Source organism: Chryseobacterium sp. Leaf405 (genome assembly GCF_001425355.1).
Taxonomy (GTDB): Bacteria; Bacteroidota; Bacteroidia; order Flavobacteriales; family Weeksellaceae; genus Chryseobacterium.
Genome location: NZ_LMQN01000012.1, coordinates 692,055 through 791,253 on the forward strand (window position 1 = coordinate 692,055; position 99,199 = coordinate 791,253).

The 99,199-nt window shown below is 35.0% G+C and carries 70 protein-coding genes (1 of these 70 running past the window's edge); 41 read left to right on the forward strand and 29 right to left on the reverse strand.

The window, feature by feature from the left end; all coding sequences use genetic code 11:
• A protein-coding gene (alaS, locus tag ASG22_RS09380; RefSeq protein WP_055983308.1) for an alanine--tRNA ligase crosses the window boundary here: on the reverse strand, positions 1-541 show its 5' end (the start). The gene continues 2,063 nt to the left of window position 1, outside the view; the window shows 541 of its 2,604 coding nt (coding positions 1-541); it begins with the start codon at positions 539-541; its stop codon lies beyond the left edge, outside the window.
• 335 nt (positions 542-876) lie between these two features.
• Between alaS and msrB the strand changes: the two genes are divergently transcribed.
• Positions 877-1,977 carry a peptide-methionine (R)-S-oxide reductase MsrB gene (msrB, locus tag ASG22_RS09385; protein ID WP_055983533.1) on the forward strand — a complete coding sequence of 367 codons (1,101 nt, stop codon included), beginning with the start codon at positions 877-879 and terminating at the stop codon, positions 1,975-1,977.
• 204 nt (positions 1,978-2,181) lie between these two features.
• Here msrB and ASG22_RS09390 read toward each other — a convergent pair whose 3' ends face one another.
• The gene (locus ASG22_RS09390; protein ID WP_055983309.1) at positions 2,182-3,027 is read right to left on the reverse strand and encodes an ABC transporter permease; all 846 of its coding nucleotides are present in this window, start codon (positions 3,025-3,027) and stop codon (positions 2,182-2,184) included.
• 2 nt (positions 3,028-3,029) lie between these two features.
• Positions 3,030-3,932 carry an ABC transporter ATP-binding protein gene (locus ASG22_RS09395; protein WP_055983311.1) on the reverse strand — a complete coding sequence of 301 codons (903 nt, stop codon included), beginning with the start codon at positions 3,930-3,932 and terminating at the stop codon, positions 3,030-3,032.
• 117 nt (positions 3,933-4,049) lie between these two features.
• Between ASG22_RS09395 and ASG22_RS09400 the strand changes: the two genes are divergently transcribed.
• The 3 genes from ASG22_RS09400 to ASG22_RS09410 all read left to right on the forward strand — a co-directional run bounded on the left by ASG22_RS09400 (position 4,050) and on the right by ASG22_RS09410 (position 7,382).
• On the forward strand, positions 4,050-5,399 hold the full coding sequence (locus ASG22_RS09400; protein ID WP_055983313.1) for an AAA family ATPase: 1,350 nt from the start codon (positions 4,050-4,052) through the stop codon (positions 5,397-5,399).
• A 77-nt stretch (positions 5,400-5,476) separates the two neighbouring features.
• The gene (gene prfB / locus ASG22_RS09405) at positions 5,477-6,589 is read left to right on the forward strand and encodes a peptide chain release factor 2 (protein ID WP_055983315.1); all 1,113 of its coding nucleotides are present in this window, start codon (positions 5,477-5,479) and stop codon (positions 6,587-6,589) included.
• 85 nt (positions 6,590-6,674) lie between these two features.
• Positions 6,675-7,382, forward strand: a complete 708-nt coding sequence (locus ASG22_RS09410; RefSeq protein WP_055983316.1) for a DedA family protein — start codon at positions 6,675-6,677, stop codon at positions 7,380-7,382.
• Positions 7,383-7,534: 152 nt separating this feature from the next.
• On the opposite strand, the gene ASG22_RS09415 is transcribed toward ASG22_RS09410, so the two are convergent.
• Positions 7,535-8,407 carry an alpha/beta hydrolase gene (locus tag ASG22_RS09415; protein ID WP_055983318.1) on the reverse strand — a complete coding sequence of 291 codons (873 nt, stop codon included), beginning with the start codon at positions 8,405-8,407 and terminating at the stop codon, positions 7,535-7,537.
• A gap of 277 nt (positions 8,408-8,684) precedes the next feature.
• Between ASG22_RS09415 and ASG22_RS09420 the strand changes: the two genes are divergently transcribed.
• On the forward strand, positions 8,685-9,584 hold the full coding sequence (locus tag ASG22_RS09420) for a DUF808 family protein (protein WP_055983321.1): 900 nt from the start codon (positions 8,685-8,687) through the stop codon (positions 9,582-9,584).
• Between the two features lie 63 nt (positions 9,585-9,647).
• Positions 9,648-10,571 (forward strand): acyltransferase family protein, encoded by a 924-nt coding sequence (locus ASG22_RS09425; protein WP_055983323.1) that lies wholly within the window; start codon positions 9,648-9,650, stop codon positions 10,569-10,571.
• Here ASG22_RS09425 and ASG22_RS09430 read toward each other — a convergent pair.
• The 6 genes from ASG22_RS09430 to proS form a co-directional block, all read right to left on the reverse strand.
• On the reverse strand, positions 10,563-11,264 hold the full coding sequence (locus ASG22_RS09430; protein ID WP_055983325.1) for a hypothetical protein: 702 nt from the start codon (positions 11,262-11,264) through the stop codon (positions 10,563-10,565). The genes ASG22_RS09425 and ASG22_RS09430 overlap by 9 nt on opposite strands.
• Positions 11,265-11,345: 81 nt before the next feature.
• Positions 11,346-12,464, reverse strand: coding sequence for a molecular chaperone DnaJ (gene dnaJ, locus ASG22_RS09435; protein ID WP_055983327.1), 1,119 nt, complete (start codon positions 12,462-12,464; stop codon positions 11,346-11,348).
• Positions 12,465-12,557: 93 nt separating this feature from the next.
• Positions 12,558-13,094: a nucleotide exchange factor GrpE gene (locus ASG22_RS09440; protein ID WP_055983329.1), complete on the reverse strand. Its 537-nt coding sequence runs from the start codon at positions 13,092-13,094 to the stop codon at positions 12,558-12,560.
• A gap of 312 nt (positions 13,095-13,406) precedes the next feature.
• Positions 13,407-14,747, reverse strand: a complete 1,341-nt coding sequence (locus tag ASG22_RS09445; RefSeq protein ID WP_055983331.1) for an Nramp family divalent metal transporter — start codon at positions 14,745-14,747, stop codon at positions 13,407-13,409.
• A gap of 114 nt (positions 14,748-14,861) precedes the next feature.
• On the reverse strand, positions 14,862-16,160 hold the full coding sequence (locus ASG22_RS09450; RefSeq protein WP_055983333.1) for an OmpA family protein: 1,299 nt from the start codon (positions 16,158-16,160) through the stop codon (positions 14,862-14,864).
• A gap of 130 nt (positions 16,161-16,290) precedes the next feature.
• Complete coding sequence (gene proS / locus ASG22_RS09455; protein WP_055983335.1) at positions 16,291-17,766, reverse strand: proline--tRNA ligase; 1,476 nt, start codon at positions 17,764-17,766, stop codon at positions 16,291-16,293.
• A 179-nt stretch (positions 17,767-17,945) separates the two neighbouring features.
• Here proS and ASG22_RS20980 point away from each other — a divergent pair, with 179 nt between their 5' ends.
• Both ASG22_RS20980 and ASG22_RS09465 read left to right on the forward strand, forming a co-directional pair.
• Positions 17,946-19,022, forward strand: a complete 1,077-nt coding sequence (locus ASG22_RS20980; protein ID WP_082504980.1) for a prolyl-tRNA synthetase — start codon at positions 17,946-17,948, stop codon at positions 19,020-19,022.
• 54 nt (positions 19,023-19,076) lie between these two features.
• Entirely contained in the window at positions 19,077-20,453 is a 1,377-nt protein-coding gene (locus ASG22_RS09465) for an OmpP1/FadL family transporter (RefSeq protein ID WP_082504990.1), read from the forward strand.
• Between the two features lie 97 nt (positions 20,454-20,550).
• Here ASG22_RS09465 and ASG22_RS09470 read toward each other — a convergent pair whose 3' ends face one another.
• Together ASG22_RS09470 and ASG22_RS09475 are read right to left on the reverse strand one after the other, a co-directional pair.
• The gene (locus ASG22_RS09470; protein ID WP_055983341.1) at positions 20,551-21,276 is read right to left on the reverse strand and encodes a ZIP family metal transporter; all 726 of its coding nucleotides are present in this window, start codon (positions 21,274-21,276) and stop codon (positions 20,551-20,553) included.
• Between the two features lie 276 nt (positions 21,277-21,552).
• A complete protein-coding gene (locus ASG22_RS09475; RefSeq protein WP_055983344.1) occupies positions 21,553-22,278 on the reverse strand; it encodes a class I SAM-dependent DNA methyltransferase in 726 nt (241 codons plus the stop codon).
• 135 nt (positions 22,279-22,413) lie between these two features.
• On the opposite strand from ASG22_RS09475, the gene ASG22_RS09480 reads away from it, so the two are divergent.
• Entirely contained in the window at positions 22,414-23,583 is a 1,170-nt protein-coding gene (locus tag ASG22_RS09480; protein ID WP_055983346.1) for a class I SAM-dependent RNA methyltransferase, read from the forward strand.
• 433 nt (positions 23,584-24,016) lie between these two features.
• Here the strand turns inward: ASG22_RS09480 and ASG22_RS09490 are convergent, their stop codons facing one another.
• Both ASG22_RS09490 and ASG22_RS09495 read right to left on the reverse strand, forming a co-directional pair.
• Positions 24,017-24,823 (reverse strand): helix-turn-helix domain-containing protein, encoded by an 807-nt coding sequence (locus ASG22_RS09490; protein WP_055983350.1) that lies wholly within the window; start codon positions 24,821-24,823, stop codon positions 24,017-24,019.
• Between the two features lie 38 nt (positions 24,824-24,861).
• Positions 24,862-25,869, reverse strand: coding sequence for an SDR family NAD(P)-dependent oxidoreductase (locus ASG22_RS09495; protein WP_055983352.1), 1,008 nt, complete (start codon positions 25,867-25,869; stop codon positions 24,862-24,864).
• Between the two features lie 194 nt (positions 25,870-26,063).
• Between ASG22_RS09495 and ASG22_RS09500 the strand changes: the two genes are divergently transcribed.
• On the forward strand, positions 26,064-27,068 hold the full coding sequence (locus ASG22_RS09500) for a glycosyltransferase (RefSeq protein ID WP_055983354.1): 1,005 nt from the start codon (positions 26,064-26,066) through the stop codon (positions 27,066-27,068).
• A gap of 59 nt (positions 27,069-27,127) precedes the next feature.
• Here ASG22_RS09500 and ASG22_RS09505 read toward each other — a convergent pair whose 3' ends face one another.
• Positions 27,128-28,354 (reverse strand): aminotransferase class I/II-fold pyridoxal phosphate-dependent enzyme, encoded by a 1,227-nt coding sequence (locus tag ASG22_RS09505; RefSeq protein ID WP_055983356.1) that lies wholly within the window; start codon positions 28,352-28,354, stop codon positions 27,128-27,130.
• 155 nt (positions 28,355-28,509) lie between these two features.
• Between ASG22_RS09505 and ASG22_RS09510 the strand changes: the two genes are divergently transcribed.
• A complete protein-coding gene (locus ASG22_RS09510; protein WP_055983358.1) occupies positions 28,510-28,968 on the forward strand; it encodes an Lrp/AsnC family transcriptional regulator in 459 nt (152 codons plus the stop codon).
• 3 nt (positions 28,969-28,971) lie between these two features.
• On the opposite strand, the gene ASG22_RS09515 is transcribed toward ASG22_RS09510, so the two are convergent.
• Entirely contained in the window at positions 28,972-30,003 is a 1,032-nt protein-coding gene (locus tag ASG22_RS09515; protein ID WP_055983360.1) for a bestrophin family protein, read from the reverse strand.
• 98 nt (positions 30,004-30,101) lie between these two features.
• On the reverse strand, positions 30,102-32,174 hold the full coding sequence (locus ASG22_RS09520; RefSeq protein WP_055983362.1) for a thiamine pyrophosphate-dependent enzyme: 2,073 nt from the start codon (positions 32,172-32,174) through the stop codon (positions 30,102-30,104).
• Between the two features lie 227 nt (positions 32,175-32,401).
• Between ASG22_RS09520 and dnaE the strand changes: the two genes are divergently transcribed.
• From dnaE to ASG22_RS09550, 6 genes are all read left to right on the forward strand, one after another.
• Positions 32,402-37,069 carry a DNA polymerase III subunit alpha gene (gene dnaE / locus ASG22_RS09525; protein WP_055983364.1) on the forward strand — a complete coding sequence of 1,556 codons (4,668 nt, stop codon included), beginning with the start codon at positions 32,402-32,404 and terminating at the stop codon, positions 37,067-37,069.
• A gap of 249 nt (positions 37,070-37,318) precedes the next feature.
• Positions 37,319-42,493, forward strand: a complete 5,175-nt coding sequence (locus ASG22_RS09530) for a T9SS type A sorting domain-containing protein (protein ID WP_082504981.1) — start codon at positions 37,319-37,321, stop codon at positions 42,491-42,493.
• 453 nt (positions 42,494-42,946) lie between these two features.
• The gene (locus ASG22_RS09535; protein WP_082504982.1) at positions 42,947-45,664 is read left to right on the forward strand and encodes a T9SS type A sorting domain-containing protein; all 2,718 of its coding nucleotides are present in this window, start codon (positions 42,947-42,949) and stop codon (positions 45,662-45,664) included.
• Positions 45,665-46,207: 543 nt separating this feature from the next.
• Positions 46,208-48,058 carry a T9SS type A sorting domain-containing protein gene (locus tag ASG22_RS09540; RefSeq protein WP_157844712.1) on the forward strand — a complete coding sequence of 617 codons (1,851 nt, stop codon included), beginning with the start codon at positions 46,208-46,210 and terminating at the stop codon, positions 48,056-48,058.
• A 115-nt stretch (positions 48,059-48,173) separates the two neighbouring features.
• Positions 48,174-50,507 carry a GEVED domain-containing protein gene (locus ASG22_RS09545; protein WP_055983371.1) on the forward strand — a complete coding sequence of 778 codons (2,334 nt, stop codon included), beginning with the start codon at positions 48,174-48,176 and terminating at the stop codon, positions 50,505-50,507.
• 134 nt (positions 50,508-50,641) lie between these two features.
• Entirely contained in the window at positions 50,642-52,609 is a 1,968-nt protein-coding gene (locus tag ASG22_RS09550; protein ID WP_082504984.1) for a T9SS type A sorting domain-containing protein, read from the forward strand.
• 91 nt (positions 52,610-52,700) lie between these two features.
• On the opposite strand, the gene ASG22_RS20985 is transcribed toward ASG22_RS09550, so the two are convergent.
• Positions 52,701-52,859, reverse strand: coding sequence for a hypothetical protein (locus ASG22_RS20985; protein WP_157844713.1), 159 nt, complete (start codon positions 52,857-52,859; stop codon positions 52,701-52,703).
• Between the two features lie 43 nt (positions 52,860-52,902).
• Positions 52,903-53,730 (reverse strand): ion transporter, encoded by an 828-nt coding sequence (locus ASG22_RS09555; protein ID WP_055983375.1) that lies wholly within the window; start codon positions 53,728-53,730, stop codon positions 52,903-52,905.
• 62 nt (positions 53,731-53,792) lie between these two features.
• Here ASG22_RS09555 and ASG22_RS09560 point away from each other — a divergent pair, with 62 nt between their 5' ends.
• The gene (locus ASG22_RS09560; RefSeq protein ID WP_055983376.1) at positions 53,793-54,890 is read left to right on the forward strand and encodes a Nif3-like dinuclear metal center hexameric protein; all 1,098 of its coding nucleotides are present in this window, start codon (positions 53,793-53,795) and stop codon (positions 54,888-54,890) included.
• Positions 54,891-54,893: 3 nt separating this feature from the next.
• Positions 54,894-55,670, forward strand: a complete 777-nt coding sequence (locus tag ASG22_RS09565; RefSeq protein WP_055983378.1) for a zinc ribbon domain-containing protein — start codon at positions 54,894-54,896, stop codon at positions 55,668-55,670.
• A 216-nt stretch (positions 55,671-55,886) separates the two neighbouring features.
• Here ASG22_RS09565 and ASG22_RS09570 read toward each other — a convergent pair whose 3' ends face one another.
• Positions 55,887-57,665, reverse strand: coding sequence for an AMP-dependent synthetase/ligase (locus tag ASG22_RS09570; protein WP_055983380.1), 1,779 nt, complete (start codon positions 57,663-57,665; stop codon positions 55,887-55,889).
• A gap of 242 nt (positions 57,666-57,907) precedes the next feature.
• On the opposite strand from ASG22_RS09570, the gene ASG22_RS09575 reads away from it, so the two are divergent.
• Entirely contained in the window at positions 57,908-59,047 is a 1,140-nt protein-coding gene (locus tag ASG22_RS09575; protein ID WP_055983382.1) for an acyl-CoA dehydrogenase, read from the forward strand.
• Positions 59,048-59,073: 26 nt separating this feature from the next.
• A complete protein-coding gene (locus tag ASG22_RS09580; protein WP_055983383.1) occupies positions 59,074-59,439 on the forward strand; it encodes a hypothetical protein in 366 nt (121 codons plus the stop codon).
• Positions 59,440-59,692: 253 nt separating this feature from the next.
• Here the strand turns inward: ASG22_RS09580 and ASG22_RS09585 are convergent, their stop codons facing one another.
• The 3 genes from ASG22_RS09585 to ASG22_RS09595 all read right to left on the reverse strand — a co-directional run bounded on the left by ASG22_RS09585 (position 59,693) and on the right by ASG22_RS09595 (position 63,718).
• Positions 59,693-60,649 carry a DUF4349 domain-containing protein gene (locus tag ASG22_RS09585; protein WP_055983386.1) on the reverse strand — a complete coding sequence of 319 codons (957 nt, stop codon included), beginning with the start codon at positions 60,647-60,649 and terminating at the stop codon, positions 59,693-59,695.
• Positions 60,650-60,875: 226 nt separating this feature from the next.
• Complete coding sequence (locus ASG22_RS09590) at positions 60,876-62,471, reverse strand: peptide chain release factor 3 (protein ID WP_055983387.1); 1,596 nt, start codon at positions 62,469-62,471, stop codon at positions 60,876-60,878.
• A gap of 62 nt (positions 62,472-62,533) precedes the next feature.
• Positions 62,534-63,718: an MFS transporter gene (locus tag ASG22_RS09595; protein WP_055983389.1), complete on the reverse strand. Its 1,185-nt coding sequence runs from the start codon at positions 63,716-63,718 to the stop codon at positions 62,534-62,536.
• A 155-nt stretch (positions 63,719-63,873) separates the two neighbouring features.
• Here ASG22_RS09595 and ASG22_RS09600 point away from each other — a divergent pair, with 155 nt between their 5' ends.
• The 8 genes from ASG22_RS09600 (at position 63,874) to ASG22_RS09635 (ending at position 76,579) form a co-directional block, all read left to right on the forward strand.
• Positions 63,874-64,707 (forward strand): CPBP family intramembrane glutamic endopeptidase, encoded by an 834-nt coding sequence (locus tag ASG22_RS09600; RefSeq protein ID WP_238586888.1) that lies wholly within the window; start codon positions 63,874-63,876, stop codon positions 64,705-64,707.
• Between the two features lie 19 nt (positions 64,708-64,726).
• The gene (gene rdgB / locus ASG22_RS09605; protein ID WP_185113798.1) at positions 64,727-65,314 is read left to right on the forward strand and encodes an RdgB/HAM1 family non-canonical purine NTP pyrophosphatase; all 588 of its coding nucleotides are present in this window, start codon (positions 64,727-64,729) and stop codon (positions 65,312-65,314) included.
• Positions 65,315-65,461: 147 nt separating this feature from the next.
• Positions 65,462-66,376: a ribonuclease Z gene (locus tag ASG22_RS09610; RefSeq protein ID WP_055983393.1), complete on the forward strand. Its 915-nt coding sequence runs from the start codon at positions 65,462-65,464 to the stop codon at positions 66,374-66,376.
• 8 nt (positions 66,377-66,384) lie between these two features.
• On the forward strand, positions 66,385-67,152 hold the full coding sequence (locus tag ASG22_RS09615) for a TIGR02757 family protein (RefSeq protein ID WP_055983537.1): 768 nt from the start codon (positions 66,385-66,387) through the stop codon (positions 67,150-67,152).
• A 10-nt stretch (positions 67,153-67,162) separates the two neighbouring features.
• A complete protein-coding gene (locus ASG22_RS09620; RefSeq protein ID WP_055983395.1) occupies positions 67,163-67,693 on the forward strand; it encodes a DUF1003 domain-containing protein in 531 nt (176 codons plus the stop codon).
• 238 nt (positions 67,694-67,931) lie between these two features.
• Positions 67,932-70,295: a choice-of-anchor L domain-containing protein gene (locus ASG22_RS09625; RefSeq protein ID WP_238586889.1), complete on the forward strand. Its 2,364-nt coding sequence runs from the start codon at positions 67,932-67,934 to the stop codon at positions 70,293-70,295.
• A 163-nt stretch (positions 70,296-70,458) separates the two neighbouring features.
• Positions 70,459-74,070: a choice-of-anchor L domain-containing protein gene (locus tag ASG22_RS09630; protein WP_055983399.1), complete on the forward strand. Its 3,612-nt coding sequence runs from the start codon at positions 70,459-70,461 to the stop codon at positions 74,068-74,070.
• Between the two features lie 130 nt (positions 74,071-74,200).
• Entirely contained in the window at positions 74,201-76,579 is a 2,379-nt protein-coding gene (locus ASG22_RS09635; RefSeq protein ID WP_055983401.1) for a choice-of-anchor L domain-containing protein, read from the forward strand.
• Between the two features lie 86 nt (positions 76,580-76,665).
• On the opposite strand, the gene rsmA is transcribed toward ASG22_RS09635, so the two are convergent.
• Positions 76,666-77,436, reverse strand: coding sequence for a 16S rRNA (adenine(1518)-N(6)/adenine(1519)-N(6))-dimethyltransferase RsmA (gene rsmA, locus ASG22_RS09640; RefSeq protein ID WP_055983403.1), 771 nt, complete (start codon positions 77,434-77,436; stop codon positions 76,666-76,668).
• A gap of 91 nt (positions 77,437-77,527) precedes the next feature.
• Between rsmA and ASG22_RS09645 the strand changes: the two genes are divergently transcribed.
• The 5 genes from ASG22_RS09645 to rluF all read left to right on the forward strand — a co-directional run bounded on the left by ASG22_RS09645 (position 77,528) and on the right by rluF (position 81,394).
• Positions 77,528-78,427 carry a cell division protein FtsX gene (locus ASG22_RS09645; protein WP_055983404.1) on the forward strand — a complete coding sequence of 300 codons (900 nt, stop codon included), beginning with the start codon at positions 77,528-77,530 and terminating at the stop codon, positions 78,425-78,427.
• A gap of 2 nt (positions 78,428-78,429) precedes the next feature.
• Positions 78,430-78,732, forward strand: coding sequence for a DUF3098 domain-containing protein (locus tag ASG22_RS09650; RefSeq protein WP_055983406.1), 303 nt, complete (start codon positions 78,430-78,432; stop codon positions 78,730-78,732).
• Positions 78,733-78,824: 92 nt separating this feature from the next.
• Positions 78,825-79,643 carry an undecaprenyl-diphosphate phosphatase gene (locus ASG22_RS09655; RefSeq protein ID WP_055983408.1) on the forward strand — a complete coding sequence of 273 codons (819 nt, stop codon included), beginning with the start codon at positions 78,825-78,827 and terminating at the stop codon, positions 79,641-79,643.
• Positions 79,644-79,816: 173 nt separating this feature from the next.
• Positions 79,817-80,515 carry a tRNA pseudouridine(55) synthase TruB gene (gene truB, locus ASG22_RS09660; RefSeq protein ID WP_055983410.1) on the forward strand — a complete coding sequence of 233 codons (699 nt, stop codon included), beginning with the start codon at positions 79,817-79,819 and terminating at the stop codon, positions 80,513-80,515.
• Between the two features lie 156 nt (positions 80,516-80,671).
• A complete protein-coding gene (rluF, locus tag ASG22_RS09665; protein WP_055983412.1) occupies positions 80,672-81,394 on the forward strand; it encodes a 23S rRNA pseudouridine(2604) synthase RluF in 723 nt (240 codons plus the stop codon).
• A gap of 124 nt (positions 81,395-81,518) precedes the next feature.
• On the opposite strand, the gene ASG22_RS09670 is transcribed toward rluF, so the two are convergent.
• A complete protein-coding gene (locus ASG22_RS09670) occupies positions 81,519-82,823 on the reverse strand; it encodes a helix-hairpin-helix domain-containing protein (RefSeq protein ID WP_055983413.1) in 1,305 nt (434 codons plus the stop codon).
• Between the two features lie 129 nt (positions 82,824-82,952).
• The gene (locus ASG22_RS09675; RefSeq protein ID WP_055983415.1) at positions 82,953-83,297 is read right to left on the reverse strand and encodes a MerR family transcriptional regulator; all 345 of its coding nucleotides are present in this window, start codon (positions 83,295-83,297) and stop codon (positions 82,953-82,955) included.
• A 163-nt stretch (positions 83,298-83,460) separates the two neighbouring features.
• Here ASG22_RS09675 and ASG22_RS09680 point away from each other — a divergent pair, with 163 nt between their 5' ends.
• Positions 83,461-84,342, forward strand: coding sequence for an AraC family transcriptional regulator (locus tag ASG22_RS09680; RefSeq protein ID WP_055983418.1), 882 nt, complete (start codon positions 83,461-83,463; stop codon positions 84,340-84,342).
• Between the two features lie 6 nt (positions 84,343-84,348).
• On the opposite strand, the gene ccoG is transcribed toward ASG22_RS09680, so the two are convergent.
• Positions 84,349-85,791, reverse strand: a complete 1,443-nt coding sequence (gene ccoG, locus ASG22_RS09685; RefSeq protein WP_055983420.1) for a cytochrome c oxidase accessory protein CcoG — start codon at positions 85,789-85,791, stop codon at positions 84,349-84,351.
• Positions 85,792-86,052: 261 nt separating this feature from the next.
• Between ccoG and ASG22_RS09690 the strand changes: the two genes are divergently transcribed.
• Entirely contained in the window at positions 86,053-86,946 is an 894-nt protein-coding gene (locus tag ASG22_RS09690) for an SMP-30/gluconolactonase/LRE family protein (RefSeq protein ID WP_055983421.1), read from the forward strand.
• Positions 86,947-87,004: 58 nt separating this feature from the next.
• Here ASG22_RS09690 and ASG22_RS09695 read toward each other — a convergent pair whose 3' ends face one another.
• Positions 87,005-88,312, reverse strand: a complete 1,308-nt coding sequence (locus ASG22_RS09695; protein WP_055983424.1) for a DEAD/DEAH box helicase — start codon at positions 88,310-88,312, stop codon at positions 87,005-87,007.
• Between the two features lie 323 nt (positions 88,313-88,635).
• On the opposite strand from ASG22_RS09695, the gene rpsA reads away from it, so the two are divergent.
• From rpsA to ASG22_RS09715, 4 genes are all read left to right on the forward strand, one after another.
• On the forward strand, positions 88,636-90,438 hold the full coding sequence (rpsA, locus tag ASG22_RS09700; RefSeq protein WP_055983426.1) for a 30S ribosomal protein S1: 1,803 nt from the start codon (positions 88,636-88,638) through the stop codon (positions 90,436-90,438).
• A 258-nt stretch (positions 90,439-90,696) separates the two neighbouring features.
• Positions 90,697-93,321, forward strand: a complete 2,625-nt coding sequence (locus tag ASG22_RS09705; protein WP_055983428.1) for a T9SS-dependent M36 family metallopeptidase — start codon at positions 90,697-90,699, stop codon at positions 93,319-93,321.
• A 126-nt stretch (positions 93,322-93,447) separates the two neighbouring features.
• Complete coding sequence (locus tag ASG22_RS09710; protein ID WP_055983430.1) at positions 93,448-94,425, forward strand: EamA family transporter; 978 nt, start codon at positions 93,448-93,450, stop codon at positions 94,423-94,425.
• Positions 94,426-94,500: 75 nt separating this feature from the next.
• The gene (locus ASG22_RS09715; RefSeq protein WP_055983431.1) at positions 94,501-95,496 is read left to right on the forward strand and encodes an alpha/beta fold hydrolase; all 996 of its coding nucleotides are present in this window, start codon (positions 94,501-94,503) and stop codon (positions 95,494-95,496) included.
• Positions 95,497-95,659: 163 nt separating this feature from the next.
• Here ASG22_RS09715 and rplS read toward each other — a convergent pair whose 3' ends face one another.
• Positions 95,660-96,016, reverse strand: a complete 357-nt coding sequence (gene rplS / locus ASG22_RS09720; protein WP_034709455.1) for a 50S ribosomal protein L19 — start codon at positions 96,014-96,016, stop codon at positions 95,660-95,662.
• A gap of 291 nt (positions 96,017-96,307) precedes the next feature.
• On the opposite strand from rplS, the gene ASG22_RS09725 reads away from it, so the two are divergent.
• Positions 96,308-99,052, forward strand: coding sequence for a fibronectin type III domain-containing protein (locus ASG22_RS09725; RefSeq protein ID WP_055983433.1), 2,745 nt, complete (start codon positions 96,308-96,310; stop codon positions 99,050-99,052).
• Positions 99,053-99,199: the final 147 nt, after the last annotated feature.

A 99,199-nucleotide genomic window follows, 5' to 3' on the forward strand; every position in this document is an offset into this window, starting at 1 on the left:
GGATTTCTGAGCAAGGTCCGCACGGTCCGCTTTCACCCATTTCCCAGAAATTATCTTTCTTATTTCCGTTGATAATTCTGTCTTCAGAAATGTGAGATTTCCAGAAGTTATAAGCATCCTGATCTCTATCAAGGTTTTCTGAAGCATCACCTTCAAAAATGGTCACATAAAGATTTTCTTTTGGAATTCCGAAAACTTCCGTTAATAATTCCCAGGCAAAAGCAATAGCATCTTTTTTGAAATAATCACCAAAAGACCAGTTTCCCAACATTTCAAACATGGTGTGGTGATAAGTATCTCTACCTACATCATCCAAATCATTATGCTTTCCTGAAACTCTCAAACATTTCTGTGTGTCGGCAATTCTTGGGGCAGTAGGTGTTTTGTAACCTAAGAAAAAATCCTTGAACTGCGTCATTCCTGAGTTGGAGAACATGAGCGTAGGGTCGTCTTTCAACACAATAGGTGCCGAAGGAACGATAAGGTGGTCTTTACTTTTAAAATAATCTAAAAATTTTTGACGAATCTCTTGTGATGTCATAATTATATATTGCTTTGCTTTTTACAATTTGATAAGATGCAAATTTAAGATTTTTAAAGTAATATAAAACATATAGTTTTGTTTTAAACCATGGCTTTACATTCCGATAAATAAGACATATATTATTATCAATTTTAAAAGTATTTTTAAAACCATTTTCTACTATTTTTCGTATATAATTATGTAGGAAATCTTGAGAAAATATGCTATCAGTTCGATAGATAGTATCACTGATTTAATACGGTATTTAGTCCGAAATTTGCAACTAAGAACTTGCAGATTTTAACCGGGAAAAAGTTAACGAACAATAAAATAAAATGAATAAAAAGATAAAAATGAAAAACATATTAATATTACTCGGAATGATTCTGGGGATAGGAGTATTTGCGACAAGCTGTGGAGATTCAAAAAAAATGAAATCTACTGAAACTAAAAAAGAAAATGAGACCGTTATGGATAGTAAAAATGTAAGAGAAGTTTATTTTGCAGGTGGATGTTTTTGGGGAACAGAACACTTTTTTCAACAAATTCGTGGTGTTGTGGGAACTGAAGTTGGGTATGCCAACGGAAATAAAACGAATCCAACTTATGAAGAGGTTGTAAGTCATACAACAGGTTTCGCGGAAACCGTAAAAGTGAAATATGATCCTGAGCAAGTAGATTTAAAACTCTTAATTGATTTATATTTTAAAACGATTGATCCTACAAGTTTAAACAAACAAGGGAATGACAGAGGAGACCAATACAGAACAGGAATTTATTCTACCGATAAGTCTACGGAAGCGATTATTAAAGAAGAAGTTCAGAAGTTGGCTAAAAATTACAGTAAACCATTAGTTGTAGAAACGATTCCATTGAAAAATTTCTATAAAGCGGAAGATTATCATCAGGATTATTTAGATAAAAATCCGGGAGGATATTGTCACATCGAGCCGGGACTTTTTGAAATGGCAAAAAATGCGAATCCGCTTCCAAAGAAAAGCGAAATGAAATATCAAAAACAGGATAAAAACGTTTTAAAAGAAAAACTGACTGCCGAACAATACAAAGTAACGCAGGAAAATGCAACAGAAATGCCTTACTCTAATAAATATGACAAAGAATTTCGTGAAGGAATTTATGTGGATATTACAACAGGTGAGCCGTTATTTATTTCAACCGATAAATTTGAATCGGGTTGTGGATGGCCAAGTTTTTCGAAACCGATTTCTAAAAAATTAGTTGACGAAAAATTAGATAAATCAGCCGGAATGACTAGAGTAGAAGTAAGAAGTAAAACCGGAGATGCACATTTGGGACACGTTTTCAATGACGGACCTGCAGATAAAGGTGGACTTCGTTACTGTATCAACAGTGCTTCATTAAAGTTTGTTCCAAAGGCTGAAATGCAAAAAGAAGGTTACGGAGAATATATTTCTCTACTGGATAAAAAATAATAAGTGTATTATTAAGTGAGGTGATTGAAAGGACTGTCGAAAGGCAGTCTTTTTTGTTTTCTAATATTTTACTGTCATTCAGAATGCAACAAAGTGAAATGAAGAATCTATTTTATTAGTTGAAAGTTTAAGCCAAAAATAAAAAAAGTGATCCTAAAACGAATCACTTACTATCTAAATTTTTTAATCTTTTAGTTTAACGGCTTACCAATCTCTTTTTCTTAAAATCCAATAAGATCCGAAAATAAAAATAGCACACCATACCAAACATGCAATCATGCTTTCTGTAGGATAATGAAATTCATATTTTAAGCCCATCATTTTTGCCATTTTAAGTCTCATTATTGGATTAGGAATAAGGCTCGACATACTTTCCAAGGGTAAAAGATGCGTGATGAAAAAATCGTTCTGAAGAATTTGATTTCTTTGTTCGCCCTGCATTCCACTTACTTTGGTGAAAACTTCCACGGCTGATAGAATACCTTCAACAACCCAAAATATAAAAAGTGCAAGAAAAACAAAAACTGATTTTCTTAATAAAATAGATAAAAACATCAGAAAACAGAAGAAGGTAAACAGTTTTACAAAATAATTTCCGATAAAGAAAATCTCTTCAAAAACTTTTGCAGATTCTGTGGTGACAGAATATTTGTATCCCAAAAACATCGTGATCACAAATACAACTAATGTGGAAACAATAGTAAAAATACCTATCGTCAATAGTTTTGAGGTGATGAATTCTTTTCTGCTCAGCCCGTCGATTGTATTCTGCTTAAACATTCTGTTGCTGAATTCCTGCGAAATCGAGAAAACAATAATTAATCCTAAGAAAATTTTCAGGATCGCTACAATCCATGTTGTAAAATTCCAGATTTCCGGAAAATTATAAATTCCCTGCTCTTTGAAATTAATCTTACCTCCAAAAAGATCAAAATCAATTAATCCTATGAAAAGTAAAGCAATCAGAATCGCAAAATAAATGATGCTGAAAATCTTGAAAGGCTTATAATTCAGATTTTTGTAATATTCGAGTTTTAATAATTTTATCATGATTAATGCGTGTTTTTTACAAGTTCAAGGAATTGAGATTCGAGAGACAGTTTTTTCTTATTTAAATGAGATAAGAAAATACCTTTTTCAGCCAGTTTTTGGTTTAAAGCTGAAGCAGAAATCGACGCATCATCACGAATCTGCGCTTTGATGATTTCTCCATCCTGATTGATTGCTGTAAACCATTGCAGTTCATTCAATGCATTCAAAAGTAAAGTGTTGTTATCTGCTTTTAATTCAAAATAACCATTGTTGGCAGTTATTTCATCCACTCGTCCGGAATAGATAGAGTTTCCTTCTTTCAAGACAATTACGTGGCTGCAGATTTTTTCAATTTCATCCAAAAGGTGACTTGCAATAATGATTGTAATGCCTTGTTTTGCGATGTTGGTGATGATTTCTCTAATCTGTATAATTCCTTCAGGATCAAGACCGTTGGTCGGTTCATCAAGAATTAAAACTTCAGGATTATTCAACATTGCTGATGCGATGGCAAGACGCTGTTTCATCCCCAGAGAAAAAGTTTTGAAAGTATCTTTTCGTCTTTCGTATAAACCGACGGTTTTTAATACTTCTTCAATTCTTTGGTATGGCGTACTCTTAATTTCCGCAACAATTTTAAGATTCGTTTCTGCACTTAGATAAGGATAAAAATTGGGTTGTTCGATGATCGCTCCAATTCTCTTTAAGGTTTCCGGATCGGTTCCTTTTTTGCCAAACCAAAACCAGTCGCCGCTTGTGGGGTTGATGGTTGAAAGCAGCATTCCAAAAGTGGTGGATTTTCCGCTTCCGTTAGGCCCAAGAAGTCCGTAGACATTTCCTTTTTCGACGTCAAAAGAAATATTGTTGACAACAGTTCTTTTGAATTTCTTCGTCAGATTCTTTACTGATAAAATCTTTTCCATGTAATTTGTTTTACATAGTAGTAGTCTTTTTAATTGAAGAAATGTTACAAATTATATTATATATCAATAAATTTTAATAATTTAAACTATTAAATTTGGTAGTATTAATCGATAGTTATGAAGTTAATTGAATTGGCAAAGGAACTGAATGTTTCTGCAGAAGCGATAAAACAATTTATACAGGATTTTGATCTTGAACTTGGAGTTTGCATCAGTACAAACTTTGAAGTAAAGGAGTATTTTGAAAAATTTGCCCGTGAAAATTTAGATTTTTTAAGGCTTTATGAAAAAGATTTAGATAAAACGAAAACAGTAGAGCAGATTGCAGAAACAATCAATCAGCCGAAAGAAAAAGTTGAAAAAGCGATTAAAGAAAACAATCCCAATATTTTTGATAACGGTTTTTTCAAATCTTCCATTTCGAGTTATGGAATCGATAATAAGTTAGGCGGAAATTACAAGTTTGTCTACAATTATTTTGGACATAAAACAAGTCTCCAGCAACAGGATTTTATTGGATACAGAGATTTGTTTTTCTACATTTCAAGCGTATTGGAACCGTTTCTGAATCCTCAGCAGATTAAAGATTGGGGAATCAATAAACCGGCAGGAATTATTCTGTACGGTCCGCCTGGGAGCGGAAAAATTTTCTGGGCAAATAAAATTGCTGAAATTATCGGATACAAATTCAAAGAAGTTAAGAAACACTATCTCGGAACTTCTTTTGTGGATGGAAATCAGACCAATTTTAATGACTTTTTGGTGGCGATGATGAAAGAAAATAAAGTATTACTATTTTTAGAAAATTTCGACGAAATTATGATGGCAAGAAGTGCAGAAAATAATATCGCTTCGTGCAATCTTGAGACGCAGGAAATCATTCTTCACTATATTTCAAAATTTGAACAGGAAGACCTATTGATGATTGGCTCAGCGAATTCTGTTGCAGAAATTGACGAAGAAATTCTGGCCACAGGAAGATTCGATGTGATGGTTCCTGTTTTTCCGCCCAACCATGCAGAGAGGTCAGAGATTATTCTGTATGCAATGACCAAAAATCTTGAAAAAGATTCACTTTTATTTAAAATTTTGAAGAATAATAAAGCCGATAAAATTCCTTTCTGGCACGAAGTTTCTTCACAAATGAAAGTGTTCAGTAATACCATGCTGATTGATTTTACTCAGAGTTTAAAAAAGAGAATTAAAAATCTTTACCAAAGAACAAAAAATGAAAATCTTATCATCGATCAGACTCTCTTGAATGGTGCGTTGAGAGATGCTAAAGGGAAACTGACGGAAGAATATCTGAACCAAATTGCCAGATTTTTAAGCGATGTGATGATTAATAATCTGGATCAGTTTCAATACAGAGTTCAAAGTTTAAAAACTGAACTGGAATCTTACAGAGTTGTTGAAGAACCAAGAAGGGAAATTGGTTTTCATCATAACGGGGAAGAGCAGGTTTAGCTTTTTCAATCGCAAATGTAAGCCCTCATGAAAAGTACCCAAATTATCCGTAAATTTGCCTTTCAAATTTTTTAGTTTTGATTAACAACGACCATATAAAAGATACTCAATCGAGAATTGATGACCTTCATAAATATCTTCAGATTGATAAAAAGAAGATAGAAATTGCCAATGATGATGAAAAAACAGCTGCACCTGAATTTTGGGACAATCCAAAGACAGCAGAAGCGTTTTTAAAGCAGCTTCGTTCCAAGAAAAAGTGGGTTGAGGCCTATGATGAAATTAATACGCAGTTTGAAGATCTTCAGGTTTTAATGGAATTTGCCAAAGAAGATCCAGATTCTGAAAAAGAACTGGATGAAGCTTTTCCTCAACTGGTAGAGAAAATTGAAGATCTTGAGTTTAAAAATATGCTTTCCAATGAAGGTGACGAACTTTCTGCTGTGTTGCAAATCACAGCAGGAGCCGGAGGAACAGAAAGTTGCGACTGGGCAGCAATGTTGATGAGAATGTACACGATGTGGTCTGAAAAACAAGGCTATAAAATCCGTGAGCTGAATTTTCAGGAAGGTGAAGTTGCCGGAGTAAAAACCGTGACATTGGAAATTGAAGGGGAATTTGCTTTCGGTTACCTGAGAGGGGAAAACGGTGTTCACAGATTGGTAAGAATTTCGCCTTTTGATTCTAACGCAAAACGCCATACAAGTTTTGTCTCGGTATATGTTTATCCTTTGGTAGACGATACAATTGAGATTAATATTAATCCGGCTGATATTTCATTTGAAACGATGAGGTCTTCAGGAGCGGGTGGGCAAAACGTAAACAAAGTTGAAACAGCGGTTCGTCTTCGCCACGCACCAACAGGAATTATTATTGAAAACTCAGAATCTCGTTCGCAGCTTCAGAATAAAGAAAAAGCAATGCAGTTGCTTCGTTCAAGATTATATGAGATGGAATTGGAAGAACGTTTGAAAGCCCGTACCGAGATTGAAGCTAACAAAATGAAAATCGAGTGGGGAAGCCAGATCAGAAATTATGTAATGCATCCATATAAATTGGTGAAAGATGTACGTTCCGGACATGAGACTTCAGACGTAGATTCTGTGATGAACGGGAATCTTACACCATTCCTCAAAGCTTTTCTAATGGCAGACGGGACGGCGGTTTCCGACGATGACATGGACTTATAAACGGGATGTTTAAATTTCGTTAAAATCGTGAAATAAATTTCTTTTTGAAGTTTATTAAGCTTATTTTTGTTACTTATCAAAACGTATGGAAGATTACAATAGTTGGAAAGATTTATTAAACCCGGAATTTTATATTGATAACGGAGGATTTTGGTTAATTTTATTCATTATTTTTGCCGAAACGGGGTTGTTTATAGGGTTTTTCTTACCCGGCGATTCACTTCTTTTTGTATCTGGAATCTATGCGGTAAAAATTATTGAAGAGACTTTTGGATCTACGGGAAGCGATTTTCTCGATACCACTATTCTGGCTTCTTGTGTGGCAATTGCGGCAATTATCGGTAATGAAGTTGGATATTATTTCGGTCGCAAAACGGGTCCTGCTTTATATAAAAAGCAAGATACTATGCTGTTTAAGAAAAAGTATCTGTATCAGGCTCATGATTTCTTTGAAAAAAACGGTGCTTTGGCAATTATTATGGCAAGATTTTTACCGGTTGTGAGAACTTTTACCCCTATCGTTGCAGGAATTGTGAGAATGGATAAAAAAGAATTCTTGAGAGATAATGTTATCGGAGCTGTTTTATGGTCATTTATATTAATTTTTGCGGGGCATTATCTTGATAAATTATTCATGGATCAGTTCGGTATTGATCTTAAAAAGAAATTAGAGCTAATTATTATTGTAATTATTTTAATAACAACAGTTCCTGTGATCATTAAATTTCTATTCGGAAAAAAAGAAGACTTTTCGAAATATGAGAATCATGATTTCGATGAAGAAAGTAAATAAAATTTAATTTTAAAATATATTAAGAAACCTTCGATTACTTGGAGGTTTTTTTTATTCAGAATAAGTATTAGAATTTCATGCTGAGCGAAGTTGAGGTATTGAAATTTAATTGTATAAAGATTCTTCTATGCCGGTTAAGAGAAGAGTAAAAACTAATTTTTAATCCATTCCAGAATATTAGGATAAATAATACTGTCTCTTTTCTTTTTACTGAAAAATCTGGGCGCATGGCCTGTTTTCTTCATAAAAACTAATTTATGTGGAATATTTTGCGCCGTCAGAGCAGAATCCAGAACTAATCCTTGTTTTTGATTAACCAAAAAATCAGTGTTTCCCTGAAATAATAAAGTCGGAACATTAGAAATATTATAAACAGGACTGGCTTTTTTAAATTCTTCAGATAAATTTTGACGGTCAAATTTCTCACCCACCACTTTTTGAAAAGTAGGAGAGGTATATTTTGAATAGAATGAATTCAGATATTCCGGAGAATAAAAATCTGTCGGACCACTCAAAGAAATAATTTTTTTAATAATCTCAGGATGTTGATAACCATACAGTAAAGAAAGATGTCCGCCGGCACTTTCACCCAAAAGGATATAATTATCAGGCTGAAGTTCCGCTTTCTGTGCTAATGAATTAAATTTTGTAATAGCAGAATTAATGTCATCCAATTGTTCCCGGTATGTGATTTTCTTTGATTTTGAAACCAATCTGTAATTCATACTAATGCTCGGAATATTATTTTTGAAAAGCATTTTCTGAATTTGGATCATGTGTTCTTTCTTACCTAACGTCCAGGCACCGCCATGAACGATTAAAACGACCGGAGAATTTTCAGGATAATCGGATGGCAAAAAAATATCTATTTTCTGTCTTTTATGTTCGCCGTATTTTAAATTGTAGATTTTCTGATCATTATTCGTTCCCACCCAAACTTTGAATTTCCTTGTATTACACGAACCCAACATAAAGCCAATTAATCCTAAAACAAAAAAATGGTATTGAAGAATCAGCTTTTTCATAGCATAAATGTACTGAAAATTAGGATTAAAATTAAATTTTAGAATAGGATTTTAAGTATTACAACTACAATTTCGGTTCTATACAGTAAGTTGGTCCGATTTTTATTATTTATTGCAGTTCTATATTCGCATTGATGTTTTGATCACTTTTTAATGGAAATTTTTAATTCCGGCTTAATTAATTTTAAAATTTAAACCTTGCGAAATCATAGAGCAAATAGATTTAAAATATCTATTTTTGCTGAACTTAACGAAGATTAAAAAAATATTAAAATTTATGGCATCTGGTTTTTTTGCAATTTTGGATGATATCGCAGCTTTGATGGATGATGTAGCGGTTACGAGTAAGATCGCAACTCAGAAAACAGCGGGAATTTTGGGTGATGATTTGGCGGTAAATGCTGAAAAAGCAACAGGTTTCGTTTCTTCAAGAGAAATACCGGTGCTTTGGGCAATTACAAAAGGTTCTTTTATCAACAAATTAATCATTCTGCCTATTGTATTTTTGCTCAACTGGCTGTATGCTCCGGCAATTAATTACGTATTGATTCTGGGAGGATTGTATCTGTCTTTTGAAGGCGTGGAAAAAATCATCGAATTTCTTTTTCATCGTGATAAAAAAGGTCATGAAGTAATAGAAGAGGCTGCAGAAGAAGAAAAAAGTCCTGAAGAGATGGAAAAAGCAAAAGTGAAATCTGCCATTACCACAGATTTCATTTTATCAATCGAGATTGTAATTATTGCTTTGGGAACGGTTTTAGAAGAAAGTCACCCCTTTATTACACAGATTTTAGTTACGAGTTTGGTGGCATTTATTGCAACTGTAGGGGTTTACGGAATTGTTGCTTTAATTGTAAGAATGGATGACGCAGGATTTAAGCTAATTAAAAAAAGCAAGGATAAAGGTTTCTTCGGAAAATTGGGACATTTGTTGGTGAAAGCTTTACCGATTGTTATTAAAGCATTGGGAGTAATTGGTACGATTGCTTTGATTATGGTTGCCGGTGGAATTTTTTCTCATAGAATAGAATTTTTTCACCATTTTCTGGAATCTTGGTCTTCCAATGAAGTGCTGAAGATTTTAAAAGAAGTTATTCTTGGATTGGCTGGTGGATTAATCGCTGTCGCACTTTTCACGATGGGAAAAGGAGTTGTTTCTTTGGTTAAGAAAAAATAACTGAGTTTAAATTCAAAATATATAAAGCTTATGAACCGCAATCATAAGCTTTTTTGATGATTTATGAGAAGTTTATCAATTGACTTATTAAAAATTGTGCTGGCGATTTTTGTTGTTTGCCTTCACATGCACGTTCTGCGGGATTCTTATCCGTCATTGAGCTATGTTTTGGTAAACGGACTTTTCCGGATTGGTGTTCCTGTTTTTTTAATTATTTCAGGATACTTTTTTTTCTTTGTTGATGATTTTTCAAGGCTAAAGAAATGGTCAATTAGGATTCTTTTGCTGTATGTTATTTGGTCGGTTATTTATTTTCCGCTTTGGAAAGAAGATGATAATTTTCTGTTGAATATTCTCTTTGGTTACCATCACCTATGGTATCTGATTGGGACTTTTTTTTCCGGATTATTGTTATTTGCGTTAAGAAATCTTTCACCTAAAATATTAGTCTCACTTATTGTATTCTTTTTCTGTTGCGGTTATACCCTTCAGTTTTTAGGAAATTCACATTTTTTTAATGGAGAAATTGATGCTACATTAAATTTATTCCCAACGTACAGAAACTTTTTATTTGTATGTTTTCCCTTTTTAGGAATGGGATTTTTAATTAAGAAACTGGAAATTGATGTAAAACGTAAACCATCACTTTTGGTTGTTCTGATTTCTATCTTTCTTGTCATTTTTGAAGCTTTTCTGAATTACACAGTTTTTAATTTAAGCCAAAAAGAAAGTATCGATTTATTATTTTCATTACTAATTGCCTGTCCGTTATTATTTCTCTATTGTAAAAATATCATGATAAAAACAGACTCTAAAATTCTGGCAAGTATCTCAACAGCCATCTATCTGATTCACCCTTTAATCATGGAATTCGTTTACAAATCAACTTATTTTCCATCATATAAGAATGTAATTTTTACCGTAATTTTGTTGCTAGTAAGTTTAATTTTGGTTTTTTTGAATAGAAAAGTTAAATATTTACTTTAAGAATTCTTGAGTATGATCTATTGAAATTATATTAACAAATGCCAACTTTATATGTCCGGCATCCAAAAATTCTGAATGATTGAGATCAATTTCTTTTTCTGTTTTCAGCTTTTCATAAAAACTAATGATTTTTCCTTTATGTCCTGAATTCTTAATGAAATTATTAAAGAATATTTCAGCAGTCTCTTTGTTAGAATGACACAATAAAAAACTGATCGGACTTAAAGAATCTTCACAATACGGATTAAATTTTGTTCCTTTATTTTTAAGAAATTCAATCGCATTTTCTTTAGAATTAAATATTTCAAAAATCGGAAGCACATATTTTTCAATATTATTGACAATTGCTTTTACTGATTTTTCAAATGACAATCCAGCCAGGTTCCATTTTTTCCAGGTATTAAGAGGGGTAATGTAACCGATGTGATTTCCATAAATTAATCCGCTGCAAAACTCATTTTTGATATGTTCGATTTGCCATTTCTTTAAACTTTTAGAATAAATAGCAATACTGGGATTAATCATGGTGTGAGACGAATGATTCATAAAGCTGTTTTCAAAAGTGATCTCGAAGAAAATATCTTTATCAGATGATACTTTTTTTAATCGTTTACCTTTTTGATATATCGTAAAATCCGGAAATTGACTGGCTATTGCATTGCAGCCGTTTAGGAATACTGTTTTTGAATCCATTAATTTTTGTAAATGTTTCGGTGTTTAAACAAATTTATGGATAAAAAAAGAGACTTAAAAAATAAGCCTCTTAAAATATTTTTAGTTGAATAAATCTTTCACTTTATCAAAGAAAGTTTTTTCCTTTCCCGATGGTTCTGCAACCATTTCTCCGCTGCTCATTTGCTTTTCGAAGAAGTCTTTTTGCTCTTTCGTAAGCTTTTGAGGTGTCCATACATTGATGTGGATAAACATATCACCTTTTCCGTAGCTGTCGATACTTGGAAGACCTTTTCCTGCTAATCTTAAGATTTTTCCGGATTGAGTTCCTTGATCAACTGTGATTTTCACTTTTCCGCCAACGGTAGGGACTTCTTTTTTTGTTCCCAAAGCCGCTTCTGCGTAAGAAATATATAATTCCTGGTGAAGATTATCACCTTCTCTCTTAATTACCTGATCTACTTCTTCCTCTACAATTACCAAAAGATCCCCTGGAATACCGCCAAAAGGAGCATCATTACCTTTTCCTCTTACATTTAATTGTATTCCGTCTCTTGCACCTGCAGGAATGTTGATCGTGATTTCCTCTTCATCTTTTACCAGACCTTGAGCATTGGCTCCAGCCGGAATTTTATCCGCCACTTTCCCGATTCCCTGACAAGTACCACAAGTTGTCTGCGTCTGCATCTGACCAAACATCGTATTCATAACTTTCATCTGAACACCCGAACCGCCACAGGTAGGACACGTTTTTGAAGTAGCACCTTCAGCCATCTTCATTTTCTTAACTTTGATGGTTTTTTGCGTTCCGTTAACCATTTCTTCAAGATTTAGCTTGATTCTGATTCTTAAATTAGAACCTTTCACCTGCTGACGACCTCCGCCGCCGCCAAATCCTCCGAAACCGCCGCCACCGAAAATATCTCCGAACTGACTGAAAATATCTTCCATGTTCATTCCACCGCCGAAACCGCCACCGCCGTAGCCACCGTTTCCGCCCATACCTGCATGACCGAATTGGTCGTATCTTGCACGTTTCTGTTCGTCACTTAATACTTCGTAAGCTTCTGCAGCTTCTTTGAAATTTTCTTCAGCTTCTTTATCGCCCGGATTTTTATCTGGGTGAAATTTAATAGCCATTTTACGGTATGCTTTCTTTATTTCGTCGGCTGAGGCAGATTTGCTGATCTCAAGAACCTCGTAATAATCTCTTTTTGACATGATATATTATAATTGATTATCGATAAATGATAAAAGATATGTAAGAATGATGTTGAAACTATCAATTACCACTCATCATTTATCAGTTATTATTTAGTTACCCGTAACTACTTTTGCAAAACGAATTACTTTATCGCCTAAAGTATATCCTGTTTCAATTACGTCTACGATTTTTCCTTTCAAATCTTCTGATGGAGCAGGAATTTGAGTAATTGCCTCGTGGAAATCTACATTAAATGTATCTCCTGCATTTACTTCCATTGGTTTTAAACCTTTTTCAGTTAGTTTGCTTTTGAATTTGTTGTAAATTAATTCAACACCTTGTAGATCAGAAGCATTTCCGTTTTTAGCAATTTCTTTAATCGCTCTTTCGAAGTCATCCAAAACACCCAACATAGAAACCATCATATCCTGATTGGCATATTGGAAGAATTCCATTTTCTCTTTTGAAGTTCTTTTTTTATAGTTTTCGAACTCAGCATATAATCTGATGTAACGGTCTTTTTCTTCTGCCAAAAGTTCTTCGGCAGTTGGTTTTGCTGTCACATTTTCTTCAGTTGCTGTTTCGTTCGGAATATTCGTATCTTGTTGATTATTGATGCTTTCTTCGTTAATATCCTGATTTTCCATAATTCAATCTTTAATTTCCTTTTTATTGACAAACATTTTGCCAAAGAAAAAATCTGGACATTTCGGCAGATTTTGTTATGAGTTATAGTCGATAATTGCGTGCTGAATATTTCTTGTTCTTATTTTGTTTAAACTACCCGTCTTTTTACTTTCGCAAAAATCCACCCCTTCATTCAAGGGGAATTTTCGCTGTGTTGATATGTCGTTGAAAGTAAAACTGCAGCCTAGCCCCGATTGCAGTGAAAATCCTTTTTTGAAAAAAAAGATTGCAACGGAAAGCGGGAAATAGCTCCTAAAAGATAAAAGTAACTTTTACATTCCTTCTCCAAAAAACGTCTGATACAAAAGATAAAGATTTAAAATAATAATGATAAACGAGATCATCCAGACACAGATTTTCATGAAAGGTTTATTGACGAATTCTCCCATTTTCGCCTTGTCACTTGTAAACATCACCAACGGAACCACCGCAAAACTCAACTGCATCGATAGAATTACCTGGCTCAAAACCAATAATTCCGTTGTACCTTCTTCTCCGTAAAGAATCGCAACAATTAAAGCCGGAATTACGGCAATTAATCTTGTTATTAAACGTCTTAGCCAAGGTTTTAATCTGATGTTTAAGAAGCCTTCCATTATGATTTGCCCGGCGAGAGTTCCTGTTAAAGTTGAGTTTTGCCCTGAAGCTAATAAAGCAATTGCAAAAGCAATACTTGCCATCGAAGCCCCTAAAATCGGGGTTAACATTTTATATGCATCATGAATATCTGCAACGTGTTTATTTCCTGTTACATGGAAAGTAGCAGCGGCTAAGATCAAAATGGCAGCATTAATGAAAAATGCCAGCATCAAAGAAACCGTACTGTCTAAAGTCGCAAATTTTATCGCTTCCTTTTTACCTTCTCTATTGCGTTCGTAATCTCTGGTCTGCACAATGCTGCTGTGCAAGTAAAGGTTGTGAGGCATTACTGTTGCTCCCAAAATTCCAATCGCAATGTAGAGCATTGCAGGATTCTGAATAATTTCCTTTTGTGGAACCAATCCGCCCAATAATTCATTAATAGCCGGTTTAGAAATAACCAATTCATAGGCAAAACAAGCAAGAATAATGAAAATTAATCCGCCAACAATACTTTCAATCCATCGGAATCCTTTTGCTTGTAAAAGAAGTATAAATAGAACATCTACCGTGGTTATAACAATTCCCCAAGTCAGAGGAATATGAAAAAGTAAATTTAATGCAATCGCGGAGCCGATAACTTCTGCGAGATCACAGGCGGCAATGGCAATTTCACAGAAAACCCAAAGCATAAAATTGGTTTTCGGACCAAAATGATCTCTACAGGCCTGAGCCAAATCTCTTTCTGCAACAACACCTAATTTCACAGACAAATGCTGCAAAACCATTGCGAAGATATTGGAAATTAAAATTACAGAAAGCAGCGTATATCCGAATTGTGCACCTCCGGCAATATCGGTCGCCCAGTTTCCAGGATCCATATATCCTACGGCAACCATCAGTCCCGGGCCGGCAAACGCAAGATATTTTCTCCAAAAGCTTCCGTTTTTAGGAACTTTTACTGAAGAATATACTTCGGATAACGAGTGAGAGGTTTTATCTTTACGCCAGGCGTCTTTTAAATTGAGATTCATAATTGTTAGAAATGACTAACAAATTTAATTAAATAAATGGAATAGTAAACTATTAGTCACAAAAAAATCCCGAAAACGAATTTCCGGAATTTTATTTTTTATCAATTTTGAAGATTATTTTGCAAATCTCACAGACATTTTTCTATCAGTTTTTCTTTCTTCATCAGAAGCTTTTGCATCAACTTTAGCAAACTGGCTTCCGTATCCTTCTGCTTCTAAAACCTGGGCTCCTACGCCTTGTTTTCCAAGCCAGTCTTTAATATAATTTGCTCTTTCTTTAGAAATTTTTAAATTAAGAGATTCATTTCCTGTTTTATCTGTATATCCGCCAATTTTGATCTTAGCCTCAGGATAAGCTTTTAAAATTGCTACTAAATTTTGAAGTTGTCCTTCAGAACCTGCTTCTAATTCATTTCCTTTTCCGGATTTAAAATTTACATGGTCAAAATCATACCAGGTATCTTTCAGAGCGGCATCGTTGGCTGCATTTTTATAACTTCCGGATTTTAGAAAAGTAATCATCATATCTTCCATTCCTCCTTTGTATCCTTTCAGTGTAGTTCCATTCAGGTCTATGTTTTCATCCACTTTTGCAACTGCCGGGGCAGCTGTTGTATCTGCGGACGAAACTGAATTCACCGTATCTGTTACAACCGTACCGGAATCTGTTACTGTTGTAGTGATTGTCGTCTCTTTTTTCTCACATTGTTTCCAGATAAAATATCCTGCGGCAATTAATAATAGAAGAGGAAGAAGCCACTTCCAGATAGACCCGCCGCTATCATTATTTCTTTCAGGGAATGTCCCGTTTGGTGCTGTACTTCTAGTGACCTGTACTTTAGGTTCTTCTTCAGACGGCATTTGGATAGCATCTCCGTCATTATCAAACTTATACCTTGCATCCCAATCGCCCATGTTCAGGGAAGCTAAACTAAGCCCTGCAGGTAGTAAACCTGACACAACACTTTTTTGGTCATTCAGCAAATTTGAAATTCCTGATTTATCCAAATTATTATCGGCAGCATATTTTCCAACTGAACCTAAAGTAGCTGCTGTAACTAAATTTAATAAAGAGCTTGAGGAATTGTTGCTTATTCCTGCATACGTCGCAATAGAACTAATCAATCCGTTTAATTTATCACCAAAAATTGTTGACAATAAATTAGAGATAAAGGAATTATTAGAAGAACTTCCTAATAAATTACCCAAAACTCCACTTGAAGATGCATCGGAAACAGCATCTAAAACAGCCGGATTGTTATGATTGTTGGCTAATCCTCCCACAACTACAGGCAATAATCCTCCAATTGCTTTTGAAATACCAGACTCACTTTCTCCAAGCTGAGAAGCAGCCTGAGATACTAAATTGGGACCTAACTGCCCTTTAATTAAATCAATAACGTTTAAAGACATAATAAATTGTTTTTTAAGATTAATGTTGAAGTAAATTTAAACAAAAAACAGTCCAAATGTTATTTTCAAAAAAAAATCTGCAAAAATTTCAAGAATTTTTACAGATTTAATAATTATTTTATTTTAACTTTTAATAAGCTTTTGCGAATAAAACTCGTCTCGCAGATGGTTTCCCGGAAATTAAAGAAACGCCTTCTTCAATATCATCATCCAAAGGAATACATCTGATAGTTGCTTTTGTTTCGTCCTTAATTTGCTCTTCTTCTTCAGCAGTTCCGTCCCAATGTGCATAGATGAACCCGCCTTTTTCTTCTAACACTTTTTTAAACTCTTCATAAGTGTCAACTTTCGTAATGTTGTCTTTTCTGTAGTTTGCAGCTTTATTATATAAATCTGTCTGAATAGTTTTCAATAATTCTTCAATATAAGAATCCAACCCTTCAATAGAACGAACTTCTTTTGTTAAATTATCTCTTCTGGCAATTTCTACCGATTTGTTTTCTAAATCTCTTGGTCCCATTGCAATTCTTACAGGAACACCTTTCAATTCGTATTCAGCGAATTTCCATCCCGGTTTGTTTTGAGTATCATTATCGAATTTCACAGAAATTCCTTTTGCTCTCAATTTTGCCTGAATATCCAAAGCTACTTCACTGATTTCTGCCAATTGCTCTTCTCCTTTAAAAATAGGAACAATCACCACCTGAATCGGTGCTAAAGTCGGAGGTAATACTAATCCTAAATCGTCTGAATGGGTCATAATTAAAGCTCCCATCAAACGGGTAGAAGTTCCCCAAGATGTTGCCCATGCGTGTTCGATTTTTCCTTCTTTATTGGTGAATTTTACATCAAAAGCTTTTGCAAAATTCTGTCCTAAAAAGTGAGAAGTACCTGCTTGTAAAGCTTTTCCGTCCTGCATTAATGCTTCGATACAGTACGTTTCATCAGCTCCTGCAAATCTTTCAGATGGCGTTTTTACCCCCTGAACGACTGGCATTGCCATAAAGTTTTCTGCAAAATCTGCATAGACTTTGTTCATTTTTTCAGCTTCTTCTACTGCTTCATCTTTTGTAGCGTGAGCCGTGTGACCCTCCTGCCATAAAAATTCTGCTGTTCTTAAAAATAAACGCGTTCTCATTTCCCAACGAACAACGTTTGCCCACTGGTTAATTAATATAGGTAAATCTCTGTAAGACTGAATCCAGTTTTTATAGGTGCTCCAGATAATTGCTTCTGAAGTGGGACGAACGATTAATTCTTCTTCCAGTTTAGCATCTGGATCTACAATAAGTTTTGCCGGATTATTTGGATCGGTTTTTAACCTGTAATGGGTAACAACCGCACATTCTTTAGCAAAACCGGCAGCATTTTTTTCCTCAGCCTCAAATAAGCTTTTGGGTACAAAAAGCGGGAAATAAGCATTAACGTGACCTGTCTCTTTGAATTTTTTATCCATTTCATCACGCATTTTCTCCCAGATTGCATAACCATAAGGTTTAATCACCATGCATCCTCTTACTCCTGAGTTTTCAGCTAAGTCGGCTTTTACCACCAACTCATTATACCATTTGCTGTAATCTTCGCTTCTTGAGGTTAATTTTGCCATTAATTTTTTTTTAATATTTTTAACTTATTCCAATTATTGTTATCTAAAAATAAAAATCTATTTTTGATAGATTTTTGTACCCTCTAATTGGTACATTTTTGGTACAGATTGCAAATATAATTTAAATTAAAAATCTTTACGTTATCATGAAAAGAAATATACATAAAAATTTGCTTAGTATGTTAAAATCCAAAGGGATTTTAGCCATATCAGGCGGATTGCTGCTTGTGTCTTGCGGCGCTCAAATGGGTGGTTACAGCGAGACTGATGGGGTATACTATGATCCTAATAAAGATACACTACCGGAAGGTGTAATTATCAATGATCGTGGAAACAGAGTAGGAGAAGACTACAACTATTATCAGGACGATTATTCTAGCGTTGTTCAAAATGCTGAAGCTAATTCCAGAGAGGGAAGATATGATGACTGGAATAACTATTCTTGGAACACAAACTCTACAGCAACCGATTCTGATTGGGGAAATTACGCAGGAAACCAAACCAATTACTACGATAACTCATGGGGATGGGGATCTCCTTGGGGTTGGGGCGGTATGTATGGTGGCTACAGCCCGTATTGGGGCTGGGGTGGTTATGGCGGTTACGGCTGGGGTCTTGGATTTTCATGGGGAGGCTCATGGGGTTGGGGCGGCGGCTGGAATATGGGCTGGGGCTACTCTCCTTGGGGCTGGGGTGGATACAATCCATACTGGGGCTACGGTTATCCATATGGAGGATATTATGGCGGCGGATACTGGGGTGGTAATTATTACGGACCAATCAATAGAAGAAGCAATGCCAACGGAAGAGGAATTAATTCTTACAATGGTGGATTTGCCAACAGATACGGTATAACAAGTTCTAATGGATTCAGAAGAAACAACACCAATTCAGGTGGTTTCAGAAATGGAAGCAATAATGGTGGGTTCAGAAATAATGGAACTAATGGAGGATTTAGAGGAAATCCAAACGGTGGTTTCAGAGATCAGAACGGAATAAGACCTCAAGGCGGGTTCCGTAATCCAAGATCTCAGGGAAGCCCGAATTACAACCAACAATCTCAGCCAAGAAGAAGCGATGGTGGTTTCAGAAACGACAGCAATAGCGGTGGATTCAGAAATAATGGCGGTTATAATAATTCTAACAGCGGAGGCGGTTTCAGATCAGGAGGCGGAGGCTTCGGTGGAGGAAGCAGCGGCGGCGGTGGATTTAGATCCGGCGGCGGTGGAGGCGGAGGCTTCCGAGGTGGCAGATAATTTTAAAATTAATAACTATTCAAAAAAATAATGTTAAAAAAATCTTTAGTAATAATGAGTATTTCTGCAGCATTTTTTGCTCAGGCTCAGGATATTTCTGTCATAAGGAATACTGTAGATATTTACTCCAATGCTCCAAATATAGGTTCTGCAAAGTTTAATGCAATGGCGGGTTCCAATGGTGCCCTTGGAGGAGATGCCAATTCTTTGCTTACCAATCCGGCTGGGTTAGGAGTGGCCATCTCAGGAGAAGTTTCAGGAACATTATCTCTTACAAGTAATAAAAATACATCATCTCTTGCAGGTGCATCCACGGGATATACTATTAATAAAGGAGATCTTGGTAACTTGGGGGCAGTAATGACTTTCCAATTAATGACTGAGACTCCATGGAAATTTATCAATATTGGGGTAAATTATTCAAATCAGTTTATTGATAATTATATTGAAACTCCAGGTAACAGCAATCTTATTTACGATTTTGATGCGACAAACAGTTCTTCTTTCGGAAGACACGCTTACGACAGATATGGTTATTTATCAAAAACAAGTATTGGAGTAGGAGCTAACTATAACAATAATTTGTATTTAGGAGCTGGGTTGAATTTCTTTAATTCATCAATTGATCAGTCAGACACAGCAATTTTTAATTCTTTGTCTAACGGAAGTGCAGAATATTTCAGCAAACAAAGCACACCTTACTATGAAAAAGGAAACGGTTTCTCAGCTTCATTAGGAGTTATCGGGAAATTAAGTCCGAACTTTAGAGTGGGAGCAGCATTAGAAACTCCAACTTTCTGGAACATCGACAGAAGTTACAATTTCTATAATGATGCTGTTTACGGAGATGATTACGCTGTCGAAAACAGAAAATTAACGTCTCCTCTTAAAGCAACAATAAGTGCAGCTTTCATTGCAAGCAAAAGTTTCTCTTTAAATGTTGATTATACCCTTGGATTAACAAAACCAAAGTATAAAGTGTATGGAGACGCAGAAACAGAATTAAATGACTTCTTTAAAGATAATTATAAAAATTTATCAGAAGTAAAAATCGGTGCAGAATATAGAATTAAGCAATTTAGATTGAGAGGAGGATATTCGTATGCTTCAAGTCCTTTTGATGCATTAACGGTGAACAGATATGCAGATAACGGAGTTGCTTCAGAACAGTCGTACAGCAACCTTATTCTTAATGACAGAAATGCTTTGTCTTTCGGTTTGGGATATGATTTCAAATCATTTTATATAGATGCTTCTTATCAAAATATAACTTCAAAATACAGCAACCCGTTATTATATGGTGTGGTTGACAGTAATTATGAAGCTGGGTATTATTCACCAAATAATCTGATCTCAAGCGATGCGTATGCAGTATCAGATGTGAAGAATATCAGAAACAATTTCTTTCTTACATTCGGCTGGAAATTCTAATTTCCGGATGATGTAATGAGTGATTAAATGAGAGCTCCGAATAGAAATATTCGGAGCTTTTTATTGGAGTTAAATTGATGTAATGTAAATCTCTCTTTTAATGAATATGCCCTGCATGAGAATGATTGTGGAATAAATGCATGATCAACGCAAGCGAAACTCCTACAATCACCAACCCGATTTTAATCCAATCAATATTGTGGTTTTTATTGCTTTCAAAAATAATGACAGAAGAAATATGCAGGAAAATTCCCCCTACGATAGCTAGGAAATAAGGCTGCAAATTAGGGTTGAAATAATTCCCTAACAACATTCCCATCGGTGAAGCCAAGGCAAATAAAGCGACAATTAATAATGACGGATAAGAACTGCTTTTTGAGCCTTCTTTTCTGTTAAATAAAAATGCTCCCAAAATAAATGAAATCGGCAGATTATGAAAAACAATTCCCAACAAATAAGGTGAAATTTCATGTTCATTTGCCAAAGGAATTCCTTCAATAAATGCATGAATAAAAAGCCCGACCATTAAAGCCATTGGCAGGATATTGCTGCTTTCATTATGGTGATGAAAGTGCCCATGTTCAAAACCTTTTGTCAAAGCTTCCAGGATCATTTGCAGCAAAACGCCACCAATGACGAAAATTCCAAGATTGCCTGCAGTTTCAGAAGTATAAACTTGTGGGAAAACTTCGTTTAAGCAGATCGTTATTAAAAAACCAGCGCTTAAAATCAACAGGTTTTTTGCCAGTTTCTCTTTTTTACCGAAATATTTTCCAAGCAAAACTCCGGTAATGACGCTTAATATAAGTAAAATGAAAATCATGTTAAATAAAAATTGGTGACAAACAAAATAAAACAATAATTAGATTTACAGATGTTATTGCGATATGTATTCTAAAATTCGTTTTATTAAACAAAATTTTTCTAAAAATAATTAAAAGCACTCCGAAAATTAATAATAAACTGGAAATAACAAACGGAAGTGGAGGAGTATGGCTACCGGAATACCCGAATTTAATTCCACAAAATATTGAAATTAATGTCGCTACCGTAAAGAAAAATATTGCTAACCACTCCAAACTCGCTTTATACTTTCAGCTTATTTTTTCTTAAATAAATTAATACAACGGGAAGAAGTTTCTTTATCAAACTCATTCAGTTGGTAATCTCCCCAAATTTTAATTCTTTCAAAACCAAATTCAGAAGCATAAGAATTAATGGTTTCTAAAGGATGAAGTTTCACTTTTTCAAAAAAATGAAATTGCTGTTCTTTATCTTCAAAACGGATATCCTTAACAATATGTTGTCCTTCAATTTTTTTAGTAATCTTAAATTCGATATCACCTCTTTTCACAAGAGATTCAGGGACGATATTTTTTCTTACATATTCTTCATTAAGATAATCCAGAACGAAAAATCCTCCCGGTTTCAAAGCGTTATAAACAGACTGAAAAACCTTTTTATCATCACTTTCATTATCAAAATATCCGAAACTTGTGAAAAGATTGAAAACTGCATCCATAGGATCTGCATCAATCGGATTTCTCATATCATGAACCTGAAAAATAAGCGACTGATTTTCAAACTGTTTGTCAAATTCTATACTTTGTCTCGAAAGATCAAGCCCTAAAACATTATACCCCAATTTATTAAGAAAAACCGAATGTCTTCCCTTGCCACAGGCTAAATCTATAATTTTAGAATGAGGTGCCAAATGCAGGTCTGCCGTCAGTTTTGTAATGAAGCTTTCAGCTTCCGTATAATCTCTGTTATTGTAAAGTAAGTGATAGTAAGGTGTATCAAACCAAGATTCAAACCATTCCATAATGCAAAAATAACTAAATTTGCACGGTAAAAGGAAAGTATTTTAAATTTTGAAAGATTGAAATATTCAATTAATGATAAAAAAGAATGCGTAATCTTTTAGTTTTTAAATATTTAATCTTTTTAATTATTAGTTATGAACACAGAAAATATACAGATTCAGATAAAGACTTTCTTTGGCCTTGAGCAGATTTTGGCGGAAGAAATCAAAAAATTAGGCGGGAAAAATGTCGAAGTTAAAAACCGTGCGGTAAATTGTGAAGGCGATTTGGGTTTTTTGTATAAAATTAATTATTCTGCAAGAACAGCTTTAAAAATTTTAGTTCCGATTCAGGAGTTTAAAGCTTTTAATCAGCATCAGTTTTACGATAAGCTTTTTAAAATGGAATGGGAGCAGTTTATGGACGTAGATCAGTCGTTTGCGATTGATGCTACGGTAAATTCTGACACATTCAAACATTCTCAGTACGTAACCTTGAAAATGAAAGATGCTATTGTAGATTATTTTCAGGATAAATTTAAAAGACGTCCTAATGTAGAGCCTAAATATCCGGATATTAAATTTCACCTTCATATCGACAGAGAATTGGTGACTATTTCTTTAGATTCTTCAGGGGACGCTTTATTTAAGAGAGGATATAGAAAAGAGCAGGGTGAAGCGCCTATTAATGAAGTATTGGCAAGTGGAATGCTGCAGCTGGCAGGTTGGGACGGAAAAGGGAATTTCCTTGATCCGATGTGTGGTTCGGGAACGCTTTTAATTGAAGCGGCTATGATTGCATTGGATCTTCCGGCACAGATTTTCAGAAGAGGATTTGCTTTCCAGAACTGGAAAAATTATGATGCCGATTTATTTGCGAAAATTAAAGAATTCAGAATCAATCGTGTAAGAGAATTTACCGGAAAAATTGTAGGTTACGACATCAGTGGTAAAATGCTGAATGCTGCAAAGATAAACGTAGAAGCAGCTGAAATGGAAGATGTAATAGAAGTGGTAAGACAGGATTTCTTTGAATCTAAAAAGGAACTTTTTCCATTATTAATGGTTTTCAACCCGCCTTACGACGAGAGAATTTCTATTAATGATGATGATTTTTACAAAAAAATAGGAGATACGTTTAAAACGCACTATCCGAACACGCTTGCATGGCTGATTTCATCTGATCTGGAAGCCGTGAAAAAAATCGGGCTTCGACCGTCAAGAAAGATCAAACTTTTCAATGGGAAACTCGAAACAAGATTTTTGCAGTATGAAATGTATGAGGGAACAAAGAAAGTACACAAATTAGAAAATAAAGAAGAATAAAATATGCCTTTGATTTTCCTGACGTTTTAGGTTTTCTGGCAGATTTACTAAGCGTGGATTTATCTTTTAAATCTTCGACAATCTCTACAGAGAATAAGAAAACATACAAAAAGTCAAAATATATTACAGAATTATCAAGTGGAAGCTTTCTTGCGATTGCTTCCATTCTTTGTTTTATTGTATTTAAAAGTCCTTTGCCAGAGGGAAATCACACACAGACTTTAATTATTTGTAGTTTCATTGGTCTGGTTATTTCTTTTGTAGTATTTGTTATACTATATCATCTTAGACTTTTTTATTTTAAAAGTCTTTTTAAATTGTTTTTATTTAGCTTTTCTTTAATTTTGCTTTCTGTTTCAACAATTTTTTATATTTATTTCAAATCGGGAATTTTCTTATAAAAACAGAAGCTTAAAGTGATTTCTGAAATATTTTACCTCACCAATGACGGCGCAAAACCATACTGTTTTTTAAAAGCATATGAAAAATGCGAAAGATCTTCAAAACCGACTTCCATAAAAACGTCAGAAGGTTTTTTATTCTTTTCCGTTAAATGATAAAATGCCAGTTCCAGCCTTTTTTGGGTAAGCCAACGTTGGGGCGTTGTCTGAAAAATTTTCCGGAAATCTCTATTAAAAGTTGATAAACTTCTTCCTGTTAAATATCCGAATCGTTCAAGAGACATATTAAACATATAATTTTTTTCCATAAAACTGACTATATCTATTTTTCCGGGTTCATCAAAATCGGCGAGAACTGAATCTATATTTTTATTAATTTCCCTTAAAATACTTATGGCTTCTGTAATTTTTAATGCTGCAATATTTTCCGGGAAAGAGTCTTTCAAATCGAAATAAGGAATTAACGAAGCAAGACAGCTTTCCAGTAAAGGATGTTTTTCAAAACTGTGAATTTTTATCTCATCACGAATATTTTTCTCCGGAGTTTCAATATTTGAATAAAATTCTTTCAAACGTTCTTTCGTTAAATGCATCACAACGGCTTTATGCGGAAGTCCGTCTTTTGGATAATTAATGATTGTCGCCAAATGATTTCTGGGAATCAGAAAAATATCTCCTGCTTTAAAAATATAAGATTTGTCAGCCTGAATAATCTTTGTTTCTCCCGAAATAAACCAAACCAACATGTGAAATTCGAAAACAGTTTCCGTTTTGAATAATTTATCATCATACGTTGAAAGCTTTATGTCGGGAGTAATATATTTAATATGAAAATCCATGGTAAGTTATTTTCAAGGATAAATGTAAGGAAAACAAATTATTCCACATTGAATTTTAAACCCAGCATTTTTTCACTTACTTTCCATAGAAGCTCTGCTTTGTCAGAATCGATAGAATAGGGTTGAACACCTCTGATGGTCGATGGTTCATCGTATCTGTGCTCAATCTGTCCGTGATCGATTTCTGCAATATCACAATTTTCACAATAAACACCTCCGATATTATTTAAAAGCCGACTTGTAGCGCACCAAATCGTTGTCGCAGCACCTTGTGGAATGGTTTTTAGTTTTGCTTCTACTTCAGGTTTTATTTTTCCGTTTTCATCGTGAGTTCCCATCTGAATGTACAAATCAATCGGTTCTTCTCTTCCTAAATCAGTTCCGTACACCGAACCCGGATGCAGAGAATAAGCCCTCACATTGAATTTTTTCGCCTTTTCATCTAAAGCAACTGCAAAAAGATTACTTGCCGTTTTCGACTGTCCGTAACCCAGTAAAGTCTCATATTCTCGATGTGTAAAATTTGGATCATCAAAATTAAAAGGTGACATTTGATGTCCATAAGATGACACATTAATAACCCTCGCTCCGTCGGCTTTTTTCAATGCTTTCCATAATTTTGCGGTCAAATGAAACTGACCCAGATAATTGGTTGCCAACTGAGATTCAATTCCTCGATCGTCTCTTCTCAAAGGAACCCACATAATGCCTGCATTGTTAATTAATAAGTCTAATTTTCTGCCCGAAGAAATGAACTTTTCTGCAAAAGAATCGATCGATTTAGCATCCATTAAATCCAGTTTTTCGATTTCTATATTGTGAATTCCTTCAAGATTTTTCTTCGCTTTCTCAAGATCTCTTGCAGGTATAATCACAGTGGCTCCTGCTGAAGTCAAAGTTTTTGTAGTTTCTAAACCTATGCCTGCGTAACCACCTGTTATAATAGCAATTTTATCTGAAAGATCAATTCCTTTAATGACATCCTGTGCTGTAGATTGAGCATTAAATTCTGTGTTAATTGGCTGTTGTAAATTATTAAGTCTCATTTTTAAATTGTTTTAAAATTTCTTGAGACAAAGTTATGATGAGGATGAATTTTTGATTTTGTTTAAAATGTCAATTTACTTTGTTTAAAATTTCATCTGCATAAAATTAAAGTTTAGGCAACCTCAAGTTATAAATTATCACAAATGCTTTGCGCATTCATCCGTTAATAAGTAATTTTGAAAAATTTTCAGATTTGAAACCTACCATTTCCATTATTGTTGCTATTTTTAATCGAAAAGACGAGCTTTTTGAACTCTTAAATTCTCTTACGGCACAGACTGATAAAGAATTTGAAATCATTATTGTGGATGATGGTTCCCTAATTGATCTTAAACCTACCATAGCCAAATTTGAAGAGTTTTTACAGATTAAATATTTCAAAAAAGATAATTCAGGTCCTGGTTTATCAAGAAATTACGGAGCAAGAAGAGCCGAAAATGAATGGCTTGTCTTTGTAGACAGCGACGTGATTGTAGAAAAAGATTATATCGAAAATATCAAAAACAGCATCGTAGAAATTCCATGTGATGCTTTTGGTGGAGCAGATAAAGCGCATAAGGGTTTTAATCTGATGCAAAAGGCAATTTCTTATTCCATGACTTCTGTTTTTACAACAGGAGGAATTCGGGGAAATAAAAACGCGGTTTCTAAATTTCAACCCAGAAGTTTCAATATGGGAGTGAAAAAAGCAGTTTTTGAAAAAGTGGGTGGTTTTTCAGAGATGAGAATAGGAGAGGATCCGGATTTATCAATGACGCTTTGGGAAAATGGTTTTACAACAGCTTTTTTTGATACCATTGCAGTGTATCACAAACGTAGAGTTGATCTTGGTAAATTTTCAAAACAAGTATATCAGTTTGGCTGTGCAAGACCGATTCTTAACCAAAGACATCCGAATTATGTAAAAATTTCGTTTGCTTTCCCTACTTTATTCATGTTGGGTTATATTCTCGGATTTTTAGAGTATTTTATTTTAGGAAGAGGAATTATTTTAGCATTCTACGGGTTGTATACTTTTATGGTTTTATTCCATGCGTTAATTGTTACTAAAAATATCAGCATTGCCGGAATGGCGGTTATTTCAACTTACATCCAAATGTTTTCTTACGGATATGGCTTTTTGAAATCGTGGATTTTGTTAAACATTTTCAGAATGAAACCTGAGGATGCTTTCCCGAAACATTTTCATAAAAATTAGTTTTAAAGTTAAATTAAATAATAAAAGCTGTCGAATTTCGGCAGCTTTTATAACAATAATTAGAATATAGAAAGGGTTTCATGGCTGAGGATGCCTGTTTTTAGCATGCATTCCCTCATCTTTTCATAAGTTCGTTGGATGTCGTGATCCAATCCTATGGAGAATCTGATCAGTCCATCGGAAATTCCCATCGCTTCTCGCTCGTCTTCCGGTATTTCAGAAGAAGTTGAGCTTCCTGAGCAAGAGAATAATGTTTTGTAAAAGCCTAAACTTACCGCGAGATAGCCCAAGTTTTCCTGTTGCAGCATTTCCATTAGTTCGTTTGCTTTCTCCGTAGTTCCGGCGTCCAGCGTTAATAATCCGCCGAATCCGTATTCTTCATGCATCATCGTTTTCATTAATTCATAGTTTTTGTGGGATGGTAATCCGGGATAAGAAACTTTTAATCCGTCTTTTTCAAATCTTTCAGCTAAAAATAGAGCGTTGTGGCTGTGTTGTTTCATTCTGATATGAAGTGTTCTCAGGTTTTTAAGGATACTTGCCGAACGAAAACTGTCCATCGTCGGTCCCAATAACATACACGCTCCGTTGTTTACATTTTTAGTATCATTAATAAATTCCTGAGTTCCACAATAAACGCCGCCAACCGTATCGCTGCTTCCGTTGATAAATTTAGTTAAAGAATGAATCACAATATCTGCTCCCAACAAAGTCGGAGAAATAGAAAGCGGTGAGAAAGTATTATCAACAATCAGTTTTAAGTTGTGTTTTTTACAGATTTCAGATAACTTTCTCAGGTCCGCTACCTCTAAAAGCGGATTGCTCACACTTTCACAATATATAATTTTAGTGTTTTCGTTGATAGCATTTTCGATAGATTCAAAATTATTAATACCTACGAAAGTTGTTTCAATCTGAAATGGCGGAAGAAAATTTTTCATAAAAGCGTACGTTCCACCGTAAATTGTTCTGCTGGAAATGATGTGATCTCCACTTTTACAGATTTGCATCAAAACAGAGGTAATCGCACCCATTCCGGAAGCGGTAACGTTTGCTGTCTCTGTATTTTCCATTTTTGCCAACGCCTGTGAAAGATACAGATTCATCGGCGAAGAATGTCGTGAATATAAATAGCATCCGTCTGCATTGCCTTCAAATGTATCGAACATCGTCTTTGCAGAAAGAAAAGTATAGGTTGAACTGTCTGAAATGGATGGATTTACTCCGCCAAATTCGCCAAAATACTGTAAATCCTGGATTTCATTTGCCGCATTAAAGTCTTTCATATATACTTAGATTTTTCTGTTATAAATATGAATAACTTAAATAATTATTACAATGTAATTTTGAATATTTAGAATATAAATCTGTATAAATTCAATTTAATAGAAAATAAGTTTGTTATATTTGATTACTGTAAACTTTTAACAAAAATTTATCTATGAGCTTTGATGAAATTGATAAAAAACTGCTCTTGTTTTTGCAGGAAGACTCCAAGCAAACCACCAAAGAATTGTCTTACAAGCTTGGATTATCAGTTACCGCTGTTTATGAACGTATCAGAAAATTAGAAAATACGGGTGTAATTTCAAAATATGTTGCAATTCTCGATCGAAATAAAATCGATAAAAATTTTATTGTTTTGTGTCATGTAAAACTGACGCAGCATAAAAAAGAATATGTGCTTCAGTTTGAAAAAGAAGTAATGAATTTACAGGAAGTTACTGAATGTTTTCATGTAAGCGGCGATTACGATTATATTTTAAAAATCGGAGTAAAAGACATGGAAGATTACCGGAATTTTATGCTGTCAAAACTCACAACTTTACAGCATATTGCAAGTACTCACAGTTCTTTTATGATCTCTGAGGTGAAAAATACAACGGCAATTGTTCTTTAAATTTTAAACCAAAACTCCGTTTTTAGAAGCAATAGGATCAGGTAAATCAGTTTCTCCTGCTATTTGTAAAAGATCAATTTCAATCGTTCTGCAAATGGAAAGCATTGGAATATCAAACATCAATCCTTCGAAAGGGTTTTCAGAATAATCTCCAACCAGTTCCATGATAATATAAATCCATCCAATTGTGATACAAAATGGAATAGAAGCCCAAATTCCCCAATCACCCAACTTAGCAAATTCACTAACCAATCCTAATGGAAGCAGCATGATGAAAATTATGTTGAATACAAAAGCTGTACTGGCAAACTGTCTCGGCAAAGGAAATTTCTTGATTCTTTCGGCTTGTCCCTGTAACGTGTAAAATTCATTAAGGCAATCCTGTAACTGTTTTTGATTAAAATCTGAAATAATATTCATGTTTTTTAGTTCATTAACATCTTTCGCCTGTTGGGAAATCAAATACGTTGCAAAATTTTTATAATGAGACTGAAGCTCTGCTTCTTCTTCCGATAAATATTTGTTGAGGAAAATAGGAGTTCTTCCATAATCCGGAAATCCTGCTTTTATCAGTCGGTTACGCTTATGATCTATATTTTTAAACTGATCTTCTTCCACTTTAATATGTTCCCATTCTGTAGGAATCAGAAGTTGCTCACGCAACTGATACAGCCATGCAATATGGCGGCAAACTATTCTTCTTCTGCGATTTTCGAGATCAAATTTTCCCATCTCTTCAGTACCGGTATCGAATGCATAGACCATTGAGGCAAACGAACGGCTGGAATTTACAATTCCGCCCCAGATTTTTCTTGCTTCCCAAAGTCGATCGTATGCCTGATTATTTTTGAAACCAACTAAAAAAGCTTCTGCTGTACCAATTAATGCCACAGGAACCCAAGGAATGATCATCCAGTCCCAATGAAAAACGTGAAAAAGTACCGCAATCAAAGTACACCAAATAGAAATCAGGATGACATGAAATCCTGATAAATTAAGAACCTGTTTGTAATTGACGTATTTTGTTGTGATCATAAGATTGTAACTCTTTTCTAAATTTTATTCAAAGTAACAAAAAGTGTACAAAAAAACCTCTAAAATTTTTTAGAGGTCACATTTATATTTTATATGAATTAATATTTCAGCATTTCTTCGATTTTTGTGGAAAGTTTTTCCGCATTTGGAAGCATTTCTTTTTCCAATACTAAATTAATCGGAACAGCCGGAGTGTCCAGAGATCCCATTGTTTCAACAGGAGCATCAAGATATTTAAAGCAATTCTTAGAAATTCTGTGTGCAAAGGCTTCTGCAAATGAATTATTCAACTGTTCTTCTGTTAAAACAATACACTTTCCATGAGCTTTTACTCTTTCAAAAACCAATTCTTCATCCAATGGAATTAGTGTTCTTAAATCAATCACTTCAAATCTTCCGTTAAAATTTTTCGCAGCTTCTTTAGCCCAGTAAACGCCCATTCCATAGGTTACAACCAATAAAGTTCTGCCTTTTTCAGTTTCATCTTTATCAGCTTCAATAATGATTTTTCCTTTTCCGAAAGGTAAAATGTAATCTTCTGCAGGTTCAATGGTTTTAGCATCTTCCGTTCCCGGAACTTTGCTCCAGTACAGACCTTTATGCTCCAACATTATTACCGGATTCGGATCGTAATAAGCTGCTTTTAATAAACCTTTAAAGTCTGCTGCGTTACTTGGATAAGCAATTTTGATTCCTTTAATATTTGCTAAAATACTCTCAACGCTTCCGCTGTGATAAGGACCGCCGCCGCCGTAAGCTCCAATTGGAACTCGGATGATATTGCTTACAGGAAATTTACCCTGACTTAAATAACTGGATTTTGAAATTTCCGTAATCAACTGATTGATTCCCGGATAAATATAATCTGCAAACTGTACCTCAACAATTGGCTTTAAACCAACTGCACTCATTCCCGCCGTTGAACCAATGATATATGCTTCCTGAATTGCCGTATTGAAAACTCTTTTGCTTCCGAATTTCTTCCCTAAAGTTACCGTTTCACGGAAAACTCCACCAATTCTTTCACCAACATCCTGCCCATACAGCAAAGCTTCCGGATGTTTCCACATAATCTCCTGAATGGCATGGATGGCAGCGTCTACCATCACGATTTTTTCTCCGCCTTCAGGTTCACGGGTTCCAACTTCTTCAGTAATTGGAGTAGGTGCAAAAATATGCTGCATCACCGTTTCTGGCTTCGGATCTTCTGCTTTTTGAGCTCTTTCGAACGCTTCTTCAGCTTCTAGTCTTGCTTTTTTCGTGATTTGTTTTAATAATTCTTCGTCGACACCAGATTCAATTAATTGATTTCTAAGGATTTCCCCCGGATCTTTTGCTCTGTGTTTTGTTAAATCTTCTTCATCTCTGTAAAATTCTCTTCTTACTCCTGAAGTGTGATGACCGATTAACACAGTTTTTGCGCAAACGACTAAAGGTTTTCTTTCGGTTCTAACGAAATCAACGGCTTTTTTCATCACTTCGAAACTTTCAATGAAATCTGTTCCGTCTACTCTCATTCTGCTTAAACCCGTGAAACCCACTACAAAATCATAAGCGTCACAAGTTCTTGCTTCATCTTTCGTTACAGAAATTCCCCATTCATTATCCTGAACCAGGAAAATAATAGGAAGTTGATGCAATGCCGCAAACTGAAGTGCTTCACTCACTTCACCTTCCGTCACAGAATTGTCTCCAAGGCTGCAAATCACAACCGGATTGTTTTCGAATTCATGTAAATTAAAATCCTGAATATATTTTATCCCCTGAGCAACTCCGGCTGTAGGAATCGTCTGCATTCCTGTCGCCGAACTTTGATGAATGATTTTTGGTTTGTCTTCATCTCTGCTTGAAGGATGAGAATAATAAGATCTACCTCCTGAAAAAGGATCATCAGCTTTTGCCAATAACTGCAGCATCAACTGATAAGGTTCAAAACCGATTCCCAATAAAATACTTTCGTCTCTGTAATAAGGCGAAACCCAGTCTTCTTTTTTTAATTGATAAGCGGTTGCCAACTGAATTGCTTCATGACCTCTTGATGTGCTGTGAACATATTTACAAATATTTCTGTTTTCTTCGTAAATATCTGCCATTGCTTTGGCAAGCATCATATGGTTGTAAGCCTTTAGTAAAATATCCTGTGAAACTTTTTCGTGAAGTGTATTTTCCATAGAAAGCAAAGATAAACAAAAAAATAAAATGCTAACGGTTGTTAGTGTTTTTAAGGTAAAGTGATGATTTTCAATATCTTTTAATTTAAAATTAAAAGATGACAGCAATGTATGGTTACCATTAAATATATACCATGATTTGTGGTGATTTATAAAAACTAATTTTAAAAGACAAAAAATTGAACTAACTTTACATTCCCTTTTTAAAAGGGCTAGAAAAAAGTTACATGTATTTAGTTTTTGACACAGAAACCACGGGTTTACCAAAGAATTTCAACGCTCCGCTTTCAGACTCAGACAACTGGCCAAGAATGGTACAGATTGCGTGGCAGTTGCATGATGATGACGGAACTTTAATAGAAAATCAGGATTATATTATAAAGCCTGAAGGGTATGATATTCCCTTTAATGCGGCTAGAATTCATGGGATTACAACGAAAATTGCGAATGATGAAGGTCGTGATCTTGAAGAAATTTTACATGAATTTGCCAAAGTTTTAGATAGAGTAAGAGTTGTTTCCGGGCACAATGTTGAATTTGATTATAACATTGTAGGAGCAGAATTTTACCGAAAAAATATAAAAGATAATCTTCAGGAGAAGCCCAAAGCCGATACCATGATTTTGGGAACGGATTATTGTCAGCTTGGCGGTGGAAGAGGAGGACGATACAAATCTCCGAAACTGGAGGAATTGTACGAAAAATTGTACGGTCATAAGTTCGATGAAGCCCACAACGCAGCTGCCGACGTAAATGCGACGGCTCAGGTTTTCTTCGAAATGATGCGTATCGGGATTATTCCTGCTGAGGTTTTAAAAACCTCGGAAGACCAATTAGCGTATTTTAAAACGCTTCATCCTGATCCGATAAAGCCTTTCAATATTGTGATCAGAAGGCAGGTTGCAGATTTTAATAATAAGAAAAAACAATCTGATGTCGGAAGTATTGATGATATTGATTTAGGAAGATATTTTAATTTTGATAATAAAAGTGTTTTTTCAACATTAACGGCGACTTCGAGTATTAATGATTTGATTAAAAAAGCTACAGATGAAAATTTCCCGGCTGTTGGAATGGCAGATTTGGGGAATATGATGGGAGCTTTCAAATTTGTTTCTGCAGTTGAATCTGCAAACTCTGATCGTTCAAAAAAACATAAAGAATATCTGGCAAAAAAACAGGAAGCAGAAGAAAACGGAACTGAATTTAATGAAACCGAACCCGTTTCAGAACCACTAATTCCCGTTGTAGGTTGTGAATTTTACATTTCAGACAGATACGAGCAAAAACAATTTACCAAAGATGATCCCGATAGAAGAACGCAGGTTGTTTTGTTGGCGAAAGATTTTAACGGCTATAAAAATTTAGCAAAACTCTCAAGTATTGGTTTCCTGAAAGGATTTTATTTTGGTGTTCCGAGAATTAGCCGTGAGGTGATTGCAGAATATAAAGAGGGTTTAATTGCTTTGACTTCCGGGATTATGGGAGATATTCCGGATGCAATTTTAAATACGGGTGAGCAAAAAGGAGAGGAACTTTTCAAATGGTGGAAAGATACTTTTGAAGATGATTTTTATGTTCAGATTCAAAACCACAAATTACCTGAAGAAGAACACTTAAATGATGTTCTGCTGCATTTTGCAGATAAATATAATGTTAAATTATTAGCACAGAATCAAACTTTTTACACCAGTAAAGATGATTCTAACATTCAGGATATTGTAAGTTGTATCAAAGACGGTGAAAAGTTGACAACGCCTGTAGGAAAAGGCTTTGGAAAGAGGAGAGGTTTGGCGACGGGAGAATATTACATCAAAAATTCTCACGAAATCAAAGAAGCATTTTTGGCTTATCCTGATGCGTTTGATGCTTACGAAGAATTTACAGCGAAGTTTAAACCTTATACTTTAAAAAGAGACGTTTTACTTCCAAAATTTGATATTCCGGAAGAATTTATTCATGCAGAAGATGAAGTTGATGGTGGAAAGCGAGGTGAAATGGCTTATCTTACTCATTTAACATATGAAGGAGCTAGAAAAAGATATGAAGTAATTACGGATGAAATTAAAGAACGTCTTGACTTTGAACTCGAAGTGGTTGCCAATACAGGTTATCCCGGTTACTTTTTGATTGTACAGGATTTCTGTAACGAAGCAAGAAAAATGGGGGTTTGGGTTGGTCCGGGTCGTGGTTCTGCAGCAGGTTCTGCGGTTGCTTATTGCACTGGAATTACCAATGTTGACCCGATAAAATACGATTTGCTATTTGAGAGATTTCTTAATCCGGAAAGGATTTCCATGCCCGATATTGATATTGACTTTGATGATGAAGGTCGTGATAAAATCATCAAATGGGTTGTTGAAAAATACGGTAAAAATCAGGTAGCTCAGATTATTACTTATTCTGTTTTGGGAGGTAAATCTGCGATTAAAGATGCAGGAAGAGTGTTGGATTTACCAATTCCTGATACAATTAATATTACTAAATTAATTCCTCCAAGTCCGGGGATGAATATTGCGAAAGCTTTAGCAAAATATGATAAACTGAAGCCCGAAGATCAGATGCTCGTTGATGAAATGAGATATGTTCTGAGTACTCCAGATGATCAGCGTCACAACGTTTTGGCAAGTGCCAAAAAAATGGAAGGCTGTATCAGAAATACGGGGATTCATGCCTGTGGAGTTATTATTACGCCGGAAGATGTGAGTAATCTGGTTCCGGTGACGATTGCGGCAAAAGATGCTGATATTTTAGTGTCGCAGTTTGATAACTCGGTAGCAGAAAGTGCGGGTCTTTTAAAAATGGACTTTCTGGGATTGAGAACGCTGACGATCATTAAGGATGCATTGAAATTGGTGAAAGCCAGACACGGAGTCGATATCGATCCCGATACAATTCCTCTTGATGATACCAAAACATATCAGTTATTTAAGGAAGGAAGAACAGTCGGGATTTTCCAATATGAAAGTCCAGGGATGCAGAAGTACATGAGAGAGCTTAAACCAACAGTTTTTGCCGATCTTATTGCTATGAATGCCCTTTACCGACCGGGACCGATTAAATATATTCCAAACTTTATCAACAGAAAGCACGGAATCGAGGAAATTGTCTACGATTTACCGGAAACTGAAGAATATTTAAAGGAAACCTACGGAATTACCGTTTATCAGGAGCAGGTAATGCTGTTGTCTCAGAAATTAGCCAATTTTACAAAAGGTGAGGCTGATACTTTGAGAAAAGCGATGGGTAAAAAGCAGATTGAAGTTCTGAATAAAATGTACCCGAAATTTATCGAAGGCGGAAGAAAAAATAATCTTGATGAAGGCCCTTTAGAAAAAATCTGGAATGACTGGAAAGCATTTGCAGAATATGCCTTTAATAAATCTCACTCAACCTGTTATGCTTTAATTGCTTATCAGACAGCATATTTGAAAGCAAATTATCCTGCTGAATATATGGCGAGTGTAATGAGTAACAACATTAACAATACTGAATCGATTACCATGTTCATGGAAGACTGTAAAAGTATTGGAGTTGATGTTTTAGGACCTGATGTTAATGAATCTCAGTATAAATTTTCGGTAAACGAAAAAGGGCAGATCCGATTTGGCTTGGGAGCGATAAAAGGGATTGGTGAAGGACCGAGTGAAGCGATTACCAGAGAAAGGGCAAACGGAAGATTTAAAAATATTTATGATTTTTTTGAGAGAATTTTACCTTCTCAAATGAATAAAAGAGTATCTGAAAGTTTAGTATTGGCAGGAGCTTTCGACGAATTAGATTCTTTCCACAGAGGTCAGTATTTCGATATTGATATGGCGGGAAGAACGAATTTGGAACGATTAATTCGTTATGGACAAAGTTTCCAGGAAAGTAAAAACGAGATGGAACATTCTCTTTTTGCAGATTTTGCAGATGAGGTTCAGATTGAACAGCCCAAATTACAACCGTGTCCCGAATGGCCAAATATGCATAAGCTTAATAAAGAAAAAGAAATTATCGGTTTCTACCTTTCTGCGCATCCTTTGGATGAATTTAAGTTTGAATATCAGTTTATGCAGGGTCAGCTTTCGAAAGATTCTGTTTTGATAAAGGATGAAGAGAAAATTGTGACCGATGAGCTTCCGATTTTAGAAAAAGATTCTCTGGATGAAGTTGCAGATTTGATAGAGATTGTTTCTGATGATGTTGTGGCGGGTGAAGAGGAAGAAATTATTGAAGAAGTAAAGAAAAAAGCCGAACCAAAAGGAGTTTTCCACTTCTTAAATCTTGATGAAGTTGATGCTTACAAAGAACAGGCTTTTGCCAATAAACAGGAAGAATTGTTTGAGGAAAAGAAAAAAGACTGGAAAACGATTCAAAAAGAAAGAGAAAACGGCGGCGGAAAAGAATATACCGTTGCCGGTTTAATTACGGAATATGTTGTAAAAGACGGTTTCAGAAGTGGTGAAAAGGTTGCTTTTGTGACGTTGGAAGATTATTCGGGATCCTACTCTTTCAGATTGGGAGATCGTGATTATATGAAGTTGAAGGAGAAGCTTGAAGTTCAACGGTTTGTTATTTTTAAAATTAAGTTTGCCCAAGTTAAAGACGGACGTGTTTTTGTGAATGTAAATGATGTGATAGAACTGCAGGAAGCATTTGAAAGATATGCTAAAAGTATTTCGTTGGTGATGGATGTAATGGATTTGCGATCGGAAGATCTGAATTTCTTCAGAAAAGTTTTAGAAAGAAATCAAGGGGATCAGAAGTTGAAATTTTATATTAAAAATATCGATAATGACGCAGGAGCAGATCATTTAGAAGTACAGTCGATGAAACATTCCGTCAATCTGAATGGTGATTTGATTAAAGAAATTCAGTTATTGAATAAGTATGAGTTTTATTTGAATTAATACATATGAAGTATTTGTTAATTCAAAAAAAGTAGTCGCAATCCAGTAGTTTGGATTGCGACTACTTTTTTAAGGAATTTTAATTTTTAAACCCTTTATTGATAAAAAAGTTTATCGCTGAATTTAATGATATCTTAGTAATAACTAATGAGAAACTTCAATTAATTTTTTTTTAATGAATTTATAATCAATCTTATTTATTGTTGTATTTTTAAAAAAATTATCCCTATAATTTTTAATTTAACTATTATGAAAAAAAAATATCTATTGTTTTTGTTGCTCTTAGGTTTTGCAACAATGAAAGCACAAGTCATGTATTATTCTAAAGTCTCGGCTACTGATTTTACAGCTTTGAGCAGTTGGGGAACTGCTATAGATGGTACGGGTGCCTCACCAACTAGTATTAGCAATGCAGATAATTTTGTTATTCAGAACGGTTCAGCAATGGTGCTTCCGGCAAATGCTTCAGTCAGACAACTTACCATTAATTCTGGAAGTTTAACTGTTGCAGCAAATATGCTTACGGTAAGTATTGCGAATGCCAATAATTCAAATCTTACTATTAACAGCGGAGGAACGTTAACTGTTTCAGGAGGTACTTTAAATGTAAACGGAAATATATTTTTTGCCTCAGGAAGTAATTTTAATCAATCATCTGGATCTATAGTTGTAGATGGAAACAGTGGGGTTTCTGCTACCAGCGTACCTATAACAAGGGATTTATTTGGTTTTGGTTCGAATGACTATAATTATTCTACAGGAATTATATCAGTAACAGGAGGAAATATTACTATTGTAAATCCACATTTTTCAGGAAACGTTAATGGAGCAGCATTTGCATTTAGAGGAAATACTATAGGTAGAGCTTTTAGTTCAGCTCATACTACTACCTTTGGTCCTGCAACCCAACCTTCTACAGCTAATTACGGTTACTATGTAGATTGTAAAGCAAATGACACACTTTTGATGCTAGGAAATGTAAACATTAGTGGAGGTACAGGTTCTTTTGCTGTACAGACGGATAGGGGTATTGGAGAAGGAGGACTTAATTGTAGTGGTAATTTAAATATCTCAGCAGGTGCTGAATTATTAGATATTAATAGTAATTCTCATGAGGGAATTTCAGTAGGTGGTAATTTTACAAATGATGGGATTTTTACCCAAGCTAACACAGCAGGTCTTAAATTAGGTCTAATGACCGGAACAAAAATGACGACGTTAGGTGCTAGTCCTAACCCTCAAACCATATCGGGAAGTGGTGTTTTTAGAAATTCAACAACTTCATCTACTGCTAATTTTACCAGCTTAACAATTAATAACTCAAGTGCAGGCGGGGTAAATTTCTCTAATTCAAATTCATTATTAAGTGGGGGAAATATAGGAACTGTTTCGGATGTGTTTAAATTGGATAATGGAGTTATAAATACGGGTTCTAACACATTTGTATTAGGAGTATCGCGCCTAATATTAGGTACATTGTCTTATACCGTAGGAGGATTCGGTTCGGGCTCTACATTTAGCAGATGGTATGGATTCACAGGATTAGGAACGACAATTGCTGCAGTAACAATACCTACAGCAGGTGCGGGTACATATCCTTTCGTAATGGGAAATCCTACAACTGGACTTTTGGCTAATCATTTTCATAGAGCTACATCAGGGCTAACTACACCAGGTCAATTGGCTGTTAAATTTAATGGAGGAACAGGAACTTCTGCCATAACTCCGATAACTGAAGGTTCTTTAACTTATGATAGGCAAACTAATGCCAGTTGGGTAGTTACTACTTCAGCAGGTTACGCTGCGTCGGTCGCACATACTTTTGCTATTCAGGGACAAGGTACATATGTGACAACTTCTGATAATATTGTTGTTTTGAATAATGGTTCATTAGTGGGGACAGCACAGACAGGTATCAATCAACCTATGGGACAAAGAATAAATATTCCTGCAAGTAATGTTGCAGCTACTTATACGTTGGGAGCTATTGCATCACAATTCCCAATAGAATCTGCGCAATCAGGTCCTTGGGAAAGTGCAAGTACATGGGTCGGTGGAGTAGTACCTTCTTGTGCGAATGCAGCTATTCTTTCCGGGCATACGGTTAATATCTTTTCTTCTACAACTGCAACTCCAAATAGTGTAATCATTAATACGGGAGGTGTTTTAGCAGTTACAGGAGGTTCTACTACTGTGGGCTGTACTAACAATAATAATAATCTTACTAATAATGGTACAATTAATGTTTCAGGAGGTAATATTATTATTAATGGTAACATCAATAATATATCGGGTTCTACATTTACCCAATCAGGTGGAGATATTAAAATAGACGGAAACAATGCAGGGAATACAGCAACAAGCGTAGCTGCGGGTATAAGTATTGTGAATATAGCTACCGGAAATGTAACACTTACCGGTGGAACCATGACTGTGGTAGATCCTCATGCAGCTAATAGTGCGACTTCATACGCATTCTCCTATTTTGGTGAAACTGCCATTGATAATACTGCAGGCTGGACTTTAAAGTTTGGTGATGGATCTTCTACTGATGCAGGAGGTGTAAACGCTTCATCTGTGGGAGGATTTGTTTGGAACAATGCGGGGAGCAAAATATATTTTGACAATGTAATCATAGATGGAGCTTTGGGTACAAATAGATATGTATCAAGTTATCCTACAACGATTGGTATTAATACATTAACTATTAATGCAACTGGAGAATTGAGAATGGCAGCTGAAATAAGTATTGCTGGCAATTTTACCAATAATGGTATATTTACTCAGATTTCTACTGCTAATTTGAGTTTCCAAAATTTCAAAAATGCGACTGTTTCAGCTTCTACCATACCTCAGACTATTTCAGGAACTGGTGTATTTAGAGATAATACCGTTACAGCAAATTCTAAAGCTAATTTTACTTCAATAAAGTTTAATAACAGCTCTTCAACAGGAGTAACATTTGCCGACGCAAACTCTCTGTTAAGCGGAGCAAATACAGGTACTGTATCGGGGAGATTGACCATAACAACTGGGTTTATAAACATAGGTTCTAATACTTTTATTTTAGGAACAGGACCATCAGATTATCCTGTCCCAATTTTATTGCATACAGAAGGTGGCTTTACGGCAGGTAGTAGTTTTGCGAAATGGTGGTCGACAGGAGCAGGTGGAGGAAATATTTTTCCGGCACAAACTACTACAGGAGGTGGGGTGTTTCCATTTGCTACAGGTACAGCTTCTGCTTTGGTAGCGCGTAATTTATATTTGAACCAAACGACTTTTGCAACAACTGGTGGAAAAATTACAGTAAAATACAATGATATTGCAGGAACAGATGCTGTAAGCATTGTAGACGGAGCTTATACTGTAGATACGCAAACAAAATCTAATTGGGCTGTTTCTCAATCCGGGATTACAGGAACTCCTACTTATAGTATGGCAATAAATGGACAAGATATTTATGGTGCAGCTAATGGAAATAGTAGAATAACCTTAGCATCTGCTCCAGCTTTTGGGGTACATCAAATAGGAACAAATTATGTAAATGCACAAAGAACGGGTATTCCACTAGCTAATTTGGCTGGTACATATTATTTGGGTATTGCAAGTTCAGATGTTGCTTTTGTATCCGTAGCAAATGGAGACTGGGGTAATGCTGCTACTTGGAACAAAGGAACAGTGCCTACTTGTAATGACATTGTTCAAATTGCAGCAAATACCAATGTAACTGTAAACTCTGTGGGAAATGTAGCTAAAAACATTACTATTAAGACAGGGGGAACTTTAACTCAGGCTTCTGGAGATTTAACGGTGGGCTGTACCTTAAAGAATAATTTTATTACTAATAATGGAACGCTTACTATATCAGGAGGAATATTAAATATTAATGGGAATATTAACAATGCAAAAATTGAATCTGTATTTAATCAATCAGGTGGTACTGTTAAGATAGACGGGAATAATGCAGGAGTCGCAGCTAATTCCGTAGCATCGGATACTCCGCTATTTAATAGTCTTTCTAATAATATTAATTTAACGGGTGGTACTTTGTTATTTGTAGATCCACATGTAGCAACAATTTCTACTTCAGGATATACAATACGTATAAATAATGCAATAGCTACAACAGCTACATTAGCAACTTCCCCTGACCATATTACACAGTTTGGAGATGGTCTTTCGACTGATGCTGGAGGTCATACAGATGGATTTTTGGTTAATAGCTCAGAAAGTGTTGCTTTCCTCTGTTTAGGCAGTATTGTAGTAAATGGAGGATCTGGAACTAATAGAAATGTGTCATCAATTTATGATAACTTAGTGGCTACAGGTGATGTCACCGTTAATGCGAATAGTAGATTAAGTTCTTCAGGTCTTACTGTAGGAAAAAATTTATTAGTTAATCCAACAGGAATTTATGATGCAAACAGTTTAATGATGGCTAAATTAGTAAGCGTTACAGAATATAATTCAATATTTGGTCCTTCTACCGTACCACAAACTATTACTAATAACGGAATTATTCGTAATCCGGTCAATTTACCTGCTGCAAATCTAATTGATTTTAAGGTTATTAACTCAAGTGCTGAAGGAGTTACTTTAAATTCTCCTATTTCAATAAGTGGTTCATTAACTTTAACTCAAGGTTTTATAAATACTACAAATACTAATTTATTGACATTGGGTACAGCATTATCAGCAGCTGGATTGAATGGTGGTAGTGCTAATGCTTATATAAGAGGTCCTTTTGCAAGAACTATTACTGCAGCTTCTAGTAGTTTTTATACAGTATTTCCTGTAGGTAAAACAACCTATGCTCCAATTTCATTAGCACCAATAGGTGGACCAACTAAAATAATGAAAGTAGAAGCATTTGACACTAACTCAGGAACAGCATCTGCTACGGTCCAGAATTTATCTGCGACAAGAAGATGGGAAGCACCTTTAATATCCGGTAGCTTCTCAACTATTTATGTCATATTGGGAGATAATGCAATTACAAATCTTAGTCTCCCGGTAATGGCACCAACTGCAGGTGGAGTATATGATAGTATATTTGGTACTACAAGTATTTATGTTGCCGGTACCCCAAATACAACACAATCTGCTACTGCATTAGCAGCTGCTAACTATACGGGTTTTCTGTCTTATGCGGAAATAGCTTCTGTACTTAGTACCAATGAAACGGCATCTATTGAAAAAGCAATAAAAGTTTATCCAAATCCATTTGTTGATATCTTAAATATTTCAGATGTTAAGAATGTAAAATCTATATCAGTAATCGATGTTTTAGGAAGATTGGTTAAAACTTTTGATAAAGCAGAAACAGCTCTTGATTTAAGGGAATTAACTTCAGGAATATATTTGGTTGTGCTTAATATGAAAGATGGTTCTAAACAAACGATCAAAACGATTAAGAAATAATTTTTAAAATCAATCAAAGTAAAATATATATTAAGTAATTAATTTTACCTGAATTAAAAGAAATGCGTTGTTTTAAGAGAGAAAGTGGCTTTTTGAAGTCACTTTTTTGTTTTTTTAAGAACTTTAAATAGTAAAGTAGATTCTTTTCATGATATTAATGATCAAAAAATCAAAATGATTGCCTTAATATTAATAACTTTTTTTGATTATTTTATTATGTTAAGTGATGTTTTTTAATTTATCTCTTTAATTTGTGATTAATATTTAATGTATTGGCTATTAATTTATTATTGAATTTTTTCAATTCTTAACTTGGTGACAAATTCAAATGCTTGTTTACTTTTTTAATATTTTATAGTTTTTTTATTTGCGAAATTCATTGTTGTTTATAAGGTTTTAACATTTTTATGTAAATAAATTATATCTTTATCGCCCTAATTTATTTTACTACGTATGAAAAAACTTTTACTCATGTGCTTTGGGCTTTTGCTTGGCACTTTAATTAACGCTCAAATTACTTTGGGCAGTGGGACTTCCGCTGCGGGAACTTCTACTTCAATAGCTACCGTACCGTGGAGTACGTATTATGGATATAGTTATGCTCAGCAAATTTTAACGAAAGCTAATATTAATGCATCAGCAGCAGGTAATATTACGGGTCTTAAATTTTACATGGGAGCGAATTCATCAATTACTAATTCTAATGATGTTGTCGTGTATGTAGGACTTACGAACAAAGATTCATTTACTTCAACTGCAGATTGGATTCCGACGACTGCTTTAACTCAGGTTTATAATGGAACTGTTACTAATAATGCCGGGGTTGTTGAGGTTACTTTTTCTGCTCCTTTTGCTTATGATAACATTAGCAACCTTGTAATTGCTGTTGATGAAAATAAGTCGGGTGATAATGGTGGCGAGTGGTTCTATACTTATACAAATACTACTAACCAGACTTTGTACTACAGAAATGATACCACTAATCCGAATCCGTCAGGAACACTTCCGGCAGGAACAAGATCTGCTACACAATCTGTAGTAACTCTTTTGGGACTTACACCATTAGCCCCGCCATGTCCTGTAGTTTCTGCTCCGGCTGCGGCGGCAACAGGAGTTTCTCTTTTACCTACAATTTCTTGGGCAACGTCAGGCAGTGCTACTTCTTATAAGATTAGCTTAGGAACTACTCCTGGAGGTATAGATATTATGAATATGGTAGATGTTGGAAACGTAACAACTTACACACTAACAAATGCTCTTACTTATAGTACTCAATATTATTATACAGTGTATGCAACCAATTCAGCAGGTAATTCTACAGGGTGTACAGAGAGAAGTTTTACGACATTGCCATTGCCTTGTCCTACAATCTCTGCACCAGCTACTGCTCAGCAGGGGTTGCCTGTAAGACCTACATTTACATGGGCTGCGGTGACAGGAGTATCTGGCTATAGATTAAATATCGGTACTTCAGCAGGCTCTAGTGATGTTTTGAGTAATTTTGATCTTGGAAATGTAGTAACATATACATTGACGCCTGCCCAACAGCTTACACCAAATACACAGTATTATTATACGATTACTTCTTATGCTGGTAGTACAGTATCAACAGGATGCGCAGAAAGAAACTTTAAAACAGCCAATGCAGCAATTCCTGTAAATGATGAATGTGCTAATGCAGCAACACTTACTGTAAATTCAGATTTAGCTTGTGGTGCTACAACAGCAGGAAATACATTGGGTGCTACAAATTCTTTAGCAGCTGCACCATGTTCAGGTAATCCTGATGATGATGTTTGGTATAAGTTTACAGCAACAAACAGTACTCATTATGTGAGATTTTCAAATATCGTTGCTACAGGAACAACTTCCTCAACAGATATGTATGTTCAGGTTCTAAGTGGTACTTGTGGATCTCTTGCAAGTGTTGTTTGTTCTGATTCTGATACCACAACGATTGTAAGTGGATTAACCCCCGGAACAACTTATTATGTAAGAGCCTACACTTATGGCGGTGTTGGTAATAACGCCAGTTTTAATATTTGTGTTGGTACTCCTCCTCCGGCTCCTGCAAATGATGAATGTATCAATGTGACAACAGTAACAGTAAATCCGGATCTAAACTGTGGGTCAGTGGTTTCCGGAACGACAGTTTCTGCAACTAGTTCCAACTTAGCAGTAGCACCTTGTACAGGAACTGCAGATGATGATGTTTGGTATTCTTTTACAGCAACATCAACTGTACATAGAGTATCTCTTTCTAATGTAGTATCTACAGGAATTTCTTCTTCTACAAGTCTGTATACTCAGGTATTTAGTGGTGCTTGCGGATCATTGACAAGTGTTCAGTGTGGAACAACTAACACTACAAACTTAACAGGACTTACAGTGGGTCAGACCTATTATGTAAGAGTTTATAATTCAAATACAAACAGTGCTACAGCTACTTATGCCAATACATTTGATTTTTGTGTAGGTACGCCACCTCCGCCACCTGCAAATGATGTCTGCTCAGGAGCAATATCTTTAACAGTTGGAAATAATTTTGCGGCAAACCCTATGGTAGCAACAAATATTTCTGCAACTACTGATAGTACTACAACTTGCCAGTCAAATAGAAATAACAATGTATGGTTCTCAGTTGTTGTTCCGGCTTCTGGTTCTGTTACGGTAGAAACTGCAGCAGTTACGGGTTCAGGATTTATAGATTCCGTATTATCTGCCCATTCGGGAATTTGTGGTTCCCTTGCAAATGTTGCTTGTAATGATGATATTTCTTCAGGAACTAACAACTTCTCAAAAATTTCATTAACAGGACAAACACCTGGAGCTACACTTTACTTTAGTGTTTGGAGATATTCTTTAACCGGTGCTGATGGGCAATTCCGTATTTCAGCTTACGATTCTTCAATACCTTTGGCGACAGGGGAGGTGAAATCTGAAAAAGATAATCTTAAAATTTATCCTAATCCATTTGTTGATGTATTGAGTATTTCTGATAGTAAAAACGTAAAATCTATTTTTATCAATGATATTGCAGGAAGGTTGGTTAAAACAATTACATCGCCAGAATCAACTCTTTATTTAGGAGAATTGAAATCTGGAATGTACTTGGTGACATTGCAGATGAATGATGGTTCTAAACAAACTATAAAGGCAATTAAAAAATAATTTAGAATTATTTTAATTGAAATATAAGTAGCGGCTAAAAAATTTAGCCGCTACTTTTTTGTAAAAGAAATTATGTACAATTAAAAAAAATTATGGGAACACTTTAGATCAGTTTTCTATTCCAAACTCATAAATGAGACATCCGTAATTATTTATAGATTATAAATTAAAAATGGGAAAAATACAGTCATAATTAATTAGAATTATTTTAAATAACTCTACAATAACGGTTAAAATTTAACGACTATTTTTTTATGATAAGAATTATTATGCAGTAAACAGTGATTTTGTGAATTATTATATTATGTTAAATAACATTAGTGTTGTAAATCAATTATTTGTGACTATTATTTAAATATCTTGTAATCAATATGTTATTTTTTATTCACAAATTGATGTTTTATTAATAAATTCAAATGATTGTTTGGTTTTGTTTAAAAATATTTTAATTAGGTTAAGTATGTGTTAATAATTTATTAAATTTTAACTCTTTTAATGGATTTAATTTATACCTTTAGCTCACTAATTTTATTTTTACTAAGTATGAAAAGACTTTTACTAATGTGCATGATGGCCTTCGGAATAGGGGTGTCTGCTCAGATTTCACTGGGAAGTGGAACGTCAACAGGAATTATTCCTGTTTCATCCAATTATGGGTACACTTATACTCAACAGATTTTTACCAAAAGTGAATTAAATGCTTCCGCTGCCGGAAACATTACCGGAGTTAAATTTTATTTGGGTGCAACTTCGTCTATTACCAATTCTACAACGTGGAAAGTGTACATTGGCCATACAACGAAAACAAATTTTTCTTCTACATCAGATTGGGTTCCTGTAGCTTCTCTTACACCAGTGTATGATGCGGAGGTGGCTAATGCTAACGGTGAAGTTACCGTGACGTTTTCTACGCCTTTTGCTTATAATAACACCGATAATCTTGTTATTGCAGTAGATGAAAACAAACCGGATTATGATGCCGGGAATTATTTCTATACTTATTCGGGAGCTTCAAACAGTTCAATTTATTACAGAAGTGATAGTAATAATCCTGATCCTACAGGAACTTTGCCATCAGGAACCAGAACCTCAACCAAATCAAGAATTACTTTCTTAGGTTTAGCACCAAATGCACCGATTTGTCCTGTAGTTTCTGCACCTGCTGATGCGGCAACAGGAGTTTCTGTTTTACCTACCATTACTTGGGCTTCCGCTGCAACTGCGAGTTCGTATAAGATCAGTTTAGGAACAACACCTGGCGCAACCAACGTGATGAACATGGTAGATGTAGGAAACGTGACAAGTTATACTTTAACAAACGCATTGAGCTATAATACTCAATATTATTTAAAAGTATATGCGTCAAATGCTACAGGAACTTCAAGCGGATGTACAGAAACAAGCTTTACAACGGGTGGTATCACCTGTCCTTCTGTAAGTTCTCCTGCGAACAATGCGACAAATACACCTCTTCAGCCAACTATTTCTTGGGCAGCATCTCCAGGTGCGGCGGGATATAGATTGACAGTGGGAACTACTGCGGGAGGAAACAATGTTTTGAACAACACAGATATAGGAAACGTTACTTCTTATACATTCTCTACTCCATTAGCTTTAAATACAGATTATTTCTATACTGTAAATTCATATAACGGAACAAATGTAAGCTCTTCTTGCACCGAAAGAAAACTGACGACCACAGCCGTAACTCCGGTTGCTAATGATGAGTGTGCGGGAGCAATTGCTTTAGCGCCAGGAGGAAATTTTGATCAGAATGCAATTGTTGCTACAAGTGTAAATTCAACTTCAAGTGCGGGAGCTACATGTCAGACAAGTTCAAATAATAATGTTTGGTATTCAGTAATTGTTCCTGCAAGTGGAAGCATTACATTAGAAACTAAATTGGCTACAGGTTCTACATTTACAGATACGGTAATGTCTGTTTATTCAGGAAACTGTTCTGGTCTTACATTGATTCAGTGTAATGATGATAATCCTGCAGGCGGATTGTTCTCTTATGTTTCTCTTACGGGGCAGACGCCGGGTGCAAAATTGTATATCAGTGTTTGGAAATATACAGGAAATACAAGCGTTACAGATGGAGAATTCAGAATCTCTGCTTATGATTCATCATTAGTGTTGGCAACCAACGAAGTAAAAGAATCAAAAAATAATGTCAAAGTATATCCAAACCCATTCTCTGATATATTGAATATCTCTGATATTGCTAATGTTAAAAATGTTTTAATAACAGATGTTTCAGGAAGATTGGTGAAAACTATCACTAAGCCTGATGCCAATCTTTATCTAGGTGAATTAAAACAAGGCATGTACTTGGTTACTTTAGAAATGAAAGACGGTTCTAGACAAACCATCAAAACCATCAAAAAATAATTTACAAAATAAAATAATAACAATAGCAACTGTTCACGGTTGCTATTGTTTTGTCAGTTACATGAACTCATTGCTCTTTAATTGATTTTATTAACAAAAAAATAAATATTTATTTATGAGAAATCTTTTACTCACTATTCTGCTAGCTGCAGGGGTTAGTGCCTATTCACAGACATACTGTACTCCGGCTTTTTCTTCCGGCTGTACATATGGCGATCAGATCGACAGTTTTGCAATTCCGAATGCGACTTTTAATCATGCGACCACTGGGTGTTCTTCAGGCTCTTACGGTGATTTTACGGCGCAGACAATCAATCTGAATGCAGGGGTTACCTATTCATTTTCTGTAACACATGGGTATAGTAATCAAAATGTAAAAATCTGGGTAGATCTTAATAACGATGGCATTTTCGAGGATTCTGCTCCAGAATTAATTGCTTCAGGAAGCAGTGCCTCTGTTGCTGGTGTTAATACTACAAACGGGACTATTCTTATACCTTCTACTACAACTGTAGGTAATTACAGAATGAGAGTGGGAGACAGATATTCTAGTCAGCCAATTCCTTGTAATACAGATGGCTACGGTGAAGCTCATGATTATACTTTACATATTGCTGCAGCGCCAAGTTGTTTAGCTCCGAGCAATCTATCATCCAATACAATAACTGCTAATTCTGCAATTATTTCGTGGACAGCTCCAACCAGTACTGTAGGGGTAGGCTACGATTATTATGTTTCTACTTCATCTACAGCTCCAACTTCTACCACTGTGCCTACAGGAAGTGTGTCATCTACACAGACTACGGCAACTATTCCAGGATTAAATCCTGCTACGCAATATTATGTTTGGGTAAGAGCAAAATGTGGGGCTTCAAACGTAAGTCTTTGGTCTGTAAATACTTCTTTTCAGACACTTTGTGTGGCATTCACAATACCTTATGCTCAAAATTTTGATACTACTCCGGTTGGATCCTACTTATCTAGTAATGCACCACAATGCTGGAGTTATTTAGAAACAAGCGGAAGTGCTGGCTATGGTTATGTATATGGTTATGAGTCTTATTCTTCGCCAAATTCTTACTATTTATATAATAGTAGTGATGTTTCAGGTAATATCATGTTGGTGTCTCCGCAAACAACGGGATTGTCAGATGGTACAAGAAGAGTTAGATTTTTTGCAAAATCAGGTTCTGAAGGATATCTATTAGAGGTAGGTACAGTAAGCAGTAATATGGATGCGTCTACTTTTACTTCCATCGAAACAATTACATTAACAAATACGCAAACAATCTATACAGTTAATATACCTGCAGGTTCAAATTTATTTCTTGCATTTAAACATGGTTTAGGAGGTTCTTACAGATCTATTTATATAGATGATGTTATGGTAGAAAATATTCCGTCATGCGCTGAGCCTACATTACCTTCTGTTGTAGGAATGACATCTAGTACAGGAACTTTAACCTGGGAAGTGCCAGCAACAGCTCCGTCAAACGGTTATCAAATTTATTATAGCACAACCAATATTGCTCCAACATCTACTACCGTAATAAATGGAACAAACTCGGTAACTTCTACAACTAATACAGGACAGATAACAGGTTTAGCTTCCGCTACAACTTATTATGCTTGGGTAAGATCTGTTTGTTCTACAACCGACAGCAGTCCGTGGACGCCATCAGTTACTTTTACAACTGCTTGCGTAGGAGCTTCAGTGCCTTATACTTTAGATTTTGAAAACGCTGCAGTACCTGCTTTACCATTGTGCGGATCTGTAGAAAATTTAGGATCAGGAAACAGCTGGACAACTGCATCGGCTCCTACAGATAGCCCGGGATTCAGTTCAAAGGTTTTAAGATATTCATATACCTATAGTGGTGATGCTAATACTTGGTTTTATACTCAAGGTGTTAATTTAACAGCGGGTACACAGTATACAATATCTTATAAATACGGAAATAACTCAACTACATATGTTGAAAAATTAAAAGTAGCTTACGGAACGTCTCCAACTGAAGGTGAGATGACTAATTCTTTAGCCGATTATAGCTCAATCAATGATCAGATGGCTCATACGGAATCATTGTCCTTTACTCCATCTACAACAGGTGTTTACTATTTTGGGTTCAATGCTTATTCTGATTTAGGGCAATATTATCTATATGTTGATGATATAAATGTCGTTAATTCAGTACTTTCTACATCAGAAGCAAATATTGTAAAAAACAACGTCAAAGTATATCCAAATCCATTCTCTGATGTATTGAATATCTCTGATATTGCGAATGTCAAAACCATTTTAGTAACAGATGTTTCAGGAAGATTGGTAAAAACGATTACTAAACCTGATGCAAACCTTTACTTAGGTGAATTAAAACAAGGAATGTATTTGATTACTTTAGAAATGAAAGACGGTTCTAAGCAAACGATAAAAACAATCAAAAAATAAAATCTAATAATTATTTTCAATGTAAATAGCGGCTAAAAAATTAGTCGCTATATTTTTTATTCTTATTGAAATTATTCATCATTATATCGAAAGTTTATTATTAATTTAGCATTAAATCAGTAAAATTACAGTTTATGACAAAATTTCTACTTTCATGCTTGTTGTTTATCAGCATGAGTTTTAGTGCCCAGATTAGTCTGGGCTCTGGAAGTACCGATAGAGGGGTTGCTCCCATCAGTACGTACTACGGTTATTCGTATGTTCAGCAGATTTTCACGAAACAGGAAATCAATGCCAACGCTGCCGGAAATATTACCGGATTGAAGTTTTATCTGGATGCATCAATGTCAATTTCCAATTCATCTCAATGGGTTGTGTATTTGGGGAATACTGCTAAAACATCTTTTTCTTCAGAATCAGATTGGATTCCCTCATCTCAATTAACGCAGGTATTTTCAGGAACTGTGACAAATTCAAACGGCGTAATCGAAATTACTTTTCCAACGCCCTTTGCTTACGATAACGTTGGGAATTTAGTCATTGCAGCAGAAGAAAACTCTGCAGGGTATGACAATAATGATTACGATGAAGCGATGTATGTGTATCCCGGAGTACAAAATTCATCTATTTATTATAGAAATGATTACGACGATCCGGATCCGGCAAATCCACCAACGGATGGCAATCTGGCATCTTATAAATCGGTTGTGACTTTTGAAGGATTAACTGCAAGTGCAATACCGGCTTGTCCGTTAGTTACATATCCGGGTAATAATGCTGTATTTATTCCTCTTACACCAACAATTACATGGAATAATTCTGCTGGAGCAACAGGATACAAAGTTTCCATCGGAACATCTTCAGGTGGAACTGATATTGCGAATCAGGTAGCGGTTTCTACTAACAGCTATACTCCTTCTTCACCTTTAGAACCTGATAGAGATCATTATATAACAGTGATTGCAGTAGGTGTCGGTGGAGAATCTTCAGGATGCTCTGAGGTAATGTTTACAACGGTGCCGCCTCCGCCAACTAATGATGAATGTGCAGATGCCGTTACACTTACTGTAAATCCGGATACGAACTGCGGAACAGTAACTTCAGCGTACACGCTTGGAGCAACGGATTCCGGAACAGCCCCTGACCCTTGTTATGGAACTGCAGATGATGATGTTTGGTTTAAATTTGTAGCAACAGCGGCAAGTCATAAAATTTCTCTTTTGAATATAGTTTCTGTAGGTACAGAAGATGACACAGACACTTACTTCCAGGTTTTCAGTGGAGGATGTGGCGCATTAACAAGTATTTTATGTTCTGATTCAGATTCTTCAACATTAACAGGTCTTACCGTTGGAGAAACATATTATGTAAGAGTGTATAGCTATTATGGTGCAGGAAGCAATCAAAGTTTTGATATCTGTGTAGGAACTTTCCCTCCGCCACCGGCGAATGACGACTGTTCAGGTGCTTTACAGGCAACCACTTTCCCTTATACTTACGTTCAGAGTGACGGAGCGGGAGCAACCAATGGTTCAGGATTTGTAACGGCTTGCAGTAATGCAATGAATGACGGAACATGGTTTACTTTTACGGGTAACGGAGGAACATTTGATATTACGGTTACTATGCCGGCAGGAAGCGATTTCGATGCTAAAATAGGAGTTTACAGCGGAACTTGCGGAAGCTTGTCTTGTGAAGGAACTGAAGATAGTGAAGGGCAAGGTGGTACAGAGACGATTTCAGTACCAACGGTTTCAGGAAGTCGATATTATGTAAATGTAGGATATTACAGCGATTTCTATGACGAACCTGAGAATGCATTTACGCTTAATATTACTACAAATGTGTTGGCAACTTCTGAAATTGCTCAGAATAAGAAAAGTCTTACACTGTATCCAAATCCATTCACGGATGTAATTAATATTTCTGAATATGAAAATGTAAAATCTGTTGTTATTTCAGATATTTCAGGAAGAAGAGTGAAAAGTATCGACAGTCCGGGAAGTTCAATTTCTGTATCAGAATTGAAACAAGGAATGTATTTAGTGAGTCTTATTCTGAAAGATGGTTCTAAACAAACGATCAAAACGATTAAGAAATAATTTTAAAATCATACAATAATCAAAGGCGGTCTTTATAAGATCGCCTTTTATATTTAATTTTTAAAACTAATAAATTGGTTTGATAATTCTTTTATTTATTGGGAACTGGCTGAATATCTCCCGTATTCATACTTGAGAAAACTGCCGGGAAAAACGTGACAAGTATAAAGTAAATAATGACCATTAATACGATTAATGAAAACAAAATAACAACTAACGTGTTGGGTTTATTTTTTTTTTGTGGTTCCATGATTTTATGGTATTTAGTTAATAGATGATAATATTTTCAAATACTAAGCTAATTTCTTGCCACACTGTTTACAATATCTCGCATCATCATCAATATCTTCATTTCCGCAACGTTCGCATATTTTTTCCAGGTTTTGTCTTTTGTTTCTCATTTCAGCCGTCACAATTCCCGTCGGGACAGCAATAATGGAATAACCTGCCAACATTAAGATCACCGCAAAAAATTTTCCCATTGGAGTAATGGGTGAAACATCTCCGTAGCCAACCGTTGTCACCGTCACCACCGCCCAATAAATTGCCTGTGGAATGGTTTCAAAGCCCGGTCTTCCGCCCTCCACCATAAACATCAGAGAACCGACAATCACAGAGAAAATAATTAAAAATAAAAGGAAAATGTAAATTTTTCTTGAACTGTTTTTTAAAGCTCTCACAATTACTGTTCCGTCATTCATGAAATCTAAAAGATTGAAAACCCTGAAAACTCTCAGCATTCTCAGCATTCTGAAAATCAGGAAATATTTCGTTACCGGAAAAATGAAACTTAAATAAAAAGGAACAAGCGCCAGAAAATCAATAATTCCGAAAAAGCTGAAAATATAATTTTTTTTATTTTTAACAACGGCAATTCTGGACCAGTATTCTGCCGTGAAAAATAATGAAATAATCCATTCTGTAATAATAAAGGTGTAATGAAATCTTTTGTCGAGTTTAGGTACACTTTCCATCATGATGATGAAGGTACTGATAAGAATTAACGACAATAAAATAATATCAAAAAGTTGTCCCAGCTTGGTGTCTGAACGGTAGATAATTCTGTAAAGATGTCTTTTCCAGAGCGCTTCTCCGGGAATTAGATTGTGCTCTTTTTCCATTTTTATTGTTTTTCCTAAATTAACAAATTATCCCTATTTTCGTAACAAACATACAGAATAAAATGACAATAAGCGAAGTAATTTCAAAAATAGAAACACGCATTCCGTTGCAGCAGGCAGAAGATTTTGATAATGTGGGATTGCTGTGTGGAGTTCCCAACCGTAATGTGAGCGGAATTTTGGTTTGCCACGATGCGTTGGAAAATGTTGTGGAAGAAGCCATTCACAAAAACTGCAATTTAATTGTATGTTTTCATCCGATTATTTTTTCAGGATTGAAATCTTTAACAGGAAAAAACTATGTTGAAAGAGCCGTTTTGAAAGCTATTGAAAATAAAGTCGCAATTTACGCTATTCATACCGCTTGGGATAATGATTTTTTTGGTGTGAATGCAGGAATTTGTAATCAATTAGGATTGAAAAATTTAAATATTCTTCAACCTAAAAAAAATCATTTGAAACAATTAACGGTTTTTGTTCCAAAAGATTATTCTGAACAGGTAAAAGAAGCTCTTTTCGCTGCCGGAGCCGGTAATATTGGTTTTTATGACGAATGCAGTTTCACGATTAACGGAAAAGGAACTTTCAGACCAATTGAAGGTGCAAATCCGTTTTCCGGACAACAGAATATCCGTGAAAATGCAGATGAAGATATGATTTCCATTATTTTTGAAAGTTTTAAACAAAATCAGATTATTAGTGCAATGAAATCTGCGCATCCTTACGAGGAAGTGGCACATCAGATTTATAGTGTAGACAATGCCAATCATTATTCAGGATTAGGAATGTATGGTGATTTGGATGAACCGATGGAAGAAAAAGATTTTCTGAAGTTTGTAAAAGAAAAATTTAGCCTTGAAATTATTAAACATTCAGATTTTACCGATAAAAAAATAAAAAGAGTAGGGGTTTTGGGCGGTTCCGGAGCAAGCGGAATAAAGTCTGCATTATCTCAAAAATGTGACGCATATCTTACCGGAGATATTAAATATCATGATTATTTTCTTGCGGAATCTAAGATGCTGATTTGTGATATAGGACATTACGAATCCGAACAATTTGTTACCCAACAATTATTTGAAATTTTGTCACAAAAATTTAGTACATTTGCAATTTCAAAATCTATTGAAAAAACCAACCCAGTAAATTATTTCATTTAAAATATGGCAACAACCAACGATATTTCAGTTGAAGAAAAATTAAGAGCTTTATACGATTTGCAGATCATTGATTCTAGATTGGATGAAATCCGAAATACAAGAGGAGAATTGCCAATTGAAGTAGAAGATCTTGAAATTGAGATCGAAGGTCTTGAAAAAAGAGCAGAAAAATTTCATGCAGAAATTAAAGATCAGGACGATCAGATCAAAACAAAGCATGAGGTAATTAACCATGCAAAAACTTTAATTGAAAAATACAAATCTCAACAAGATAGCGTAAGAAACAATAAAGAGTTTGAAGCATTAAGCAAAGAAATGGAATTTCAGGAACTTGAAATTCAGCTTGCTGAAAAGAGAATCAAAGAATTTGGTGCTAAAATCGGTCATAAAAACGAAACGTTAGACGAGCTTAACATAAAAATCAGCGATCTTAAAAATCACCTTAAATTCAAGAAGGAAGAATTAGAAGGTTTAGTATCTGAAACTCAGAAGGAAGAAGATTATTTGTTAGCTAAATCTCAAGAGTTTTCAGCGAAAATCGACGCAAGATTATTGGCTTCTTACAATAGAATCCGTACAAATTCTCCAACTGGTTTAGCAGTGGTAGGTCTTGAAAGAGGAGCTCCAAAAGGATCTTTCTTTACAATCCCGCCTCAGAAGCAAATGGAAATTGCTCAGAGAAAGAAAATCATTATCGATGAGCATTCAGGAAAAATTCTTGTTGACGACGAGTTGGTAATGGAAGAAACCGAAAGAATGAATTCTGTAATTAAGTTTTAATTACTTATTTTAAAAATATATAAAAGCTGTTTCATTTTGAAGCAGCTTTTTTTATGTCGTTGCGAGAAGCGAAGCGACGAAGCAATCTCTAAACTTACCGTCAGAATTCCACTCCTTCGAAGGGGTGGCGAAAATTCGGAAGAATTTTTGACGGGATGGTCATCAATTGATATTATTTTTTAGAAAAAAAACCGCCTCAACAGAAGCGGTTTCATATTATTCATGATGTTCATACATCTTATCATAAAGATTCATAAATTTTTCTTTAATGGCCTTTCTTTTCAGCTTTAAAGTTGGTGTGAGAAGTCCTGCTTCAATACTCCAGACCTCGGGAGTTAGTTCAATTTTTTTTATTTTTTCCCAATTTCCGAGATGTTCGTTGATGCCTTCAATTTCTTTTTCGATTCTTTCTTTCAATTCTTTGCTTTTTGCAATTTCCTGCGGAGTAGAACCTATCGTTATATTATTTCTCATTGCCCAGCTTCTCGCAAATTCAAAATCCGGTTGTACAAAAGCACAAGGCATTTTTTCACCGTCGCCGACAACCATGATCTGCTCAATAAACTTCGATGCTTTGGCTAAGTTTTCAATCGTTTGAGGAGCAATATATTTTCCACCAGATGTTTTAAACATTTCCTTTTTACGGTCTGTAATCTGTAAAAATCCGTCCGTATCGATATGTCCGATATCTCCTGTGCGGAAATATCCGTCATCAGTAAAAGCTTCCTTGGTCATTTCTTCATTTTTAAAATAACCTTTGAAAATTGAAGGACCTTTCACCGTAATTTCACCGTCTTCCTGAATTTTTACATTCAGATTATCCAATGGCAAACCTACCGTTCCCACTTTCATTTTTCCGAAAGTATTAACGGAAATTACGGGTGAAGTTTCTGTTAAACCGTATCCTTCCAAAACAGGAATTCCTGCATTTTGAAATATTAAGTTCAGTCTTGTGGATAATGCGGCAGACCCGGAAACCAAAGTCACAATTTCGCCACCCAAACCTTCTCGCCATTTCTTAAATACCAGTTTATCAGCAATAATTTCTTTTAACCCTGATGGTTTTGAGACGATTTTCTTTTTTGAAATTAAATCTAACGCCCAGAAGAATATTTTTTGTTTTAAACCTCCTGCAGACGAACCTGTTGCATAGATTTTATCGTAAACTTTTTCAACCAGCCGTGGTACAACGCTCATGTAGTGAGGTTTTACTTCTTTCACGTTTTCGCCCATTTTATCGATGCTTTCTGCGAAATAAATAGAAAAACCGTTATATTGAAAAAGGTAAAAAAGCATTCTTTCGAATATGTGACAGATCGGAAGAAAACTCAGCACTCTGGTATCTTTATAATCCAGGCTTTTCTTTCTTGGAATTCTCGGAATTGATCCTAAAACATTAGATACAATATTATGATGAGTCAGCATGACACCTTTCGGTTTGCCCGTAGTTCCGGAGGTGTAGATAATAGTTGCCAAATCTTCAGAATTGATGGCATTTGAAAGATCTTCCACTTCAATTTGTGTAGAGTCATCCTCGCCAAGATCAAGAATTTCTTTCCAGTTTGCCGCTCCGCTGATATTGTTGAAAGTGAATATTCCCTGCAAAGAATGAATATTATGTTTCACCTTCATTACTTTATCAAAAAGTTCCTTATCGGAAACAAAACAGTACTTAATTTCAGCATTACTGAAAATAAATTCGTAATCTTCCGGCGAAATATTTGGATATACAGGCACAGAAACTACCCCGATCTGGGAAAGTCCGAGATCCATAATAGCCCATTCTGTGCGTGAATTGGTAGTTATTAAAGCAATTTTATCACCGGGTTTTATGCCGAGTTTTAAAAGTCCCCTAGATATTTTATTGGCCTCATTAATAAACTCCTGTGTAGACGTTTTTTTCCATTCGCCATTATATTTTGTCACGAACATATCCGATTTCGGATATTTTTCTAATGCGTGGTGAGGTATATCGAATAATCTTTTAATTGTCATGAGATATAGTAATAATTAAATGATTTTAAATATAAGCATTTTTTTTAATTGTGGAAATTAGAAGTGATTAATTAGAAATCACTAAAATGTGTGGCATAATATATTTAATAATTCAAACGAATTTTATAAATGATGAATATTTAAAAATTATGATAATTCATTGATTTACCCCTAATTGATGATTCTATTTTCAGGTTTGCCCAAAAAGTGTAAATTAGCCACTATCTAATTATTCAATTTTTATGGACTTTAATTTATCAGAAGAACAGCTGATGATTCAGCAGGCAGCAAGGGATTTTGCACAAACCGAACTATTACCGGAGGTTATCGAAAGAGATCGCGACCAGAAATTCCCTACTGAACAGGTAAAGAAAATGGGCGAAATGGGGCTTTTGGGGATGATGGTAGATCCTAAGTACGGTGGTGCGGGTATGGACAGTGTGTCTTATGTATTGGCAATGGAAGAGATTGCAAAAATTGATGCTTCTGCGGCTGTTGTAATGTCTGTAAATAATTCATTGGTATGTGCCGGACTTGAAAAATTTGCTTCTGAAGAACAAAAAGTGAAATATCTTACTCCTTTGGCAAGTGGACAGGTAATTGGAGCTTTTGCTTTGTCTGAGCCTGAAGCAGGTTCTGATGCAACTTCTCAGAAAACGACTGCGGAGGATAAAGGAGATTACTATCTTTTAAACGGAATCAAAAACTGGATAACAAACGGAGGAACGGCTACTTATTATATCGTAATTGCACAGACTGATCCTGAGAAAAAACATAAAGGTATCAATGCATTTATCGTAGAAAGAGGTTGGGAAGGTTTTGAAATCGGTACAAAAGAAGACAAATTAGGAATCAGAGGAAGTGATACGCATTCTTTGATCTTCAACAACGTGAAAGTACCGAAAGAAAACAGAATTGGTGAAGATGGTTTCGGATTCAATTTTGCGATGGCAGTTTTAAATGGAGGTAGAATTGGTATCGCCTCTCAGGCACTAGGTATCGCTTCCGGAGCTTACGAATTGGCTTTAAAATATGCTAAAACGAGAAAAGCTTTTAAAACTGAAATTATCAACCACCAGGCGATTGCTTTTAAATTGGCGGATATGGCAACTCAAATTATGGCGGCAAGAATGCTTTGCTACAAAGCTGCTGTAGAAAAAGATGCCGGAAAAGATATTTCTGAAATCGGTGCCATGGCAAAACTATATTCTTCTCAGGTGGCGATGGATACAACTATTGAAGCGGTTCAAATTCACGGTGGATACGGATATGTAAAAGAATATCACGTAGAAAGAATGATGAGAGATGCTAAAATCACTCAGATCTATGAAGGAACTTCTGAAATCCAGAAAATTGTGATTTCAAGAAGTATTTCAAAATAATTTAACAACAACAAAACACTATTTTTATGAAAAAACCTTTGTGGATTACTTTAGGGGTAGTTATATTACTTATGGGAGTATTTATCTGGTACAAATTTTTCTTCGTTTTAGCAGATGGAGTTAAATCAGGGTATCTGAATTATGCTATTAATAAAGGGTATGTATTCAAAACATATGAAGGTAAATTGATTCAGGAAGGCTTTGGAAGAGGAAAAACAGGAACAATTACCAGCTATGAGTTTGAATTTTCTGTTTCTGATCCTGAAGTTTTCAAACAATTGGAACTCAACAGTGGTAAATCATTTGATCTTCATTACAAAGAATACAACGGAACTTTGCCATGGAGAGGAAACACTAAATATGTGGTAGATAAAATAGTGAATATGAAATAACAATAAAAGGCTCTCGCATTGAGAGCCTTTTATTTTCACACGAACCACAAAATATTAATAATATATATTTAAATTTTTATAATCTAATTGATTGTTTCTGTATATTGGATTGCATTTTTTACTAAAAGTTAAATCGTTATTCAATAATCAATTAAATGCTGAAGTAAAAGTATCAATTAGAATTTTCATTAAAACGATATTTTCATTAAAATATTATTAAAAATTAAATCTAATCACGAATGGATTTGAAAAATCAATGAGAATCGGTGTTGGTTGTGTTTTTACCTTTCTTTTTATAAAAATAATATCCAATCCCTGCAATCAGAAGAAGCGGCCACAACGGAAGAATAAACAGGAAAATAGACGTGATCACATTCCATCCGGAAGAAATTGCCGCCAGTGATTTTCCACCGAAAGTTCCCGGTTCTTTAAAACCTCTTGGCTTATCTTCAATGTTGATCGAGATGCTGCAGATCGCATTATCAGAATAATTGTTTCCGAAAACCTCGACATTTTTACTTTCAACTTCACCGATTCCGCTTAGCTGATCCATAAGTTCGTCGAAATTTCGGATCGGTACTTTTACATCAAGCGTATAGTTTTTTCTTTCTTTTTCAGCATCAGAGTAGGAAGAATTTAATGGTTCGTCGGCGATGTAAGAAAAATCTTCGCTTTTTACATAACCATTATGTTTTCTTATTTCTTCTTTCACGACCTCTTTTACCGTTTCGGAATTGTCAACATTCAGATTAATAAAGCCGGATTTTACCATTTTATTCTTTAAAGCAGTAACTTCATAATTTTCTTTTTTTGACTTGTCTTTATAAATAATTTTTGTTTCCTTGATTATTTTCGGAGCAGGAACATTCACAACGATTTTTCCTTCTTTTGTTGCCGAATCTTTCTTTTCTGTTTTGGTTTCCAGTTTTACCGATGCAATTTTATCAGATAAAGAATCAACAATTTTTGAAGTATTTTCTATTTTATCTTGTACCTCATTTTTAGTATCTTCAAATTCTTTGATTTTAACATTCGTAGAATCCAAAGCAGCATTCGCCTGATCATTAATCGTATTAATTTTTTCAGAAGCTTTAGAAACTGCACTGTCTGCCGAATTTACGGCGTTTTCCAATTGAGAGGTTGCAACTTCTCCTTTTTTACACATAATAAACGTGCCCGATACAGCAACAAGTAAGATGAACTTTTTCATAAGATTATTTTTTTGTTGAAGTAAAATTAGGAGCGAAAGTTTTGTAAAGATTGTAAAAGGAATGTATTTAGGTGGTAAAATTGTATTTAATTTAAAATCAGTTGTTTAAAATTAATTTACAAGCGTTTTACAAGAATTATTTTTGATTTTGAAAATCAAATTTTATCATAAATAAAAAATCCGCAGAAATTTTTCTGCGGATTTATATATTTGAAAGTTAATTTACTTAAGCATTCTGAAACTCACTGATAAAATGCAATTTTACATTCGGGAATTTCTCTTGTGTCATGTGAATGGTGAAAGAAGAATCAGCTAGGAAAACCAATTGATTGTATTTATCTCTTGCCAAAAATCTTTGTTTCAATCTTGCAAATTCTTTAAATTCATCAGATTTTTCATCCGCTTCAACCCAGCAAGCTTTGTGCATAGAAAGTGTTTCGTAGGTACATTTTGCGCCATATTCATGCTCCAGACGATATTGAATAACTTCATACTGAAGCGCACCCACTGTTCCTATGATTTTTCTATTGTTCATTTCAAGGGTAAATAACTGAGCAACACCTTCATCCATCAACTGATCGATGCCTTTTGCCAATTGTTTTGCCTTTAAAGGATCGCTGTTATTAATATATCTGAAATGTTCCGGGGAGAAGCTAGGAACGCCTTTAAAGCTTAATTTTTCACCGCCTGTCAACGTATCACCGATTCTGAAACTTCCTGTATCGTGAAGTCCGACAATATCTCCCGGGAAACTTTCGTCAACGACTTCTTTTTTATCTGCAAAGAATGCGTTTGGAGAAGAGAATTTCATTTTTTTGCCTTCTCTTACCAATAAATAATTTTCGTTTCTTTTGAAAGTCCCCGAAACAATTTTCACAAAAGCCAGACGGTCTCTGTGTTTCGGATCCATATTTGCGTGAATTTTGAAAACAAATCCTGTGAAAGTACTTTCTTCAGGCTTTACCAAACGGGTATCACTTTCTTTTGGCTGTGGCATCGGGGCGATGTCGATAAAAGCATTCAATAACTCACGAACTCCAAAGTTATTCAAAGCAGAACCAAAGAAAACCGGTTGTAAATCACCTTTCATGTAATCTTCACGATTAAATTCCGGGTAAACAGACTGAATCAAATCTAATTCTTCACGAAGATTTTTTGCTGCTTTTTCTCCAATTACCTCATCTATTTTAGGATCATTAATATCGTCAAACTTAATAGAATCACCAACTTTCTGTTTTTTCTCTTCCAAAAATAACTGAATATTGTCTTCCCAGATATTATAAATTCCCTGAAAGTCGCTTCCCATACCGATCGGCAGAGAAAGCGGGCAAACCGTTAATCCTAATTTCTGCTCAACTTCATCCAGCAAATCGAAAGCGTCTTTACCTTCACGGTCAAGCTTATTAATGAAAACCAACATCGGGATGTTTCTCATTCTACAAACCTGAACCAATTTTTCCGTTTGTTCCTCAACTCCTTTTGCAACGTCGATAACAACGATTACAGAGTCAACGGCTGTTAACGTTCTATAAGTATCTTCAGCAAAATCTTTGTGCCCCGGAGTATCCAGAATATTGATTTTGTGATCTCTGTATTCAAAAGCCAACACGGAAGTTGCCACGGAGATCCCTCTCTGTCTTTCAATTTCCATGAAATCGGAGGTGGCTCCTTTTTTTATTTTGTTGGATTTTACCGCACCCGCTTCCTGAATTGCCCCTCCGAAAAGCAGTAACTTCTCTGTAAGAGTGGTTTTTCCGGCATCGGGGTGAGAGATAATTCCGAAGGTTTTTCTTTTTTCTATTTCTTTGATTAAGTCTGACATATCGTATTTTGAAGTTGCAAAAATCGTGAATTTTGTCGAATCCTGAAAATATGTTTTTAAATCTAATTCTTAGAAGACTTTCTTTTTAATAAAAAAGCTAATCCTAATCCCACAAAAACCATTGCTGAACTGAAAGGGAAAATATAATTCATTCCATAAATATCTGCAACGCCACCAATTAATGGTCCGGCAACACCCAATGAAAGATCGATGAAAAGTCCATACCCTGCCAACGCAGACCCCTGACTTGAAGGGGAAACGCTTTTTATGGCAACAACACCGAGCGCAGGGAAAATTAATGAAAATCCTAATCCCGTAACTCCGGCTCCTACAAGTGCCATTTGAGAATTCGTAGCAAAAGCGATTATCAAAAGCCCGATTGTTTCTACCAAAAGACAGGCAATCGCCACTTTTATTCCGCCATAATTATTGATAACATTGCTGAAAACCAATCTTCCTGCAACAAAAAGTCCTCCGAAAACGGATAAACATAAAGCACCATTATTCCAGTGAAAATAATTGTAATATAAAGTAATAAACGTAGAAATACTCGCAAAACCAAGACCTCCCAACGCAAGACAAACTCCGAAAGGAGCAACCTTTCCTAAAACTTTCCAGAAAGACTGAACTTCTTTTTTGTTGATATTGGTTTTATTTTCTTTAGTTTTTGCGAAAAGAAATCCTGTAATTCCCAAAATAATAGAAAGAATTCCGATTCCGTATAAACTGAATTTTTGTTCAATTATAATTCCCAGAGAAGCTCCGATTGCCAAGGCTCCGTAGCACGCAACGCCATTATAAGAAATAATTTTTGCCGTATGTTTTTCACCAACCGCCATAATTGCCCAATTGATAGGGCTTGCGCCAATCATTCCTTCGGCACAGCCTGTGAGTAAACGTGTAACCACCAAAAATGAAAGACTGGTAAAAGGTGAAAATTTAAAGTAATATGCAATAATCAGAAAAATTCCGGTTAAGGAAAAACTCAGCATACTGAATAATACGGCAGGTTTTGGACCTTTTCCATCGATGATTTTCCCGGAATACGCCCTTAGAAAAAAGGTAGAAACGTATTGTAAACTGATGACCACTCCGGCAATCACCAAACTGAATCCTAAACTTTTACTGATGAAAATCGGAAGAACAGACAGAGATAATCCTATGATAAAGTATCCTACAAACGTAAAACATACATAAGTAATCAAGGATAAATTAACATTCTCTGACCGATTTACTAAATTATCCATGTTGAAAAAAATTAAGGTGCAAAGATACTCCACAAAAATGTCTTATCAGAATAATAAAGCCAATAAAATGGGAATACTTATCATTCAAAATTCCTATAATCCTTTACCATTCTATAAAATCAGTTATCTTTGTTTCGTTAAAAAAATCAGACTTTATGATGCAGCAATCTAAATTTCCTAAATATATATTCGACTGGTTTGGCGGTTTGGTTCTTCTAATAGGTTATATTATAGGAAGTGTGATCGTTGGCTTTGTAGGAGTTGCCGGGAAATTTATTTTCAGGCTTGATTTTATGCAAAAACCATGGTTTCTTATGCTATCGAATGCAATTGTGTTCTGTTTAGTGATTGCGGCTTTCGATTTTTTAATTGTACGTCCAAAAACAGGGAAAAAGCTGAACTTTAATTTTTCACCGACTAATTTTTATACATACTTATTGATTTTTCCAATGATGTTGGGAATGATGTTTATCGGTGAATTCTTTACGGCACAGATTCCTACAACCGGACCTTTTTTTGGAGATTATTATGAGTTTTTTGAAAATTTGATGTCAGGTCTTACCGATGATCCTGTATTAATGGTAATTACGGCTGTAATTATGGCACCGATTTTTGAAGAAATAATTTTCAGAGGAATTATTCAGAAAGGCTTAATGAATAAAGGAGTAGAACCCTGGAAAGCAATATTATTTTCCAGTCTTCTATTTGGTTTAATTCATGGCAATCCCTGGCAGTTTGTAGGAGCAACTTTGCTTGGTGGCGTTTTGGGATTGGTATATTATAAAACAAAATCTTTATTATTACCCATGTTATTGCACGGTTTTAACAATCTTTGTTCGACATTATTGGTGACATATACTAAAAACGAAAGTTTTGCACAGGCTTTTAAAATCCCGGAATGGGAAATATTAATCATAGGAATTGTACTTTTTTCTTTGTTTTGCTATTTATTTATGAAGAAAAATAAAGTGCATTATTCTGATATTTGAGATAAAAATAAATTTAAAAATGAAAACGGATATGGAATTATTGGTAGCAACACACAACGAACATAAAAAAGAGGAAATTCAACAGATTTTAGGCAGTGAATTTGTCGTAAAAAGTCTGGCTGATTACGATATTCATGATGAAATTGTTGAAGATGGTGATTCTTTTAACGCTAATGCTCTAATTAAGGCTAAATTTTGCTTCGAAAAAACAGGAATTCCAAGTTTGGGAGACGATAGCGGTTTGGTTGTGGAATCTTTAGACGGAAGACCCGGAATTTTTTCAGCACGCTATGCAGGAGACCACGATTTTGCTAAGAATATCGAAAAAGTGTTAAGCGAAATGGAAGATATTGAAAACAGAAAATCTTATTTCATCACCGTTTTATGTTATTATGACGAAAAAGGAGCGCAATATTTTGATGGCAGAGTTCATGGGAATTTATTGACGGAAAATAAAGGTTTCAAAGGTTTTGGTTACGATCCGATTTTTGTTCCGCAAGGTCATGAAATCACTTTTGCTGAAATGGAACCTGAAAATAAAAATAAAATAAGTCACAGAAAACAGGCATTAGATTTGTTTTTAGATTTCTTAAAATTGAAAAAGTGATTTTTTAAAGGTTAATTTTCCATTCTGATGAAGGAAGAATCTTTTGAATTAATAAATTTGATTCTTTACTACAACTTTGTTACGTTCAGAATGACAGTGTTTAAGTTAAAAATCTGTCGTACATTTGTTTTTATATAAACTATTGATTTGAGTACTTATTTAACGATATTAGGTTTTAATTCGGCGATTCCCACAATTAATTCTTCTCCGACTGCACAGTTTCTCGAAATGGAAGAGCGGTCTTTTCTGATCGATTGCGGAGAAGGAACTCAGGTTCAGTTGAGAAAAGCAAAAGCAAAATTTTCGAAGATCAATCACATATTTATCTCTCATCTTCATGGTGATCATTGCTTTGGTCTGCCGGGGCTTATTGCGTCTTTTAGGCTGTTGGGAAGAGATACTCCACTTCACGTATACGGTCCTAAAGGAATTAAAAAAATGTTGGATACCATTTTTACCATTACTGAAACGCATCGTGGTTTTGAGGTGGTTTATCATGAACTGGATAAGGATTACTCGGAAAAAATTTATGAAGATAACAGAGTGGAGGTTTACACCATTCCTTTGGATCACAGGATTTACTGCAATGGGTATTTATTTAAAGAAAAGCCAAAAGACAGGCATCTTAATATGAAGGAAATTGCAAAGTACAGTGAAATAGAAACTTGTGATTATCATCATATTAAAGCGGGAAAAGACTTTATATTAAGTGATGGGTATGTTCTCAAAAACGAAATACTTACAATTGATCCCGCTCCGCCCGTTTCTTATGCTTTCTGTAGCGATACAAGATATTTGGAAAGTGTAATCCCGATTATTAAAAATGTTACCGTTTTGTATCATGAATCTACATTTTTACATGATTTAAAGGAAATGGCAGATTATACAGGTCATACTACGGCTCTGGAAGCGGCAACAATTGCACAAAAAGCAGCTGTAGGAAAATTAATTTTAGGACATTTCTCCAACAGATATAGTGATCTAACTGTGTTTACGGATGAAGCAAGAACCATTTTCCCCAATTCATATTTACCAAAAGCTCTGGAAGCTGTGAAAATTTAAAATGTATGATGAAGTTTGAAGAATTAAAAATCTTCTTAGATGAAAAGGCAGATCAGTACAATCATCCGGATTTTATAGAAAATGATCCGATACAGATTCCGCACCGTTTTTCTTTGAAACAGGATGTTGAAATTGCAGGTTTTCTGGCAGCAACAATTTCCTGGGGAAACCGAAAAGCAATCATAAAATCGGCAGAGAAAATGCTCGATATTATGGGGGATTCTCCTTATGATTTTGTGTTGAATTATTCTGAAAAGGATTTAAAAGATATTCAGGGAAAAAGTATTCACAGAACTTTTAACGGTGAAGATTTCACCTATTTTATCAAACAGTTCAATAGGATTTACACTGAAAATGAAAGTCTGGAAAAGTTATTTAAGGTAAATGATTCTGAAACAAATTTTCAACATGCTATTGAAAGATTCAGAAGTGATTTTCTTGGAATTGAAAAACACCGAACGCATAAGCATGTAAGTTCACCTTATAAAAATTCGTCAACCAAAAGAATCATCATGTTTCTTCGCTGGATGGTAAGGAATGACAAACGTGGCGTAGATTTTGGTATTTGGGAGAATATTGATCAAAAGTATCTTTCGATTCCACTGGATGTTCATACAGGAAATATTTCAAGAAAATTAGGGTTAATTTCAAGAACCCAAAATGATTGGAAGACAGTGGAAGAACTGGATCTTATTATCAGGAAATTTGACGAAAAAGATCCTGCCAAATATGATTTTGCATTATTCGGGTTGGGAGTAACTAAAGAATTATTATAAACAAATTGCAATGAAAAACAACGAAGATAAAATTGAGGTTTTAGAGAAAATTGCTAACGGTATTACATGGTGGATAGGCTCTATTCCGTCGCTTATTGTGCATACCTTGTTTTTTGTTATTTCGTTTTTGCTGCCGTTGCTTCATCTCGTTGAGTTTGATAAAATGTTGTTGATTCTGACGACAGTTGTTTCTCTAGAAGCTATTTATCTGGCTATTTTCATCCAAATGTCGGTGAATAAAAGTCACGAAAAAATCGAAGATATTCAGGAAGATATTGAAGATATTCAGGAAGATATTGAGGAAATTAGTGAAGACATTGAAGAGATCAGTGAAGATATTGAAGAAATTAATGAAGATATTGAAGACATTCAGGAAGATATTGAAGAAATTAATGAAGATGAAGACGATGAAGATCATAACGAGAGAGCAAAAAATGTAATATTGAAGAGTAATGTGAGTTCCAACAAAAATGAAATTAAATCTTTAAAAGATAAAATACAGGAACTTCAAAATATGATAGATCAGCTTAAAAAAGATTAATTTTATACTAATATATAGAAACAGGAAATAATATATTTCTTAAAAAGGCTAATTGTAGATTAGTCTTTTTTGTTTTAAAATTAAAATGAAATTAGAATCAGATTAGAATTTAAAAAATTTGAGTTATTGTTGTTAATTATATCTATTTGGTTGATTTTTAAATGAAAAAAAATAGTAATTTTGAACAAACAACAATAAAATGTCAATATATAGACTAAAAAACTACATTATTTTATTAATGTCCTTTTTGATCTCTACGGGTATGTATGCTCAGAAAAATAGGAAATTATTAGGACATAAAAAAACAAAAAAAGAGATTCTTGCGAAAAAAGCGGGGAAATTTATAGATGTTAATGTTCCTCCATATGCAGCATCTACCTACACTGCAGAGCAGCTTGTAAGGGATATTTTAATTAGCGGCGGTTCTTCATGTATAGCATCAAATGTTACAAATGTACATATAAGCCCTGATCATGCTGTTGACAACAATAATAGATTTTGGGGTTATTTTAATAAAGCAACAACTGATTTTCCGTTCACCGACGGAATTGTATTAACTACCGGATATGCCAGAGAAGCAGGAAATGTAACGAAAGATACGGATCCTAACTTTTATCAGAATTTAGGAGGACAAATTGCCTTTGGGCAAAGTGACGCAGATCTGGTAGCAGCGACAGGTATTACTCAGGGTTTAAATGATGCCGTTTATTTAGAGTTTGACTTTGTTCCAAGTTCAAATCAGGTAAAGTTTAATTATATATTCGCTTCTGAGGAATATTATCAAAGCTATCCATGTGACTTTTCGGATGCATTTGCATTATTGATAAGACCTGCTTCGGGAGGACCTTATGTAAATGTTGCAGTTCTTCCCGCAGGTGCGGGACCTGTAAGGGTTACCAACATTCGTCCTGACAGAAGATTTGATGATGAAATTCTTTCGTGCGGCGCACTCAACGAAGAATATTTTGCGGGGTACAACAACGGACCAAATAAACCTGAAGTAACCAATTATAACGGAAGAACAATTCCTCTAACTGCTACTGCAGATGTAACTCCAGGGGTTACTTATCATTTTAAAATGGTATTAGCCGATGCTGGAGATCAAAATTATGATTCTGCCGTTTTTCTTCAGGGAGGATCTTTCGATATTGGGATGACTATTGTTGATGGAAACGGAACTGAGTTGACTACTGTAAATATGTGTGATAATACACCTCAGCTTTTAAAAGCACAGGTAGCCGCAATTCCGAATATGACTTTTCAATGGTACAGAGATGGAGTGGCTATTCCGGGAGCAACCAGTGCAACCTATACCGCTACGCAGCCAGGCGTTTATACCGTAAAAACGTTTGTTGGTGGAACTGAGTGTCAGACTGCAAGTGTTACAATTATCGGAGGTACGACACCTCCTGCTCAGGATGCTACATTAAAACTTTGTACAACACCATCACTATCAACATTCAATTTAAATGATGCAACCCCGTTGATTACAACTTCAACAACTGCAATTGTACGTTATTATATCAATCAGGCAGATGCTATTGCACAGAATAATAATTATATTAATCCAACTTTACTTGGCAGTTATAACGGAAATGACGGGCAGGTTTTACATGTTGTGGTTTCAAACGGATCTTTCTGTAGTAAAAGGGTCACTTTAACACTGAGAAAAGAAGCAACTCCTATTGCGCAGGTAATAGCTACAAAAGTTAAAATATGTGCCGGAGAATCTACAACTTTAACAGCTTCCAATGGAGTAACATACGAATGGGCTGGATTGTCCGGAACCGGAGCTACACAAACCGTATCACCGACTCAGACTACCACTTACACCGTGTACGCAATCGGGGCACAAGGATGTCGTTCTTTACAACCTGCACAGATTATAATTGAAGTAGTACCTGCAATTACTTCTCAGTTATCAGGAGGAATGATTTGTGAGGGAGACGTTATCGCATTAGATGCGGGTACAGGACCAAACTATAATTACACATGGAGTACAGGAGATAACAGCCAGATAATTACAGTAGGTGTTCCGGGTACTTATTCTGTGACAATTAATAACGGAGTTTGTACAAAAGTATATACCACTCAGGTTATTCAGGCAATAATTCCGGAAATCATTAATGTTAATTATAATGAAAACGGAACAATGGTTCTTACTGCAAGTAACCCAAGCAACGGAGCATTAGAATATTCAGTTGATAATGGAGTTACATGGCAGAATTCTAATATCTTTACAAATGTTCCTAGAAATACTATTATCTCTATCAGAGTAAGGGTTAAAAAGACAAGTTGTGTAGGATTCTTAGAATATTTCACTTTCGTAATGCAGAACGCAATCACTCCAAACGGAGATAACCGTAATGATATTATCGATTTCAGAGGAGTAAATATGTATAAAGATTTCAAAGCTTCAATTTTTGACCGCTACGGAAGAGAAGTATATAAAGCAAGCAGCTTAACACCTTATTGGGACGGATACTTCCAGGGTAAGCCTCTTAATACGGCATCTTATTGGTATCAGGTAAGTTTTGAAGATCCGGCAAGTAAAAAACCGATTGTGAAAACAGGATGGATATTATTAAAGAATTTTGAATAAAAAATAATAAAAAAAGGCTAACAATTTGTTAGCCTTTTTTTTCGTTTTGAAGTAAATAAGAATTGATATTTTAACAGGTTAAAAGACCAATTGCTGTCAATGTATTTCTTTTAGGTTAATTTTCAATCAAAAAAAATAGTATTTTTGTTTAAAATAATATAAAATGTTAAATAGGAGGACGAGAAGTTTATTTTTGGCTTTATTTTTAGTTCTTGCAGGAAATATCGTTTTTGCCCAAAGCAGAAGCGGTAAAGACATGGTGACAAAAGCCAGTTCTGCAACAATGAAAGCCGGAGCCTTTATCGATGTTAATGCTGCCGGTTATCCTGAATCTAATTATAGTGTCACACAATTGGTAAAAGATGTTCTTATCAGTGGAGGTGGGGCGTGTTCGGCGGCTAATGTAAGTAATGTAGTTGTTTCTCCCAATTTAGCAGTTACAAATCCAGACAGAAGTTGGGGCTTTTTCAGCAAAGCGACGACCAACTTTCCTTTTGCGAAAGGTATCGTTCTTACTACCGGATTCGCAAGAAAAGCAGGAAATGATTTTCAGGCAAATCTAAGTGATCCTTTACCTTCTGGAGGAGATGTAGATCTTGCAACAGCTTTGAATATTTCTAATAGTTTCTTAAAAGATGCCACATATATTGAATTTGATTTTGTGCCTGCCTCTACAACGGTAACTTTCAGATATTTGTTCGCATCTAAAGAATATCAATTGAATTATCCTTGTACGATAAGTGATGGATTTGCTTTGTTATTGAAACCTGCAGGTGGAGCATATACCAATTTAGCTGTTTTACCGGGCGGAGCAGGTCCTGTAAGTGTGACGAATATACATCCTGCTATATCAACACCGAACGGAAATTGTTCAGCAATTAATGCTTCGTATTTTGCCGGGTATAACAATACAAGTATTGAAACAAACTATAATGGTCGCACTGTTCCGTTAACGGCTACTGCAAGTGTAGTTCCGGGACAGAGTTATCATTTCAAAATGGTTTTGGCAGATTATCAGGATCCGAGTTTTGATTCTGCTGTTTTCTTAGAAGCGGGATCATTTGATATCGGTGTTCAGATTTTAAATCCTGCAGGGGTAGCATTACCGTCATCAATAAATGTTTGCGATAATGCACCGCAGACTTTTACCGCATCAGTTCAGGGTAATGGCGCAACATATCAATGGCTTTTAAATAATAACCCGATTACAGGAGCAACCAATGCTTCTTATACAGCAACGCAGCCGGGTGTTTACACGGTTCAGGTATTTTTACCTGGCAATTCGTGTCCGGGGACAGGAACAGTTACTGTCGTCGGTGGAACTTCTCCCACGGTACAGAATGCAACTTTAACGGCTTGTTATTCACCGGGAAATGCTATATTTAATTTAACTTCAGCTCAATCGGCAATAAGTACAACTCCGGGGGCCACTTTTGCATATTATTTAAATCTTGCTGATGCCAATGCAGGAAATACAAATACAATAGGAACTCCGACTGCTTTTCCAAGTGCGGGGCAGACAGTATATGTTTCAGTGAAAACTGGATTTTGTTCTAAAGTTGCCCAATTGCAATTAGTAAAAGCTCCGGAACTTGTCGCTACCATTGCTACTCCGACTCAACTTACTTGTACAAATTCGCAGATTACCTTAAATGGTTCTGCTTCAGTTTATCCTGCAGGGACTACTTTTAGCTGGACTACGACAGGCGGAAATATCGTTTCAGGAGCAAATACTTTAAATCCTGTTATAAATACAGCCGGAACATATACGTTAACACTTTCCAATACCTATCAGCCCGGAAATGTTACCTGTACAGCAACTGCAAACGTAACTGTAACGGGTGACAGTGCTCCACCAACAACGGGTTTAACGGCTTCAAAAATACTGATCTGTGCAGGAGAATCTGTTACATTAACTGCTTCAGGTGGCGTAACATACAATTGGACTGCTTTACCAGGAAACGGAAGTACACAAACAGTAACTCCGGCAACTACAACAACTTATACAGTAACGGCAGTTGGTGCTAATGGTTGTGTATCTCAAAACCCTGCAACAATAACAATTCAGGTTTCACAGGCGATTACAGTGCAGAATGCAACGTTATTTAAATGTTATGCGGCAGGAGGAATTAATTATGATTTAACGGAAGCTCAACCACAAATTACTACAGCTCCAGGTGTTACTTTTGCTTATTATTTGGATATTGCAGATGCTAATGCGGGAAATACAAATACGATTCCTGTTCCGACATCTTTTAACAGTGCAGGAGGACAAACGATTTATGTTTTGGTTATAAAAGGCGGGTGTAGATATGTGGTGACTTTACAGTTAACATCAACTCCACAGACTACTTTAACAATCAATCCCACTCAACAAATAACGTGTACAACACCTCAAACTACAATAAATGCATCTACATCGATTATTCCAGCAGGCTCTACGATTGCTTGGACGGCAACAAGTGGCGGTAATATTGTTTCTGGTGCAAATACTTTAACTCCTGTTGTGAACGCAGGTGGAGTTTATACACTAACGGTTTCAAACATTAATCAACCTGGAAATTTAAATTGTACTTACACCGCAAATGTTACGGTAACTCAAAATACAACACTTCCGGTAGCAACGCTAACATCTACTTTTATGCAGATTTGTTCCGGAGAATCTGTTACCTTGACAGCTTCTGGCGGTGCCACCTACAATTGGGGAAACGGTCTACCAGGGAATGGAAACACTCAGGTAGTTTCACCAACATCAAATACAACATATACTGTAAACGCTGTTGGAGCTAACGGATGTATTTCTGCAACCTCAGCAAGTATTACAATAATTGTTGCACCTCCTGTAGCAGTTTTATCGGCTTCGAAAACTAAAATTTGTGTCGGAGAATCTGTTACATTAACGGCTTCAGGTGGTATTACTTATGAATGGGTAGGATTACCTGGAAATGGAAATACTCAGGTTGTATCCCCAACAGCAATTGGAAATACAACATATGGCGTATTTGCTTTAGGTGGAAACGGCTGTAGAGTAAACAATGCTACAGAAATTATTATTGAAGTGGTACCAGCAATTGTTTCTACTTTGCAGGATGTTTATGTGTGTGCGGGAGACTTTGGTGTTTTGGATGCAGGAGCTGCACCATCAGGTCCAAGTTATACTTACCTTTGGAGTACGGGAGCTACAACGCAGACCATCTCTGTTAATACGCCGGGAACGTATTCTGTAACAATCAATAATGGGACTTGTTCGAAAGTTTTTAGTGCTCAGTTATTAAATCCTGATTTGCCTCAGTTTACAAATGTTGCGTATGAAAATCATATTTTGACAATCTCCACGACAAATCCAACAAACGGAATTTTAGAGTTTTCAATTGATGGAGGGGTAACATGGCAGAATTCAAGTATTTTCTATAATGTTTTAGATAATTCCAATTATAATTTAGCCGTTAGGGTTAAAGATGCTAAATGTTCTACTACATTACAGTTTTTCACATTTATTGTAAGCAATGCGATTACTCCAAATTCTGATGGTAAAAACGATTCGGTAGACTTTACGGGAATTAGCAATTATAACAATTTTGCAGCTTCAATTTTTGACAGATACGGTCAGGAAGTATTTAAAGCAAGCAAAGGAGATACGTCATGGTACGGTACATTAAGAGGAAGTCTTCCTCTTCCAACGGCCACTTACTGGTACAGAGTACAATGGGAAAATCCTGCAAGCAAGAAATTAGAGCTCCGTTCAGGATGGATATTACTGAAAAACAGGAATTAAATAAATAATCTTTCTGTAAATTGACGAAAAAGCCTTTAGTTTTATCTAAAGGCTTTTTTATATCAAAAAAAGTGAAATATATGTGAGATTTATTTAAAAATAAATTAAATTTGTTGAAACATATATTCTTATGAAGAGATATCTAATGCTATTTTCATTTTTTTTAGTCTCGGGTAATTTTATCTACGCCCAAAAACAAATATCAAGAAAACCTCAACGAGAAACAACTTCCACAACTTCAAAAGCGGGTGCATTTATCGATGTAAATGTTCCTTCATATCCTGCCTCTGCTTATACACCTGAACAACTTGTAAAGGATGTTTTAATTTCTTCAGGAACAAACAGTTGTGTAACTCCAAATGTATCTAATGTTACCGTAAGCCCAAATCAGGCAGCAACTGTGGCAGATAGAGCCTGGGGATATTTTAACAGAGGAACAACGAATTTTCCTTTTAAAGACGGTATCGTTTTATCTACAGGTTTTGCAAGAAAAACTGGAAATGCATTGGAAGCTTTTACATTAAGTGATAACCTTTCCACAGGAAGTGACCCAGATCTGGCTGCGGCAATAGGAGCTACTGGATTTTTAACCAATGCTGCAATCCTAGAATTTGACTTTGTACCGACTTCTTCTCAGGTAAAATTTAATTATTTGATGGCTTCTGAAGAATATACCGGAAGTTTCCCATGTAGCTTTGCAGATGCCTTTGCATTATTATTAAGACCTACTGCAGGGGGACCATATGTAAACATGGCAGTATTGCCTGCTCCAGGAACAGGACCTGTAAGTGTAACGAATATCCACCCTCAAAATAGTGATGGAGGTTTCGACATGGGATGTGGTGCACCTAATGCCACTTTCTTTGCAGGATATAATGTACCATCAATTCAAACAAACTTTAACGGGAGAACAATTCCTTTAACTGCTACGGCTACTGTTGTTGCAGGACAATCATACCATTTTAAGATGGTAGTTGCCGATTACGGACAGTTTGGTGTCGACAATGTATATGATACTGCTGTATTCTTGGAAGGAGGATCTTTCAACATCAGTGTTGAATTGCAGGATCCAAGCGGAGCGGTATTGCCGGAGGAAATTAATGTTTGTGATAATGCCCCTCAGGTGATAACAGCATCTATTAACGATCCTAGTTTACAATATCAATGGTATTTAAACGGAGTGGCTATTCCGGGAGCTACATCACCAACTATTACAGCAACTCAGCCTGGTAATTATGAGATTCAGGTTATTTATCCATCAAGTCCTTGTCCGGGTAAGGCTAATATTAAAATTAACGGAGGCACAACGCCTGCTGCTACAGACGCATCACTGCTTTTATGTACCACTCCTGATGTAACATGGTTTGATCTTAACAATGCAAAACCTATGATTAGTACAACACCGGGTGCAGTTTTCCGTTTTTATGTTAATCAGGCAGACGCTATAGCTCAAAATAATAATTATATTCAGAATATTTTACAGTATAATGGTACTGACGGACAAATCTTGCACGTTGTTGTATCCAATGGAGGATTCTGTAGTAAAACAGTTAAATTAACTTTATTAAAAGAAGCAACTCCAATAGCTCAAGTAGTAGCATCAAGAATAAAAGTTTGTCCAGGAGATGTTGTAGATTTTACAGCGTCAGGAGGTTCAACTTACGAATGGGTGAATTTTCCGGGAACAGGAAATACTCAATCTACAGCAGTAAATCAGACGACTACTTTCGAAGTGTATGCTATAGGACCGAAAGGATGTAGATCTTTCAAACCTGCCAAAGTAATTGTAGAAGTTGTTCCTGAATTTACTTCTCCACTACAGGATGTTGAAATGTGTATGGGTGACAGAGTTATTTTAGATGCAGGAGCAGGACCGGCTTATACCTATTTATGGAGTACGGGTGAAATTACTCAGACGATTAATGTAGATCAGTTGGGAATTTATACGGTGACAATTAAAAACGGATATTGTGAAAGAACTTTCACCGCTAAAGTATTGGCAGCAGCTTCTCCGTTTGTTTCTCATGTTGATTACAGCAATAATACACTTACGGTTACAGCAGAAGTTCCCATGATCAATAATTATCCTCAAACGGCAGAATATTCTGTTGATGGAGGGATCACTTGGCAGGCTTCAAATGTATTTACCGGACTTCAAAATAATACGACGTATGAAATTCAGGTAAGAACGGTTGGAACTCATTGTGTGGGAGCTTTAGAATTCTTCACATTGCATATTTCTAACATTATTACTCCGAATCAGGATGGTGTAAATGATACATTAGATCTTACGGCTTTGGGAGCATTCAATAACTTCACAGGATCTGTTTATGACAGATACGGTTCTGAAATGTTCAGGTTCTCGAAAGAAAATCCGATCTGGAACGGGACAGTAGGAGGTAAAAAATTACCAACTGCAACCTATTGGTACAAATTCAACTTCCAGTATCCGAAATCGAAAGTAAATATGAGCCAATCTGGATGGATCATGTTGAAAAACAGAGATTAATTACAATATATAATACCTAAAAAGCCTTTCAAAATTTTTGAAAGGCTTTTGTTTTTATGGAAATTGATTAAATATTTAAATCAAAACTATCTGTTTTCTTTCCAAAGTTGGGTAAATGAAATAAAGTCGGTCACGCTCAGTTCCTCGGCTCTTTTATCCATAAATTCATGCGTTTTTAAAGCTTCAGGAATATCTAAAATCTTTAACGCATTAGACAGTTTTTTTCTTCTTTGATTGAATCCTGCTTTTACGATTTGCTTAAAAAGAACTTCATTTCCTGCCAATCCTTCTTTCGGATTTCTTGTTAATCTGATGACTCCAGATTTTACTTTTGGCGGTGGATTAAATACATTTTCATGAACTGTAAACAGATATGAAGTATCGTAATAAGCCTGAACCAAAACTGTCAGTATTCCGTAATCTTTTGTTCTTGGAACTGCTGCAGTTCTTTCCGCAACTTCTTTCTGGAACATCCCGACCATTTCAGGGATTTGTGTATAATAATCGATAATTTTAAACAAGATCTGCGAAGAAATATTGTATGGGAAATTACCGATAATAGCGATCTGTTCATCTTTCATAAACTGGAAATCCTGTTTCAGAAAATCTCCTACAAAAGTTTCTTCTGTTACTTTAGAATAGTTATTTTTAAGATATTCAATAGATTCTTTGTCAATCTCTGCAAGGTAGATGTTTTGATCCTTTTCAAGAAGATATTTGGTAAGAACTCCCATTCCCGGGCCAACTTCCATTACATTCTCATAGCCCTCATAACTAAGACCATCTACGATTTTTTTTGCGATGTTTTCATCTGTCAGGAAATGCTGACCAAGATGCTTTTTTGCTTTTACACTCAATGTTTTTATGATTTTATTAACAGTGATTTTCTCTTTTTCGTTCCCAAATTTCGGAAGTTTTTTTCTATTTTAGCCAAAAATTTTAATATTAATGGCTAAATCTGTTGATGAGTTTAATAAGAAAAGGCTTAGGTCTAGCAATATTACAGTAGTAATTAGTATTGCCTTAGTGTTATTTTTGTTAGGTTTAATGGGACTTATTTTAATTAATGCCCAGAAATATTCTGACTATATCAAAGAGCAGCTTGTAGTAAATGCTTATTTTGACGAAAATTACGACGCTAAAGATTCTGTAAAAATTGCGAAAATGGAAGCTGAGGTTTTCAAAGAAATACAGACATTGGCTCCTGTAAAAAAGGCGACTTACATTACAAGAGAAATGGCATCAAAAGAAGCTAAAAAAAGTATGGGAATTGATACTGATGCGCTTTTTGAAGAAAACATTTTCCCCTCATCGATAGAAGTTGCCCTTAAACCGGAATATGTAGATCCTGCAAAAATCGATCAGGCACTTAAAGTCATTAAAGCAGTTCCAGGTATTGTCGATGTAAAGAATGACAGCAGTTTAATGGTGGATGTTTACAATAACCTGAGCAGAATTCTTAAATGGATTTTAGGTTTTTCTGTATTATTTTTAATCTTAGCGGTGGTTTTAATTAACAATTCAATCCGTCTGAAAATATTTTCTAAAAGATTTATTATTAAAACCATGCAGCTGGTAGGCGCAAAAAGGAGATTTATTTTAAAGCCGTTTATCATTGAGGCTATGATTTTGGGAGCCATTGGCGCCGGAATCGGTCTTTTAGCACTGTTTGGAGTTTGGTATTATTTCACAAGCCAGATAGGTTCGGCATTTGTACAGGATAACAATCAGTATTTCTGGTTGGTGGTATTAGTATTGGGTGTTGGAGTTTTTATTACGGTTTTAAGTACGGTTGTGGCAACCTGGAGATTCTTAAGATCAAACGTTGACGATTTATATTATTCTTAAAAATGAGCAAAAAAACAAATAAATTTTCTGCCGACAACTTCGGGAAAGAAACAGTAACTGAAGTTGCAAAGGAAAATACTTTTTATTTCGGAAAGGAAAACTTTAAGTGGATGCTTATAGGCTTAGCATTTATCGTAGTAGGCTTCCTTTTGATGCTTGGTCCGGATGCCAATACCGTAGATGGGAAATTTGATCCGCACGCTTGGAACGACGGTATTTTTTCTATTCGTAGAATCAGAATTGCTCCGTTGTTCGTAGTTATCGGATTCGCAATCGAAGTATATGCGATTTTAAAAAGAAAATAGAAAATAATTTTTATTTAAAGATTAAGAAATTCGGGAATTTAGAGCTTATATCTAAATCTCTCAGTTTCTTAATCTTTTAATTTTAAGTACTTATGGATTTAATTACAGCAATTATCATTGCCATTATCGAAGGATTAACAGAATATCTTCCGATCTCTTCAACTGCTCATATGGGTTTTACCGCAAGTTTAATGGGGTTGGAAGAAACTGAATTTTTAAAAATGTTTCAGGTTTCCATTCAGTTTGGAGCAATTCTTTCCGTTGTAGTGGCGTATTGGAAAAAATTCTTTGATTTAAAGAACATTCAGCTGTATTTTAAGCTAGGTTTTGCAGTAATTCCTGCGTTGGTGTTAGGATATTTGTTTGACGATAAAATTGAAGCGGTATTGGGAAATCAGATTGCCATATCATCCGTGTTAGTTTTAGGTGGAGTAGTTCTTCTTTTTGCCGATAAGTGGTTTAAAAATCCAAAAATAAATAACGAAAAAGAAATTACCATAAAAAATGCTGTCACAATTGGCTTTTGGCAATGTTTGGCAATGATGCCCGGAACGAGCAGAAGTGCTGCTTCCATCATCGGTGGTATGGCGCAAGGTTTAACAAGAAAAGCGGCTGCAGAATTTTCTTTCTTTTTGGCAGTTCCCACCATGTTGGCGGTTACCGTATATTCAGTTTTTGTGAAAACGTGGGGTAAAGAAACGTCAACTCCACAAAAGGGTTACGAAATGATCATGGAATCGCAAGATCATATTACGATTTTTATTGTAGGAAATGTAGTGGCATTTATTGTTGCATTAATTGCTATTAAAGCATTTATAGGAGTTTTAAACAGATATGGTTTCAAACCTTGGGGCTGGTATCGTATTTTTGTGGGATTGGCTTTGCTGGTTTACTTTTATTTTTTTAAATAGTCAGTCGTTATAATATTTTGGGCAGCAATTTCCGTCTTCCACTCCCGCTTTTTTGCCTCCGCTTTGCTCCGGCAAAAAGAGCTCCGTTCAAGCCGGGCTGCAATTTTGTATGTTAAAGAAATTTTCATCAATTGCATCCAAAAACACTAAACTTTAAAATTTTACTACTCAAAATGACAGCCGAAGATCTACAATCAGGACACATATTTTTATTAGACAAACCATTGGATTGGACTTCATTTCAGGCAGTCAATAAAATGAAATATAAGCTCAAAAGAGAGTTTAATTTACCCAAAAAATTCAAAATCGGTCATGCCGGAACGCTTGATCCAAGGGCAACCGGACTTTTGATTGTTTGTTGTGGGAAATTCACAAAGAAAATTTCTGAAATTCAGGATGCTCCAAAAGAATACTGGACAGAAATAAAAATCGGAGTACAGACAGAATCTTATGATACCGAAAAACCTGAAATTCTTCATCAGGATATTTCCCAGATTACAGAAGAACAAATTAAAAATGTTTTAGAAAAATTTATTGGCGAAATCGATCAGGTTCCACCTGTTTTTTCTGCACTTAAAATCGATGGCAAACGAGCTTATGACATGGCAAGAGCAGGCGAGGAAGTTGAAATGAAATCCAGAAAAACCACCATTCATTATATCTCTGATATTAAAATTGATCTTCCGTTAATAAGTTTTACGGTGGGTTGTTCAAAAGGAACCTACATCAGAAGTTTGGCTCATGATATTGGTCAGGAGCTAGGTGTTGGAGCTTATTTAACTCAATTGAGAAGAACAAAAATCGGAGAATATAAAATTGAAGATGCCACAGCTGATTTTTTAGAAAATGAATTTACGTTTGAAAATTTATAAATGAAATTTTTAACTGTATTCAAAAAGATTTCTATTCAAAGAAAGACTTATTTTAGAAAGTCATAACTTTGCAAATTCAAACTTAGTTTTTGTCAGATTGAATTATGAGATTACACTTTTTACTGACAAAAACGATACAGCTTACAGAGAGGATTAATGGAAAAAACACGTATTAATAAATATTTATCAGAAGTCGGATACTGCTCAAGAAGGGCAGCAGATAAACTTTTGGAAGAAGGAAGAATCACAATTAACGGAGTTGTTCCTGAAATGGGAACTAAAGTTTCTGATGAAGATGTAATAGAAGTGGATGGAAAGCCGATTCGTGATCCTGAAGAAAAGCATGTATACATTGCCTTTAATAAGCCTGTAGGAATCGTCTGTACTACAGATATTAAACGTGAACAGAATAATATTATTGAATATATTAATCACCCAAAAAGAATTTTCCCGATAGGAAGGTTGGATAAACCGAGTGAAGGATTAATACTTTTAACCAGTGATGGAGATATTGTGAATAAAATTCTAAGATCAAGAAATAATCACGGAAAAGAATATATTGTAAGAGTTGATAAACCACTCAATCCAAGATTTTTGGAAAAAATGCGAAATGGTGTTCCGATTTTGGATACAGTTACAAAAAAATGTGAAGTGGAAAAAATTGACGATATGAATTTCCGAATTGTGTTGACTCAAGGGCTAAACCGACAGATCCGTAGAATGTGCGAATATTTGGGCTACGAAGTTAAAAAGCTAAAACGTATCCGTATTTTGAATATCAAACTTGATATACCTGTCGGAAAATGGAGAGATCTGACTGATAAAGAGCTTTTAGAATTAAATAGACTTTTGGAAGGATCAAGTAAAACGATTAATTGATTATTCATTCAAAAATATAAATAATGCTTCGACTTTGCTCAAAATGACACTGCTAAAAAAGCAGTTATTATTTAAGTTATCATGGTGAGCGGGCGTCGAAGCATAGCAAAAAATCAAAATTTAATCATTTTAAATAGAGTCTCATTTTAGCTTCATATTCAGGTTTTGTCTTCAATAGTTTCCAAATTTTTCTTTCCTCTTTTTCACTTAATCTGTAATAAATAATTTTATCTGCAGAATATTTAAAATAAGGGTGGTTTTTCAGCCATTCTTCCGGAGCATCAATCAAAGTATATCGAGGAACATTTGAAGTATTCAATTGAGCGGTGGAAAGTAGTTTCTTCACCAATTCCACATCTATATTATATGTCGACAGAATTTGCTCTTTATTCATAAATCCGCCTAATTTCTTTCTGAAGCCAATCATTGAGCCTGCACTTTTTTCGTCCAGACCGAATTCTATTAATTGCCTGAATGTTATCGAATTCATATCAACTTTTGAAAAATCTGTTTTTTCCTGTTGTTTTATTTCTGCTTTCTGAACGTTATTATTTTGTGCAATATTTACCGGATTAAGCTTAATATAAGGTTTCATTTCCTCAAATTTTTCGACAGAAATCACAAAACATTTCTGAATATCTTCTAAACTTTTAAAACTTCCTCGTAGATTTCTATCACGATAATTAACAATTGTCTGCGCCTGCTTTTCAGAGAAGCCAAAAGATTTCCAGCCATCAAGATCTAAAGTATTCGGATCAAAAGAATGATATTGAATTTTATTTTTTTCTGAGTTAAAATTTTTCGCAAAACTTTTGAAATCAGCAGGAGTCTTTTCAGGAAGAATAAGATAAGGGGACAGTTTTTGATAATTTTCTTCGTTAATAATGAAACATTCCTTAAACTTTTCTTTGCTTACAAAACTTCCGCCTAAGTAATTTTTATATTTCAAAATCGCCTCAGCCTGTCTTTCACTGAAACCCATTTTTATCCAATCGGCAACAGAATAATGATCCGGATTGAATTTTCCATGAACAGTAATTGACTTTTTCTCAAAGCCTGAATAGTTTTTATATTTCGATTCTTTACTGGTTTCAGGAAGTAAAATAAATGCTTCTATTTTTTCGAACTTTTCTGCGGAAACTGCAAAACACTTTTTAAACTGTTCCTTAGAAACGAATTTTCCACCAACAATTTCTTTATATTTAAGAATTGTTGCCGTCTGTCTCTCCGAGAAACCTAAATTCTGCCATTGTTTTTCATTCAGATCATTAGGGTCAAAATCTGTAAAGTGTATCGGAGCTGAATTCTCCGTAATAAATCTGACACCGGAAAAATCTCCTTTGTCTTTACTCGTATACTTTTGAAAAGTAAACAGGATAATCAGCAGCATTCCCATGAATGCTACCTTTTGGTAATAATTTCTTTTCATCGCTGTAAACTTAATAATTAAATTAAGTACAAGCAATACCTAAATGCGAAATGGATAATTTTAAGATGGAAATTTAATTTTTTATGTAATAAAATAAATCTTAAACAGGAAAATATTTAAAAATTTTAATTATTCGCTGTCTTTTTCTGTCAGAGAATCTTTTAATTTCAATAGTTCAGCTTTTACAAATTCCAATCTGTCGATTAAAGTAATAGTTTCAGAGATCTTACTGTTAGTCGTCAAAGCGATTTTAGCACCATCAAGAGTATAACCCTTTTCTTTCACCAAATGGTAGATAATCTGAAGGTTTTTAATATCGTCAGGAGTGAAATATCGATTTCCTTTTTTATTTTTTTTAGGCTTGATAATAGGGAATTCCTGTTCCCAATAACGTATTAATGAAGTGTTTACATCAAATGCTTTAGCCACTTCTCCAATAGAATAATACAGTTTATCGGGTAGATTTATTTTCATATTAAGAATCCTAATCTTCAAAGATAGAAATTTTTTAAAATTTATAGCAAGTAGAAAGGATAAAAAGTTCGTTTTTTCCTTTGTAAATCAAGGTTAAATGTCATTTTTCATGCTGGAAAATATATTTTTGTTTCATTACATTTGATGTAAAATATAAAATTACGTGGATTCTATTTCTGTACTTAATATTGACTTATTTCAAAAAGGTAAAAATACCTCCGATTTTTATTTTAGTAGGGTTCAAAATCATTTGATCGTTGGTCATCGCCATCTTGAAAAAGCTCATCGTCACGATTTTTATGCCACGATACTTTTCACTAAAGGAAGTGGAGTTCATGAGATTGATTTTCAGAAATATGATGTTTCGGCAGGAAGTTTATTTTTTATGTCTCCCGGGCAAATTCACAGCTGGGAACTTTCGAGTGATATTGAAGGTTATCTTTTCTTTTGCCTGCAGGATTTTTACGAAATGCATTACGTGAATCAGAAATTAAGGAATTTTCCTTTTTTTGGTTCTGTTAATTTTCCTAGAAAACTTCAGCTCAATTCGGAAGAATTATATGAAAATATCAACTTATTTTTGGCAGTAGAAAAAGAATATCACACTCAGAATATTATGAAAAATGGGTTGATGCTTTCCCTGATGTCTCAGATTTTTATTAATTCAACAAGACGGTTTTCAAGAGATTTTGATAATCTGGCTTCATCGGCAAGCCTTTCTTATTTTAAACATTATCAGGAATTTGAAACATTGGTTGAAGAAAATTTCACCAAAGAAAAATCAATTGTTTTTTATTCAGATTTGTTGAAAATTTCCTCAAAACACCTAAATCGTATTACCCAAACAGTCGTTCAGAAAACGGCAACAGACGTAGTTACAGAAAGGGTAATTTTGGAAGCAAAAAGAATGCTGATGTACCTGGATGAAAGTCTTGTTGAGATTGCTTTCAGATTAGGGTATGAAGAATACTCCTATTTTGTGAGAGTCTTCCGAAAAACTTCCGGCTTGACTCCCACGCAATTCATTAAAAAGTATAAATCATAGAAAATTTTACAGAGGCAACTGGAATGGTCCTTCAAAAACGGTTTGAAACGAATCCATAAGATCACCTTTCTCGTCGTATACACCGATTGTCATATTTTGCTTTGAAAATTTAATATCTTTTTCTGGGAAATTAATATTAATGTTGCCTTTGAGCATCTGATCACCTTTTAAAATAATTTTTTCTGATCCAAAATAATCTATTTCTGCATTTTTAGGATTAATTACTTTTATGGTTAATGTTTTTTTCTCGTTCGATTTATTTAATAGAGTATAAATAAAAGTATTTGTTATTTTTCCGTTTCTGATGAAAAATGTTGATCCTGCTGGTTTGATGAATTTTGCTTCCATTGTACCTCTGTCATACATTAAAAATCCAAGAAAACCAATCAACAATGTAAGAAAGACCGTCGTAACTTTCATTCTTGAAGTAAACGTAAACTTCTCCTGATTTTCAATTTCTGCCTCTGTTGCATAACGAATCAAGCCTTTTGGAAGTCCTACTTTTTCCATGACTTCATCGCACGCATCGATACAAGCAGTACAATTCACACATTCCAATTGTTGACCGTTTCTGATATCGATTCCGGTTGGGCAAACAACGACACACTGGTGACAATCGATACAGTCTCCTTTTCCAACAGCTTTTCTGTCCTCATTATTTCTCCATTTAGAACGTCCTTCACCTCTTTTAAAATCATAATAAACATTAATGGTCTGCTTGTCAATTAACACTCCTTGAAGCCTTCCATAAGGACAAACAAGCGTACAAACCTGCTCACGGAGCCATGCAAAAACGAAATAGAATGTGATTGCGAAACCAATCATTGCCAAAAATTTCAGAGAATGATCTGCGGGACCTTCCATTATTATTTTGAAAACATCTTCGTAGCCAATAATGTACATAAACATGAAATTGGTGATAACTACCGATAGTAAGGCAAAAACTGACCATTTTGTAAGTTTTTTTCTAATTTTTTCACCATTCCATTCCTGTCGGTCGAGTTTCATTTGTTTGTTTCGGTCGCCTTCAATCCAATATTCAACTTTTCTGAAAACATTTTCCATAAAAATCGTTTGTGGACAGAGCCAGCCGCAGAAAATCCTTCCGAAAACTACAGTAAAAAGCATGACGAAAATTACCGAAGTTACAGCTCCTAATGCCAAAATGAAGAAATCCTGTAAGTAAAAAGGTTGCCCAAAAATGAAAAATTTTCTGTCGATAACATTAAAAAGAAAAAATGGATTGTTATTGATTTTCACAAAGGGTAATCCGAAAAATAATGTTAATAAAACAGAGCTTGTATAGTTTCTGTAATTCGTGTATTTTCCCTTTGGCTTTCGGGGATACACCCATTTTCTCTTTCCGGTTTCGTCCATTGTTCCTACGGAATTTCTGAAGTTATCGTGATCGATTTCCGGAGTTTGAAAATTGTCGGATTGTAGGCTCATCTTCTTAATTTTAATTGAAAGTTGCAAGAGAATTTGTATTAATTGACTTTACATTCTCATTGTGAATATTTAGTGTTGAAATTTTTTACCATTTAAACGTTTACAAAGCTCTTAAATAATGGATTTCAGAACTAATATTATCTACTTATGAAATGATACAATTCAGACATTTTGAATATTTTTTTATTTCATTAAAACAAAAAAAATAAACTTTAAATCTGATTTACATATCGTAAATTGTAATCTTAAAAAAAGGGTGATATGAAAAATATCGTAAAGGCTGGTGCGATTGGTTTGGTTTTCGCATTAGTGAGTTGTAAATCAGTAAATTCTAATAAAATGTTCTATGATGGGGTGCAGCCGGAGAAAGTTTCGGATCAATTCAGTTTTGCAGAAGGTCCGTCTTCGGATAAAGAAGGTAATGTTTATTTTACCGATCAGCCCAATGATAAAATTTATTTTTGGGACTGGAAAACAAATAAAATCGTTGAGTTTTTAGATAAAACCGGAAGAGCAAACGGAACACATTTCGATAAAGATGATAATCTGATTACGTGTTCGGATGACAACGGTGAAATCTGGAAAATTTCAAAAGACAAAAAAGTTCAGGTACTGTTGAAAGATTTTGAAGGGAAAAGATTAAACGGTCCAAATGATGTCTGGAATGATAAGTTTGGAGGAATGTACTTCACAGATCCTTTGTACGAAAGAGATTACTGGAAGAATTTTAAACAGGAAATTCCCAACAAAAGTTTGTATTACAGAAATAAAGAAGGAAAGATTGTAAAGCTTGAAACTTTTACGCAGCCGAATGGAATTGTGGGAAGCGAAAAGTTTAAAAAACTGTACGTTTCAGATATTGATGCCGGAAAAACGTATGTTTATGACATTCTGGGTGAGGGAAAATTATCTGAAAAACGACTTTTCTGTGAAATGGGTTCAGACGGAATGACCTTAGATAAGCTTGGAAATCTTTATCTGACAGGAAAAGGTGTTCATGTTTTCAGTCGTGATGGAAAGAAAATGTATCATATTCCGATAGATGAAGAGTGGACTTCTAATGTAACTTTTGGAGGAAAAGACAATGAAACTTTATTCATCACTGCTTCAAAATCGGTGTATATTTTACCGACAAAAGTAAGTGGAGTAAAATAACTTTCTAGATTGAGATTAAGGCTAAATATCATTTATAACCTTAATCTCAATTTTAATTTTAAAAAGCGACTTCCATTTTTACTTTCTTGCCTTTTAATTTTTCGTTTCTCAGTTTGTTCAACAAAGCATTTACTTTTTTTCTGGAAACGGCAACATAAGAAGTCGTATCTTTCACTTCGATCAAACCAAGTTCTTCTTTCTGAAGCTCTCCTTTTTTCATTAAATATCCTACGATATCCACTTTATTTACTTTATCTTTTTTTCCTGCACTGATGTAAACGGTCTGGAAATATGGTTTTTCAGGAATTTCATTATATCCTGCAACACTTTCCTCCGGAGTGTCATTTTTGATGAAAGGGAAATTTTCTTCAGCAGTCATAATAAGGTAAGCGAAACCTTTTGCATTCATTCTCGCTGTACGACCGTTTCTGTGAATAAAAGCATCTTCTTTATAAGGCAATTGATAATGAACAATCGATTCAACCTCGGGAACATCCAAACCTCTTGAAGCAAGATCGGTCGTAATTAAAATTCTTGCAGAATCGTTTTTGAATTTCAGTAAAGCACGTTCTCTTTCGTCCTGTTCCATTCCCCCATGAAAGGTTTCTCTGTCGATTCCTTTTTCATGTAAAAGATCAGAAATACGATCAACAGCCTCACGGTGATTACAGAAAATCAAAGTTCTTTTATTCCCGATTTTACAGATCAAATTAAACAAAGTATCCAATTTTTCTTCAGAAATCGTCATTACTTTTTTCAACTGAATATCAGGTTTTGCTTCACCTAATTTTAAAAAATCAACAATTTTTTCGTTTTTTAATCCCGTAAACTCAGGAATTTCATCCATTGCTGTTGCGGAAGTCAGAATTCTTTGTGAAATACCTTTTAAAGAATTAGAAATGAATTCCATATCTTTATGAAAACCCAATTCCAGTGCTTTGTCAAATTCATCCAATACCAACGTCTGAATTGTTTTAGGATCGAAATTATTATTTCTTAAATGGTAAACAATTCTTCCCGGTGTTCCGATTAAAACTGCCGGGGCCTGAATTAAATTATTAACTTCAATCTTTTTATCGTGACCACCATAACAAACCGAAACTTTAAAATCTGTTCCCATCGATTTGAAAACCTGCTCAATCTGCAATCCCAATTCTCTTGAAGGAATTAAGATCAAAGTCTGAATTCTGGTAGTATTCTTTTTAAGATTTCGAAGAACCGGAAATAAAAAAGCAAGCGTTTTCCCAGATCCGGTAGGAGAAAGCAGTACGACGTCTTGATTGTTTTCAGTGGTTTTGTATGTAGATTTCTGCATCTGATTCATATCCTGAATCTGCAGTTTTTCGTAAATTGATTGTAGTTCCATTTTGCAAAGGTAGTTGATTTTGCTTTTTCTGGAAATTACATTCATTATTTATTTGAATTGCGTTTACCATAATGATAAGATAATTTTTATAATAGAAAGTGATGCGAATTTTTAACAATTTATATAAATGAAACAAAGTTTTAGAACATATTTTAAATTTTAAAACTTATAGTATTCAGCGTTAAATAATTTCATATCTTTGCACCACTTTTTGTGGGAAAGGTTTGAAAAGGTAAATTATTATAAATTAATTACTTCCGTATTTTTTAAATCCACATTTATTCAAACCATTAAAAAAGAAGGAATACAAATTTTATTAGAAAATGTCAAAAGAGACAAATTCAGCAGAGGTTATTTTAAACCAAAACGTAGCACCAGAACAATTTGATTGGGATTCTTTCGAATCAGGTCTTGATGCAGATGCGAGAAAAGAAAAAAGCGACTTAGAAGAAATCTATAACGGATCTCTTAGCAGCTTAAACGACAACGACGTTATCGTAGGTAAAGTTGTAAGATTAACTGACAAAGAAGCTATCGTAGACATCGACTTCAAATCAGAAGGTGTTATTTCTCTTAACGAATTCCGTTACAACCCAGGCCTAAAAGTAGGTGACGATGTGGAAGTAATGGTAGACAGAAGAGAAGACAAAACAGGACAGTTACAGTTATCTCACAGAAAAGCTAGAACACTTAAGGCTTGGGATAGAGTAAACGAACTTCACGAAACTGGAGAAATCGTTAACGGTTTTGTTAAGTCTAGAACTAAAGGAGGTATGATCGTTGACGTTCACGGAATCGAAGCATTCTTACCAGGTTCTCAAATTGATGTTAAGCCAATTAAAGATTACGATCAGTTCGTAGGTAAAACTATGGAGTTCAAAGTTGTGAAAATCAACCCGGAGTTCAAAAACGTAGTGGTATCTCACAAAGCATTGATCGAAGCAGATATCGAAGGTCAGAAAAAAGAAATCATCGCTCAGCTTGAAAAAGGTCAGGTACTTGAAGGTACTGTTAAGAATATTACTTCTTACGGTGTATTCATTGACTTAGGAGGTGTTGATGGATTGATCCACATTACAGACCTTTCTTGGTCTAGAGTGAACCACCCATCTGAAATCCTTGAGGACGGACAGACTGTAAAAGTTGTTATCCTTGATTTTGATGATGAGAAAACAAGAATCCAGTTGGGTATGAAGCAGTTAGAAGCTCATCCTTGGGATGCTCTTTCTGCTGACATGAAAGTTGGAGATAAAGTAAAAGGAAAAGTAGTAGTTCTTGCTGACTATGGTGCATTCGTAGAAATTGCTCCAGGTGTAGAAGGATTAATCCACGTTTCTGAAATGTCTTGGTCTACTCACTTGAGAAGTGCAGGTGATTTCGTAAAAGTAGGTGACGAAGTGGAAGCTGAAGTACTTACTTTAGATAGAGAAGACAGAAAAATCTCTCTTGGTATCAAGCAATTAAGCAAAGATCCATGGGAAAATATCGAAGCTAAATATCCGGTAGGGTCTAAGCATGTAGGAACTGTAAGAAACTTCACTAACTTTGGTGTATTCGTAGAGTTAGAAGAAGGTATCGACGGTTTAATCTACATCTCTGATCTTTCTTGGACTAAGAAAATCAAGCACCCATCTGAGTTCTGTGCAGTTGGTGATAAATTAGATGTTGTAGTTCTTGAACTTGACATCCAGGCTAGAAGATTATCTTTAGGTCACAAACAATTGACTGACAACCCTTGGGATGCATTCGAAACTAAATATGCTGAAGGAACTATCCACGCTGGTAAAGCGGTAGAAGTACACGATAAAGGTGCTTCTGTACAGTTCGAAGATGCTGAAGTTGAAGCATTCTGCCCTTCAAGATTATTAGAGAAAGAAGATGGATCTAAAATCAAAAAAGGTGAAGAGGCTCAGTTCAAAGTGATCGAATTCAACAAAGAATTCAAAAGAGTAGTAGTTTCTCATACAGGTATCTTCAGAGACGAAGAAAAGAAAAATGTAAGAGATAACTCTAGCAACAGATCAAACAATAATACATCGTCTTCTTCAAATAATGAAGAAAGATCAACTCTTGGTGATATCGATGCATTAGCAGAATTGAAAAGAAAAATGGAAGAAGGTAAATAATCAGTCTTTCATTTTAAAATATGAGCCACTCGTTTGAGTGGCTTTTTTTTTGTAATAGTTTCCAAATTTTAGCATTAAAATAAAAATGAAATTTATTCTAAAAATTGTCTAATAAAGGGAATGCTAAGCATTGTTAATTCACTATTGTATACTGATTTTTAGCTTTATTAATAAAATTAATGTATCACTTTAAATAAATTAAAATAATGTATTGTTTTATTGCTAATAATTTCTAAATTAGCAGCTTTATTAGTGTATATGAAAAAGATAATTCTACCTCTTATAATTGCTGTATCCGCAGTTTTTTCTTCACATTTATCAGCACAAGATAATGAGAAGCTAATTAAAGATTATATTTCTACAAATAAGATTAGAGATTTTAAAAAATCAGATTTAAGTAACTTCTTAATTGATAACGTAGACGCATCAAAATCTTTAAAGGGCGATGTTGTTAAATTCCAACAAACCTATAAAGGATTGCCAGTTTATAACTCCGTAGGTACGGTACTTGTAAAAGATAGCAAAGTAGTTTTTTATAATGATAACTTTCTAAAAGACTATAATAGCGCTACAGATGAAATTGCATCGCTAAATAAATCTACAGCACTTTCTAAAATTGCTGCAGATTTAGATAAGGATGAGATTAATAGTTTTACCATCCTAAATTTCAGAGATGCTGATGATGTAAATGGTAAAGGAGCAAAACAAAGATTGGTATTTGTGGCGGATCAGGCAAATCTGAAACTTGCATATGAGTATAGCGTTCAAGAGCCCAATTCACCAGATTTATGGAATTATTTAATAGATGCTCATTCTGGTACAATTATCGGTAAGATAAATTTAAATTTGTCATGTACTTTTGCTGACGGTGCTTATTCTCATGATCACAGCAATTACAAAGAAAATGCGTTAATTGGTCCTGAGTTAGTTTCTCAAAGTAATAACTTCTCTATGTTATTAGTTCCGGATAATGCATCTTACAATATTTTTGCATTACCAATAGAGGCACCTACTTTTGGTTCTAGAACTGTAGTAAATAATCCGTGGATTCTAGCCTCTTCACCAGAAGGATGGCACTTCGACGGAACTACTCACTTCACGATTACGAGGGGAAACAATGTTTATGCATATGAAGACAGGGATTCTAATAACATAGCAGGGGCATCTCCTGATGGGGGCATCTCAAGAAATTTTAATTTTCCTTATGATCCTACGCAAACTCCATTCAATAGTCTAAATGCCTCAACTACTAATCTTTTTTACATTAGTAATAAGGTTCACGATATATTTCATAAGTTTGGATTTAATGAGGCTGCAAGAAATTTTCAACAAAATAATTTTGGTAATGGAGGAGTAGGCAATGATGCTGTAAATGCAGAGTCACAGGATAGAAATTCTTTTAATAATGCGAATTTCTCCACTCCTGCAGATGGATCAAAACCAAGAATGCAAATGTATTTATGGGATGGTTCAAACAGACATTTATTTTATAATGCACCTACTGATGCTGTAGCTAGAGCTCCTGTCGCTGGTGTAGCAGATTTTGGATTGCAATTAGATGATATAGGAATAACTGGTGATGTGAAACTGTCTCCTGTTCTTCAAGCGTGTACTGCGCTTCCTGCCGGATCATTGAACAATATGATCGGACTTGTTGAAAGAGGAACATGTTCTTTTACAGTAAAGGTTAAAAATGCTCAGTTGGCAGGTGCGAAAGCCGTTATTATTTATAATAACGCTGGTGGTGCTGCGATAGGAGGCATGACTGGAATTGACACTACAATAACAATACCTTCTGTTGTGATAGATAATCCTGAAGGAGAGTTCATAAAAGGCAAATTAGCAGCAACTACTGTAGTAAATGTCACTTTGAAAAGAGACATAAAATATGATGGAAGTTATGATAATGGTATCGTTAGTCATGAATATGGTCACGGTATTTCCAATAGACTTACGGGTGATGGTTATAGTTGCTTAAATGCTATGCCATTTACATCTCCATATTCGAATCTTACTTATTCTCAAGAACAGATGGGAGAAGGATGGTCTGATTTCTTTGCTTTAATGCTTACCAATAAACCTGGAGATAATGCTTCTGTAGCCCGAGGTATCGGAACTTATGCGATTGGTCAGGCAATCACAGGTGATGGAATCCGGCCTGCTAAATACAGTCCAAATTTAGCGATAAATGATTATACCTACATTGATACCAATGGGATGGAATTAGATATAGATGGCCAAGGACTTAATTTTACTCCAGATGTTCACTCCATTGGTTTTGTTTGGGCAACTATGTTGTGGGATTTACATTGGAAGTATGTTGAGAAATACGGATATGCGTCAGATGTTACATCAGGAACTACTTCGGGAAGTTCACGAGTTTTACAATTAGTTACTGATGCATTAAAACTACAAGCTTGCGATCCTACATTTATTGATGGACGAAATGCAATTTTGGCGGCTGAATTAGCAACAACTAGTGGTGCAGACAGATGTATGATCTGGAACGCTTTTGCAAGAAGAGGTCTTGGTACTAATGCTTCTGCGGGAAGTAAAATGGATCTGAATGATCAGGTTGAAAGTTTTGACGTTCCGGCTGATTGTGTTTTATCAACAAGCGAAGTTAAACCGGTTAAAAATGCAATATCGATTTATCCTAACCCAGCTAAAAATGAATTCTTTATCAATTTCCCTAGCAATACATTAGGAAAAGTGAGTGTTGAGATTTATGATATGTCAGGAAAATTAGTTTCTTCTGAAGATAAAATTTCTCCTGATGCTAAGAAAGCAATTTCCACAAGCAGATTGATTAACGGAACTTATATGGTTAAAGTAAAAGGTGCCGGTATTGATGTGGCTTCAAAAGTTATAGTAAACAAATAATTAAAATTATTTATAATTGATAATCGGCGCAAACGAAGTTTGCGCCGATTTTATTTATCTATCATTTCAACGTAACTAACAATTCCAATTAATAAATTGTAACTTCGCAGGCTGTTAAAAAATAATATGGAAAAGAAAAATATACTGAAAGGGGTTTTATTTGTTGGGATTGGAGCAAGTATATATGGGATGTTAGCAACTTTTGTGAAGTTGGCTTATAATGAAGGATACACCACATCAGAGGTTACGACATCTCAATTCTTACTTGGGTTGTTGGGTTTATTGGTTTTGAATTTTTTTCAGACTATAACTTCAAAAAAGAAATTATCATCACCAACATCTAAAGAAATAAGAACTTTAATGCTAGTAGGAACATCTTTAGGTTGTACAAGCTTGTTTTATTACATTGCAGTTCAGTATATTAATGTTTCAATAGCAATTGTGCTGCTGATGCAGTCGGTTTGGTTTAGTGTGGTGGTGGAAAGTTTTCTGACCAAAAAGTTACCTAATACAAGAAAAATTATTTCAGTTGTTATCGTTTTAATCGGAACAGTTTTGGCAACCAATTTGGTAAATGAAAGTTTAGAATTAGATTGGAAAGGGATTTTCTGGGGATTAATGGCTGCCGCTTCTTATACTATGACGATGTTCACTTCCAATACATTAGCAACTCATTTACCGGTTTTCAGGAAGAGTATTATTATGCTTTGTGGAGGGTCAATTGTTATTTTTGCATTTTTATTTTTCGCTCAGATAGGCCCGCTATATTCTGATGGATTGAAATCATTTTACTTAAATTTTACCGAAAACACTCAACATATTCACAGTTTTAATTTTTCTATTTTATGGAAATATGGCTTGATTTTATCACTATTTGGAACCATAATTCCTCCGATTTTATTTAATATAGGTTTTCCGAATGCGGGTTTGGGATTGGGAAGTATTGTGTCATCATTAGAACTTCCCGTGTCTGTGACAATGGCTTTTGTCCTATTGGGTGAAAAAGTAATTTTTATTCAATGGGTGGGAATTGCTTTAATTCTTTTCGCTATTGTGCTGATGAATCTTCCTAAAAAAGAAAATAAGTTGGCGGAAATATCTTAAATAAATGATAATTTATACATATAAACCGTTTCATTTGGAGCGGTTTTTTTAATTTTAATAACTAAAATAAATTTCATGAAATATTTTAAGAATGCTGTTGCTGTTTTAATGCTATCAATTGTACCAAACTTCATGTTTTCACAAGTAAAACCTTTGGATGCAGAACTTGCGAATTATCAATATCCTTATGAAGTTCATTTTCTTGATTTTAAATCTCAAAATAACGATTTGAAAATGGCTTATATGGATGTACGGCCAAAAGTATCAAACGGAAAAACCATAATGCTTCTTCACGGCAAAAATTTCAATGGAGCTTATTGGGAAAAGACGGCAAAGGATCTTTCAAATAAAGGTTTTAGAGTAATTATTCCCGATCAGATTGGATTTGGGAAATCTTCAAAGCCTCAAAGTTATCAGTTTTCGTTTTCTCAATTGGCGGATAATACAAAAGCAATTTTAGATGATTTGAAAATTGATAAGATAATTGTTTTAGGTCATTCAATGGGCGGTATGGTGGCGACCAGATTTACATTGCTTTATCCAGATAGGGTTAAGAAATTGATTTTAGAAAATCCTATCGGATTAGAAGATTACAAAACTTTTGCATCATATCAAACTATAGATCAGGCGTATCAATCGGAATTAAAAAATACAGCAGAATCTTATAAAAATTATCAGTTAAAATTTTACTACGACAACAAATGGAAATCTGAGTATCAACCTTGGCTGGATTTAATTGTGGGCTGGACTTTACACCCAGATTATCCAAAAGTAGCTTGGGATGCTGCTTTAACGTCGGATATGATTTACAATCAACCGGTTTGTTACGAGTTTAAAAATATAAAAGTTCCAACTTTGTTAATCATCGGAACACGAGACAGAACGGCGATAGGGAAGGACAGAGCTCCAAAGGAATTACAGCCAAAAATGGGACAGTATCAGGAATTGGGAAAGAAAACCCAACAGCAGATTGCAGGTTCGAAATTAATTGAAATCGAAAATGTTGGTCATCTTCCGCATATTGAAGTATATGATAAATTTTGGAATGCTTTGTATGATTTTATAAAGTAGAAAAAAGTGAATTGTCAATTGTTAATGGTCAATTTTTGATATAGTGCTTATAATTAACGATTGATTTACGAAGTAAACTTCACCATTTACACTTATACATTCTTAAAATAAAAAGAGACTACTAAAAATTAGCAGTCTCTTTTCGTATGTATTGTTGTCTGAATTATTTCTTCTTGTAAGCAGCGTCTTTAATTCTCGCTTTTTTACCTCTAAGGTCTCTGAAGTAGTAGATTCTTGATCTTCTAACTCTACCTCTTCTGTCAACTTCAATTTTTTGAAGAGCCGGCATGTTGATAGGGAAAACTCTTTCTACACCTACATCACCAGACATTTTTCTGATCGTAAAAGTTTTTGTAGAACCAGTACCTCTTAATTGGATAACTGTCCCTTTGAAGAACTGAGTTCTTGTTTTCTGACCTTCCTTAATTTCGTAATAAACAGTGATTGTATCACCCGCTTTGAATTCAGGGAATTCTTTTTTTGTAATGTACTTGTCTTGTACGTACTTTAATAAATCCATTATTAATAAATAAAATGTTTAGGCTAAGCAACTTACACGGACTTCGTCAGAGGTTGAATAACAGGTTGCAAATATACATAACATTTTTTGAATTCCACAAACAAATTATTATTAAATCTAGTAAATTTTCTGTTGTTTATTTTCTGTAAAACTTAACATTTCCTTGAAGTTCCCATTAGATACAGTTTATACTGGATTTCTACTTTTGCACGATGATAAAAAGCAACTATTCAGTGCTTTCAAAAATTTAAACACATTTTAAACATACAGACTACTTAAAACTGAACTACAATGAAGTATTACTTATTCTTTTTCTGCTTTGCCGTCCAGATGGCACTTGGGCAGGCTTTATTTCCCTATTTGCAAAATCCGACACCCACATCGATGATTGTCAATTGGAAAACATCATCGAACAACGAAACAACAGTTACATACGGAACAAGTCCGACAAACCTAAATGTTACGTTTACCGGAACGACAAATATTTTTTCAGATACCGGATATAATAACAACTATTATTACCATACGGCAAAAATTGCCAATCTGCAGCCAAATACCAAGTATTATTATAAAATTAAAACAGGAACGAACGAATCTGCGGTCTATAATTTCAGAACGCTTCCTTTGCCCGGACAACCTGTAACAGCAAATGGAAAAATCCGTTTTTTGATTATGGGTGATAACCAAATTAAGGCTGAACCGAGATATGACAGTTTAAATTTGAATGCTTATAAAAAATTAAAGGAAAAATTCGGAGAAAATTCTGATCCTTCTGATAATATTGCATTGACATTTATGGTTGGAGATCAGGTAGATGTTGGAACATTAGATCATTATGAAAATGTTCACTTCAAGAAGAATATTAAGCTTTCACCTTATCTTCCGATTCAGACAACGGTTGGAAACCACGAAACATACGGAACATTGGGGATGAATTCTTATTATGCACATTTCTATATTGATGAAATAAAATATAAAAATATCTCTTCAGGAAATGAAAATTATTATGCTCAACAAGCTGGAAATGTTTTATTTATCAGTTTAAGTTCTGAGCATACAGGATCGGCACAGCAAATATGGCTTCAGCAGATTTTAAATGAAGCAAACAACGATTCTACCGTAGACTGGATTATTTCTTTAAGCCACAGGCCCTATCAGGCTGAGCAATACGTGGGAGATATTTCAACTTGGGTAAGAAATGCGGCTGTTCCGCTTTTGACAGCTTCCAATAAATATTTAATGCACGTCGGGGCGCACCATCATTTATACCACAGAGGTCAGCTTAAAAATACACCGAATTATCAGATTATTTCCGGGGGAACGGCTTGGGATCAATATTGGGGAATGTCAAACGAGCAGGATTTTGATGATGTTCAGAAAACATTAACGGACTGGACGTATCAAATCGTTGAAGTGGATGTAAATACAGGAAAAGTCGACATCGAATCCTATTCCATCGGAGGTGTTTATAACAGAAAATACAATGAATTGGTTGATACTTTTCACCGATATAAAAATCAGCCAAAACCAGCAAAACCATCTATTAACAATACTTTCACAGCACCCATTACATTACCTTTAACATTAAATGGAAGTGCTTTTTCTACGACAAATGGAGAATTATTAAACACGACGCAGTTTCTGATAAGTAAAGCAGCCGATTTTTCTGTGATTGAAAAAGAAATTTACCGGGATTTTGAAAACTGGTTTGGGAAAGATGGAAACGGAACACCTGATAAAACTAAAAATTTAAATGCCGGAGTTGATATTACAAAAGTTGTCCTTCCTTCAAACTCTATTACGAACGGAATTTATTATGTGAAAACCCGCTACAGAGACAGAAATTTGGAATGGAGCGACTGGAGCGATGTGAAGCAGTTTGAAGTGATAGGAAGTATCGTCTCAAATCCTACATTTGATTTAAATAAAACAGAATATCTTCAGAACGAACAAATCATATCCACATATACGGGAGGTCCCGGGAATCTTCAGGATTGGGTAGGAATCTACAAAAAAGGACAGAGTCCAACTTCCGTAACTTCTCAGGCTTTTGTTTATACTAACGGACAAACTGCAGGTACAGCTACTTTCACCAACGGAATTGCTGCTAAAGGACAATATTTCGCAGGATTTTTTGCAAATAACGGATATACGGAAATTGCACCAAGAAAAAGTTTTTATGTAGGACCGAAAGTTATTTTAAATACAACGGCAGATACCTATCCGGTGGGCGGAACAGTAACTGTCAATTTCAGTAACGGACCCAATTTAACAAAAGACTGGATCGGAATTTATAAAATGGGACAAGTTCCCGGACCAACGCCTGCTTCAAAATGGAGTTATGTGACGACAGCTGCCGGAACTCTTAATTTTACAGGACTTCCGAAAGGATACTACTATGCTCAGTATTTCCTTGAAGATGGCTATACAAGTGTTGGGGAGAAAGTTTTCTTTAAAGTTGGAGACATCGTTACAGAATTGTGGACAAACAAACCAGTGTACACTTTAGGTGAAAATATTACCGCTTCTTGGACAGATTCTCCGGGAATCATCAAAGACTGGTTGGGAATTTATCCTCAAAGCGTAACAACTCCGGATGATAATTTTGTTTCTTATACTTATTTCGACGGAATTACACAGGGAACAAAAACGATTCAGGGAGCAGCAGCATTGCCGACGACTCCGGGAAATTATTATATGGTGATGTTCACCAATGATTCTTATACCGAAGTTTCAAACAGAGTGCAGTTTCAGGTTCAGGGATCTACGTTGGCAACAGAGGAAGTTAAAAATTCTACCGAAAAGAATGTTATCTTATATCCGAATCCATCAAAACCTGGTGAGCCGACTTTCATTAAGAGTGATTATCCTATTGATAAAATCGAGTTGCTTTCTGCAAATGGAGACTTGTTGTATCAATCAAAAAATGTAAATAACCAACGTTTTTCTCTGGTTAACGAAAGTCTTCCGAAAGGAGTTTATTTCGTAAAAGTTTACACCAGAAAATTATTTACTTTAAAATTAATTATTCAGTAAGTACAGATCATTTTTTCAAATACACACAATATAAACGGACTGAAAAGTCCGTTTTTTTATTATAAATATTAATTACTCTTTTTTAGGAGCTGTTTCCCGCTCTCCGCACTCGCTATTTTATAAATTTTTGGCTGCGGCGGCTTTGCC

What these genes read in the sequence shown, in the direction of transcription:
- ASG22_RS09575 (WP_055983382.1), top strand. Translation starts at nt 57,908, where the DNA reads ATGGACTTTAATTTATCAGAAGAACAGCTGATGATTCAGCAGGCAGCA.
- ASG22_RS09535 (WP_082504982.1), top strand. Translation starts at nt 42,947, where the DNA reads ATGAAAAAACTTTTACTCATGTGCTTTGGGCTTTTGCTTGGCACTTTA.
- proS (WP_055983335.1), bottom strand. Translation starts at nt 17,766, where the DNA reads ATGGCAAAATTAACCTCAAGAAGCGAAGATTACAGCAAATGGTATAAT.
- ASG22_RS09530 (WP_082504981.1), top strand. Translation starts at nt 37,319, where the DNA reads ATGAAAAAAAAATATCTATTGTTTTTGTTGCTCTTAGGTTTTGCAACA.
- ASG22_RS09580 (WP_055983383.1), top strand. Translation starts at nt 59,074, where the DNA reads ATGAAAAAACCTTTGTGGATTACTTTAGGGGTAGTTATATTACTTATG.
- ASG22_RS09495 (WP_055983352.1), bottom strand. Translation starts at nt 25,869, where the DNA reads ATGAGACTTAATAATTTACAACAGCCAATTAACACAGAATTTAATGCT.
- ASG22_RS09725 (WP_055983433.1), top strand. Translation starts at nt 96,308, where the DNA reads ATGAAGTATTACTTATTCTTTTTCTGCTTTGCCGTCCAGATGGCACTT.
- ASG22_RS09645 (WP_055983404.1), top strand. Translation starts at nt 77,528, where the DNA reads ATGGCTAAATCTGTTGATGAGTTTAATAAGAAAAGGCTTAGGTCTAGC.
- ASG22_RS09425 (WP_055983323.1), top strand. Translation starts at nt 9,648, where the DNA reads ATGAGAAGTTTATCAATTGACTTATTAAAAATTGTGCTGGCGATTTTT.
- rplS (WP_034709455.1), bottom strand. Translation starts at nt 96,016, where the DNA reads ATGGATTTATTAAAGTACGTACAAGACAAGTACATTACAAAAAAAGAA.
- ASG22_RS09620 (WP_055983395.1), top strand. Translation starts at nt 67,163, where the DNA reads ATGAAAAACAACGAAGATAAAATTGAGGTTTTAGAGAAAATTGCTAAC.
- truB (WP_055983410.1), top strand. Translation starts at nt 79,817, where the DNA reads ATGACAGCCGAAGATCTACAATCAGGACACATATTTTTATTAGACAAA.
- ASG22_RS09445 (WP_055983331.1), bottom strand. Translation starts at nt 14,747, where the DNA reads ATGAATCTCAATTTAAAAGACGCCTGGCGTAAAGATAAAACCTCTCAC.
- ASG22_RS09475 (WP_055983344.1), bottom strand. Translation starts at nt 22,278, where the DNA reads ATGGAATGGTTTGAATCTTGGTTTGATACACCTTACTATCACTTACTT.
- ASG22_RS09490 (WP_055983350.1), bottom strand. Translation starts at nt 24,823, where the DNA reads ATGGATTTTCATATTAAATATATTACTCCCGACATAAAGCTTTCAACG.
- ASG22_RS20980 (WP_082504980.1), top strand. Translation starts at nt 17,946, where the DNA reads ATGTTAAAATCCAAAGGGATTTTAGCCATATCAGGCGGATTGCTGCTT.
- ASG22_RS09545 (WP_055983371.1), top strand. Translation starts at nt 48,174, where the DNA reads ATGAGAAATCTTTTACTCACTATTCTGCTAGCTGCAGGGGTTAGTGCC.
- dnaE (WP_055983364.1), top strand. Translation starts at nt 32,402, where the DNA reads ATGTATTTAGTTTTTGACACAGAAACCACGGGTTTACCAAAGAATTTC.
- rpsA (WP_055983426.1), top strand. Translation starts at nt 88,636, where the DNA reads ATGTCAAAAGAGACAAATTCAGCAGAGGTTATTTTAAACCAAAACGTA.
- ASG22_RS09555 (WP_055983375.1), bottom strand. Translation starts at nt 53,730, where the DNA reads ATGGAAAAAGAGCACAATCTAATTCCCGGAGAAGCGCTCTGGAAAAGA.
- ASG22_RS09450 (WP_055983333.1), bottom strand. Translation starts at nt 16,160, where the DNA reads ATGTCTTTAAACGTTATTGATTTAATTAAAGGGCAGTTAGGTCCCAAT.
- ASG22_RS09400 (WP_055983313.1), top strand. Translation starts at nt 4,050, where the DNA reads ATGAAGTTAATTGAATTGGCAAAGGAACTGAATGTTTCTGCAGAAGCG.
- ASG22_RS09515 (WP_055983360.1), bottom strand. Translation starts at nt 30,003, where the DNA reads ATGATCACAACAAAATACGTCAATTACAAACAGGTTCTTAATTTATCA.
- ASG22_RS09695 (WP_055983424.1), bottom strand. Translation starts at nt 88,312, where the DNA reads ATGGAACTACAATCAATTTACGAAAAACTGCAGATTCAGGATATGAAT.
- ASG22_RS09705 (WP_055983428.1), top strand. Translation starts at nt 90,697, where the DNA reads ATGAAAAAGATAATTCTACCTCTTATAATTGCTGTATCCGCAGTTTTT.
- ASG22_RS09655 (WP_055983408.1), top strand. Translation starts at nt 78,825, where the DNA reads ATGGATTTAATTACAGCAATTATCATTGCCATTATCGAAGGATTAACA.
- ASG22_RS20985 (WP_157844713.1), bottom strand. Translation starts at nt 52,859, where the DNA reads ATGGAACCACAAAAAAAAAATAAACCCAACACGTTAGTTGTTATTTTG.
- ASG22_RS09465 (WP_082504990.1), top strand. Translation starts at nt 19,077, where the DNA reads ATGAGTATTTCTGCAGCATTTTTTGCTCAGGCTCAGGATATTTCTGTC.
- ASG22_RS09415 (WP_055983318.1), bottom strand. Translation starts at nt 8,407, where the DNA reads ATGAAAAAGCTGATTCTTCAATACCATTTTTTTGTTTTAGGATTAATT.
- ASG22_RS09690 (WP_055983421.1), top strand. Translation starts at nt 86,053, where the DNA reads ATGAAAAATATCGTAAAGGCTGGTGCGATTGGTTTGGTTTTCGCATTA.
- ASG22_RS09715 (WP_055983431.1), top strand. Translation starts at nt 94,501, where the DNA reads ATGAAATATTTTAAGAATGCTGTTGCTGTTTTAATGCTATCAATTGTA.
- ASG22_RS09390 (WP_055983309.1), bottom strand. Translation starts at nt 3,027, where the DNA reads ATGATAAAATTATTAAAACTCGAATATTACAAAAATCTGAATTATAAG.
- ASG22_RS09550 (WP_082504984.1), top strand. Translation starts at nt 50,642, where the DNA reads ATGACAAAATTTCTACTTTCATGCTTGTTGTTTATCAGCATGAGTTTT.
- ASG22_RS09595 (WP_055983389.1), bottom strand. Translation starts at nt 63,718, where the DNA reads ATGGATAATTTAGTAAATCGGTCAGAGAATGTTAATTTATCCTTGATT.
- rdgB (WP_185113798.1), top strand. Translation starts at nt 64,727, where the DNA reads ATGAAAACGGATATGGAATTATTGGTAGCAACACACAACGAACATAAA.
- ASG22_RS09635 (WP_055983401.1), top strand. Translation starts at nt 74,201, where the DNA reads ATGAAGAGATATCTAATGCTATTTTCATTTTTTTTAGTCTCGGGTAAT.
- ASG22_RS09520 (WP_055983362.1), bottom strand. Translation starts at nt 32,174, where the DNA reads ATGGAAAATACACTTCACGAAAAAGTTTCACAGGATATTTTACTAAAG.
- ASG22_RS09570 (WP_055983380.1), bottom strand. Translation starts at nt 57,665, where the DNA reads ATGACAATTAAAAGATTATTCGATATACCTCACCACGCATTAGAAAAA.
- ASG22_RS09590 (WP_055983387.1), bottom strand. Translation starts at nt 62,471, where the DNA reads ATGTCAGACTTAATCAAAGAAATAGAAAAAAGAAAAACCTTCGGAATT.
- ASG22_RS09560 (WP_055983376.1), top strand. Translation starts at nt 53,793, where the DNA reads ATGACAATAAGCGAAGTAATTTCAAAAATAGAAACACGCATTCCGTTG.
- ASG22_RS09650 (WP_055983406.1), top strand. Translation starts at nt 78,430, where the DNA reads ATGAGCAAAAAAACAAATAAATTTTCTGCCGACAACTTCGGGAAAGAA.
- ASG22_RS09615 (WP_055983537.1), top strand. Translation starts at nt 66,385, where the DNA reads ATGAAGTTTGAAGAATTAAAAATCTTCTTAGATGAAAAGGCAGATCAG.
- dnaJ (WP_055983327.1), bottom strand. Translation starts at nt 12,464, where the DNA reads ATGTCAAAAAGAGATTATTACGAGGTTCTTGAGATCAGCAAATCTGCC.
- ASG22_RS09510 (WP_055983358.1), top strand. Translation starts at nt 28,510, where the DNA reads ATGAGCTTTGATGAAATTGATAAAAAACTGCTCTTGTTTTTGCAGGAA.
- ASG22_RS09480 (WP_055983346.1), top strand. Translation starts at nt 22,414, where the DNA reads ATGAACACAGAAAATATACAGATTCAGATAAAGACTTTCTTTGGCCTT.
- ASG22_RS09600 (WP_238586888.1), top strand. Translation starts at nt 63,874, where the DNA reads ATGATGCAGCAATCTAAATTTCCTAAATATATATTCGACTGGTTTGGC.
- msrB (WP_055983533.1), top strand. Translation starts at nt 877, where the DNA reads ATGAAAAACATATTAATATTACTCGGAATGATTCTGGGGATAGGAGTA.
- ASG22_RS09585 (WP_055983386.1), bottom strand. Translation starts at nt 60,649, where the DNA reads ATGAAAAAGTTCATCTTACTTGTTGCTGTATCGGGCACGTTTATTATG.
- rluF (WP_055983412.1), top strand. Translation starts at nt 80,672, where the DNA reads ATGGAAAAAACACGTATTAATAAATATTTATCAGAAGTCGGATACTGC.
- ASG22_RS09710 (WP_055983430.1), top strand. Translation starts at nt 93,448, where the DNA reads ATGGAAAAGAAAAATATACTGAAAGGGGTTTTATTTGTTGGGATTGGA.
- ASG22_RS09625 (WP_238586889.1), top strand. Translation starts at nt 67,932, where the DNA reads ATGTCCTTTTTGATCTCTACGGGTATGTATGCTCAGAAAAATAGGAAA.
- ASG22_RS09440 (WP_055983329.1), bottom strand. Translation starts at nt 13,094, where the DNA reads ATGGAAAATCAGGATATTAACGAAGAAAGCATCAATAATCAACAAGAT.
- ccoG (WP_055983420.1), bottom strand. Translation starts at nt 85,791, where the DNA reads ATGAGCCTACAATCCGACAATTTTCAAACTCCGGAAATCGATCACGAT.
- ASG22_RS09630 (WP_055983399.1), top strand. Translation starts at nt 70,459, where the DNA reads ATGTTAAATAGGAGGACGAGAAGTTTATTTTTGGCTTTATTTTTAGTT.
- ASG22_RS09565 (WP_055983378.1), top strand. Translation starts at nt 54,894, where the DNA reads ATGGCAACAACCAACGATATTTCAGTTGAAGAAAAATTAAGAGCTTTA.
- ASG22_RS09670 (WP_055983413.1), bottom strand. Translation starts at nt 82,823, where the DNA reads ATGAAAAGAAATTATTACCAAAAGGTAGCATTCATGGGAATGCTGCTG.
- ASG22_RS09430 (WP_055983325.1), bottom strand. Translation starts at nt 11,264, where the DNA reads ATGGATTCAAAAACAGTATTCCTAAACGGCTGCAATGCAATAGCCAGT.
- ASG22_RS09410 (WP_055983316.1), top strand. Translation starts at nt 6,675, where the DNA reads ATGGAAGATTACAATAGTTGGAAAGATTTATTAAACCCGGAATTTTAT.
- ASG22_RS09540 (WP_157844712.1), top strand. Translation starts at nt 46,208, where the DNA reads ATGAAAAGACTTTTACTAATGTGCATGATGGCCTTCGGAATAGGGGTG.
- ASG22_RS09420 (WP_055983321.1), top strand. Translation starts at nt 8,685, where the DNA reads ATGGCATCTGGTTTTTTTGCAATTTTGGATGATATCGCAGCTTTGATG.
- ASG22_RS09395 (WP_055983311.1), bottom strand. Translation starts at nt 3,932, where the DNA reads ATGGAAAAGATTTTATCAGTAAAGAATCTGACGAAGAAATTCAAAAGA.
- ASG22_RS09470 (WP_055983341.1), bottom strand. Translation starts at nt 21,276, where the DNA reads ATGATTTTCATTTTACTTATATTAAGCGTCATTACCGGAGTTTTGCTT.
- ASG22_RS09505 (WP_055983356.1), bottom strand. Translation starts at nt 28,354, where the DNA reads ATGAAAGACTTTAATGCGGCAAATGAAATCCAGGATTTACAGTATTTT.
- ASG22_RS09675 (WP_055983415.1), bottom strand. Translation starts at nt 83,297, where the DNA reads ATGAAAATAAATCTACCCGATAAACTGTATTATTCTATTGGAGAAGTG.